The organism is Leucogemmata humicola (assembly GCF_055379415.1).
On sequence record NZ_AP040875.1, the window covers coordinates 2,069,855 to 2,185,197 of the forward strand.

Below are 115,343 nucleotides of genomic sequence, written 5' to 3' on the forward strand. Positions count from 1 at the left end.
CCCGCACCGCACTCGCCAAGCAACTCGGCTTCACGAATGACTCGAACGTCGGCGCGCATCGCGGAGCGTCGCGTCATGACGTTGAAGTCGGTCGACGTTCCATTCAATAGTCGGGCGGAAATCGGTTCGTCGCCAGAAAACGAGAAAGGCACGAGCGGTGTATCGAGACGGTGGTCGACCGACTCCATGTCCACCCCGCCGCCGTCGAGCAGCACGATCACGCGATCCACGCCGGCGAAGCGCGAGAAATCGCCGTCGGCCGAAATCTCAGCGATGCTCACGCGCCAATCGAACGACTCCATGTCCGCGCCGAGCGGCACGCGGACAATCTCGCGCGTCACGCCGCCGCCGTTCTTCCAAGGTGTCGCAACGAGATGCGCCCTGTCGAATCGCTCGACGCGCTCATCGTGCATGAGTATTCCGGCATGTCATCGCGCTCTACGCTCCTCGAGCCATTCGAGCAGCCGAGTAGTCGGCCAACAGTTGATTACGCGCTCGCTCGGGATGCCAGCGAGTCGCGCATGGGCTATCGCGATCTCTGCGTGGCGCAATTCCCACCGCGAATGCGCATCGCTGTCGAGTGCGAAGAGACATCCTGCGTCCTTCGCGCGAGTCAGCATCGTGAAGTCCAGGTCCTGTCGCATCGGATCGCCGTCGACCTCGATCGCGATGCCGGCGCGCGCCACGGCACCGAAGATCTCGTCCCAGTTTGCGCGCACACCCGCGCGCGACCCGAACACGCGGCCGCGCGGATGTGCGAGAATGTGAACTCCCGGAGTTTCGACGGCCGTGATCATGCGCCGCGTTTGGTCGTCTGCCGACCGAAGATCCGAGTGCGGTGCGGCCAGCACGAGTTCGAGCCGTGACAGCTCCGCCGAGGTCATGTCGACGGAACCATCAGGTCGAATGTTCGCCTCGATGCCCTTGATCAGCCGAAAGCGTCCTTCGTACTTCGCGTTCAGGGCGTCGATCTCCTGATGTTGCCTCTCGACGGTCGCCATCGACATACCGCTGGCGATCGCCAAGCCCTGTGAGTGATCGGTGACGCCGCTGAACTCGTATCCACGCGCGATGCACGCTTCCACGATCTCTTCGAGCGTCTGCGTGCCATCGCTGAACGTCGAGTGCATCTGGAGATCGCCGCGATATTCGTCGACCAGTGGACCGCCGAGTGTCGCGTCGCGCAGCACTCCGCGAACACGCGACCAACTCATGAAGTTCTCGCGAAGCCCGCGTCGCTTGAGCACGTTCGATGCTTTGGCGCTTTCGCCAACCATTTGCTCGGCGGTCGCCGATTCGCCGGTGCGCAACACCTCGAGGATGACGCGCTCCGACTTTGGTCCGATGTTCGGAATCTTTCGCAGCGAGCCGTCGGCTTGAGCGAACGATTCGATCGGGTCGTCCAACCCAAGCACCGTTTTGGCGGCGCGCTCGTAACCCATCGCGCTCTGCTTCGATGCGTGCGACGCGGCGAGGTCGAGCAGCAGCGCCCCGATGATGATGTTGGTGTCGGGCTCGTCCCAGTTCAATTGCTTAGCCGCCGGCACATGTGAGTCATGACGAATATTGCCCGTGCGATGCGCAATCGACCAGACGGCGATTCACGAGCGCCACCACGCAACAAGGCCCGCGCAGAGTTCGCGCGGGCCTCGTTGACGTCTTACGGTTGAACACTCTTCGGCGGCGGACCGCCCTGGATCAGCCAGTAGTCGAACCACTGACGAATGCGTCCAAGTCGATCGACGAGCAGCCACGGCTCTCCCGACCGTGACAGTTCGTGCGTCGACCGCGGATAGCGGACGAATTCCGCCGGAACGCCCTGCGAGCGAAGGGCCGTATACCACAGGTCGGCGTTGCCCATTGGCGTCCGGAAGTCGTCTTCGGACTGAACCATGAGCGTGGGCGTCTTCACATTTTTCACATGGCGGATTGGCGACAGCGAGTCGTACATCGCCTGGTTCTCCCACGGACGGCCGAAGAACTCGCCATTCGTCAAACCCTGTGCGTCCGACGCGCCCCACCAATACGTCCAGTCACTGATCATACGATCGGTCTCGGCGGCCTTGAATCGATTCGTCTTGGTCTCGATCCACGCCGTCATGTAGCCGCCATACGAACCGCCGGTCACGCCCATCTTGGTCGAGTCGACATCGGGCCGTGCCGCTGCCCAGTCGACGCCCTTCATCAAGTCGATGTAATCCTTGCCGCCCCAATCTCCGCGGCTCGCGTTGGTGAATGCGCCGTTGGTACCGCTCGATCCGCGAGGATTCGTGAACAGCACGAATACGCCGCCGCCCGCGAGACTCTGGAATTCGTCGAACCAGCCTTCACCGTACGCCGAGTGCGGGCCGCCGTGGATGTACAACACCACTGGATACTTCTTGCCGGGCTGGTAGCCGTACGGCTTCATCAGCCAGCCTTCGATCTCCAGGTTGTCCACCGACTTGTACGTGAACCGCTCGGCGTCGGAGAATGCGACTTCCTTCTGCAGCTCATCGTTGAAGGTCGTGAGCTTTTTCTCATTCTGGCCGTTGATGTCGGACACGTAGTACTCGGCGAGATGCGACACGTCGCTCGACGTGTACACCATCTTCGTCATCGCCTTGTCGACGAGGATGCCTGTCACTTCACGACGACCGCCGAGGACCGCGGAGATCTGTTTCGTCGCCGGGTCGATCTGCCAGAGACCGCGCGAGCCACCCGTGCTGGTGGTCATGCGGATCTTGCCATCCTTGAACCACTCGATCTGGCCCGGCTCGTACTTCCACGCGCCGAGGATGTCGACTGCTTTGCCGCCGTCGACCGACGCGAGGAGAAGACGCGAGCTGCTGAACTGTCCCGGACGTCCGACAAACGCGAGCTGCTTGCTGTCGGCAGACCAGATGATGTTCGACTCGCCGCCGAAGTATTCGATCTTCTTCGGCTTGCACGACGCAGCGTTGCCCGCTTCGCAGTCGGCGACGGGAAGGATAAAGAGATCGGTGTCGTTGCGATCCGACTCGTCGCGTGCGCGATTGAACGGCAGCTTGGCGAGGGAATCGCGTTCACGCGCGACGAGCGAATCCGAACGAAGCTTGGCGTCGGCAAGGAATACGACCCATTTGCCGTCGGGCGATACGCTCGGCGCGCTGTGCGTGTAGTTCGTGTTCGTAATCTGCTTTCGCTCGCCAGCGCCGCGCTGAATGAAAAGCTGAACGGGCGCGGTTCCGGCGGGCGGAAGGAAGGCTCCACGACCGCCGCGACCACCGGGTGCTGCGGTGGAATCCGGGTCTGCGCCGCCGCGACCACCGCGACCGGTGCTGGCAACAAAGCCTGCGTCGTTCGAGCGCGTGCGCTCGTCGATGAAATGACGACCGTCGAATCGCGCCGGGTTGAGTGGCTTGGTGATCGAACCCTGCGGCGGACGAGCCAACGGACCCATCTTGCTGTACGGATCATTCGGGTTCGCCGCGAGTTCGACTCCGCCGTTCGCACCGCGCCCAGCACGACCGCCGGCTCCAGGCGCGCCTCGACCTGCTGCGCCGCCCCCGGCCGTGATCGTGAAGCTCTTGTCGCTCGGCTGTGCACCAGCGCCGCCGCCGAAACCACCGCGTCCACCACCTGCGCCGCCGCGTCCACCGCGACCCGCTGCGCCCGCACCACCGGGTGCCTCGACGGGGAACGCTTCACCGCCTTCGTCCATACGGACTGCCCATGTCGTTCCCTTGCTGCCCGGACGCGTCGACGTGAAGTACAACGTCTTGCCGTCATCGGACCAGCGTGGAGCAGTGCTCTCGAATGCCGGCGCCGTCATGCGCCGCGACGGTCCGCCCGACACGGCCTGAATCCACACCTCGGTGTGGCGAGCGTTCTTGTCCTCGAGTACCGTGGTCACGGTGAACGCGAGGGTGTTGCCGTCTGGGGACAGGGTTCCGCCGCCGACGCGTGCGATGCGGTACCAGTCCTCGGGATTGAATGCACGACCGCTCCCCTGAGCGCCAAGCGATGCGGCGCCAAGGAGGAGAATCGTGCAAGCGCGGAACATCGAAGTCTGCATGATGGGATCTCCGGATCTATTGGGAGAGTGGGATGTCTGATTTACGTGGCAAGCTGGCCCATCGCTGAGACGGATCAAGAGCCCGCCACCGCGAGTTGGGAACGGCGAAATGCGGCAACGGATTTGCGGAAACGACGGCGCCGCGAGAAAGAAAAATCGAAAAAAGACGAGTGCGGTCGTCTACGAACGACGGAAGAATTTACAGAGCAAAAAATGCTGCCGAACGGGACCAGAAACTGTTCCGAAAGGCCGATTGTGCGCGCGACGGTGCGACGCAATGTTGTCAGACCGAGCATCACTAAGGAGCGTTTATGCCGCGCACGCTACGTCTTTGGCTCGTCGCACTCCTCGCTGGATCGTCCGTCGCCGGAGCGCAGGCCGTGACAGTCGGCGCCCCCGTACGATTGGACGGAATGCAAATTGGCCGTCCGCAACCTGGTGGGCCAGAGCTTGGGTGGGGCCAGACGTTCCAAACGCCCGACGCGACAGACACGTTCCTCAACTCCTGGTCGTTCTGGCTGATTCCCGGCTTCGATCCGAATGTCTTCGCGTTCCAATTCCAGATTGCCGAATGGAATGGAACGAGTCTGAGCGGTCCACCGATCTTCTCGACGAGCGATCTCGATCCGTCATCGTCGGGCACTGAGAAAACGTTCGACGTCGGTGTGTATCTCGATCCGCTCAAGACCTACATCGCGTACATCAACCCCGATGTCGCCGGCGGTGGCAACGATTCGCGCGGCGTCTTTTTCTACAGCTGCACCGAGTGCGCGTTCGGATTTCCAAATCCGACCGACGCGTATACCGGTGGCGCATTGGTCGGACTCCAGTCGACCCTCGCGAGCGACGGTGTCACCTATCGCGACCTCTCTGACCATCCGTCGGCCACAGTCTTCGACAACATCGACTGGGACGGACCGGTCGGCGTTCCGAAGCATCTCGACGCGCAGTTCGAAGCGACGTTCACTCCAGCGCCGGAACCCAGCACGCTCGTCTTGCTCGCAACTGGCTTGTCTGCGCTCGGGATCTTCGGCGTGAAGCGTCGTCGCGCGCGTTAGCGCCGACGACTGCAACGATCGACTCGATCAGACACGCCGACGAAGCGAGGTCGGCGTGTCTGGTACTCTCTTGGTCCACTGGTTCGCCCTCGAGCACTGACCGAGACTGAACGCCCGCCGTGTCGCACGCTGTGTGGCTCACGGAGCCCAGCGTTGCGCCAGCCAGGCCTCTCTCGAGGAGATCCACATGGCAGAACGTCCGACTGACACGCTCAAGCGTGATGTCCTTCCAATCCCCGACATCACACCGATTTCCCTCACAACCTTCGACGCGAAGGACCCCGAGACAAAATTTCCGCCTATCGTTCCGCTCCGCCCGCCCGCCGGTGCGCCCAACGTGCTCGTCGTTCTGATCGACGACGTTGGCTTCGGCGCGTCGAGCGCGTTTGGTGGTCCGATCGCGACGCCGGTGTTCGAGTCGCTAGCGCAGGACGGTCTGAAGTACACGCGGTTCCACACCACCGCGCTCTGCTCTCCAACGCGAGCTGCGCTGCTGTCAGGCCGCAATCATCACACGGTCGGTATGGGTTCGATCACCGAGCTCGCGACGTCGGCGCCCGGACAGAACTCCATTCGCCCCAACACCTGTGCGCCGCTTGCCGAAGTTCTCAAGCTCAATGGCTACTGCACGGCGCAATTCGGGAAGTGCCACGAGGTACCCGTTTGGGAGACGAGTCCGCTCGGACCATTCGAACATTGGCCGAGCGGCGGCGGTGGATTCGAATACTTCTACGGTTTCATCGGCGGCGAGACGAATCAGTACTATCCCGCACTTTTCGAAGGCACGACGCCAGTCGAGCCACCGAAGACGCCGGAGCAGGGCTATCACCTCACCACCGATCTCACCGAACATGCGATCAAGTGGGTGCGGCAGCAGAAATCGCTCATGCCCGACAAACCCTTCTTCATGTACTTCGCTCCCGGCGCAACGCACGCACCGCATCACGTCCCGGCCGAGTGGTCAGATAAGTACAAGGGCAAGTTCGATCAGGGCTGGGACGCACTCCGCGAAGAGACCTTCGCGCGCCAAAAGAAACTCGGCGTCATTCCGAAGGAAGCTGATTTGACGGCGCGGAACGAAGGAATTCCCGCGTGGGACACGATCAAGCCCGACATGAAGCCAGTGCTCGCGCGCGAGATGGAGATCTACGCGGGCTTCCTCGAGCACACCGACCATCACGTCGGGCTACTCGTCGATACGCTCAAAGACCTCGACATTCTCGACGACACGCTGGTGTACGTCATCATTGGCGACAACGGTGCGTCGGCCGAAGGATCGCTGCAGGGAACGTTCAACGAGATGATCACGCTCGGAGGCTTTCCTCAACTAGAGACGCCAGAGTTTCTCAAAAAACGTCTCGACCTGTTCGGCGGGCCCGAAGCGTACAATCACTACGCCGTGGGCTGGGCGCACGCGATGGACACGCCGTACCAGTGGACGAAGCAGGTCGCTTCTCACTGGGGCGGGACACGAAACGGCACGATCGTTCACTGGCCCGGCGGCATCAAGGCAAAAGGTGAGACGAGATCACAGTTTCATCATGTCATCGACATCGCGCCCACAGTGCTCGAGGCTGCGAGTCTTCCGGCGCCCACATATGTGAACGGCGTGATGCAGAAGCCGCTCGAAGGCGTCAGCATGCTCTATTCCTTCGATGACGCCAAGGCCGACGAGCGCCACGAAACGCAGTACTTCGAGATGTTCGGCAATCGCGGCATCTATCACAAAGGGTGGACGGCGGTCACTAAGCATCGCACGCCGTGGGAAACCGGCGTCGTGAAGACCATTCCCTTCGACGACGACAACTGGGAGTTGTACGACACGACGAAAGACTGGACTCAAGCGCACGATCTGTCGAAGAAAGAGCCAGATCGACTTGCCGAGCTGCAGCGGCAATGGTTGATCGAGGCGTCGAAGTACAACGTGCTCCCTCTAGACGATCGAATGGTGGAGCGCGCCGATTCGGTGCGAGCCGGACGGCCGGAACTCGCGCACGGCAATCGTCAACTCTTGTTTGGCGGAATGGGCCGGCTCACCGAGAGTTCTCTGCTCAACCTTCACAACCGTTCGTACTTCATCACGGCGGACATCGTCGTTCCCAAAGAAGGAGCGGACGGTCCAATCATCGCCATGGGCGGAATCACTGGCGGATTCAGCCTGTACGCCAAAAAGGGTACGCTCAAGCACTGCTACAACTTCTTCGGCCTGAACGAATACGTCGTCGAGAGCAACACAAAAATTCCGGAGGGCCGCCATCAGGTCCGCATGGAGCTCAAGTACGACGGCGGAGGGATCGCGAAGGGTGGCAACGTCACGCTGTACATCGACGGAAAGCCCGTTGGTGACGGCCGTGTCGAGCAAACCGAACCTGGCCTCTTCTCGGCCGACGAGACGTGTGACATCGGCACGGACTACGGGTCGGCCGTGACCAAGGACTACGACACACGTGAGTTCACCGGCACGATCAACTGGGTTGAACTCGACCTTGGCGACGTTCCGCCGAACGACAGCCACATGCTCGAGGCAGAGCATCGTTTCCGCGTCGCGATGGGCACCCAATAAACAAGATTATCGAGCTCGGCCGGCAGCTGTTTAAGATTCTAAGATCGGGACCGATACTTCGGCCTGATGAACCTGTTTATCGCTCGCCGGCCGGTCTTCGATAGTCACGAGAAGATCTTCGCATACGACCTCGCCGTTCGCTCTCCCGTGGGTTCGACCGGGATGCATGAAGAAGTTCACCCGGAGCAGCTACTGGCCGAGGTGTTTCTAGAAACCGGCATTGATACCGTGACCGACGGTCAGGGCGTTCTGCTCACCGTCGGCCGGGACATGTTGATTTCCGGAACCCTGCCGCTCCTTCCCGCCGACCGCGTCATTCTTCAGATCCCCGCGGAAGCGGGTGCAGATTCGGAAGTGATTTCTGCGTGCCGCGATCTTGTCTCCGGCGGCTACCGTCTTGCGGTCCATGTCTCCGATGCGGACGAGACGGCGGCGATTCTCGAGTTCGCGCATCTGCTCAAGGTCGACATCATGGCGGTCGGCCCGATGCGACTCTCCGGTGTCGTCCAACGGCTGAACGAATACTCGGCGCGCTTGCTCGCGACCAACGTCCGTCACCGCGGCGAGCGCGATCGATGCGCAGAGTTGGGCTTCGATCTGTTCGAAGGCTTTCGCTTCTCGGCGCCAGAGTCGTACACCCGTCGCGATATCGGTATCGAACATCTCGTGACGTTTCGCGTGCTGAAGCTCGTTCGCGATCCGAACGCGAACGATCAAGAGATCGAAGAGCTGCTCAAGAGCGACGTTGGACTCTCGTACAAGTTGCTGCGCATGGTCAACTCCGCATCGAGCGGCGGTCGAGACATTTGGTCGATCGGGCATGCTTTGCGGCTGTTGGGCCGCGAGCAGGTCGGACGCTGGCTGAGTGTGTTGTTGGTGACCGACGGCGAGAGCGACGGTGTTCGCGGAGAGCTGATGCATCTGGCGCTGCTGCGCGCGCGCATGTGTGAGCGCCTCGCGGACATCACAGGACTCAAACAGGCGCGCGGATCGTTGTTCCTCATCGGAATGCTGTCTGTGCTCGATCAGCTGCTCGAGCTCCCGATGGCGGCGTTGTGCGACGCGATGGATTTAGCTCCCGATCTCCGGAATGCACTGCTGCAGCGCGCCGACTTTTTCGGCGCGGCGCTTCGACTCGTCGAGGCCTATGTGTCGGGCGATTGGCCGGAGGTCGAGGCAGTGGCTGGGCCGCTGGGGATCAAACCCGCGGCGTTGCAGCCGGTGTATCTCGAAGCGCTGGGATGGGCGACGTCACACCGTCGCGTCGAACAGACGTAAGAGCCGAACGGTCGAGCGCGCCGCGCGTGCGTGACTACGCGCTGACCTTCGGCAGGTGTCCTGTCTCGACGAAATGCTGTAGTAGCGCGATCCAGTCGCCGGAGAAGTCGTCTGTTCGAAGGACGACTTCGACGCGCGCCGCTGCTGCGCCTTCGAGCGATCCAATGATACGAACGGTGTCGTATCCCACGCTTTCGATCAGCTGAACGAGACCTCGGCGCGGTGCGTCGGAAGATCGCTGATTCGGTTGGGCGAACGAGAGTGTTCTGCGCTTCTGCGACTCCCCAGGGATCTTGGCGCTCGTAGCCATATTCGCATTCCCCTCATCGGAAAAGTCTGAACAGCCGCTCCATACAACTTGGTGGTTGAACACAGAATGCAAGAACGGCACCGCGCTCGACTACGACGGCTGGATTGTCGTGTCAATTTCGAGGCGACGAATGCCTGACAGGTCGAGGAAGGTCCGCCCTGGGGCAACGATGAGTCGCAGCAGAACGCCGGAGCAATCAGTGCATCGCAGTACCGTTCCCGCGGATTCGTAACAGCGGGCCGCGCCGAGCGGGTGCATCGCGCCGCATCCCGCGCAGGTGAAGCGCGCCATTGTCATTTCAGAAACAAAGATTTGCGATAGCAGGCCGGCTGCCGCATTTCCGTCGAGTACGAGTTCGCTCACGTCTTTCATCGTCAGCTCCTCACGTTCCGGATGGGCCGAAGCGTTCCGTCAGGATGTCGTTGGCAGGGTGGCCGAGTGCAACGAGAATGTTCGCAGTCGCCTCGACCATTGGCGTTGGTCCGCATACGTAGGCGATCGGTCTTTCGCCGACCGCGCCGAGCGCGTCCATGAGCATTTCTCGATCGATGCGGCGCCGATAGCCGCGCCAATCAGTTGGTTGAGCGCGCGTGAGTGTATACACAACGTGAAGCGTCGAATCTGAGGCGGCTAGGGCATCGAGTTCGTCACGGTAGATCAACTCATCGATGGATCTCGCCGAGAGCAGCAGTAAAGCGGGGGTGTTCTGATTCCCACTGCCGATGCTCGCACGATGGCGAAGCATGGACATCAGTGGCACCACGCCTGAGCCACCGGCAATGAGCGCCAGTGAACGCTCTGCCCGCGTATTCCAAACGAAGTACCCGCCGATTGGCCCACGCAGTTCGATCAGATCACCGGTCGCGAGGATGTCGGTGAGATAGGGCGACACCTCGCCGTCATCGAGTCGTTCGACCGTCAGTTCAACGTGTGCGCTCTCCGGCGCCGACGCGATGGAATAGCTTCGCTGCGCCTGATAGCCATCGGCTGCGGTTAGCCGGACGTCGACGTGTTGCCCCGCGCGATGTCCCGGCCATTCGGGGAGGTCGAGAACGATCGTGCGCACGCGCGGGGTCTCTTGCCGGACATCGACGACTCGCGCGGCTTGCCATCGGAGAGGTGCGGTGACTTGCGACAATGCTAATCCCCGGCGTATCGCTGTTCCCGCCACGGATCGCCACGATTATGGTATCCCGCTTCCTCCCAAAACCCTGGGCGATCGGCGACGCCAATGTCGATACCGCGGACCCACTTCGCACTTTTCCAGAAATAGAGATGCGGCACCAGCAGTCGCACCGGGCCTCCGTGTTCTGCCGGGAGCGGGCCGCCGTCGTAGGTGTCTACCACCCACGCCTTTCCGCCGGTGACGTCGGCGAGCGGCAGGTTGGTCGTGTATCCGCCGTCGGAGAACGCCAACACGAATGTCCCCTGCGGCTCGACATCGCGCAGCAGCGTGTCGACGGACACGCCAGCCCAAAGCGTGTCGAGCTTCGACCACTTTGTCACGCAGTGAATGTCGACGTGCACATCCTCGCGCGGCAGCGTACGAAACTCGTCCCAGGTCCAACGCCGTGTTTGCCCGACCGCGCCGCGGACTTCGAACGTCCACGTCGCAGTGGACACACGGGGGGTCGGCCCGGCCGACAGCACTGGAAAGTCACGCGTGACATATTGGCCGGGTGGAACGCGGTTCGGCGGCCCGCTGTCCCGGCGCCGGCCGACGAAGCCTCGCGAAATAATCGGTTCTGACACGACGTATCCCGTGGTGATGGTCAAGTGAAAGGTGACTCGCCCTTCCTTGGCGGCAATTCGCCAAACGGCGAATGAGCGGGCACTGGCACGGCAGGGGCCGGCGGGATAGTCTCGCTGCATGGCCGAGCCTGTCGAGCGTTCCTTCGGCTGATATTTTGGATGCGCACCCAGCGCTACTTCAGGGGTAGTACGATCGCGGCCCTGTCCGCAATTTTCAGAATCCACCTCACGCGCCTTTTGCCCCATGAATAAAGCGACTCGATCCGCATACACCGCCCGCCTGTCGCTCTCCGCGTTGGCTCTTTCGTTGGCGAGCCTCGCCGCTGGCTCTAGCGCTGGTGCACAGGCCGCCCCAGCAGCGCCGGCGTCTGCGTTCGCGGTCCTTCGCGGTACCGTTGGCGACAGCATTCACAACGCGCCACTCACCGAGGCCACGGTCGTGGTCGACGGAACGGGGCGGACCGGGCGTACCAAGGCGGACGGGACATTTCGCGTCGACAGCATTCCGCCTGGCTCGCATCGAGTTTCGATCATGCATCCGCTGCTCGATACGATCGGCGTACCCATGCGCAGCGGCGTGATCAGCTTCTCGGCAGGGCAAACTCAGGACATCGAGTTCGCGGTGCCGAGCGGCGACCGTCTCGCCGCATTGCTGTGCACGGCGGCGTGGCGTGAGCGCTTCGGACCCGCCGTTGTGATGGGCTTCGTCCGTGATCCAGATACGAACGGTCCCGCCGCCGGCGCAAAGGTCGAGGTCGTCTACACGGGCACTGACATCATCGGCCGCAAGATGCCGCCCAGCTCGCGGAGCGCAATCGTCGACTCCACTGGTCTGTATCACATCTGCGGACTTCCGGCAGACATGACCGGAAAGGTGCAGGTGTTCCGCAGCGGCATCTCCTCGGGCGAAGTGCCGATTTCCATTGAGCGCAACATCGCGGTACGCGCGTTCAGCGTTGCCGGTCAGCAGACAGTCGCGATGGTGAAGAACGACAGCGGTAAGGTCGTGCGTGTGGCCACTGGAACGGCGCGACTCACCGGAAAGATCACAGACAAGAACGGACGCCCACTCGAGAATGCGCGCGTGATGCTCCAGGGCGGAGCAACGATGGCGATCTCGAAGTCGAATGGTGAATTCATCCTCGACAGTCTGCCGTCGGGAACGCAGGCGCTCGTCGTGCGACGACTCGGCTATGGTGTCACGGAGCAGGCGGTCGAACTGTCGGCGAGCCAGCCCGCTCGTGCCGACGTGAAGTTGTCCGAGTACGTGGCGCTTCCGACGGTCGTCGTCGAAGCCGCACAGGAATCGGGGCTGGCCAAAATCGGATATCTCGATCGCAAGCAGACGGGCATGGGCCAGTTCATGGATGGCAAGACCATCAACCATGACGCCATGGCATTTTCTGACGTGCTGCGCATGGCGCGCGGGCTTCGCGTGAGTCCGGCCGGCGATGGACGCACGTACGTCGTCACCGACTCGCGGTCGACCGGCGGATGTCTGAATTACTATCTCGACGGCACGCCGTGGACGACGATGAATCCGGGCGACATCGACGACGTCGCGCATCCGAACGAGATCGTCGCGGTGGAGATCTACCACGGCGGTGAGACGCCGCCGCAGTTCACGAAGCCGGGCGAAAGCAGCTGCGCAGCGGTGGTCATCTGGACCGTGGCTCGCGTTCGCGACACCCCGAAGAAGAAGAAGTAAAACTCCGCGTCGCTTACCGCATGTTGCCCGTATGCCCGAGCGAATATCGCCCGGGCTGCGGCCACACGCAGAGTCCGTGAGGTTCGCGTCCCACGGGAATGCGATGGGTCAGTTGGCCTGATTGCGTGTCGATCACGTAGACCTCGCTGTCGTATCGACCAGAGACCCACAACTCGCGTCCGTCGGCCGTCACGTTCCCCATATCTGGGCTGCCGCCGCCGGGAATCGGCCACGTCGCGGTCACCGTGTTCGTTGCCGGATCGAGTACGGAAATCGAGCCCGGTCCACGCAGACCGCCGCGGATGATGCTCCAGCCACGGTTGGTGACGTAGAGCAGCCGCCCATCACGACTGGGATAGATGCCATGCGTGCCTACGCCGGTCTTTAGAAAACCGGTACGACGAAATGCATATGGGTCCATGGTCCATACGCCGCCCGCCATCATGTCGGCGACGTAGAACGTGCGACCGTCGGCCGAGGAGCGAATGTCCTGCGGCATCGACTCCTTTGCTGGCCGACCTGGATCGAGATCGAGGTACCCCAGCACGCGGTTGGCCGCGAGGTCGACCTTCACGACCTGTCCAGAAAACTCGCACGTCGCGATGGCGTAGCGACCGTCGGCCGTGAATTCCATGTGGTCGATGCCCTTGCACTCGTCTACGCGGAGCGATCGCACGAGTGCCATCGTTTCGGGATCTCGAAAGTCGAGTCGGCGTTCCGCTTCGGCGATGACGATCGCGAGTTTGCCGTCGGGCGTGTAGTACATGTTGTACGGATCGGCCACGCGAATCCGCTCGCCGGCGGTTCCGGTGGTCGGATCGATTGGCGTGACGGTGCCGGCCTTGTTGTTGAGCACCCAAAGCCGCCGCATGTCGAATGACGGGACGACGTGCTGAGGTACTGCGCCAGTTGGGAGCGTCTGAATGACCTGATACGTCGACGGGTCGATGACACTGACGCTCGCCGACAGCGAGTTCGGCACGTACACGAGCGGTTTGGCTCGCTTGGCCATTTCCGACAGGTCGCCCGCGCCGCTGTGTGCGTAGATGTTGGTGCCTGCCGCTGCAACGTCGCCGGAGGCTGCGCGCTCGCGGTCGCGCGCTTTGCCGCAGACGACCGTGCCGACAACGATCGTGAGGGCGACGAACCAGCTTCGCTGGGTAAGTCTGCCGACGACCCGGGATATCGATGTGTGCGGTCGCGGCGACGGCGAATCCATGTCATGGCCTCCGCCGCCAGAAAGGCAATCAGCACGCCCCGCGGCCCCGCGAAGACGGGCTCCGGCGGGGGAGTGGGAAGCTTTCTTTACCCGGGAAAATTTCCCTGTTCCCCGATGTCCGCGGCGAGGGGCACTCGGTTTTCGTCTCGTAAATAGATGTGAAATAACGAGTTACGAAACCAGACCGTTCGGCACCGCGATTGCTTTAGCTGGTGCCTGCAGCCGAGGGGCAACCCCGGCAGCGAAGGTGTAAGTCGGCTGGCGTGTGCTACGCCGGAAACAGTCCTTTAGCCCAACGGTGTTCCCCATGAAAATGATCCGATTCGCTCCAGTCGCTCTCGTCGCCGCGGCAGTTCTCGCGGCCTGCAACGGTGAAGTGAAGCAGCAGCTCGCCACCGTCCAGCACGTCGACTCTCTCCGCGTCGATTCACTCGGCAACATCCGTAAGGAGTTGCTCGAGGAAGTCATGACCTCGACGCAGTTCGTCAATCAGATCAACACCGAACTCGCCAAGGCGAAGGCGCTGTCGGCCACGACGCCCGCTCAGCTCGAGACCAACGCGGAAGTCTCGCAGGTCAACGAAGAGCGCAAGCGCGTGATGTCGAAGATCACGCACCTCGTTGCGCGTCTCGACTCGGTCCAGGGCCGCGTTGCTGGTCTCCGCACCCGCGTCGCCCAGATGTCGCAGAAGGATTCGGCGCTCGTCGCCCAGGTCGCTGCCTACGAAAAGACGATCTCGGATCTGCAGGCGTCGGCTGAGAAGCAGCGCGCTGAGTTCCAGGGCGTGATCGACAAGCAGACGACGCAGATTGCTTCGTTGAACAGCACGGTCGATACGCTGACGCACGTCAAGCTCGCGCTCACGGACACGGTTGGTCAGCTCACGACCGAGAAGAACACGGCGTACTACGTCGTCGGCACCAAGGATGAACTGATCAAGAAGGGCATCCTCGTCGAAGAAGGCCACAAGCGCTTCATCCTCGTCGGTGGCCGCAAGACCGAGCCGGCTCGTGACCTTGATCCGGCGGCGTTCACGAAGATCGATCGCCTGTCGAACCGCACGATCTCGCTGCCCGATGGCGAGTACGAAATTCTCTCGCGCCAGAACCCGACGTATGCACAGCCGCAGGCGCAGAAGGACGGCAAGATCGCGGGTGGCCTGACCATCGACCAGCCCGAGCGCTTCTGGGGACCGTCGCGCTTCCTGATCATCGTCCGCAGCTGATTGTCGAGTTGCAGTACAGCTCCAGCGTGACATCGGACGGGGCGTCGAGCGATCGACGCCCCGTCTGCTTTTTCTACTCTTCGAACCCCGCCGCGCCTTCAAGCGCAGAGCCTTTCCGCACAGATTACGGATCGATGGAATCCACGCCTTTCTCCGTGCTCGTCGTCGACGACGAAGACGCCCTTCGCGAGGTGCTCTCTCTGCGCATCGCGGACTGGGGCTTCGACGTCCGGACCGCCGCCGACGTTTCGGAGGGTGAAAAGGAACTCGATCGCCGCCGGCCCGACCTCGTGCTATGCGATGTCGTCATGCCCGGCGAATCGGGTCTCGAGCTCCTCAAGCGCATCAAGCGAAACGACGAACGGCTTCCCGTCGTGATGATGACGGCCCACGGTGACGTGGACGGCGCGGTCGACGCGATGAAAGCGGGCGCAGCAGACTTCCTGACGAAACCGCTCGACTATCTCGTGCTTCGCGCGTTGATCGAAACGCTTGCCGACGAGGCTCGGCAACGACAGCAGAGTCGGTCGCTCGATCGCCGGCTCTCGCGTCAGGACGGCGCAACTGGTCTCGTTGGACAGAGTCGATCGATGCGCGAGTTGGAACGCGTGATCGAAGTACTCGCGTCGAGTGACGCGTCGGCGATCATCACCGGTGAGAGCGGAACGGGCAAGGAGGTTGTTGCGCGAACCGTGCACGCACTGAGCGCGCGTCGCGATAAACCGTTCATCGCCGTGAACGCTGCCGCAATTCCCGAAGGGCTGATCGAAAGCGAAGTGTTCGGCCACGAGCAGGGCGCGTTCACCGGCGCAGCGAAAGCGCGTGCCGGTGTATTCGAACTTGCGAACGGCGGAACGTTGTTCCTCGACGAAATCGCCGAGATGCCGATCTCGCTGCAGCCCAAGCTGCTGCGAATTCTCGAAGACGGACGCGCGCGCCGCCTCGGTGGAAGCAAGGAACTGAGCTTCGACGTACGCGTGTTGGCGGCGACGAACCGCGACCCTGTCAAAGCGATTCGGGACGGCCAGCTGCGCGAGGATCTGTTCTATCGACTCAACGTGTTCGAGCTGAAGATGACGCCGCTGCGCGAGCGCGCGGACGACATCGGGCTTCTCGCTCAGCACTTTGTTCGTGAGTTCGACCGGAAGCATCACCTCGAGGTCGAGGGTGTTGGCGACGCCGCGCGCGAACTCCTCAGTGCGCATCCGTGGCCCGGAAACGTTCGCGAGCTCCGCAATGTCGTTGAGCGCGCTGTGATCGTCGCTCGCACGGGATGGATCGAGCCACGCCATTTGCCGCCATACCTTCAGACTCTCCGCGCCGGCGGCCAGTCTACGCTAACGCTTCCTGCCGGCACGACGCTGGCCGAAGCAGAAAAATTGCTCATCGTTCAAACCCTGGAGCGCGTGGGGAACAACAAGGCTGAAGCAGCACGCCAACTCGGGCTCGACGTCAAAACCATTCGCAACAAACTGCGCAGCTACGGACGCGACGAATGAGCGTCGCCACAAAACTGCGCGGCGCGTTCGCGCTCTATATCGCGCTTCTCACAGCGCTGCTCGTGTATCATGTGCGCACGATTCAGCACACCGTCGCCAGCGGGCACGCGCTCGCCGAGATCTCGGAGCGTCTGAGCGTCACGTCGACGGAACAGATCGGACGCATTTCGCAGATGAGCAGCGATGCCGAGAAGTATCTCGTCACGCACGATCACGGCTATCTCGAAAAGTTGCAGCAAACCGCGCGCGACTACGGCAATGAGCTGCGGCGGTTCGAGGCACAACCGCTCGATGCTGGCGAAAGACGGCAGCTCGCGCCTCTCACGGCCGATTGGCAGCAGGCGGAGGCGCTCACGGGCCTTCTCGCCGCCGGCGAAAGCGCGTTGAGTCCCGCAGCCCAATCCGTTCCTCGTCTCCAACAAGCACTCGATCGCGTCCGCGTCGGCACTCAGCAACTCGGCGAAGCATCGCAGGACGCCATGACGCGTGAGCTGAGCGCGTCGGAGCACGCTGGTGCCGACGCTGAGCGCGTGTCGTGGTTCGCGGCGATCGGTGCGCTCCTGCTCAGCATCGCGCTGTCGGCACTACTCGCGCGATCGATTCTCGAGCCGCTGTCTCGCCTCAAGCATGGCACGCGCGAGGTTGCCGCTGGACGCTTTGGTCATCGCCTGGATGCGAATGGGCAGGACGAGCTCGCGCAGGTCGCGCGCGATTTCAATTCCATGACCGAGCGTCTCGACGAACTCGATCGCATGAAACGCGATTTCGTTTCTAAAGTCTCGCACGATCTGAAGACGCCACTCTCCTCGATGCAGGAGACGAACGGTGTACTACTCGACGAACTCCCGGGACCGCTGACGCCGAAGCAACGCCGGTTGCTCGAGATTCAGCAGGAGAGCGCTCAACGTCTGGCGGCGATGCTGTCGAAGTTGCTCGACCTCTCGCGCATTGAAGCTGGCCTGGAGCCCGACTTCCAGATGCTCGATGTCGCGCAGCTCGTGCGCGGCTCGGTCGATCGAGTGTCGGCGGCGCGTTCCGAATCCGGAGTGTCGGTCGCGTTTGCCGAGCCCTCGTCGCGTCAGCTCGTGCGCGCCGACGCGGAGGGACTTGCTCAAGTGCTCGACAATCTGATTGAGAATGCGCTGAAGTTCTCGCCTGCGGAGGGTCAGGTGCGTGTAGACGTGGCCGACGTCGCCGCCGGAAGTGAGCGAGTTCCATCGGAGCAGTGGTCTGCCGTGCGCCAGCGCGGACTACACGACGGCGCGGTTCTCATCAGCGTCGTCGATCAGGGGCCAGGTGTGCCCGACGACGAAAAGACTCGAGTTTTCGATCGATTCTTCCAGGCACAAGCGGGCCGAGCGGTTCGTGGGCGCGGCGTCGGCCTCGGGCTGACGATCTGCCGCGAAATCGTGGGACAGCACGGCGGAGCCATCTGGGTTTCGGACAACTTGCCGCACGGCGCGGTGTTCAACGTATTGCTGCCAGGTGCGGTTCGAGTTGGCGGTGACGCCAGCGCGCCCGCCCTCGCCGGGGCCGGAGAACAGCCATCATGACGCGTCGTTCACGTTTTGCCGCGATGTTCTCGATCGTTGGTGTGCTCGCGGCCACTGGATGCGCCACGACACAAATTCGTCACAATATTTCGGATCAGCAGTGGAGCGCCGAAGCGCGCGACTTCGATGCCAATCCTGCGCTGATGAACGACGAGCGTGCCTTGTATCGCGCAGGCGTGCTCTTCGGTACGCCGGGCCGTCCGACGTACGATCCTGCCAAATCGCGCACGCTGCTTCTCGCGTTTCTCGAGCGCTTTCCGGGCTCGGATCGTCGCGACGATGCGACCGACCGTTTGGCGCTGCTCGACGACATCGTACGGGTGCGCCGCGAGGCTGCAACGCGTCAGCGTGACCTCGAAGCGAAGATCGATGTCACGACCGCCGAGACGCGAGTGTTACGCGAGAAACTGGATTCGGCTTCGCTGCAGGGTGATCAGATGCGGCGCAACGTGACACGTCTCGAATCTGATTTGCGAGAGCGAGAAGACCAGCTGCGAGCGCTCAGATTGGAGCTGCAACGATTGAAGGAAATCGACCTGAAACCGCGTCGCCCCTAAGCGAATGCTCAAACCGCGCGCGATTGCGCGGGAACATGTCTTGCGGCGCAGGTAGGTCGGCGCCGGTCACACCGCTTCACGTCCTCTTTCTCGGCGCCGCTGGAGCGTGGAATGGTTCAAGTGACGACAGCAGGTCGCCTTCTCGAAGCGCTCAATGGGATGTCACCAGCCGCACGCGACGCTGTCGCGGTCGCCGCTGGCTTGAGCCCGGAGCGAGCGGACGCAGCAATGATCGGCGCGCTGCGACTCTCCCTTTCCGAGCAATTACGACTATCCGAAGCCACGGTCGTGCACGCACCGAAGTTCACGCGTCACGCACTTCGGCTTCGCGGGCAGGTACTGGCCGCACGAAGCTTTGAGGCGCGCGAATTGGTCGACGCGCACTCGGAGACCCCGCCCCAACGCTGGGAGGTCTCGCCGCGGCTCCCGCGCTAGCGGCGAGGACGGATCGCCAGTGTGCACCGCGACACGCACACTGGCCGGTCCTGTTCGTCTACGATTCGAACATCCCACACGTGAGTGGTGCGACCAATGTGGATCGGCGTAGCCGTTGCGGTAACGACGCCGTCCGACTTTGCTCGCAGATGATTCGCATTGATCTCCAGCCCGACAGCCAGAAAGTCTTCGCGCTCGACGTTCGCGGTGGCGCCAAGTGACGCAACCGTCTCGGCGAGTGCCACGGATGCACCTCCGTGAAGAATTCCGAACGGCTGACGAGTTCGGTGGTCTACCTGCATCGTCGCGACGACTCGCTGCGGCGAGAGTTCGACGACATCGATGCCCAGTGCGTCTGCGAGCCCGCGGGACGCGATGGCGCGAAGATTGGCCAAGAGTGGAATTGGTTCGGCGTCTGGCATCCCAGTAATCTCGACAGATGAAGACCGCGGTGCCAAGGTGGGGGCCGGCACGACGTGCTGCCATCGTCGTTGGTATCGTCCTGGCTGCGACGATACTCACGATCCTCCTCGAATCACTGATTCGATTCGCCGGCTTCGTGTTCTTTTACGGCGCCGTGGTGGCATCGGCGGTGTACGCCGGCGTTGCCGGCGGAGTCGCAGCTACACTCATCGGTATCATCGTCGTCGAGCACGAACTGGTGCCGCCGCGCGGCGCGTTCCAACTGCGCGAGCCCGAAGGGTTCGTTGCGATCGTCGCGTTCGCCGCCGTCAGCATGCTCGTCACGGCATTGGCGCAGTCACTACGCGTGGCCCGACGCACAGCCGAGGCTCGCGCCGAAGAGATGGCAAAACAGGCGGCCGAGCTCGAGATGCAGCGGCGTGAAGCACAGGCATTGGCCGGCGAACTCGAAGAGTCGAACGTCGAACTCGAAGCCACGATCGACGATGCAAAGCGCGCTCGTGACACCGCACTGGCCAGCGAAGAACGTCTTCGACTCGTCGATCAAGCGAGCCGTGTGCTGACGTCGTCGCTCGATTACGAAACGACCGTTGCCGCGGTGGCGCGGCTCGCGGTGCCGGACTTCGCCGACTGGTGCGCCGTCGACTTAGTCGTCGACGGCGACATCAAGCGCCTCGCGGTTGCGCACGTTGATCCCGAAAAGGTCCGTTGGGCGCGCGAAGTGGTCGACGCAAAGTTCCGTCCCGCCGCCGATGCCGCGACCGGCGTCCCAGCGGTGATCCGAACGGCCAAGCCGGTGCTCGTTCCCGTCATCACCGATGAAATGCTTGCCGAGTCGGCGGAGAACGAGGAACACCTCTCGATGCTGCGTACAGTCGGCGTTCACTCCGTGATCATCGTACCCATCACCGCACGATCGAAGACGCTCGGAGCCCTCACGCTGATCAGCTCTCGCGCTACTCGCCACTTCGACGACTCTGATCTTGCCATTGCCCAGGACCTCGCACGCCGCGCTGGAGGGGCGATCGACAACGCCCGGCTGTATCGCGCCGCGCTGGCGGCGAACGAAGCAAAGGCAAACTTTCTGGCCACGATGAGCCACGAACTTCGCACGCCTCTCACCGCGATCATTGGCTACGAGGCACTGCTTGCCGAGGAGATCAGCGGACCGATCGTCGAACCGCAGCGACAGCAGTTGAGCCGGATCAAGGTGAGCGCAAATCACCTGCTCTCACTGATTGATCAGATTTTGCTCTTTACAAGAGTCGAAGCAGGACACGAGAAGCCGCAAATGGAGCGCGTGTCCGTAAGAGGCGTCGTGGACGACGCAGTCGCCTTTGTTCTGCCCGCGGCGGCGGATCGCGGCATCTCGGTTCGCACGGAGCCGATCGATCCGACGCTCCTGATGCGGACGGACCCGGGGAAGCTTCGTCAGATGCTGACGAACCTGCTGAACAACGCGGTGAAGTTCACCGCCCAGGGCGAGGTCGTGGTCCGAGCGGATCTGCGCGGCGACAAGGTCGTCTTCGAGGTTCAGGACACTGGCGCCGGCATCGCGCCCGAAGCGCTCGAACACATCTTCGAACCCTTCTGGCAGGTGCAGCAAACCACGACGCGCGAGAGCGGCGGAAGCGGTCTCGGTCTCACGGTGACACAGCGGCTTACGCGCCTACTTGGCGGAACGCTCACCGTAGAGAGCGCAGTCGGAAAGGGAAGCACCTTTCGAATCACGCTTCCGAAGGACCCGCCCGACGCTACTCCTCAAAGCCAATGACCTTGTTCAAACGCCGGCGATGTCGTGCTGCGTCGGAAAACTCGGCATGGAGAAAGGCACGAACCACTTCGATAGCCAACGCCGGCCCGATGACGCGTGCGCCGAGCGCGAGCACGTTCATCGCGTCGTCCTCCACGCCCTGACGCGCCGAGAACGTGTCGTGGCAGAGCGCCGAACGGATGCCGGCAAACTTGTTGGCCGCGACGGAAATGCCCACACCGCTGCCGCAGAGCAGCACGCCACGCTCCGCCTTTCCGTCGAGGATCGTTCGCGCCACCAGCTCGGCGAAATCCGGATAATCGTCGTCCGGTGACATCACGAAGGCACCGCAATCGATGACGACGTGGCCCGCATCCCGAATCAAGTCGACGACCACTGCCTTGAGTGCAAATCCCGCATGGTCGCTGCCGATCGCGATGTTCATTTGCTGGCCGTTGCTGGCGTCATGACGTGGGCGTACACGATTCTGGAGATGTCTGCGATCAACGGCCGCGCGACCTTGTCGTCGGGAATTCCGCGCGTAAGCACGACGAGGACGTAGGGCTTTCTGCCTGGAGGATACACCACCGCAGCGTCATGAAGTACGCCGGTGATCCAGCCCGTTTTGTGGGCGACCTTCGTGCCCGGAGGAAGTCCCGCCGGGATTTCGGTGTTGAATTCCTGCCGCAGCAGCACCTCTCGCATGACGTCGCAGCTCGATTGCGACGCGACGGTGCCACGCTCGATTCCTTCGAGCAGAACCGCCAGGTCGCGCGCCGTCGTGGTGTTGTTCAGGCCCGCCCGAAAGGCCTTGTTGTCCTCCACGCCACGAAGGACTTGGATGTTGCGCGCGCCGAGCCCGTGAGCGGTAGCATTCACCCGGTCGGCGCGCACCAACTCAATCAGGGCGTTGGTGGCCAGGTTGCTCGACCGAGTGATCATCCGGTCGATCAGCTCGCGCACCGGCACGCGACTCCCGACACGTCCGTATGCCGAGCTATCAGAGTCGTCCGACGCGTCGAGGGAATAGGGCGATCCGTCCACGATCGACCCGAACTGGTTGACGAGTAGGATTCCCTGATCGAGCGACAGGCCACGGCTGTCCACTCGTCGCATCAGCTCGATCAATACGGGTACCTTCATCGTGCTCGCAGCGTGAAAGCTGTCGTCGGCGTTGATGAAGAGACTGTCGCCGGTTTGCAGATCATGAAACGCAATCCCGACAACCGCGTCCTTCACCTGCGCGACCCGACGTGCGATCTGGATGGACGTGGAATCGGCGGCCGTCACGGGCGTACGGGGGTGCCCGGCAGGCGCAAACGGGTAGGCCAGGGCGAGGCTCAGGAGCAATAGGGGTCGGATCATGGCGGCGAATATGGAAACGCGTGACGCACGTTACAAGCTCTTTGCTGTTGCGTTCCCCATAATTCGCTCGTGTAGCAGCGGGTGCGAAGTAGCTCCTGATTCAAGCTTCGACAGAGGCTCTCATGTCCCTTTTTCTAAAGCAGCAGCGCAATCCAAGCGCCCCGGTGGTTATCCCGCTCAATCCGCGCCGCGAACGGCTCAAGTTCTCCGATTTCAGCTTCACCCGCACGCAGTCGGGCCAATGCTCGGCCGAGGTGACGCTGGAGTGGGACGGCACCATGTACGTAGGCCGCTCGATCGGCCAATCCAGCCCCCTTGGGGATTTTCGTGTTGCGTCTGAGGCGACCCTCAGGGCTCTGGAAGACTTCGCCAAAGAGGAAATGCACTTCGAACTGCTGGGCGTGCGACACGTCCGGGCGTTCGACGCCAACCTCCTCATCGTCTCAGTGTCGTTGCGAGAGGACTCGCAGCTGACGCGCCTGGTGGGCTGCTACCTCGCGGAAACGGATACACGCCGAGGCGCGGCGATGGCCGTTCTGAACGCTACGAATCGTGTGCTCGGCAACTACATTGCGACTCGGTAACGAGAACGCAGGTGTGCCGAGGTGAACGACGTGGCGCGCTGACACAGCGCGCCACTTTTCATTTTTACCCGTTCGTGCCGTTCGCTCGTCTACTAACGCAGCGTCGTCCCAGGAAGGGCGCCGCGCGGGTGTTCTTGGTCAGTTACTCCGACAGATTGTCCCCGTGAAAAAACTCTCACTTGCCGCAGGTGCCGCCCTTTTGGCCGCGTGTTCTCGCGGGCCGAGTCCGTCGACCAACCCGACGCCGGCAGCCCGTGCCTCAGAGCCGCCCGCCGCGCCGCGCGTGGGTACGCAGCAGGCGCAGCCACTGACGTCGCCCCCGCCGGCGATTCGTGAGGCGTCGGACTCGGGGCGAGTGAATCCATCGGATGTGAGTCGCCGCGCGGTCGAAATGTTCGGCGATTCGGCGAGTGCCCTCGCGGTGGCTGATTCCGGGCCCTCATGGGATATCGACGTCCATTCGTATGAGTCCACGGCTCGGGTCGAGCACTACGTCCGCCTCTTCACCGGCCCGGCCAAAGAGCACATCGAAACGCGCCTCGAGCGCGGAACGCGCTACGAACCGATGATTCGCGCCAAGATGCGCGAGGGCGGGCTGCCCGAGGACATGTATTATCTCGCCCTCGTCGAGAGTGGCTTTGATCCAAATGCGTATTCGCGAGCCGCCGCGGTGGGCATGTGGCAGTTCATGACGTCGACCGCTCGCGACATGGGACTGCGTGTCGACTGGTGGGTCGACGAGCGCCGCGATCCGGTGAAGTCCACGACGGCTGCCGTTCGGTTCATCAAAGGACTCAAGGAACAGTTTGGGTCATTGTACCTCGCCGCGGCCGCGTACAACGGTGGTCCTGGACGCGTAGCTCGCGGTCTGACTCGCTATGCCGACGCCCTGGAGGGAACGAGCGGCGACGATCTCTTCTTCGCGCTCGCTGAGAAGGACTATCTGCGAAACGAGACCCGGGAATACGTGCCGCAGTTGATCGCGGCGGCCCTCATTGCGAAGGAGCCGGAACGCTACGGCATGTCGATCGCGGTGCGAACGCCGTTCACCTACGACTCGGTGCGCGTTGGACCGGCGACGCCAATGGCTGCAGTGGCGCATGCTGCGGCGACGCAACTTTCCGATCTGATGGATCTCAATCCGCAGGTGCTCCGCGGAATTACGCCACCGGTGGATTCGTCGTTTGTCCGTGTCCCCATGGGCGCTGCCGACAGCTTTGCCGTCGCGTTCGCGAACCTTCCGAAGAGCGAGCGACTCGGGACCCGCACCATGGCCTCGAAGAAGGGCGAGAGCTTCACGACAATCGCTCGTCGCGAGGGAATCGGGGCGCGTCAGCTGGCGCTCTATAACCCGACGCTGAAGGTCCTCAAGAGCGGCAACCTGGCGCCGGGACAGAACGTGCTGGTGCCCACGGCCGCCGTCGCATCCGCCGCCGTCGCGGTCCCGGATCCGAGTCTCGAGCGGTACGGCACGAGCTCCAAGTCCACGGCCATGCACGTTGTGAAGTCGGGCGAGACGCTGAGTGGCATCGCCAAGAAATACCACACGACGACGGCCGTTCTGATGCGCCGGAACGGGATGCGTCGGGCGATCATCTTCCCGGGTCAATCGCTGGTCGTATCGGCGAGCGCTCCGAGTGCCTCGAAGGCCTCGAAGGCCCCGAAGGCCAAGGCGACGACGTCCTCGTCGAAGGTGCTTCTGACCAAGCCAGCACCGGTGAAGGCGACGTCGACGAAAGCCGCGACCACGAAGAAGAGCGTACGAAAGAACTCGTGATCTGAGCTCGGCCCCAAAGGAAAAACGGCTCGCGTTCAATTGAACGCGAGCCGTTTTCTTATCGTGATTGGGCGCTAGTGGAGCAGGCCCTTTCCCTTGTAATCCTGCATGACGAATCGATCGTAGCCGTTGCCTGGATTCACACCGGCGCGGACATCGCGCCACACGGCGTCTTCGCCGCGATTATAGGCAAGCAGGGCAAGTCTGACGTCGCCGTGATACTGGTCCAGGAGGTTGCGGAGATAGCGGAAGCCGATCCGAAGGTTCGTCTTCCCGTCAAACAGGTTGTCTCGCGTAACGCCCTTTTCCCACTGCTTCGCCGTGCCCGGCATCAACTGCGTAAGGCCAATCGCACCGACCTTACTGATCGCGTGCTCATTGAATTCGCTTTCACCGTGAACAAGGCGGAACGCCAGATCGGGGTCGATTCCTTCCCGGAGTGAGGCATCCAACACGTTCGTCGACATTCCTGCAGGAATTCTGTACTTGATCGAGTACTGAATGATCTTGTCGGCGCGCTCGAACTGGGCGCGCACCAGACTCAGCTCACCCTTGGTCGTCGCGAGCTCCGTACGAAGTCCCCGGGTTTCTCCATAGGAGAAGTACGTGTGGTTCCCGGACACTACGGGCTCGGCTTCCGCCGGAGTGGTCTTGCGGCTCGCTAGGACGAGAACCGTCAAAGCGATCGAACCGGACGCGAAGAGCGCCTGTTTCAGCTGACTTCGCCACCGTGCCGCGTCACCCCTGTGGACGTACGTCCCACGTAGGTTTCGCATAAGTTTCTATTTGGCAACGGGTTAACTAAACAACACCCTATACTGCTCACACACGTTATGGTGTTCGGCCCGGTCGATCAACTCTTGAAAAATCGCCGCGGACCCCACCCGATTTCGATGCCAACGATATATCGGAGATCTCCATCCGTTTATCGACGGCCTTCGCCATGTCATACACCGTTAGGAGCGCGACGGACACGGCGGTCAGCGCTTCCATCTCCACTCCAGTACGCCCGGTAGTGGTGACAGTCGCCTCTGCCTCGATACCGGGTAACGCAGGATTCGGGCTCAGCACCACTTGGACGTCGGTCAGGAGCAGGGAGTGGCAGAGGGGAATCAGGTCGGCCGTTCGCTTGGCTGCCATCACGCCGGCAATGCGCGCAACGCCCAACACGTCGCCCTTCTTGATCTCCGCGTTCACGATTGCCGACAGCGTCTCCTGCTCCATCCGGATGACGCCAGTCGCACGGGCCACGCGCCGAGTCTCGGCCTTGTCCGACACGTCGACCATTCTTGCCTCACCCGAGTCGCCGACGTGCGTGAGTTTGTCCGTCATGACATGCGCGTGGCGATTCGTTGGAGAAGAGATGCGGCGACCAACTGCGGATTCACGTTGCCGTACGCCAGCTCCTTGGCTTCCTCGACGACGTCCACCGCGCGAGCTGCGCCGCTAGCCTGACGTTCGTTTCCGCGTTGAGCGGCAGCGCGAGCGCGCTCATTCAAAAGAACAGTGAGAGCGTCGAGCATGTCGCTGAACTTGCCGCGCGCCCCGAAGCCACCCTGACTCAGCGCCACGCGTAGGCGCGTTCCGCGGTCCGGCGCATCCACCGCTTCGAGCATCCGTCGTGCTTGGGCAAGGGCTGTTTCCCACGCTTCGCGTCCGACCAGACGTCCGGGCGCGCCAGCGGCGAGTTGAATCAGATCGTCGGCGCGTGGCCCCGTCGGGACGTCGAGCCGGTTCGCGACGGTGGAGTCGGCGAGGAAGGCACGCATCTCGTCGGTCGACAGTGGCGCAACGCGCACCGACACGACGCGCGACCGAATCGTGGGCAGCAACGCACCCGGCTCGCTCGACGTGAGCATGATCGTGGTGTCGGCCGGCGGTTCCTCGAGCAGTTTGAGGAAGGCGTTGGCTGCTTGGTCCGAGCCTTCCTGCGACACCATTCGGTCGGCGTCGCCGACGATGAAGACCTTCCGCTTACCCATTGCCGGCGACATGACCGCGGTCTGAACGAGCGCGTGGATGGTCGAGATGAAGATGCCCTCTTCGCCCCCGGGGGCTTCGTACAAGCCACCGCTCGCCATCCGCTCCGCGGTGGCTTCGGCCATGTCTTCGCGGACGTCATCGGCGTCGGTGTTCGACGCGTCCTTGGGTCGCGGGCGAGGGAAGAACCAGTGGAGGTCCGGGTGCTGGGCCTCCAATGACATGCGGCACGACTGGCACTTTCCGCAGGGAGCTTCGTCGCGTCGCTCACAGAGCAGGAAGCGCGCGAGCCACAGAGCTAGTTGCTGCTTACCGATTCCGCGTGGCCCTTGGAAGAGCAGGCTCCCGGGAAGTGAACCCTGTGTGGCGGCGTCGCGCAGTCGCTGTTGCAGTCCAGCGTGGCCGAAGAGGGGAAGGAGAGGCACCGCAAAAACTTATCGTACCCGCGGCGCTCCAGCGAGGATTTCGCGGTAGAGCGCGACCGACTCGTCGTCGAACAGGCAGGCGACGATCCGCTCGTACTCGGATTCGTGCGCGAGCATAGACGTCACGGCAATGCGGGCGGCATCGCGCTTGGGAAACCCGTACACGCCGGTGGAGATCGCCGGAAACGCGATAGTGCGAACGCCGTCGGCCTCGCGCGCCCGGGCGAACGCGTTCTCGTACGCGAGGGCGAGGAGTTCGTGCTCGCGCTGATCGCCGCCCTCCCACACTGGACCCACCGCGTGAATGACGAACCTGGCGGGCAGCGAATAGCCATTAGTGCGCACGGCGTCCCCGGTCGGACACCCGGACATTGTCCGCAGCTCCGCCATTAGTTCTGGGCCGGCGGCGCGATGGATCGCCCCGTCCACGCCTCCGCCGCCGCGCAGCGCACTGTTCGCGGCGTTGACAATGGCGTCGACTGCGAGCGTCGTGATGTCTGCCTTGATGATATCGATCATCCTGTTAGTACCCCCGAGTTGCCGTTTGGCCGAGGCGGCGGTACGGTGAAGCGATACACTGGGCACACAACCGTGAGCAATCGGGCGAAGGCCATGCGTCTTTTCATCGCGCTTCTTGCAATGACCCTCACTTCTATCACACCAGCGGCGGCGCAACGTGCGCGGGCGCGCGACCTAGGCGTCAAGCCTGGCGTCTTTCCCACTGGCAAGCTCAACAGCATCACCGACGTCGCTGGCGTTCGGGTCGGACAGACGACCGTGGTGCAGGGCGATGGTGTCCGCACCGGCGTTACGGCGATTCTTCCGCACGGCGGGAATCTTTTCACCGATCGAGTGCCGGCGGCGCTGCACGTGGGCAACGGCTTTGGGAAGATCACGGGCGTCACGCAGCTGCGAGAGCTGGGCGAACTCGAGACTCCGATCCTTCTCACCTGCACGTTGTGCGTATGGAAGGCCGCTGATGCACTCGTCGGGTGGATGCTCGAGCAGCCTGGCATGGCGAACGTTCGTTCGATCAATCCCGTCGTGGCGGAGACGAATGATGGAACTCTGAACGACATCCGCTCGCGACCAATCACACCCGAGCATGTGCGAGCCGCGTTGGCGTCGGCGTCGACCGGCGCAGTAACCGAGGGCGCAGTCGGCGCCGGAACTGGCACGGTCGCGTTCGGTTGGAAGGGTGGAATCGGAACGTCGTCGCGGGTGTTGCCTACTGCGCTCGGAGGTTGGACGGTCGGTGTGCTCACGCAGACCAACTTCGGCGGCATCTTTCAGGTGCTCGGCGCACCGGTGGGAAAAGAGTTGGGGCAGTACGCGTTCAAGCGCGAAGCCGAGTCGCCGGGTGAGCGCGGCGACGGATCGTGTGTGATGGTGATTGCGACGGACGCGCCGCTGTCGGACCGCAACCTGCAGCGATTGGCAGCGCGCGCGATCATGGGTCTCGCGCGCACGGGTTCGTCGGCGTCGAACGGGTCGGGCGACTATGTGCTGGCATTCTCGACGAACGAAAAAGTTCGTCGGCCGGTCAACGCGGCGCGATTGCAGACGGAAGAGTTGGCGAATGAGCCGATGTCTGGTTTGTTCGAGGCCGCGGTTGAAGCGACTGAAGAGGCGATCTACAACTCGATGTTCATGGCAACCACGACGACGGGGAACGGCCACACGGTCGAAGCGATTCCGCTCGACAAGCTCAAGACAATTTTGGCGAAGTACGGCGTGAGATAGCAGTCGGCGACGACGGCGACTCGGCACGCTTTCTGACCTGTTCCCTTTGACGCCAAACTCAGCGAGGGAACATGGGCGGCAAGCGACCTGACCAACACAATATCGATCCAGCAGCGGGCAGCTCGACCAACAGCAGTTGGCGTGGCGAAGGGCGAAGTGCGGACGAGCATATTGAGAACGAACAGAAGCGAGAACTGCAGTCGAATCCGCATGACCAACCGATGATCCCGGAGTCGGGAACGAATCCGGCTGGTCGGGACCTTCGCACCAAGAACGCCGAGCGGGTTCGCGATGCCGAGCGAAAGATTGCGAACCAGGCAAATGCGGATTCGCGCGAGGAAATGACGGAGGACGAGAAGCTCGACGAGACGATCGAGGAGAGCTTTCCGGCGAGTGATCCGCCGGCTCATCCGTAAGGAATCCTTTACGTCACAAAGTACTTGCTAAGGATGGCGTAGCAGGCTATGCTACGCCTCCATGGCACCCGTCATCCCGCTGCGTCCTCGCCGTTCCGAACCGCCCGAAATGCAGGCGCGGGCGATGGACAATCTTCGGTTCATTCGCGGCATCATGGAGAGCGCGGCGACGTTCACCGCCCTCTCCGGCTGGGGACAGGTCGTCATTGGGATTACGGCCGTCGCTGCGGCGATCGTCGCCTCCCGACAGACGGCGCCGTGGAACTGGATCGCCACCTGGTTGGCCGAAGCGGGAATCGCCGCCGGGATTTCGGTCGCCTCGATGGCAATCAAGTCGCATACGGCCAACGTGCCGCTGCTTGCCGGCCCGATTAGAAAACTGGTATTGAGCTTTTCGCCTGCGATGATCGTTGGTGCGGTGCTCACCGGGGCGCTCGCGCAGCGCGGGTTGCACGCGTTGCTGCCTGGAGTATGGATGTTGCTCTATGGCGCCGCGGTCGTGAGCGTCGGCGTGTATTCGGTGCGCAGTCTGCCTGTCATGGGCGCCGCGTTCATGTCGCTCGGTACCCTTGCTCTCGTGACGCCGGCTTCGTGGGCAACGGGTTTGATGGTCGCCGGGTTCGGAGTCCTGCACATTGGCTTCGGTGTCTGGATCGCCAGGAGGCACGGTGGGTAAGCCCACGTCAGGGCGCCGAGCGCCTGCTCCTGAGAAGGAGATCGTTGCGCCGCTGCGTACGGTCCGAGGGCGAGCCAAGGCTGAAGGCCCGCTGGACCTCGATCGGCTGATTCACGAGCGCCTTCGCCTGGGAATTCTGAGTGCGCTGGCGGTCAACGAGTCGCTGACGTTCAACGACCTGAAAAAGCTGATGCAGACGACCGATGGGAACCTGAGCGTTCACGCGCGAAAGCTCGAGGAAGCTGGGTACATCGGGTGCGCAAAGTCGTTTGAAGGGCGAGTACCCAAGACCGAATACACCATTACGGCGACTGGCCGACGGGCGCTCGAGCGCTACCTCGACCACATGGAAGCCCTCATTCGGGCGACGCGCGAGCGTTAACGTCCCCGCCTCTCAATCGTCTTTTGACCATGAAGCGATCGGCCGTCAGCTCTTCTCCTTTCAACGGCATTCACGTTGGCATCATCATGGACGGTAACGGCCGATGGGCCGCCGCCCGTGGGTTGCCGCGAACCGCCGGCCATCGCGCCGGTGTTCGAACTGCTCGCCAGATCGTAGAAGCGGCGGCACGTTCGCCGGGCGTCGGCACGGTCACGCTCTACGCCTTTTCGTCGGACAACTGGAGCCGGCCGACCCCCGAGGTTGGCGCGCTGATGCGACTGTTCCGCCGCGCGCTCGCCATCGAGTCGAAGCGGTGCCTCGCGAACGGCGTACGTCTCAGCATCGTTGGCCGACGTGATCGTCTTCACCCAACGCTCGTTCGGGCCATTCAGGAAGCAGAATCGCTCACCGCGCACGGCCGCAACCTGCACCTTCGCGTAGCGATCGACTATTCGGCACGCGAATCGATCATGCAGGCCGCCGCGCTCGCGCAGGGTGAGCCGCTCAACCGCGATCGTTTTGCGCACCTTCTCGCGCAGGTGAACCACGACTGTCTCGTGGTGCCCGATGTGGATCTGCTCATTCGTTCGGGTGGCGAACAGCGGTTGAGCGACTTCCTGCTCTGGGAATGCGCGTACGCCGAATTCTACTTTACGCGTTGCATGTGGCCCGAATTCACGGAGAAGGAATTCCTGGCCGCGCTGAGTGAATTCGAAATGCGCGAGCGGCGCTTCGGCGGCGTGCCGGCGCAGGCGGCGAGCTAACGCCAACGTGATCCGACGCAGCCTGTGATCAAACTCTAATCACAGGCTGACCCTCGATCGATCACGTCTTGATCAGGTGGACGCGCCCCGAACCGCTCTCGATCTTGATGCGGCCGCGCCCGTCGCCGATCGTGCCGCGAATGTGGTTGCGTTCCAGGTGGCTCGTTTGCACCGCGAAGTCGCTCTCGATGCCGCCGCTGCCCGTTTCGATGTCGATCTCTGCGCCCTGAGCGGCGGGCAACTGCACGGTCACACCGCCTGAGCCGGCGTCGATCGCGAGATCCTCCACGACGCTGAGCAGTTCGAGATTGAGGCCGCCGCTCCCCACGTCCACGGCCACACGACTCGCCTTGAGTCGGCCCATGGAAAGTCCGCCGGAGCCAACGTCGGCTTTGAACGACTTCACGTCCACATCGTCGACGCGGATGCGGCCTGAGCCCGTATCCATGTCGAGGTGATCCCCGCGAATACCGTTCACCGTGACGCCGCCGGAGCCGCTGTCCAACACGACGTCGCCCTGCGCATCCGTCACGCTCACGGCGCCTGATCCGGTGTCGAGATCGAGCCGACCGCGCGTGTGCTCAGTGGTCACTGTTGCTGATGCGACGCTCAACCGCAGATCGCCGTCGACGTTGCTCACCGTTGCGTCGCCGACGCCCCAATGAATCGCCAGGCGCTGGCCCTTTGGAACGCTGACCACCAGATCTGCGTGCGCTTCGATTCCGCTTCCCGAATCGCGAATCTCGACTCGATCGCGCCCCGACCAGTCATTCCCGCCGTCTCGATCATCGAAGGTGCCGTCGCTGTTCACGCGAAGCTGTGTGCGTCCACGCGAGCGCATGTCGGGGTACACGACGCGATCGCCGGGATACACGATGCGCAACGACTGAAACCCGTGCAACTCTCCCGATGCGATCTTGAGTTGCCCCGCGTCTCGTCCCGCGCGTGTTACGTCGACGGTTACCTGCGAGCCAGTTCCCGCCTGAACGCGCAGGTGCCCGGCAAGGTTGTAGATCGCAATGCGATCGCCGCTGAGTGCGCGACGCTCGGTCTGCGCGAAGGCCGACGTCGCAACGCCGGCGGTGAGTGCGCTAGCGACGAGCAGCTTGGTGCGGAGGGAAGTGGAGGTCATGCGACGTGGCCCAATTCGGAGGTGAGTGACTTCTCGAAAGGGTCAGACAGACGCGACCATGCAAAGGTTTGAGCCGTCGAGCTCCTAGACGATGTGCTCGATGGCCCAGGTCCAGTAGACGGCGTCTTCAGGGGTCATGTTGCCCCGTGGCTGCAGCCGAGCGTCTTCGTAGCCATAGCGGCCGATGTCGAGCAGATACTGCGCGCGCGAGGTGAGGGTGCCCTGGCACACTCGGTCGTCGCACTCCGGGCCACTGATCTCGGTTTGCAGGCGCGCCGTCAATTCGTTGACGACACTCTCTGGAATGCGGTGACGCTCGGACGGATAGATGAAGCCGAACAGCACGAGATACGAGAGCAACAGCTGCCAGTAGCGGTCGAACCGGCGCATGATGCGGTCCCAATCGAGTGTCTCGGCACACGACCGCAGAATGTGCGCGACGTCGGCTCCGTCGTAGCGCTCGCGCTCCATGACGAAGGCTTTCTGCCACAGCAGCTCTTCGACGGGCGCAATCTTGACCGGCATACCCAGCACGTCGGCTTCGATGGCGAAGTCGAACCAGGCGTCATCCACACGGCACACGCCGTTGCCTGAACTGAAGACGAGGTCGACGACGTCGTTGCCCTCCTTGGCCTTTGCGAGCCAGTGCGGGAACGTGACCTCGGTGTGGTAGCCCGCGGCTCGCAACGCATCGAGTGCCGCGTCGATATCGGCGTGTCGCAGGAACAGATCGAAATCCTTTGTCTCGCGTACGATGCCCGTGTAGTTCAGCAGGGCATGCGAGCCGCCGACAAGGAACGGGACTCGTGCGTCGCTGAGCACGTGGAGGGTACGACGATAAAACGCGTTGGTGTCGCGCCCGGGGCTGTCGAACGTGCTCTGGTAGGCCATAGCGCTCCCACAAGTGCAAGAGCGAGGCTAGCGGCTCAGCCGCAGCCGTGGCCCGAAACGTTCGGTACAGGGCGCCATGCCCATGGCCAATACTCCGACCGTTGTCCGGCTCGCCGCGCTCGCCGACATCCATTACTCGAAGACGTCGCAAGGCAGTTTCCAGCCGCTCTTCGCACAGATCGCCGAAACCGCCGACGTGCTGGTGCTCTGCGGCGACCTCACCGATTACGGTCTCGCCGACGAAGCGCGCATTCTCGCGAAGGACCTCACGCCGATCAGCATTCCGGTCGTCTGCGTGCTCGGCAATCATGACTTCGAGGCCGGCGAGGAGGCAGAGATTTCAAAAATCCTCACGGACGTCGGCGTACACATGCTCGACGGCGACACGTGGGAATTTCATGGAATCGGCTTCGCAGGTGTTCGCGGCTTCTGCGGCGGATTCGGCCGAGGAGCGCTGGGGCCGTGGGGAGAAAAGATCATCAAGGACTTCGTGCACGAGGCCGTGCAGGAAGCGCTCAAGCTCGAGTCAGCGCTCGCGCGCCTCACCGTAGATCATCGCGTCGTGCTCATGCACTATGCGCCGATTCGCGGCACCGTCGAGGGCGAGTCGCCGGAGATCTTTCCCTTTCTCGGCTCGAGCCGATTGGAGGATCCGCTGTCGCGCTTCGACGTCACGGCAGTGTTCCACGGCCACGCTCACAAGGGCGCGCCCGAAGGGAAGACGCAGACGGGCATTCCGGTATTCAACGTTGCGCACGCAGTGCTGAAGGCGAATTACCCGGATCGCCCGCCGTTCAGACTTTTTGAAGTACACACGACAACCACGACCGATCAGTCGGTCACGCCGATCGGCGATGCCCAGCAGTGGGGCCGGCGTGCGACGGATCGATCGCCAGCGCAACCGATCGCGACGCCGACCGAGCCGCAGTCAGGCGGGTGAACCTTCGGTCGGCGCTCGCGGGGCAAGCGATTCGAGGTAGTGGCGCGCGTGAAGGAGATCATTCTGCAGCCGCTTCTCCTGTGCCGGCCCGAACAACGTTCGAATGGCGTCCTGCACGCCGGTGTGCGGCGGACAATACGTCGTTTCGAGATCGACGCGTGTGCGCGTCGGCGACAGCACGGTGAAGCGCACGAGACTCTTCATGCGGACTTCGCTGCCCGACGTGCTTTCCCAGGCGATGACGCTGCGCGGAACGTATTTCGTGACGACGGTATCCCAGGTCACGACGTGTCCCGTCGGCGTGTACGCCTCCCAGTGCGCTCGACCGTCCTGGTAGTCGACGACCGAACGAAGATTTCCGATCACGCGCGGAAAGTTCTCGAAGTCATTCAGGAATGCGAACACGTCTGCCACGTTTCGCTCGACGTCGATCGACGAACGCATGACGACCTGGCGCCGCCGATCTCCAAGGTCGCGAATCATTTCTTCGACGAGGCGTCTGGCGGCTAGCCCGAGGAGCGCGACGCCGGCCGCGCGCATCAACCGTCCTTGGCTCTTGCCCGGAGCGACGCCGATCAGCGCGCCGCCGAGAATACCGGCGGCAAGCTCGGGGAGTGACGTCGTCGAGCGCGTTTCTGTTGGTGGTCGCGATGGGTTCACGCCACGGTTGAGGCGCAAACCTGGTGCCGTGATTCTACGGCTGCCGGCTAAAACGTTCGAGGCACTCGAGCGCTTGGGGCATATCACGTCTGCCAAAGCCGAGACGGAAGCGATTGCCTGGATATCCGAACTGCGAGGCCGGAAGGATGAGCACGCCTTCCGCTTCCACTAACGCGGCGGAAAACGTGTCGACGTCCCGATCGATTAGCCGCGGAAAGGCGACCGTTCCGGCGCGCGGTCGAACCCAAGCGAACTGGTCAGAACGCCGCTCAAAGAAGTCGTCGAGCACGGCCAGATTTTCTTGAACGATCGCATTCGTTCGCTCGACGATCCGATCGCACGCGCGCAGCGCGATGAGCGACAGAATCTCGCTCGGCGCGCTGCTGCAGATCGTCGTGTAGTCCTTCATGCTCGCCATTCGCGCGCGTAAAGCGGCGTCGCGCGTTGCAATCCAGCCGATGCGAACGCCGGCCATGCCGAACGCCTTCGACATCACTCCAAGGCTCACGCCTCGCTCGGAGCTTTCCGCTGCAGTTGGGAGACGTGGAGCGCTGTGTTCGAGGAAGCGATAGACCTCATCCGAGAACAGCGTCGCGCCGTGGAGCTCGGCGATTGCGACGAGCTTGGCGAATTGCGCGGGATCGATCTGCGCGCCGGTCGGGCTATGCGGAAAATTGATGACGATGACTTTGGTGTTCGGCCGCATCGCCGCGGCGACTGCGTCGACGTCGAGCGACCAGTCTCGCGGGTTTAGCGGCACGAGCGTGACTTCCGCGCCCGCTGAGCGCGCGACTTCATGCAGAGACTGGTAAGCTGGCCACACGACCACGGCGTGATCGCCAGCATTCAACAGCGCGTGCATGCACAGGAAGACGCCTTCTTCGGCTCCAGCAAACGTGATCACGTCGTTCGCGTCGAGCCCTGGATACAGGCGCGCGATTTCGGTGCGGAGCGCTGGCAGCCCGAGCGATTCCGTGTAGCCGAGTCGCAGCGAGTCCCAGCGTTCGCGTGCATCGTCGTCGGCGAACGCCAGCAATTCGTTCATCCCGAGCGGCTCGGCGTCGGATGCGCAGAGAATGTGGCGAACGGCGAACTCCCACTTGGCGAAATACCGTTCGAGCGCAAAGTCGGCGATGTGCATCGATCAGCGGGGGACGATCACACCACAGGCGAGACGCGAACCAGAGTTGCCCGCGGGCTCGGTGATGTAGTCATCGCGTGCCGTGTGTATCACGATCGATGCGCCGGTCGGTCCGAGAATTCCTTTCGACCCGCGAAGCGTGACTCCCGCCATCAGAAACTCAAAGTGCAGTGTACCGGCCGCCGGCAGCTCGATGTTTGGTAGGTCGCCCGCGTGGTGGCCGTCCATGCTCTTGAACCCGTGACGCTTCATGCCCGAGTTGAAGTGGTTGCCGGCGCTGGCAAACGGCGCCTCACACTTGCCGTTCTCGTGTATGTGAATGCCGTGAGCGCCGAGGCCGAGCCCCGTCACCGTAGCGGAGACGAGCACTCCAGAATGAGTATCGTCGAATGTCGCCGTACCCACCTTCATTCCGGCGATGTCACGTATGGTCGCGGTCGCACTGATTGGCGGGATAGGCTTTGCCGTCGGCGCTGCGGGGGGTGGTGTAGTTGGCGGCGGCGTGGTGCGAGTCGGCGTAGGCGGGGGTGCGCAAGCAATCATCGAGGACCAGATGACGACGCGCAGCCAACGACGACGCATGACATACCTCGTAATGAACGGGTTGCGAAGCGGTCACGCCGAGACGCCAAGCGCCGCAGCCGCCGCACGAACACGCGCGAGCGCGTCGTCGGGCGTGGAGCCGGTCGCCGAAAGGTGACCCATCTTCCGTCCCGCGCGCGCACCACGCTTCCCGTATAGATGAACGCGAACCCCCGGTTGCGCGAGTGCTGCTTCGAACTTTGGTGGCCCGTTCTCCCAGAGCTCGCCGAAGAGATTCACGATTGCTCCAGGCCTGAGTACGCTTGGATCGCCCAACGGCAAATCGCAGACGGCGCGCACGAGTTGTTCGAACTGACTCGTCGAGCACGCTACTTCGGTTTCGTGATACGAATTGTGCGGCCGCGGCGCGAGTTCGTTCACGAGCAGAGAACCGTCACGAAGCAAAAACATCTCAACTGCGAGAATTCCTTCGAGTTGAAATTGCTCAGCTATACCGCGAGCGATCTCTTCTGCGCGCGTGGTGACGTCACGCGGGAGCGGTGCCGGGATGACCGACCATGCGAGAATCTGTCGTTCGTGGTGATTGAGGGCGGCAGGATATACGCGCACCTCGCCACTCGGACGTCGCGCAACCATCACTGACAGTTCGGCCTCGAGGTCGAGCGCTTGCTCGGCAACCGAGTTTCGTCCGCCGAGTGCGTTCCATGCGGCGACGACTTCGCTTTCATTGGCGACGCGGGCCTGGCTTCGACCGTCGTAGCCGCCACGACTCGCTTTGACGAACAACGAACCGAGCTCGCGCGCCGCATTGGCGAGATCGACGTCGCTCGTGACGTCGCGATATGCGCCGATTGGGAAGCCGCTCGACGAGAGCCAGCGTTTCTGTACCGAGCGGTCCTGAACGATTTCGAGAATGCGCGGACTCGGACGAATTGGCGCGTGACGCTCGGCGGCAGCGAGTGCCTCGGCGCCGATGTGCTCGATCTCGAGCGTCACGACGTCGCAGTGCTTGGCGAGATCGGCGGCGGCGTCGGCGTCATCGAAGCGTCCGGCAACGACGCGGTCCGCTACGGGCGCGGCTGCGCAATTCGCATCGGGATCCAGCACGTGCACGTTATAACCGAGCGTTCGTGCGGCCATCGCCGTCATTCGCCCGAGTTGTCCACCGCCCAGAATCCCGATTGTCGAACCGGGAGGAATGATCGCCATCAGCGCAGCGGGGTGATCGTGGTGTTGGCGAGGACGTCGTCGGTACGCTTGCGCCGCCATGCGCGGAGTCGCTCGCGAATCGCCGGACGAGAGCCCGACACGATCGCCGTTGCGAGGAGCGCGGCGTTGATCGCACCAGGTTCGCCGATCGCGAGGGTTCCGACCGGAACACCTTTGGGCATTTGTACAATCGACAGCAGCGAATCGAGCCCGTTGAGCATCGTGGCCGGCACCGGAACGCCGAGCACTGGCAGCACCGTCTTGGCCGCCACCATGCCTGGGAGGTGTGCCGCACCGCCGGCGGCGGCGATGATCACTTCGATGCCGCGCGGTTCTGCTTGAGACGCGTACTCGAACATCCAGTCGGGCGTTCGGTGCGCAGATACGACGCGCGCTTCATGCGGCACGTCGAGCTCGGCGAGGAGATCGATCGCCGGTTGAAGAAACTTCAGATCCGAGCTACTGCCCATGATGACCGCTACTAGCGGGGCGTCGCTCGAGGTCGATGAATCGGGCACGATTGAGTTGCGGGAGAAGTGACGAGTTCGGCCGGAAATATAGGGGACGCGAGGGGCGTGAGGCGTGAGGCGTGAGGGGGAGCGCCCTACCTGGTTCGATCGACGACGACGGTGCCGCCCTTCATCACCCACTTCACGTTGTTCAGGACGACGTTGATGTCCGATAGCGGATCTCCGGATACCGCGACGATGTCGGCGAAGTATCCCGGTGCGAGTTTGCCGAGGCTTGATTCCATGCCGAGGATTTCCGCGCCGTTCGTCGTTCCGACCGCGAGGGCCTGGGCCGGTGTCATTCCGAGCTTCACCATCCAGCCCAGCTCACGCGTGTTCTGGCCGAACATGTGAAAGACCGCGTCCGAACCCATTCCCATCTTCACGCCGGCTTTGAATGCCCGTCGCGCCGTTTCGAAATTCCTGAGGCGAAAGGAGTCGAGCGCAGCGGCCTGTTGATCGGTATAGCGGAAATCAGTCTTGTACTCAGAGTAGTATCGATTGTGGTCGATTGTTGGCACGTAGAACGTTCCGCGCCGTTTCATTTCGGCGAACGTCGCGTCGTCGAGATCGATCGCGTGTTCGAGCGTCGTCGCGCCTGCACGCACCGCGTCGCGTCCACCATCGGGGCCGTACGAGTGAATGGCGATGCGCTTACCGAATTGTTTCGCGGCGTCGACGGCGGCTTTCATTTCGTCGAAGGTGAACGTCTCATTGCCCGTGACGTCCGCGCCGCTGCCCGTGGAGCCGTACATCTTGATGTAGTCGGCGCCTGCATCGACCTGCTGCTTCACCGCCTCAGAAACCTGTGAGATGTTGTAAACGCGCCCGCGTAGCGTGTGCGTCGTATCGACGCCGGCGCGGAAGGGGGGACGCGCGCGCTGCAATCCCGATCCTGCAACGAACATCCGCGGGCCGACCCAGCCGGCTTTGTTGATCGAATCACGCAGCGCGATGTCGGTGTAGTTCGATGCACCGAGATCACGAACGGTGGTAACGCCACTCTCGAGCGTGTGCAGCGCATTCGCTCGGGCGGCCGAGACCGTTAGCTCTGGCGCACGCGCCGGCTGTCGCCACGGATCTGTTCCAGACGCCGGGTCCCAGTAGTACGTCATGTGCGTATGCACATCGATCATGCCGGGAATCGCGGTGTACTTCGTGAGATCCACGACCGTTGCGCCGGCGGGGAGTGCGTCGCGCCGGCCGGCGATGCGTGAGATCTTGTCGCCGTCCACGATCACGACGCCATTCGGGATCACTCGCCCGGTTCCGTCGACGACCGAGCCGAAACGCAGGGCTTTGGTTTGCGCGTGGGCGTTCGCGACGCCGAGCAACGCCGCGAGTCCGCCGCCGAGCAGAGAAGGAGAGAGTCGCATGCGCAAACATCGTTCGCCTGGGGCGGATCGTCCAGCCACTCGACCCGCTTTCGCGGCCAGTTGTTGAGGAATTGACCACGTAGGTCACGAAGGACACGAAGCCTGCAGACACGGTAAATCGCGCGTAACTTCGCTGAGGTATTTCTTCGTGACCTTCGTGACCTTCGTGACCTTCGTGGTCCAAAATGCTGCCGACTCTCTCGCGACTGATTGGGTGTTTACTCGTTGTTGGCCTGGCCGCGTGCTCCCACCGAGGGAGCGCGCTTCTCGATCCGTCCGCCACGCTCTGGCGAGACCGAGCGCCGGACGTGTACGAGGCGCATGTCGAAACGACCAAAGGACCCTTCGTCATCGAGGTCGTGCGCGCGTGGTCGCCGCTTGGCGCCGATCGCTTCTTCAACCTCGCGCGCGCCGGATACTACAATGACACGCGCTTCTCGCGCGTCGTGCCGAAGTTCATCGCGCAGTTTGGCCTCGCGAAGGACTCAGCGATCAATGCCACGTGGTCGGGACGAACGTTCCCGGATGATTCCGTGAAGCAGAGCAACGTTCGCGGCACCGTCGCGTTCGCGATGACCGGACCCAATACGCGAACCACTCAGGTGTACGTCAGCTTGGTGGACAACAGTCGCCTCGACGCGCAGGGCTTTTCACCCATCGGACGCGTGGTGCGCGGAATGGACGTCGTCGACGAATTGTATTCCGGCTACGGGGAGAACTCAGGCGGCGGCGTGCGAGCAGGAAAGCAGGGTCCGCTCCTCTCAGGTGGCAACGTCTACGTCGACCGCGAATATCCGAAGCTCGATCACTTGATTCGGATCGTCATCAGCGATCGAAAGTGACGCCGCCAACGATCGATGCCCACGGATGCCACTTTGGTCCGTCGGCATATGCGCGGCTGGACGATACCGCGCGGTAGCTCAGATTGAGCGCGTGGTAGCGCAGTTCGATCGCGGCCTCTCCCGATCCGACGAAAGGCTCATGTCCAACGCGCATGCTCGTGTTGAGCGTGTTGCCGTCGAGGAAGATGTCTCGCGCCACGCCCCGCGCCGAGGCGCCAGTCACGAGTGCGATCTCTAGGGCTCCAGAATGCGGAAGCCACGGATGTTGGATATTCCAGCCCACTCGGGTCTGAAAGCCAATCTCGGCGGCGGTCAGAACGTTGCCGGCGGAGACCGACGCCGAGGGAATGATGTCCAACCCAAGCGATCCTGATTCGAGCGACGCGAGCAACCGTCGTTGTTCGTACCGCAGCACTCCGCCCGGTTCGAAAGCAATTTGTCGCGTCCAATCCGTTGGGCGGTTGAACTCGGGCGCCATGTTGTGCGCTGCCTGCTGAGTGAACCGTGCGAGCGACGGCGGGCCTGTCACGCCGAGCGTGATGGTGAATTCATCCGACCGGTCTTCGCTCAGCGTTCGCGACGACTGGCTCAGGTACAGCCAACCGCCATTCGCTCGTGATCCCGCGGCGGCGTGCGGATCGTCGCGGCTCGTGGCCGGCGTATAGATGTCCTGGCCCAACTCGGCGCGTGCGGTTTTGCACTCGGTTGCGCGCTGCACACAGGCTTGCCCCGATCCGAAGAACACTCGCGACCACCATGGTACGCGACCGCCGTCGTAGGTGATGTGAACGCCGCTCGTGTATTCCTCGTCGGGGCGATTCCACGGCGGCATCCAGAAATCGAATGCGTCGTTGTCGATGCGCAGCGACCACGTATGGGGCGATTGCGCAAAGGCCGCTCCAAATGGAGCGGCCGTTACGAGGAGCAGTGCGATGAGTCCCGCGCGCTTTAGCAATTACTGATACTGGATATAGAGGGGACGTGGCCTGAGTGCCAGGACTTCGCCAGGCGTCAGGAGGGCGTCGTTCTTCCGGACGTCATTGTGATAAAAGATCTTGAAACCCGTGAACTGCACCGGTGCGGCCACTTCGTAATCGCGATACGAGTCGAACTTGAGCCACGGCGGGCCCCAGCCGTCCATGTCCATCACGACCTGCACCCGCGGCGTCGGCTTGATGTTCTGCGGATCGGGCACCATGTCCTGCCGAAAGCGATGCACGACCAGAATCTTCGGTGGAAGTTTGTTCGCCGCAACGAGGCTGTCGAGGGTGTGGATGACATAGTTCACGTCGCTAGCCATCATCTGCCCGACCTTGCTGCTCGGACGCAGACCCTCGCGCTTGTAGTGCATATAGAACTCGGGATCGATGCCGAGGTGCACATCGGGCCGCTCGAGATATTTGAGTAGCAGCGGGAGCTCAGCCTGCAGCGTGCTGTGGCCAGCCTGGATGTCCACGAAGAAAAGTCCCTTCCGGCTCTTGGCCCAGCCGTAGGCCTGTTCGATGGTCTTCGCGCTTTCGCGACGGCGCCAGCCGCCGTCGGGGCCGGCTGCGCCCTGCGCAACGACGGCGACGAGGTGAATGGCCGGCGTCACTGGCGTAGACGGATCGGCCGTGCGCCACAACTCGACCGTCTTGTCGAGCTTCGAGAGCATTTCGCTCTCCGGATACTCGCCGAGCACGCCCATCTTCTTCGAGTGCGGATTGCCGTAGTACGCCACGATCCGCGTTTTCGGGAGAATCGCTCCTTCGAGCGCCTCGGGCCCCTTTGGCCAGGTCGCCATCGCCTTTTTTCCCGCGCGCACGGCAGACTGGAACGAGTTGTTGTCCTGTTTGCTCCGCCCGTCGATCAGTCGCGGGGTCGCCGTGTCCGACGTGGGGAACATCACCGGGCCGCCTGCTGCGGTCCGAGGATCGAGAGCTCCGCTGGCCTTACCAACCTCGCCGTTCGATGCATGCGTGGTGGCACCATTGCCGCCGGACGCCTTTGCGTCGGGACGTGCGCTGCATGCGACGACGGACGTCGCGAGAAATACCGCTACGAGCTGGGCAAAACGCAGGGACATGTCGTTCTCGCAATGCGAAGGTCGAACCCGAAGTAGCCGGTTCATGACACCGTACGTGGCAGTGCGTGTGCCAAACCGGGATGAACGGGTGGCGTCGCGCTGCTCGACGATCGTCGCTCTGTATGACGATCGGGTGTGGAGGACGTGAAAAAGGCCGCCACGTGGACGGCCTTTTTCGAGCTCCCCGAGTAGGACTCGAACCTACGACCACTCGATTAACAGTCGAGCGCTCTACCAACTGAGCTATCGGGGATCAGACCGAGAAAAGTAGCGATCCTCCTCCCGAAGTCAACGTCACGAAAATTACGCCCAAGCGCAGATGTGGCATCGACTTAAACCGCTTGCGGGACGCGAGCATCCGCCGGCGCTCGCTTTGGCCGCAGCGCCTCGTACTCCGGGAATCCCGGAAGCACGCTCCGTAGCCATTGTCCTGTGAACGAGCCGGGAACGCGTGCGACCTCCTCAGGGCGGCCGGCGGCAACAACCTCACCGCCTCGATCGCCTGCTTCCGGTCCGAGATCGATGACCCAGTCGGCGAGCTTGATGACGTCCATGTTGTGCTCGATCAGGACGAGCGTATGTCCTGCGTCCACGAGGCGATCGAATACCTGCGCCAGCTTGCGGATGTCGTCCAGATGCAGACCCGTCGTGGGCTCATCCATCACATAGAGCTTCTTTCCGCTCTTCTTGTTCGTGAACACCAACTCGCGCGCCACCTTGAGCCGCTGAGCTTCACCACCAGACAGCGTCGTGGCCGGTTGGCCGAGTCGTAGATAGCCCAACCCAACCTGCTGCAGCTGCCACAGCGCCTGGCCGAGCTTTTCCTCGCGCGGGAAGAATCGAATGGCTTCGTCGATCGTGAGCTCGAGCACGTCGTAGATGTTCTTGTTGTTCACGCGCACGTCGAGTACGGCGGGTTTGAATCGTTTTCCGGCGCAGTCGTCGCAGGGCACGAACACGTCGGCCATGAACACCATCTCGACTTCGAGATAGCCGGCCCCTTCGCACGTTTCGCAGCGACCACCAGCGACGTTGAAGCTGAACGTGCCCGCCGTATATCGACGCTCGCGCGAGAGCGGTGCATCGGCAAAGATGCGACGAATCTCATCGAACGCCTTCACGTACGTCACCGGGTTCGATCTCGGCGACTTGCCGATCGGGCTCTGGTCGATGCCGACGACGTCGTCGATCGCTTCGACGCCCGTGAGGCTCGCAAACCCGCCGACCTTCTCGCCGAGGTGTTGCTTGGCGCTGTGCTCGCCATGGAGACGAGTCTCGATGGCGCGCAACAGAACGTCGTGTATGAGAGTGCTCTTTCCAGATCCAGAAACACCTGTCACGACCGTGACTGCGCCGAGCGGAATCTTGATGTCGACGTTCTTGAGGTTGTGCTCGTTGGCGCCGGTGAGTGTGATCCATCGCGGTCCGAGCCGGCGTCGCTCCGCAGGAATCGGAATGGACTTCGCGCCGGTGAGGTACGCGCCGGTGAGCGGGCTCTCGGAGATCCGGCTGATCGGACCCGCGAAGACGAGTTGTCCGCCCTTTTCACCGCTCGCTGGCCCGAGCTCCACCATGTAGTCCGCGGCGCGAATGGCGTCGGGGTCATGCTCCACCACGAGCACCGTGTTTCCAGTGTCGCGGAGGCGGTGCAGCAGGCGCAGCAAACGATCCATGTCGCGCGAGTGCAGGCCGATCGACGGCTCGTCGAGAACGTACAGCGTGTCGACGAGTTGTGATCCGAGAGAGTTGGCGAGTCCAATGCGCTGCGCCTCACCACCCGAAAGTGTTCGCGTCGCGCGATTCATCGTCAGGTAGTTCAAGCCGACATCGCACAGGAACAGCACACGGTCACGCGCTTCCTTGAGAATGTGCGACGCAACCTGTCGCTCGAAATCCGAGAGCTCGATCGACTGCAGCCACGCGAGTAAGCGATCCACCGGCAGCTCGCACACCTCGGCGATGTTGCGGCCTGCGACGCGAACTTGAAGCGCCTCGGGCTGCAACTTCGTTCCGTGACAGTCCGCGCATTCCTGTGCGGTCTGATACTGTCGCAGGAAGACGCGGATGTACTGCTTGTACTTCTTGTCCTCGAGATCGACGAGGAAGGGGAGAATGCCCTTGTACCCCTTGGCCTTGGCGGTCAACAGCTTTTGGCGCGCGGTAGCTGGCAGCTTTTGCCACGGCGTGTCCATTGAGATGCCTTCACGCTTGGCGTATTCCGCAAGCGCGCGACGCTTGTTGTCGTACCGCGGTTTCGTCCACGGATCGATCGCACCCTCGCGGAGCGTGCGCGTGGGGTACGGAACGATGAGCGCTTCGTCATACTCGAGGGTGGCGCCAAAGCCGTTACACCGACTGCACGCACCGCGCGGGCTGTTGAACGAAAAAAGTTGCGGCGTGGGCGACGGAGCGCGAGTGCCGTCGTTAGCGCACTCGTACCGCTCGGTGAAACGCAGGGTCGTCGACGCGTTCGGCGTGAGCGGCGTCTTGATCGGCTCAGTGAACACGATGATGCAGTCGCCATCGCCTTCACGGAACGCAGTGCCCACGGCCTCGGGAAGGCGACCGCGCGCCTCGTCGGACACCGCAAGCCGGTCGACGACGACGAGCAGCTGCTTGGCGAACGTGACGTCGATTGGTTCGGTGAGGAGGTCGTCGAGATGCATGATCCTGCCGTCGACGACGATGCGTACGAACCCCTGTGCTCGCAGATTCTCGACCACGACCTCATGCGTCACCTCGTCCGAGAGCCGCATGGGGAAGGTGACGTAGAAGCGAGTTCCGGTCGGAACGGCGAGCACGGCGTCGGTCACCGATTGCACCGTATCCGGGCGCATCTCGCGACCACAAAGCGGGCAGAACGTTCGGCCTACGCGCGCCCAGAGCAGGCGGAGGTAGTCGTAGATCTCGGTCGCGGTGCCGACGGTCGATCGCGACGTCTTGGTCGGGTTCTTCTGCTCGATGGCGACTGCTGGCGACAGCCCCTCGATCGAATCGACGTCGGGCTTTTCCATGCGCTCGAGGAACTGCCGCGCATACGCCGACAGCGACTCGACGTACCTCCGTTGGCCTTCCGCGTAGATGGTATCGAACGCCAGCGACGATTTGCCCGAACCGGACGGCCCCGTGATGACGGTGAAGGCTCGTCGCGGAATCGCGAGGTCGAATCCCTTGAGGTTATGCTGCCGCGCGCCGCGGACGATGATCGAGGCCTTCATGACGCGAAATGTAGCCCGAAGAAACGGCGAAGCTAGCTGTGCGCCGCTCTGCGCAGTCGGCTACTTCTTTCGACGCGCGAGGCGTCCGATCAGCAGCAGGATGATCGCGCCGAAGGTGGCGATGCCGATCGACCGAAGATCGAGCGTGCCCTGATCGATCTTTCCCCATCCGAGCTGCGTGCCGATCAGGCCGCCGAGGATGGCGCCGACGGCGCCGAGGAGAATCGTGAAGATGCACCCGGAAGGATCGCGACCCGGTACGAGGAATTTCGCGAGTGAGCCCGCGATCAGACCGAGGAGGACCCAGAAGAGCCAGAGGTGCACGGACGCTCAGAGTTTAGGGTTGCAGGGTCGACCGTCCAGTAGAAACTAGTATCATCGAAAACAGCGCACGCAGCAAATGACGGCCGACGTCGGCCGCCACTCGCTGCGTGCATCCTGCCTCGCTTCCAGACCTACAGATTCGTCTTGGTACGCGACCGGGTGGTCGCTCGATAAATCCACAGCAGGAGAAGCGCACCCACGATCGCCAGCACGATGCTCCATAGAGAGAAGCCGTTGAGGCCGGATCCCGTGATCATGCTCCCGAGAAAACCACCGAGGAACGCGCCAACGATTCCAATCAAAATGGTGACGACAATTCCACCCGGGTCGGGTCCCGGCATGAGCGCTTTAGCGATCGCACCAGCAATCAAGCCGAGCACGATCCACGCGATGATACCCATAGCCTTGCCTCCTCAGAGGGATCAGAAGACGACGCGCGGAGGTAACGCAACCGGTGTACCAAGCGCGGCATAGCATGCCGACTTCGCTACGATAGATTCGCGCGCGACGGCGAGCTCGACGCGCACGCCAGCGATCGCTCCTGACGAAAACGGATAGTTTTCAGTCATGAGCGCTCCTGCCATCGCCGCCCCTGCCGACGAGGACGTTCTCGGTAAGGCGTACGACGCGCGTCTCATGCGCCGCCTCTCGAGATACATTCGCCCCTACAAACAGCTCGTTGCCTCGGCACTCGGCTGTCTGATGCTCGACGGCCTGCTGCAGCTCGTGGGACCGTTGATGACGCAGCGCGTCATCGACGTGGCGCTACCAACGCGCGACTATGAGCTCGTGTGGCGATCGGCCCTGCTGCTCGCCGGCTCGTTGGTCGTTGCATTTGCCTGTCAGTATGGCGAGACGATCTTCACGAGCCTTCTCGGGCAGCGCGTGATGCGCGATCTCCGCCGCGACATTTTTGGCCACGTGCAGCGATTGCCGGTTGCGTTCTTCGATCGAAATCCAGTCGGCCGGCTCGTTACGCGCGTCACGTCCGACGTCGAAGCACTCAACGAACTGTTCACTGCTGGCGTGGTTGCCGGATTGGGCGACCTGTTCACACTTCTGGCAATCAGCTCGTTGATGCTGGCGACCGATTGGCGTCTCGCGCTGGCGGCGTTTGGCGTGATTCCGTTCGTCTGGCTCGCGTCGCGGCTGTTTCAGCTCAAAGTCCGCGATTCGTATCGCGACATTCGGTCTCGCATCGCGCGTATCAATGCGTATCTCCAGGAGCGAATCACGGGCATGCGCGTCGTTCAGCTATTCGGGCGGGAGGCCGATGAGGCGCGGCGCTTCGATGAGTTGAATCGCGGCCATCTCGATGCGAACCTCAAGTCGATCACGTACTACGCGCTCTACTTTCCCGCGATCGAAGTGCTGACGTCGATCGCGCTGGCGAGTCTGATCGTGGCCGGTGCGCGACGCGTGGAGGTGGGGTCGCTGACCGTCGGTACCGTCGCGGCGTTCTTGCAACTCGTCCGACGCTTCTTTCAGCCGCTGCAGGACCTTTCGGACAAGTTCAACACGTTGCAGCAAGCGATGGCGTCGAGCGAGCGTGTGTTTCGGTTGCTCGATACGCCGGTTGCGGACGTTGGCGGGAGCGCCACCAGCGCGCCTGCGGTCGATGTGGTGGAATCCCTGCCGAAGCGCGGTAGTGGTGCCGGGGTGACGATCGAATTTCAGGACGTGTGGTTCGCATACGATCTCGGCCATGTCGCCCGCGAAGGAAGCCCGTCCACGTCGCCCGAGTGGGTGTTGAAGGGTGTCGGGTTTAAAGTCGAGCCAGGAAAGACCCTTGCCCTCGTTGGCCACACCGGGGCGGGGAAGACCACGATCATCAATCTGCTGCTGCGCTTCTACGACCCGCAGCGCGGGCGGATTCTCGTGAACGGGATCGATGTGCGCGAGCTTCCGCTGTCGGAGCTGCGGTCGCTGATCGGATATGTACAGCAGGACATTTTCCTCTTTGCCGGCGACGTTCTTACGAACATCAGATTGTCGAATCCTATTTCTGAAGAGGAAGTGGCGGTCGCGGCGTCGCGAGTGGGGGCCGATCGGATCATTCGTCGCCTGCCGCACGGTTATTCGCAAATACTTGGCGAGCGCGGTGCGTCGATCAGCGTGGGTGAGCGGCAACTCCTGTCCTTTGCACGGGCGATTGCGGCGGATCCGGCGCTCCTAGTGCTGGACGAGGCGACCAGCGCGGTGGATAGCGAAATCGAGGCGGAGATCCGGAGGGCTCTGACGATACTCATGCAGGGGCGGACGACGATCGCCGTTGCGCACCGATTGAGTACAATCGTCGATTCAGACGAGATTCTGGTTCTGCACCATGGCCAGGTGCGCGAGCGTGGCAATCATCGGGAGCTCATGGCGAAGCGAGGTTTGTATGATCGTCTCTATCGGCTGCAAGCGGGCGCGGTGAACGATGCGTTACAAGCGGGCGCATGACGCTTGCCAGCCCTGGGGGCGATGGGGTAGTTTCTGCCTCGGTAGCTCCCGTTCCCCGACGCCGGCGTCGCGAGCCTTGCTCGCGCCCCGGTCCCTGACCTCGGACCGTCGCGCTAGCATATAGTCATGCCGGTCATCACAGTCGACAACAAACAGTTCTCACTTCGGCCCGGCCAGAATCGACTTGGCGCGGGCGACGACGTGGACGTGCGTGTCGACGGAAATTCCGGTCTCGGTGTTCAAGCGATCGTCGAACTTGGAGACAACGCGCAGGTGGTCATTCGCCGGACGCTCGATGCATCTTCGGTTCGCGTGAACGGAATTCCGCTCGTCGATCCCACCCCGCTGATTCATGGCGACAAGGTCGAGATCGCGGGGAAGGAGCTCCTGTTCGCCGACGACACCAAGTCTGGCGACACGGCGTTCGTCTCAGCGGCCGACATCGCCGCCATTCTTGCGGCGAAACGGGCAGGCCCGGCGCGCGCGACGGCTGCCACGGGCGGTCGGTTGGTATCACTCGTCGACGGCAAGGAGTACTCGGTCCCCGGCGAGGGAATCGTCATCGGGCGCGACGCGAGCGCCGATGTCGTGGTGGCTCAGAATGAAGTGTCCCGCCGTCACGCCGAGGTGTCGCCGGTCGAAGACGGGTATGAGCTGCGGGACTTCAGCGCGAACGGTGTGTTCGTGAATGGCGCTCGACTCGAGCGCCCGCAGATTCTGTCGCGCTCCGATGTCATTCGCGTGGGAAGCGAGGAGTTTCGCTTCTACGCCGACGTCCAAGCAGCGCCACCGGTGGCCACCCCGTCGCCCACGCCCGTTGTACCGACGCCGTTCGTTCCCCCGCCGACGGCCGCGCCAGCTCGCGTTGCGGCTCTCGCCAACACCATGTCGTTCGCGGCCATCCGGGATTCTCTCCCGGCGGCTCAGTCGGCACCGCTCGTGACTCCGCCTGTCGCCGCTCCAGTTCTCGCGACGCTCGAGATCACGAACGCCGGTCCGACCAAGGGACAGGAATTCAGCATTCATGTACCGCTGGCCCACGTTGGACGTGGCGCTCACAACGAAATCGTCCTGGTGGACGACAGCGTTTCAGAGACGCACGCCAAGTTGCAGCGGCGCGACGACGGTTGGTACGTCGTGGATTTGGGATCGACGAATGGAACGTACGTCGGCGGTCAGCGATTGAACGCTGAGCGTCGACTAGATGGCGCCCCTGATGTACGCTTCGGTGGTGTCAAAATGGTATTCCGCTCCAAGGACGCCGCGGTGGGTTCGCTGGCCGACACACGCGCTATCGCGGTGGGTCGTCCGCAACCGCCAGCCGCGGCGCCCGCTGCTCGTGCTCCAGCTCCAGTTGCCGCCAATGCGTCCGCGAGACCATCTTCGCGCCCCGGTGTTCCTGTGTGGGTGTGGGTCGTCCTCGTGCTCGCCGTCGGGGCGGCGGTCGCCTTCTCCTTGCTGAATCGCTAATGGTGCGTCTGCTTCACGCTGCCCGGACCGACGTCGGCATGATCAGGTCTGGGAACGAAGACAACTATGCCGTCAACGCGAACGGCGACCACGGGTTATTCGTCGTCGCGGACGGCATGGGCGGCCATGCCGCCGGCGAGGTCGCGAGCGAGATGGCCGTGCAGACGATCGAGCGCGAGCTCGGTCCTCTCCGAAACCTCGATGATCGCGGCGTCGCTGATCGTGTGAGCGACGCGCTCAAGATGGCCAACCGCAACATCCACGATCGTACGATCACGGAAGTCGACAAACAGGGCATGGGCACCACAGCCTCTGTTCTGATCGTCTCGGGGACGCGATACATGATCGGCCAGGTTGGCGATTCTCGCGTCTACCTACTCCGCGACGGTGCGCTGCAACAGCTCACGAAAGACCATTCCTACGTCCAGGAGCAGGTCGACGCCGGATTCTTGACGCCGGAACAGGCGCGATACCATCCGTACAGCAACGTCATCACGCGCTGCGTCGGGGCCAGCCCCGAGGTCCAGCCGGACGTCTATCAAGGCGAGGTCAAGCTCGGCGATCTGTTCCTGGTCGCTAGCGATGGTTTAACCGGAATGGTCGACGATCGCCGCCTGCAAATGCTGCTCATGTCGCGCGCCGAGCCAGACCGCAAAGTCCATTCGCTCATCGCCGAGGCGAATGGCCGCGGTGGGCTGGACAACATCACGGCAATTGTCGTTCAGGTTGCGCCAGAAGACGACGATGCCGCCATGGCGCGGACGCAGGAGATACCGACGGCGTGACCGTCGGCCGCGGGTCCTCGCAGCACGCGGGGACCCGCTCGCGTATTCCCAGTAGCCCTAGCCCCTACACTCGTCGGGAGAGTTGCTCATGTCCTACCGGAAACCCGCCGGACGCCTGCTCGTCGCAGCCGCCGGCGTTCTCGCGCTATTCGCTCCACCAGCCATCGCCCAGGAAAAGGCGAATAAGGCCAATTGGGATCTGGCTGAGAAGTTTTCGTCGACCGCACTGCGCTCGCGCGTTTACACCAGCGCCGTCAACCCGCGCTGGCTTGGGCAGAGCGATTCGCTCTGCTACGACTGGAAGGATCACAACGGCTCGACCTTTTTCCTCGTCGTCCCAACGACGAAATCCAAGAAGCCCTTGTTCGATCAGGTGAAGCTGACTGCGCAGCTCTCCGATCTGAGCCATCACGCTCACGATCCCCAGAACCTGCCGTTCAACTCGCTGACGTTCTCGAAGGATCACAAGAACTTCACTTTCAACGCCGACAGCTCGCGTTGGGAGTGGGACATCGCGACGGAAACACTCAAGCGCCTCGGACCGGCTACGCCGGCTGGCGGTGCGGGTGCGGGCGGACGCGGCGGCCGAGGTGGTCGTGGCGGCGGAGTCGGCAACGCTGATGCCCCGCCGGCAGTGCAGCCCGATACGGCGAACACCTGCGGCGGCAATGGCGGCGGACGTCAGGGCGGCGGCGGTGGTGGCGGCGGTTTCGGTGGCGGTCGCGGGGGTGATTTCCGCAACTACTCGCCGGACAGCAGCATGTTCGCGTTTGCTCGCGAACACAATCTGTACGTCGTGAAAGTCGCGACAAAGGACACCGTTCAGCTCACGCGCGATGGCGCGAAGTACTACAGCTTCGGCGCCCGTGATACGCTGCAGGAACGTCAGCAGAACGAGTTGAATCAGCAGCAGCAACAGCAGCAGGACGACGAGAACGGCGGCGGTGGCGGCGGTCAGGGCGGCGGCGCGGTCAATCGCGATCCGCGCGTTCGCGCCAACGTCACGTGGTCGCCGGATTCCAAGTCGTTCGTCGTCTCGCGTCGAGATCAGCGCAAGGTTGGTGAATTGTTCCTCGTGAACAACACCGCCAATCCACGTCCGACGTTGATGACGTACAGCTACGCAATGCCGGGTGATGAGAATGTCGCACAGGAAGAACTCTTCATCTTCAAGGCGGGCGACACGAAGCTCACGCCGGTGAACATCAAGAAGTGGAAGGACCAGCAACTCTTCGACCTGCATTGGAACGGCACGGGTTCGAACAAGTTGCGCATGATTCGCCGCGATCGTACGCAGCGTCACTTCGAGCTCATCGAAATCGACGTGCCGACGATGGCGACGACGCAACTGTTCAAGGAAGACATCGAGAACAACTCGAGCGAGCGTCAGAACATCCGCTACGTGAAGGCTGGCGGCGACATGATCTGGTGGTCGGAGCGCAGCGGCTGGGGTCAGTACTACCTCTACGACAACGCGGGCAAGCTCAAGCGTCCGCTTACGTCGGGCGCGTGGCGCGCCGAGCGTATCGTCGAGCTGGATTCGATCAAGGGAATTCTCTATATCGCTGGTGTTGGCCGTGAGCCGGGGGAAAACCCGTACTACACGCACACCTACAAGGTGAATCTCGACGGCACCGGCTTCGCGCTACTCGATCCGGGCGAGGCGCTTCACAACGCGGCTCTCTCGCCGAACAAGAAGTGGATCGTCGATAACGCGTCGCGCATCGACATGGTGCCGAAGGCGGTGCTCCGTGATGCCACGGGCAAGGTCGTGATGGACCTGGAGACGATGGACGTCTCGAAGCTCGTCGAGATCGGGTGGAAGATGCCGCAGCGGTTCGTGACCAAGGCGGCCGATGGTGTCACCGACATCTATGGCAACATCTGGAAGCCGTTCGATTTCGATTCGACGAAGAAGTATCCGATCATCGCGAACGTCTATCCGGGACCGCAGACCGAATCGGTCACGTTCCCGTTCGCGGCGACGCCGGTGCCGCAGCAGCTCGCGCAGCTCGGCTTCATCGTCATTCAGATTGGTAATCGCGGCGGAAGCCCACAGCGCTCGCAGGAATATCAGGGCTTCAGCTACTACAACCTCCGCGACTACGCGCTCGCTGATAAGAAAACTGGTATCGAGCAGCTCGCGGCGCGTTACAAGTGGATCGACCTCGATCGCGTCGGCATCTATGGTCACTCGGGCGGCGGGTTCCTCACCGCTGCGGCCATGATGCTTCCGCCATACAACGAGTTCTTCAAGGTCGGCGTGAGCGAATCGGGCAACCACGACAACAACATCTACAACCAGAACTGGAGCGAGCAGTATCACGGCCTCAAGGTCGTGGCCAAGACTGGTGATCGGAACGGTGTGCGCCTCGCCGGCCGACCGGCCGGAGCCAACACCGACGGCAACGGAAACGGGAATGCCGGCACGGCAGCGAGCCGTCTGCTCGACGGTTCGATCGCTGCTGATGACACAACTGACGCGTTCCAGATTCGCATCCCGACGACGGTCGATCTCGCGCCGAACCTGAAGGGCAACCTGTTGCTCGAGACGGGCGACATGGACAACAACGTCCATCCGGCGAACACGATTCGTCTCGTGAACGCGCTCATCAAGGCGAACAAGCGGTTCGATTTGATGATCCTTCCAGGCAAGCCGCACGCGTACGGCGACATGACGCCGTACACGAACCATCTCATGTTCGAGTACTTCTCCGAGCACCTCCTCGGCGACTACTATCGCAAGGACGCAGTCATCAAGCCGTAGCAGGAAGGCGTAAAGCGGATTGACGCTGCACGCCACGAACAAGAACGAGCCCCGCGCGATTTCGCGCGGGGCTCGTTTGTCTAGCGGCTGAGGTTGCCTGCGCCTAGTATTGTCGCGTCTCGACCCGGCCGATGCCGCCGCGCCGCCCGATGGATGATCCGACCCGACGCTCGTTCGTCCGCTTTCTCGCCGGCAGTCCACTTATGGCAGTTGCCGGAGTGGAACTCGCGTCGCTCGAGCGCATGCTTCACGGGTCGCGCCGCGAACAGTCTCGCGCTCTCGGCGCGGTGCAGCAGGCCACGCAGGAGCCCGAGCTGATCACGGCGGCGAGTGAAGCGCTCAACGTGTTCGATTTCGAGCCCGTCGCACACAAGAAAATCCCCGTCGCGCACTGGGGCTATCTCAACACCGGCACCGACGACGACGGAACGATTCGCGCCAATCGCGATGGCTTCACGCGCTGGGATCTACGCCCGCGCCGACTCGTGGACGTCAGAAAGATCGACCAGTCGGTCCAGCTGCTCGATACCAAGTGGGAAACGCCGATCATCATCAATCCACTCGGCAGCCAGAAGGCCTTTCATCCTGAAGGAGAAATCGCCGTTGCCCGCGCCGCGAAGGCGCGCGGCCATTTGCAAATCCTCTCGACCGTCGCGACGTCGTCGATCGAAGACGTCACTGCGGCGCGCGGAGCGCCGGTCTGGTTCCAGCTCTATCATCGTGAGGATTGGGCCCAGACGCGCCAGATGCTGAAGCGCGCCGAACGCGCGGGGTGTCCGGCGGTCGTGTTCACCGTCGATCTCATTGGCGGCAGCAATCGTGAGACGATGATCCGGGAATCACGCCGCGATACGCGAAACTGCGCGTCGTGTCACGCTGGTGGGCCGCCGCTGCCCGGCGTACGTGGCGGCGGCATTGTCGCCGACGATCGTCGCAAGCCGATGCTCTCCGGCCTCGTTCCCGAAACGCCGAGTGTCGACGCGGGAACGCCGACGTGGGATTACATCAAGCGCATCCGCGATACGACCACGATGAAGGTGTTCGTGAAAGGCATCGTCGCGCGTGAGGACGCGCAGCTTGCGGTGGAGCATGGAGCGAGCGGCGTGTTCGTCTCGAATCACGGCGGTCGCGCCGACAACACGATGCGCGCGACGATCACGAGTTTGCCTGAGGTTATCGACGGCGCGCACGGACGCATTCCGGTGATCGTGGACGGCGGATTTCGCCGCGGCACCGACATATTCAAGGCACTCGCACTCGGTGCCACGGCAATCGGTATCGGCCGCCCCTACATCTGGGGGCTCGGCGCGTTCGGACAAGAGGGCGTCGAGACGGTGCTGACGCTGCTGCGCCGCGAGCTCGAGATGACGATGAAGCAGGCGGGCACGGTGTCGATCAAGCGGATCACTCGCGAGTACATCACCGCACACGGCTAGCGTGCGCAGACGCGCGCCGCGCTACGGACGAAGAGGGCGTCGGGCGAGCGAGTCTCGACGTAAGGAGTCGATTCGGATCGAGTCGACCTGCGCGATCGCGCGATCTTGCAGCCGGCGGAGTCGAAGCTGGTTGTCCGCGTCGATCGTCGCATTTCGCTTTCGTTCTGCCGGCGACGGTCCTGGACTGAAGAGCGGGAAGGGAATGCTCACACCCGCGCCGACTGTGCCGGCCGGCGCTGCCGCTGTGCTGAACCGTCCGGGACTCGCGAATTCTTGACGTGACGACTCGATTGCGTCGGCGACGCGTTTCGTCACGAGAGAATCGCGCTGCACCGTCGTCAAAGGCGCAGACGCGATCGTAACGCCCGACGGTGCGAGCGGCGCGCCGCGCGCGGCGACGGATGGTTTATTCGACGGCGTGAAGGTCGGCACGTCGCGCATCGGGACGAGGCGCGTGAGCGGAGACTCTGTCGGGACGGCTGTGCGCGACGCACTCGATGAGTCACGCGGAACGCTGACCGGGGGAGCCGACGGTGCGGCGACGACTGGAGCAGGCGGAACGATGGTCTGCTCGCGCTTTGGGACCGGCATGACTGGCGCCGGTGCGATCGCTCGAGGCCGTTCGACCGGTTTTGGCAACGGGTCGACATGAGTCGTCGGCGGAAAGAAAACGAGCGTTGGGTGTTCGTCGAACGAACGCGTGCGGTCGACAGGCTCGCGAAGATTTGTCATCGAGGCGAGCGCTGCGGTAAACAGCGCGGCCGTTATGAATAGCGCGACGCCGCCGCTTCGCCAGGGCGACGCAGGGTGCCGATCAATCCAGAGTTGGCCGTTCGCATGATGCATAGCCGATTCGTAGAAGCGAGCGCGACTCGATGTTCTGCAGGTCGCACATACCGAGCTTGACTGTGGGCAACAATCGCAAGGAGAATCGCCCCTCAATCGCTACCCGGCGGATCACGAATCGGTCCTGCGGAATTGAGGCTACCACGACAGCAAGGGCTCGCCGTCTTTGAGCCGCGCGCGGACTTCGGCGGCGGTCTTCGTCGCGAGGTTGACCACCGAATCTGGATCGAGCGCGACGCGCGGCGCCGTGTACACCCGCAGCCACCGTGCTGAGCGATAAAACTCTTCCGACAGCTTCGGAAGATTGATGGCTCCCTCCCAGCCGCTCGCGGTCAGGCGACGGACCTCGCCATCGCGCCGCTGGACGAGCAGGTCGAGTCCGAGCATCTGCGTCTTCTCGGGATAGTCGAGCAGCAGGTCGCCGGGAGCGAGTCCGAGTTCGTCGGCGAGCGCGTTCTCCACCGCGACAGTCAGCGCGCGATCGTCGGCAATCCACTCGGCCGCGTCGGGTGGCAGGGTCGCAGCCGGGCATTCGAAGGCGCGTTTGTGCAGTCGTCGCTCGCGCAATCCACGCAAGAGCGAACTCGGGACGCGCTGTGCGAGGTCGTGTAGTAAACCCTCATCGGTGAACGCGGCGAGTGTCTCCGCGTCCAGTGCGCCGGTATCGAGCGCGTCGGCAACGAGACGCTTGTACATCGCGGTCGCGCTGCGAACCGCATGATGCCAGTAGACGTTCCGGTACATCTGATACTTGGCGAACAGCAGCGACTCGAGTGCCGACAGACCTTTCTCGACCATGCCCACTGTTGGCCCACCGGTGTCTGGATGCCGCACGAGCGTCAACGCATTGAGCAAACGGTCGACGTCGATTTCGCCGTAGCTGACGCCGCACATGAATGCGTCGCGTCGGAGGTAATCGAGCTTGTCGAGATCGATCGAACCCGAGATCAGTCCCTGCAGCGGACTCTCACTCTTGCCGCGAATGAGCGAGACGATTCGTTCCGGCGCGTCATGGCCGAGCTCTCGTCGAAGAATGGCCGCGACCTCGCCGTCGCAGATCAGCGGCCGCGCGACTTCCTCGTGGTTCAGCGCGCCAATCTCTTCCAGCGCGTGCGAAAAGGGATAGTGCCCAATGTCGTGCAGCAGGGCAGCGACGCGAATCAGCATGCACTCGTCGCGACCCAGTGATGCGTAGTCCTCGTGCTCCTCGAACAACGTGAGCGCGCGTCGAGCCAGGTGGTACGTGCCCAGCGCGTGCTCAAAGCGCGAGTGCGTCGCACCAGGATAGACGAGAAACGCGAGCCCGAGCTGCCGGACGTATCGGAGCCGTTGGAAGGCCGGGGTGTCGATCAACTCGAAGGTGAGTGGATCGAGCCTGATGTTATTCCAGAGCGGATCGCGGATGATTTCGACGGACATGGCGAGGCTGGCGGTATCGTCGGGCGACTGGCGTGCGCGAGTATGATAGTCGCCCCGGCCTTGAAACGCCGTTACCGTATCCACGTAGGGAGAAACATCCCCATCCTGGGCCCGTAGGACTTCCCATGCCGACACCAACTCTGCTGCAGAAGCCGGACATTCCAGCCCCGCCTCCGGCGTCGCCCAAAGCTGTTCCGATCCAAGGCGCCGAGGTGCTGGGCGACGATGGGTTGATGGTGCTGGTTCAGCGATTGACGCAGGAGTTGGCCGGTCTTCAGGCCCAGCGCAGGGTGCTCCGCCAGCAAATCGGGTCTGCTCAGGCCGATGTGGCGACGTCCGCGGGCCTGCAACTCGGCAAGGTCGAAGGGGAGATCGCCCAGGTGAGCGTCCAACTCGCAGACGCTCGTGGACGGCTCAATTCGAGACAGGGGCAGCCGGGCTCCCGGCCGCAGTTTGGTTTTCCTCAGAACCCTGGGCGGAGGCCCGGTATGGATTCAGGTGACGTAACCGCGATCTTCGTGACGTTCATTCTCGCCGTTCTCATGCCGATTTCCATCGGCATTACGCGTCGAATCCTTCGACGGGCCCCGAAGGACGCCGTAGCTCCAGACGTCATCGCCCCGCGGCTCGATCGGCTCGAGCAGGCCGTGGATGCCATTGCGATCGAAGTCGAGCGCATCGCCGAAGGGCAGCGCTTCGTGACGAAGGTGATGACGGAACGCCCGATCGTGGCGCCGTCGCGCAGCACGCCAGAACCGACGGATGCGGCCTCCAGCGCACTCGGCGAGGCGAAGCCATTCCTGGCCCTCGGCGCCGGCCCAATCGAGCCGATTCGGGTTGCCGAGCGCCAGGCCGTTCGCCAATCGATCACGCCGCACTAATGGTGGCGTAGTCCGAGGTAGTGCCGTCTCCAAGCAAAGGGCCGCCGCGACGGAGTCGCGGCGGCCCTTTCCTTATTTCTAGCGCCTAGTGCCTAGCGCCTAGCGCCGAACCGTTAGCCCTTCGGTCCCGCCGCCGTCACGCCGCCGTCAACGAACTTTTCGAACTTGCTGAAGTTCTCACGGAACATCGACGCGAGCTTCTTGGCCTGTTCGTCGTAGGCGTTCTTGTCCGACCACGTGCTGCGCGGCGACAGAACGTCGTTCGGGACGTCGGTGATCTGCGTCGGCACGCTGAGGCCGAACACCGGATCGACATCCATTTTCACCTTGGCGAGATCGCCACGGAGGAGCGAGTGCACCATGGCGCGGGTATGTGACAGCTTCATGCGCTTGCCGGTGCCGAATGCGCCGCCAGTCCAACCCGTGTTGACGAGCCACACATCCGAGCCGTGGTCGTCGATCAACTTGCCGAGCATCTCGGCGTACTTGGTCGGGTGCCACACGAGGAAGACGGCGCCGAAGCAGGACGAGAACGTCGCCTGCGGCTCTTTGACGCCGCGTTCGGTGCCCGCCACTTTTGCCGTGTAGCCGGACAAAAAGTAGTACATCGCTTGTTCGCGGCTCAGCTTCGCCACGGGGGGAAGCACGCCGAACGCGTCGGCCGTGAGGAAGACGATGTTCTTCGGATGTCCGCCGCGTCCCGACTTCACGTAGTTCGGGATGTAGTGCAACGGATACGAGGCGCGCGTGTTTTCGGTGATCGACTGATCTTCGAACTTCACCGTGCGCTTCGTTGGATCGAGCACCACGTTCTCGAGGATCGTGCCGAACATCTGTGTCGTGCGATAGATGTCGGGCTCGCCCTCGGGGCTCAGGTTGATCACCTTCGCGTAGCAGCCGCCTTCGTAGTTGAACGTGCCAGTCGGCGCCCAACCGTGCTCGTCGTCGCCGATGAGCGAACGCTCAGGATCCGCCGACAGCGTGGTCTTGCCGGTGCCGGACAATCCGAAGAAGAGAGCCGTGTCGCCCGCCTTGCCGATGTTCGCTGAGCAGTGCATGGACAGCACGCCCTGCTTGGGCATGTAGTAGTTCATGACCGTGAACATCGACTTCTTCAATTCGCCGGCGTAGCGCGTGCCGGCGATGAGGATCATGCGCTTGGAGAGGTTCAGCACGATGGCCGTGCTGGTGCGCGTACCGTGCTTCGCCGGATCGGCTTCGAACTCGGGCGCGTGAAGCACCGTGAAGTTCGGGTCGAAGCTCGGTAGTTCGTCCGCCTCGGGGCGGATGAACATGTTCCGCACGAAGGCCATCTGCCACGCGTTCGGCGAGACGTACCGTACGGAGAGGCGATACGCCGGATCGGCACCGCAATAGAGATCTTCGACGAAGAGTTCGTCGCGGCCGTTGAGATACTGAACGATGTCGGCGCGAAGCGTTTCGAACTGCGCTTCGGTGAAGGGCTGGTTGACCTTGCCCCAGTCGACGTCCGCCTCAGATGACGATTCCTTAACGAGGAATTTGTCATTGGGCGAGCGGCCGGTGTGCGGCGACGTCACCGCGCAAAACGGCCCCATGTCGGCGAGCTGGCCCTCGTTGCGGCGAATGGCGCTCTGAATCAGCGCCGGCGCAACGAGGTTCCAGTGCACCTCGCCCTTCGGGGCGAGACCCTGCGCGGACAATCCCACATGTCCCTGCAAAACGGCATCCTGCGGCTGAATACGAGTCGCCATCATAGCCTCGAGAAGACTGTCGGAGTGGCGCCGTTCGCCGGGCGAGACGGTTCCACGGGATAGGTTCGTTCCTGCGCGTCGACCACGGCCACTGCAGCCATGTTGACGATGTCCTGCACGTTTGCGCCACGTTCCAAAACGTGAACGGGGCGGCTCATGCCCACCAGGATGGGTCCAATCGCAGTCGCGCCACCCAGGTGGTTCAACAATTTGTATGCAATATTTCCCGCGCTCAAGTTAGGAAATATGAGCACGTTCGCTTCTTCTTTCAGGGTGCTGAACGGGTAATCGCGGTTGATGATTTCCGGCACCAGGGCGGTATCCGCCTGCATTTCGCCATCGACCATCAACGATGGGTCCCGTTGGCGCAGCAGGGCCACGGCGCGCGCCATCTTCTCGGCCTCGGGATGTCTCACCGACCCGAAGTTCGAGAACGACAGCATCGCGATGCGCGGCTCCATGCCCATCGTCCGCGTGATGCGGCTCGCCGTGAGCGCGATCTGGGCGAGCTGCTCGGCCGTCGGATCGATGTTCACCGTAGTATCGGCGCAGAACACCACGCGCTTCTCGAAGACCAGCATGTACATGCCGCTCACGAGGCCTGCCTTGGGGTGCGCACCGACGACTTCGAGCGCCGGACGAATCGTTTCCGGGTAGTGCAGGTTCACCCCCGACACGAGTGCATCCGCATCGTTGCAGCTGACCATGCACGAGCCGAAGTAGTTGCCGTTGTACAGCCGACGCCGCGCTTCGTCGAGGCTCATACCCTTTCGCTGGCGACGACCCCACATGTACTTGGCGTACTGCTCTCGACGAGGTGACGTGGCCGGATCTTCGATCTCGATGCCATCGAGCGGAATGTTGAACGCACGCGCGTACTGCTCGATCGTTTGCGGATTGCCGAGTAGAGTCGGCTCAGCGATACCGTCTTCGACGCAGATGCGAGCGGCGCGAATGATCTTCGGCTCTTCGCCTTCCGGGAACACGACGCGCTTCGGATTGCTCGCCGCACGATTGATCAGCCCACGCATCACGCCGCGCGCGCGGCCAAGACGCGACTCGAGGCGCTCGCGGTACTCGTCGAGGTCGATGAACTCTGACGCGGCGCCCGAGGCGACCGCCGCCCACGCGACGGCCGGCGCGATCCACAGCAACACACGCGGGTCGAACGGGAAGGGAATCAGATACTCCGGACCAAAGCGCACTTCTTTCAATCCGTACAGCGACGCCACGCTGTCCGGAACGTCCTCTTTGGCGAGCAGCGCGAGCGCGCGCGTCGCGGCCATCTTCATCTCTTCGTTGATTTCCGTAGCACGGACATCCAATGCGCCGCGGAAGATGAACGGAAACCCGAGGACGTTGTTGACCTGATTCGGATAGTCGCTGCGGCCCGTCGCGATGATTGCGTCGTCGCGCACGGCCCGCACTTCCTCCGGAAGAATCTCCGGAACAGGGTTGGCGAGCGCGAAGATGATTGGGTGCGCCGCCATCTTGCGAACCATGTCGCCCGTGACGGCGCCAGCAACCGATAGACCGACGAACACGTCCGCGCCGTCGAGCGCGTCGGCGATCGTGCGCTTCGGCGTGTCGATGATGAAACGCGCCTTGTACGGGTCCATCTCGCCTTCGCGACCCTTGTAGATCACTCCGTCGCGGTCGCACATGAGAATATTCTCACGGCGCACGCCAAGGCGCACGTAGTGCTCGGCAGTGGAAATCGCTGCAGCGCCGGCGCCGGAGAACACGACGCGAATCTCGGCGATGTTCTTCTCGACACACTCGAGCGCGTTGAGCAACGCCGCGCCGGAAATGATCGCCGTGCCATGCTGATCGTCGTGGAAGACGGGAATCTTCAGCGTTTTGCGGAGCGTTTCCTCGATGTAGAAACAGTCCGGTGCGCGAATGTCTTCGAGGTTGATGCCGCCGACGGTCGGCTCGAGGAGCTGACAGAACTTGATGACGTCATCGGGATCTTCCGAACCAACTTCAAGATCGAAGACGTCGAGATCGGCGAACTGTTTGAAGAGATTGCCCTTACCTTCCATGACGGGCTTGCCGGCCATCGCGCCGATGTTGCCGAGCCCCAACACAGCCGTTCCGTTGGTGACGACGCCGACCAGGTTGCCCTTCGCCGTGTACGTGTACGCGAGTTCGGGGTCGCGTTTGATTTCCAGGCAGGGTTCGGCGACGCCGGGAGAATAGGCGAGCGACAGATCCCGCTGGTTGGCGAGGGGCTTGGTTGGAACGACGGCGATCTTTCCCGGCCTGCCGTTCGCGTGGTAGTCGAGGGCGTCCTGGCGTTTGGTCATGGGGAACATGAACAATAGCCAGGTATGAGTCGTAAGTCAGTCGGTGACTGGCCCTTGACTCATGTGCCTGAGGTATTCAGGGTCTATGCCGAGGCCCGGCGGTTGCGTTGCCGAACGAGCTGTCCACTCTCAGCGAGGTCGTCATGGAAAGATTGCTTGCCCGATAGTCTCGATCCGCGCCGATGGAGGCGCATTGGCGTGCTCTTCGCCATCGCCGCAGGGCTCGAGCTCGGGCTGACATTCGTCGCTCGCCTCGCCCCCGCGATGCGCGGGCTAATGCAGCCCGCGTACGTCTTCGTCGCTGTCGTGGCGGCACTCATGATTTGGCAAGCATCGCGGCGGCGCGACGGGAACGATCGTCGTCAGGATGAGCGACGCGATCCTGAGCCAAACGACAGCGGAGCGTGAGCGGCTCGCCAGCTATGAGCGAGCCACCTCGAGCGTGTCGTACCTTTTGAGCCGATAGACGAGGACCGAAACGCCCCAGCAGAGCACGAACACGCCGATGATCAGATAGCCAAGGCTGCCGAAGTTGTTGTTCAGCGCGGCGATCGAGTCCCAGAACGCGCCGTGGAGATCGGCTCGCTTCGCGATCAGGCCAAGCGCCTCGATGCCGCCGACGAGCAGCGCCACGACGACCGATACGAACGTGATCGTCAGATTGTAGTAGAGTTTTCTAATTGGCCGGCTGAACGCCCAACCATATGCGCCGACCATCAGGACGTTGTCCGCCGTGTCGACGAGCGACATGCCAGCGGTGAACAGCGCTGGAAAGACCATGATCGACCAGATCGGCATTCCGCGCGACGCTTCCGCGGCTGAAATGCCGAGCAAGCCAATTTCCGTCGCCGTGTCGAAGCCGAGGCCGAACAGCAGGCCAAGCGGGTACATGTGCCAGCCCTTCCGAACGAGACCGAACACCGGCCGGAAGATACGCGCGAGCAGACCGCCGCCGCTCAACAGGACGTCGAGATCGTTTTCCGCGTAGGTGCCGCCGTTCTTCACGCGATGGAACGCGCGGTACACTGACGCGAGAATGAAGAGGTTCATCACCGCGATCGCGAGCAAAAAGATCGCGGAAACGCTCGTGCCGATCAGTCCTCCCACATCATGCCAGGACGCGAGGTCGGCGCGGAGTGCGGTCGCCGTTGCGGCGATTGCCATCGACGCGAGGACGACGACGGTCGAATGGCCAAGCGAAAAGAAGAGACCGGTTGTGACGGGGCGCTGACCGTCCTGCATCAGCTTTCGCGTCACGTTGTCGATGGCCGCGATGTGATCAGCATCGATGGCGTGACGCAGTCCCAAGCCATAGGACAGCAGAGCAGTGCCGAGCAGTAGCGGATAATGTCGGAAGGCCAGGAGTGCCCATGCCCACGCGCCAAGATTGGCCGCGATGAGTGAGGCGAACAGCAAGACGACGCGCCGTCGAATGATCGGCGCGTCGTCTTTAGTCGGCGCGAAGACGGGTGGTTTCACCCCACAAAGCTATCACACTTCGAGGTGATCGTCCTCCCGAGCCGTCATCACGTACAGCACCGGCATGAGGAACACGCTGATCAGCAGGCGAGAGAAGAGACCGCCAACGATTACCAGCGCGAACGGCTTCTGCGTATCGGAACCGACGCCGGTCGAGAGCGCCGCTGGCAACAAGCCGAGCGCGGCCACGAGTGCGGTCATCATGATCGGCCGCAAACGCAGCAGTGCCGCCGACCGAGTCGCCTCGGCGATGCCAAATCCTTCAAGCCGCAATTCGTTTGCGTACGAGATGTACACGACTGCGGTTTGCACCGAGACGCCGAAGAGGGCGAGGAAGCCGATCATCGACGACACCGAGAACGGCGTCTTCGTGACGAGCATCGCGAGCAGACCGCCCAACGGCGCCGAGAGAATGACACCGACGACGGTGATGAGCGGGAATTTGAAGTTGTGGTACAGGACGAACAGGATGCCGAAGATGAGGATGACGGTGATTGGCAGCACGATGTTCATCTGTGCGCGCGATGCCGTGTACTCCTCGAACTCTCCGCCCCAACGCGTGGAGTAGCCGATCGGCAGCGAGATCTGCTTGTCGACGGCGGCCTTCGCTTCGGCGACGGCGCTCGCCAGGTCGCGACCTTCGACCGAGTATTGCACGCCGATGTACCGCGAGTTGTCCTGGCGATAGATGAACGCCGCACCATTCGCGACTTCCACGTTGGCGACTTCACGCAACGGCACCTGCTGACCGTCTGGCGTCGCGAGCAGGATGTTGCCGATCTCCTCGGGCGTTGCGCGATATTGTGGCTGGAGTCGCACGACGAGATCGAACGTCCGCTCGCCTTGCACGACCTGTGTCGCTGCCGCACCGCCCACTGCGGCTTCGATGAGTCCGTTCACCGCGTCGGCGCTCAGGCCATACCGCGCCAGCTTGCCGCGGTCCACGGTGATCGTGAGACTCGGCTGTCCGAGTTCCTGCACCAGAGTTACGTGATCGATACCAGGAATCTTTTCGATCACGCCCTTGATCGCGCGTCCCTTCTGCTCGAGCAGCGCGAGGTCGGTCCCGAAGACCTTCACGTCGAGCGACGCCTTCAGGCCCGTGAGCGCCTCATCCACGGCGTCTTCAGCGGGCTGCGTGTAGTTGAAGGTGATTCCGGGGAAGACCGCGAGCTTCTTCTGAATCGCTTCGATCAACTGATCCTTCGAATGGAAAGCGCCGTTCCATTCGCCGTACGGCTTGAGGCCGACGTAGAACTCGGCGTTGAAGAAACCCGTCGGATCCGTGCCCGCGTCGTCGCGACCGTGTTCGGACGCCACGACCGTTACTTCGGGGAAGCTTTGGAGAATCGCACGAACCTGCGGCACGATCTTCGACGATTCCTCGAACGAGATGGTGTATGGCATCGTCGCACGGACCCACAGGGCGCCTTCGTCGAGCTTCGGCATGAACTCGCCGCCACGCGTGACGGCAATACCCGCCGAGACGGCAAAAAGCACGAGCGATGCAACGACTGTCGCTACACGATTCCTCAGGCACCAGTCGAGTCCCGATGCATACCGGTCGCGAATCCACTCGAACACGTGATTGCGGCGCTCCTTCACTCCGCCGCGCAGCGCGATCGAGCAAAGAACTGGAATGACCGTGAGCGTGAGTGCGAGCGATCCGACCAGCGCGTAGATCGTCGTGTCGGCCATGGGGCGGAACAGCTTCGCCGCCGGGCCAGTCAACGCGTAGATGGGAAGAAAGCCCGCGACGATGACGGCAGTCGCATAGACGATCGGACGATTGACTTCCGCCGCCGCGTCGAAGATCACGTCTTTGATCTTGTACTCAGTGCCGTGTCGTCGCGCGAGCTGTCGGTAAATGTTCTCGACCATGACCACCGCGCCATCGACCAGAATGCCGAAGTCGATTGCGCCGATCGAGAGCAGATTGGCAGGAATGCTTCGCAAATCGAGACAGATGAACGCGATGAGCAGCGCCAGCGGAACCGTGACCGCTACGATCAATCCGGAGCGGAAATCGTACAGGAAGAACACCAGCACGATCACGACGAGCACAATGCCGGTGAACAGGTTGTGCGCGACGGTGTGCGTCGTGAGCGCGACGAGGTCGCTCCGGTCGTAGTACGGTACGACCTTCACGTCCTTGGGCAGAACGTGATCGTTGAGCTCACGCGTCTTGGCTTCGACCCGCTTGAGCACCACCTGCGCCTGTTCGCCGGTGCGCATGAGGATGACACCTTCGACCGCGTCGTCCGTCTTGTTGAAGCCGAACTGACCGAGGCGAGGGGCATGTCCGATCTCGACGGTCGCAACATCCTTTACGAGGACAGGGACGCTGTTCTTCACAGCGAGGACGATGTTGCCGATGTCCTCGAGCGTGACGACGCGACCGAGACCGCGCACGTAGAAGAACTGTCCGCCCTCGGAGATGAACCCGCCGCCGCCGTTACTGTTGTTCGAACTGAGAGCCGCGGAAACGTCGCTGATGGAGAGTCCAGCGCCGGCCAGCTTCGTCGGGTCGACGAGAACCTGATACTGCATCGTCTCACCGCCGAGTGCCGCAACGTCAGCGACGCCGGGAACGGCGCGGAATGCTTTATCGAGCACCCAGTCTTGCAGCACGTGTAGTTCTTGCGCCGATCGATCCGAACTTTGCAGCACGTATCGGTAGACGAGTCCCGACGGGGAGAAGGGCGCCTCGACTTCCGGGCTCACGCCATCTGGCAGACTGGCACCCTGCAAGCGTTCGAATACCTGCTGACGCGCAAAGTAGAGGTCGGTGCCCTCTGCGAACGTGACGCGAATGTTCGACAATCCATACAACGACACCGAGCGCGTGACGACGAGATTCGGAAGCCCGTTCAGCTCCGTTTCGATCGGAACCGTGATCAGTCGCTCAACTTCTTCCGCGGCATGTCCCGGCCACTGCGTCGTCATTTCGACGCCGGTCGGCGACACGTCCGGATACGCGTCGACGGGAAGTCGTTTGAGTGAGAAGATGCCGGCGAATATCAGGCCGAGTGTGAGAAACGCGACGAGGAGCGGCTCGTTGACGGCCGCTTCGACCAGTCGCTGCACCGCGCCCCGTCGCGCCTGCGTTGGCGCGTTGGGCACAGGTGTGCGTGGAGGACGTGTCGGTTCGCTCACTGGCTCTCCGCGAATTGCAGGAAGAGCGCACCGTCAGCGACGACCTGATCGCCGGCGGCGAGTCCGGAGACGATTTCGTAGTTGTCGCCAACACGGGTGCCGAGTGTGATGCGGCGCCGTGCGAAGCCGTTGTTGCCAGCGATCACGAAGACGTACGGAAGATTCTGATCGTCGCGAAGAACCGATGCTACGGGCACGAGGACACCGCGGTGCTCGTGGCCCGACTTGATCTGCACGCGCACGAACATGTCGCGGCGCAGTACATGGTTGGTGTTGGGCACTACCACGCGCACAGACACTGCCTTCGTGCCTGGATCTGCGAGCGATGCGACGTAGTCAACGCGACCGGCGACTGGTGTGCGGCTCGCATCGGAAAGCACATCGACGGGCTGGCCGACCGCGACATCCTGCAAATCGTTCGCGAAGACGTTGGCCATCACCCACACGGTGCTCAGATCAGCAATCGTGAACGTCGGCGTGCTTCCCGCCTGAAGCAGTTGCCCCTCGGCGATGAGTTTCTCGACGACTGTCCCTTCGATTGGCGCTCGAATGATCGCTTCGATGGCGGTCGTCTTTCCGTCGCGCACGGCCTGGATTTGCGCCTCGTCTACGCCCAGGGCTCGCATGTTCTGAACGGCGGCGTCGAGGTCTGCTTCGGCGGCGGCGACATCGGCTTGCGCCTGTTCGAGATCGCCGCGGGCCAATGCGTCATTCTTGAAGAGGAGCGAATCGCGGTCGGCAATTCGTCTGGCATTTCGAAAAGCCGTTTGCGCTTTACGATAGTCGGCCACTGCCGTCGCAAAATCGGGCGACGAGACGTACGCGAGCGGCTGACCGCGCGTCACGACCGCGCCCGGCGATACGACGATGCGCGTGGCTGGACCCGAGACGGGCGAGAGCACCTGCGTCGACTTGTCGCCGTTGAAGGCGACGTTGCCGGTCGCTTCCACGAGCGGCCGGAACGCGACCTGTTCGACCGTCACCGTCTTGATGCGGGCGCGTTGTTCGGAAGTGAGCGTGACGTTGCGTGGCGTGTTGGCGAGCGACGTGTCGCCGGCGACGGCGACGGATGGCTTCTCAGACGAGCAGGCAGCGATAGACGCCGCAGCGAGGATGGCGCCCGAAGCCGAAACGGAACGAAGGAATCGCGAGATCATCTGTTGCTGGCTCCAATGGCGGGAACGGGTGCGCCGAGGGCGCGTTCGAGATCAGCGCGCGCGGTGTTCGCGGCGGCGTATGCATCGACGAGTTGGCTCTGCGCGCTCAGAAGTGCGCTGCGAGCCGTGAGGACTTCGAGGGCCGACGATCCGCCGAGGCTGTAGCTCGTGGATGCGACGCGGTACGCTTCGCGCGCTGAGGGGACGAGCTCGTCGCGAATGAAGATCACCTGTCGCATCGCGGTGCTCGCGTTGGCGTACGCCGATCGCACGTCCTGCGTGACCTGTGCGCGCGTGTCGCGATACGTGGCTTCGAGTTCCTTCTCGAAGTGCTGCGCCTGCGCGATGTCGCCGCGCGAATGCTGCCAGTAAAGCGCGGGCAGAGGCAGCGAAATGCCGGTCGTAAAGAGTGGCGAGCCTGGCGAGACGTAGTCGCGTTGGACGGCGAATACGAGATCAGGCATCCAGAACTCTTTGACGAGACTCGTGCTCGCGTGCGCGCCGGCCTGTTGCTGCTGGAGAATGGCCAGTTCGGGGCGATTCGAGAGAGCCGTACGTTCGATCGTCGCCGAGTCAGGCAGCGCGAGCGGAATTTCGAGCGAGTCAGTTGGCGAAATGGGCGCGCCGATGACGCGACCCAGTGTTCGATTGAGCGATGCCTGTGCCGTAGCGAGATCGCGTTCGTTGCCGATCAGGTCATTGTCGGACTGCGCCAGCCCAACCTGCGCCTGAATGACGTCGAGCTTTGCCGCGGTGCCTGCGTCATATCGTGCCTGTGTCTTCTTGAGGAAGTCCGCGGCGAGTGTGCGCGCCTCGCGTAGGTACTCGCGATGCTTGAGCGCGGCGAGCAGCGAGTCGTACGTGGCAGACGCCGCGAGCGCGACCGTTTGCTGTTGCAGTCGATAGTTGGACTCGCTCGCACCGATGTCCGCTTTCCCGATTTTATTGTTGAGCCGGAACTTGTCGGGGAAGGGAATGGTTAGGTCGATCCCGACCGGACGCGATCCGGCGCCGCCGAACGAGAACGGCCCCGACGCCTGATCGAACGCGGCGGTGAGCGTTGGGTCCGGGATGGCAATGGCGGTCACGCGTCGCGCCCGCGCCTGGGCGGTTTGCTCGCGCGCGATCTCGAGCTGCGCGTTGCGCGTGAGCGCCTCGGCGATGGCCTGTCGTCGAGAGAGCTGGAGTGAGTCTGTCCCCTGTGCTCCGGGGATTCGATTGAATGCGGACGTACCCGCTCGCGCACTCGACAGGGGAATTCCTGTCGAAGCCTGCGCAAGCGCCGCGCTGCCCGATGAGGCCAGCGCGCACAACGCTAGAATTAGGCGCATTTTGTCCCTAAATGGTGGATCCGAGGCGTACTACGACTGCACCAACGACTCAGATCACCGAGGGAGGAGCGCGCGGATTGGCTGGGGAGTGTGAAGCGCTGGAAACGCCGTGGTCCGCAGTCGGGACGATCGTTGCGGCGGGCGAGGCGTCGGCCAGCATGGGGACGGCCGCGCGGGGCGCGGAACCGTGGATCGAACGCGCTTGGCAGGCGGCGCACGCCGCTTCATTGTGCGCGCGATGTGTCTGCGCGCCGCCAGCCTCCACGTGCGACTCCATTCGCCGGTCGCGAGACTCGGCGAGGGGAGCGACCGCCACGATCAGCTGTGCCGTCATCACCAAAATGGAGAGGACGGAATACAGCCAGCCGGAGCGGCGGGTCGGAGGCACTTTGCGCGTCATTCTACATAACCCTACGGACGAGCCTGGACAAACGCTAGAGAATTCGACCGGCCGTGGCCCAGGACGACTGTCCATGGGTCTCGGAAGACCAGTCATTGTCATGCTTTGCGGATCTTTCGCAGACTCCCCATTGTGTCTCGGTAGTCGGCGTCCGACCGAGCTGCGGGCGAACTCATTCTGATACACCGGGTACCAGACGACCGCTCCCTTTCCCTATGAATGCTCGCGACCTGACAGCGCTGGTACACCTCGTTGGTTTCACGACCGGCATCGTTTTGTATACGATGCTGGGCGCGATGACTCGACGACGGCTGTCATATGTTGTGTCGCCGAGTGAGCGAGGGACGCACGACCGAGTCCCGCTGGTGGCCGCCGGGCTTGGTGTGATCTGGAACGTCGGCGCGATGCTCGTTTATGCGGTGCGCGACTTCGGATTGGCGTATCCGCTCCCCTGGGTTGGCGCGGTCGCGTATACGGCGCTCGGATTTCTTCCCGCCGTCGTCGTTCATTCCACGCTGCGCCGCTTCGATCGACGCGGGACATGGATCCTCGGCGTCGCATACGGTGCGAGTGCCGTCGCCGGAGTCTCGCACGCGATTGCGGCGACGACTGGCGGTCTCTACTCGGCGTTTGGACTTCTGGCGCTCACAGCCACGTACGCCGTGCTGCTGACGGTGCTTGCCGTCAGCGAACGCCGTCAGCCCGGATTTCAGCGGAGCATCACGGCCGTTGCTCTCGCTGCGTTCGCGGTATCGGCGCTGCATCTCAGTCGTGCGGCCGGGACGCCCGACCAGGATCCGTGGCTCGTCGAACTCATCGGGCATCACGCGTCGCTGCCCCTCGTGTTGGCGATCCTGTATCAGGATTATCGCTTCGCGTTCGCAGACGTGTTTCTCAAGCGAGCGCTGTCGTTGCTCGCGCTCGTTGGCGTTGTATCGCTGCTGTATGTGGGCGTTGCTGCTCCGCTGGTGGACCCGCACGCGATCGCCGCGCGTCGCGCATTGGATGACGGATCGCATCTGGCGATCATTGGCGCGCTGCTCGGTCTGTGGATCCTCACGGCGCTCGCGTATCCGTTCATTCAGCGCCGCACCTATCGGTTCGTCGATCGCGTGATTTTGCGGCGAACGGACTATCGGGAGTTCCGTGCGGATCTCGGACAACAGCTCGCACGGTCGCGCGATGCTGATTCCGCGCTCGACGTCACGTGCGCCCTACTTGCTCACGCGTTGGGCGCGAAATCAGCGCGCTGGCAGGTGAGTGATGTCACTGAGGCGCGGACCGTAGCACATCCGACGATCACGCTCGGTCGGCCAGGTGCCGAAGCGGTCATCTCGATTCCAACGGCGCTCGCGCCGTCGTTCGCAATTCGCGTCGCCGAACTGAGCGGCGGCCGCGCGCTGCTTTCTGACGATCTGATGATGATCGACGCGGTTGCGTCGCTGGTCGGACGGCGTATCGATGAGATTCGCCTGGAGAAGGACCTGCGTCAGCGCGAAGAGCGTGAGCTCGAGATGCAGCAGCTCGCAACGGAGGCCGAACTCCGAGCGCTACGAGCGCAACTCAACCCGCACTTCCTGTTCAACGCACTGAACACGCTCGGCCATTTGATGCAGGCGGCTCCTGATCGCGCGCTCACTACGCTGTACCAACTGACAGGGCTGCTTCGCGCCGTGCTGCGGCGAACGAACGGACAGTTCGTCGCGCTGCGCGAGGAGCTCGAGATCGTCGAATCATATCTCGCGATCGAACGCGAGCGCTTCCAGGAACGCCTCACCGTGTCCATCGAAGTTCCAGCGGAGCTGTTGCACGCGCGCGTACCTCCGCTGGTGCTGCAGCCGCTGGTTGAAAACGCCGTCAAGCACGGCGTGGGTCCAATTCGCCACGGAGGTCACGTTACGGTTCGCGCCTGGCGCGATGTGACGATCGGTGGCGAGGTTGGCGTGCTTCGGTTGCTCGTTGTCGACACTGGGACTGGCATGCCTCTGACTCGCGGGCCCGCGACCGATGGTGTTGGTCTCGCGAACATTGAGAATCGTCTGCGACACTACTTCGGCGCGTCTGGTGGAATGACACTGCGTGCGACACCCGGCGGCGGAACGACGGTCGAGTTGTACATGCCGTGGATCGCCGCCGATGCGCCCGCGCTCGCGCGATCGGTTCCACCCGCCGCATGAGCAAACTGCGTGTCATCGTCGTTGACGACGAGCGGCCTGCTCGCGCGTTCCTCGCCGGAATTTTGCGCAAGTTCGAGGACGTCGAGGTCATCGGTGAAGCGGCGGGCGGCGCTGAGTGCGTCGAGATGATCGAACAACTCTCGCCCGATCTCGTGTTGCTCGACCTACAGATGCCGGAGGTCGACGGCCTCGGCGTTGTGCGATTGGTTCGCCGAGACAAGCTTCCGCTGATCGCGTTTGTCACGGCGTACGACGAGTATGCGGCGCGTGCCTTCGAGATGAACGCCGTCGACTACTTGCTCAAACCAGTCGACCCGACGCGACTGCGCAACACGGTCAATCGCGCGCTGGAACGCTTGGAGCGCGCGGAGCTGCGTCCGGGCGACGCGGATCGCCTCCGCGCCGCGGCAACGGAGTATGCCGATTCACTGCCGCCGACGCTGTTGCGCCGCATCCCGGTGCGAAAGCGCGATGATATTTTCCTCGTTCCGGTCGAGCATGTTGCATCGATCGTCGCCGATGGAGAACTGCTACATCTCCTGACGCGGACTGGAGACCGGCACACGATCACCTATCGGCTCAAGGATCTCGAGGCGCGGCTCGATCCCGCGCAGTTCGTGCGCATCTCGCGCGGCACGCTGTTGAACGTGACGATGATTCAGAAGATCACTCCGATGCCTGGCGGCACCTACGTCGCGGTGCTGCAGGGCGGCGCCGAGCATCAGGTGAGTCGTATTCGAGGCCGAGTGCTGCGGGATCAGTTGCTCAAGCTGTAGCGCGCTTCGGGATCTAACGACAACAACTCTGTTCACGAATCACGCGAATAACGCGAATGAGACGAATCAGTCGTCTACTTTCGGCCAGAATTCCCTCATAGTGGAGAGCATTCCGCCAGCCGCTAGAAGCTCGCCTTCATTCGCAGCTGCACACTTCGCGGCCGGCCGACCGATGCGCCGCTGAAGAACGCGCCTTTGAGGAAATACTGCTTGTTGAACGCGTTCTCGACGTAGAGTTCGGGCTGTAGCACCGTGCGTCCGGCGACGAACGTGTATCCGCCGCTGAGGTTCACGACCGTGTTCGGGTCGACGTGAATCCCCTTGTTGAAGTCGAAGAGGCCGCGTCCGGTCGAGCAGTCGCAATCCGCCGGATCGACGCCGTTGGTAAGGCCTGAGCCGTAGATCGCCGTTCCGCTGAGGAAGAAGCGTCCAGGGGCGAACGTAGCGCTGCCAACCATCGACAAACGCTGATCGTGGTCGAGGTCGAAGAACGACGTCGACGGTGGGGCGTCGGGGAAGAAACCGCCGGTAATGGTGCCGACGCCGTACGCGTGATTGAGTGCCGCATTCATGTACGCCGTGAATGGACCACCGGGGCGGAACTCGAGTACCGATTCGAGTCCGGTAATGCGCACCTGCGCGATGTTGACGTCCGTCACGATCGACGAACCGGGGACTGTGTTGTCGTCGATGCCCGGATCGCTGCGCTTGTGATACGCCGACAGCTTGGCGATGAGTCCGAGTCGCGGTAGGCGCTGGATCAAGCCTGCTTCGAAGAAGTCGTCGCGCTCTGGCAGCGTGCCTTGATTCACCTCGCCGCCCTGCGCCGCGCTCGTGATGGCGCGCAGATCCTCGATGTTCGTCGGCATGAACTGACGACCGTAGTAGACATACGCCGTCGTCGATGTCGACGGAAACACACTGAGGCGAACGCGCGGGCTCACCTGCGACTGCGTGCCGACGAAGGGGGCGTTATGCGTGTCGTACCGAACGCCCGTGCGAAGTTCGACCCACTCCTTGGGCGTGTACGTCGTCTGCCCGTAGACGCCGATGTCGTGTCCCGAGAGGTCGGAGTTCGACTGCGGTCCCACGGCGCCAGTCGCGTTGAACGTCGAGAAGTCTTCGTGGCCATTCGTGATCGACGACAGCGTGCCGACTTTGACTTCCATGTCCGTCGACGGATGCATCGCATAGTCCAACTTTAAGCCGACGACGTTGGCGTTGCGGCGTTCGGCGAGATTGAACGTGTCGGTAACGTTGGGATAGAAGACGAACTGCGGCTGATCATTTGGATCAGGGTTGTAGTTCAGACTCGAACTGCGCGCGAAGAAGCCGGCGAAGAGATTGGAGCGTCCCGAGCCGTCTCCGTTCAAGTCACCGAATTGATGGCGCCAGCCAAGATTCACGAAGCTGTTCATATCGCGCTGATGATCGTTCTGAAACGTGCCGCCAGACGAATCGAAGGGAATCGCAAGTCGCGTCTGCGACACGTTGAGTTCGAGATCGACCACATCCCGAACTCCGGGTGTGTATTGCAGCTTGCCGAAGCCGAAGTAATCCGTACCACTGTTGTGGAAGTTGACGATGTGTTTGTCCGTCTCGTCCATCACGACCGGTTCGAGTCGCATGTTCGACATCTGCCGTCCGCCTGACACGAAGACTCCCAGCGGCCCGCTGTTCGTGCTCGCGCTGAACGACTGACCATTGAACGATGTTGGCCCAGAGGTCGACGAGCGGTCGAACGAACCGGCATAGCTGCTCAGACTTCCGTGAAAGCCGCCGGATGGAACCTTCGTCGTCACGTTGATCACCGCCGCGTTCCGCCCGCCATACTCGGCGTCCCAGCCGCCCGTCTGGAAGTTGATCTGGTTCACGACCGACGGATCAAAGAGCTCGTTTAGAGAACCGGAAATCCCTGGTGGCACCGGGACGCCATCCACGTAGTACGTGTATTCGGCGTGCTGGCCGCGGATGTGGACTTCGCCGGTCGGTGCGCGCACCGCGCCAGCAATCGATTGCTGGAGGATCTGCGACGTCGTGTTGGTCGGCGCCCCGTGGAAGTCATTCTGCTTGAAGACCTGATCGCCGGTCCGCGTGTCCACGGAGATCGGAACCGTGGCGATGATCTGGACGACGTCGAGGTTTGTGCCGATCGATGTCATCGCAAAGCGCATCGGGGCAACGCCGCCGGCGGTCGGAACAGTGAGCGGCCGAGTGATTGGTCGGAAGCCGAGCAGGTGCACGCTCACGGAGTAAGAGCCGGGCGCGAGGTTATGGACGACGAAGCGCCCGAACGCATCGGTACTCGTTGTACCGACGATGCCTCCCGTCGCCCGCACAACGGCGATCTCGGCCGACTGAAGCGGTTGGCCGCTCGACGAATCCGAAACAGTGCCGGCGAGGTCGACGTTAGCGACAGTGGCGCGGCGGGAAATCGGTGAGATGGTTCGCGTCGCCGCAGTCGCAGACGCGGCGGGAAGAGCGAGTGCCACCGCAAACGCGAGGCATCGCACGGGAGTTGTCACGTTGGTCATCGAAGCTCCGGAGCATGCGTAGGAGACGACCAGCCGATCGTCGATCGACGGCGTACTCGTACTGCATGCTACGAGCGGAGTTCAGGGTGCCGCAGAGTTGTTCAACGTGTGGTTCGCGACGCCGTGCGAATGGTCCGTGGCAACCGGCGAATGGAACCGCGGCGGTAGGCTACCGGCGAACCTGGTGCGCGAAAAAGTCCGCGATGAGCTCACTGGCGTGAAGCTCTGACATCGGGGCATCGGAGCCCGGTTCTCCGGGCCAACCGTGCGAGCCACCGTCAATCGTGTAGAGCACGACGTCGGCGGAGCAGGGTGTCAGCGCCGTTCGCCTAACGTGCTCACTGATCTGCGTAATGGCGCCATCACGACAGCCGTTCTCCGCGACCCAGAACTGAACGGACGACGGCAGTTCCGACGCCATCTCAGGTACGGCCCCTGGCGCGGATGTCGCGGCCTCTTCCCCAAAGGCCACCTGATCGTCGTCGGTTCCGTGAATTGCGAGAACTGGTACAGTGGTCCGTGGAAAGCATCCGTCGTCGACGAGACTTCCGGACACGACGGCGATTGCCGCGATGCGCGTCGACAGTTGGCAGGCCACGTGATATGCCATGCGACCACCGTCGGAAAACCCGGCGATGTAGATGCGCGACTGATCGACGCGAAGTTCGGTCGAAATTCGCGTGATGAGCGCCGAGATGAACGCGAGATCGTCGACGTCTTCACGATAGGCCGCGCCACAGCACGTGCCTGCATTCCAATCGGATGGATAGAGGCCGAAGCCTCCTTCCGTGCCGTTTGGATATGCAACGATGAAACGGCGCGCATCGGCGAGCGAGTCCATCTGCGATGATTCTCGAATCGCCTCGCCGTCACCGCTGCTCCCGTGAAGCACGAGGACCAACGGAAGCGGCGTATCCGGCTGCGCATCTGTCTCGACCGACGACTGCGATGCACCAGGTGGTACGTGGAGCAAAAACGTTCGTCGAATGCCATCGATGACGATGTCGTGCGACGAATTGCTCGAATTCCAATCACTCGGCGCAGACACGGAATTGATGCGATCTGGGTTGCACGCCGTCACGAGCAGCAACAGCGCGCCGACGACCGACACGGCCGCGGCAATGCGACGGCCGAAGCGCGCTTCGGTCCGTCGCGAGGTGCTGTTGTTGCGTGGTGCAGCGTCCAGAGACATCAAGGTCGAGCTCGGTGGCTGAAGGTCCCCTGCGTACGACGTCGGAAGATGCGTGACGTTACGGCGCGGCCCGGTGACGAGCACCCGGTCCCCATGACAATCCGACACCTAACTGCGTAGGTCCCCCGGTGATGAAAATCCGTTGAGCGTTCAGTTCGATCCCAAGGCCGGTCGGGAACCGCCACACTCCGGCTGCTCCGAGCGAACCTCGCGTCCCCGATTCCACACGATCCGAGTTCACGATCCGTCCGTACCCGAACCCTGGAAACACGGCCGCATCCAGATAGTATCGGCCAATTCCCCAACCGAGCCCAAGGGGCGCCGCCGTGGCGACAGACAGAGCGCTAGATGCTTCGGATCCAGAGTTTCGTGCGCCTCCGAAGCTTGCTCGCAGTCCCGCAGTGGTTGTGACCGGGCTCCGTCCCGACCGCGGCGTCGAATGACTCCAGAGCGTCGACTCGAGGTCGACGCCGCCCATCGCCCAACTCGAACACCCGCCACACTGGAGCCAGAGATACGCGCCGGTTGCTGACACCCGTGCATGAGCGAAAGGCAACTCGCGCACCACCGTCAGCCCAAAGTTGTTGTGGGTCGCGTCATCGCGTGCGAATTCCCAACGCCCGTAGCTGAGCAGAAGATCGGTGCGCGGTTGATTCGCCGCGTTGGTGTTCGTCACAAATGGTGGGAGAGCGCCGAACGGCGACAGCATGAGCGCGTCCCACGCTCCGAGCTGGCTCGCGGTCTGGGCCCATCCTCGACTTGCGACGCCTAGAAGCAGCACCGCCAGGAGAGTGCGCCGACGAATCCGATGTACCCGGGCCGCAAAGTGAGGCAACAAACCACCTCGGAGAGAATCGCGCACAAGAGAATAACGCTGACGCGGGTCGCGGCGTTGTCTATCGCCGAGCCACGTTTTCCGTTGTGCGCTGCGTCACTGAGTTGACTGCGTGTTCACTGCTGTCGGCGTCGCCCATCGCGTTGGCGCGCGCCGTCGAGAACTGGACTAAACGTCACGCTGAGTAGCGGGCGTCGCACGACCGAGCTGCTCGACGCGACCGGAAAACCAACATCGGCTCGAAAGGATGACGCATTGCCGTTCGCCGACAGCACACGAAGGCGCAGTCCGGTGACAGCTACGGCCAAGGCGGACTGCGTCGTCGCCGGCGCATCCCAACGCACCGATCCCGCACCAAATACTCCAAGATCCAGGATCGACGCTCGGCCAAAGGGTCGAATGTGAACGGCCCGCTCGAGCGAACTAAACGCCGCGCGATCGGCGAGGCGAAACGGCCCCGGGATCGCGGCGAGCGTTGGATCGTTCGCCGCGGTTGCGAGCGAAAAGCGGCGGAGGTCGGAGTCGAGCAACAGCATCTGCTCGAACGACGCGTGGCCAGCCCAATAGCCACGCGTCGCCTCCTGCAGCGCGCCAAGCGCGATTCGGTCGACGTGGTTCGCGCGTACGTTGCCGAGAAAGCCTGAGATCCAACCGTCGGCAACGAGCATCGTGCCGCGTCGAGGAATCCAGACCTCACCGAGCCATGCGTCATACCGCGCAGCAGCAGCGTCTTGCGCGCGATCGCGCCCGAGCGAAATGAGCGCGTCGGCTTCTACGCCGACGGGCACGTCGAGAAAGCCACGGTGCGGGGCCAGCCAGCTGACCGTATCGAACCGCGCCGTCTGACGCAGTACTCCAATGTCTGCCCCGACGAATCGGCGCGTATGAACGCTGCTCACACCGTCGTCGCCGCGCCGAATGGCCAAAACCTGCGCGCTGTCGAGTTCAGCGCCGATGTACGGAACGACGATCGCCCATCGTGGATCACTTGCTAATCGGCCGATGTGCGCAGCCGCGAAGATTTCCCCGAGCGGATGCTCGGTTGCCGACGATTCTGCGAATCGCTGGCGATCTACCGACAGTTCGGCGCGCCACGGATCGTCGTCGCTGATGTCGCGATGCCGAACGGACGCGCGAAATACGTGGGCGCCGGCGACGTCCGAAAAGCGGATGCTTCCAACTACGTCGGATCCGAAGAGCCACGGGTCGGTCAGTGAGATTGAGCCGCCGTGTCCGCGCGGTGTCTGATCGTTCGACACCGCAACGCGACGGCCGGTGCCGAGGATGTTTCTGTCTTCCAGGCCCAGCGAAACCGTGGATGGTGGGACGATCCGCGCCACGGGAATGAGCGTCCACGCATCACGCGTCGTGACGATGAGATCGACGGAGTCTGGTCCAGCGCACCGAACTGCGGTGAGCTGGACATCCGCGTAGAGACGTTGATCGCGGAGGCGTCGCAGCGTTTCGGCCACGCGTGCGCTGTCCACTGGCTGTCCCACGCCGAAGAGAAGTTGGCGCCTCACTACTCGCTCTTCCGTGGTTCGCCGCATTGGCGCGAGCACGACGCCGGCAACTGGCAGCGCGGCAGGCGCGTCGGTCCTCGTCGTTACCGAACGCACGAATCGGCCGTGAATTCCGGCGGGCGCGGTTCGCGTGACGAGCGTATCGCAGGCTTGCGCAGCCGACGCGTGAGCAGCCGCGCCGACACACGCTGCCGCGAGACTGCACTCGCGCCATCGTCGGCGCAGGCGACCAGCGGGAACGGTCACGTCGGCTACGGCTGTGACGCTGCCGTGCTATCAGTCAGAAACCGAACCGCGCGAGAGATCAGCGGGCCGGCGACCAACATCGTCGTCAGCGAGTGCGCGGCCATTGGGATCACGAAGCGGCGAAGCCGCGGTCCGCCGGCTGCGACAAACGCTGAATCGTGAATGCGAAAACGATCTTTGGCACCTCGGACGAGGGCAATGCGCACCGACGGGTCGATCTTCTTTGCGGCCTCGACGGTTGAAAAACTCCACGCCCCAGACGCTTCTTCGTTCATCCAATCGGCGGGTGTAATGAAGAGGTGCCCGCTGCCGCGAGTGTTCAGGGCGAGCACCCCCACGAGGTGCGGGGGAGGCCGGTTCAGCGCGACCCAGAATGCGAGTTCTGCTCCGAACGAATGCCCGCCAATGACCAGGGGAAGGCTGTCTGCGTGAAAGTCGTGTCGTGCTCGGGCAATCAAATCGGCGATGGCCACGCCAAACGCGCTGTCCCGCTGTGGTTCCGGAGAGGGGAGCGTGGCCAGGAATCGCCGCAGATCGACGCCAATCACGTCGCTGCCGTCGCCGGCGAGGCGCCACGCCAGGTCCTGATGTGGTTCCCAGAAGGAGACGTCATTCCCGAACAGCACGACCACGGCATGCGCCGGCCCGGGCCGTGCGCCGTAGTAGTACATCCAGGGTTTGCGCAGCGACGAATCCGTCGGCACATAGCTGGACGGATGCCCCTTGGAGGGGCGGTGGACGTACCACACGCCGGCGGCGGCGATGACTGCGACCACACCGAGGGCGGCCGCGAGTCGGCGAACGAACGTCTTCGTCAAGGAATGGGTCCGGGGGCCAGCGGTGCGACGGTCGGGCAGGAGGGGGAAGCGAGCCGGGTGCTCTCGACTAAGCTTCATGCCGACGAGAATGTACTAGAAGGACTCGCCAGAGTTTAGCACGGTTACCAGCTGATTGCATGCGAACTTTTCTGCTGCCCGCTCTCTCGCTCGTGTTGGCGCTGGGGATCGTCGGAATTCTTCGGCGAGTCCCAGCGGCGCGTCGCATTGCCCGCATTGGCGGGGATTGGGTGGGGGCGCTGGCGCCAACATTCTTTGCTGTCGCGACCTTCTTGGCTGGCGCGATTCTGCTCTTCTCGGGCGCCACGCCCGCCCGTGCCGGACGTCTTGGATGGGTGAACGACGTTCTGCCGCTGCCGATCGTCGAGGCATCGGCGTACTTCTCCAGCATTGCGGGCGTGGGACTGATCCTGCTGGCGCGGGGGCTTCAGCGACGGCTCGATGCCGCGTACCACATGACCATCTGGCTGCTCGCCGGTGGCATCGCGTTCTCGATCGTCAGCGCCCTGGATATCGAGCAGGCTCTCGTCTTGTCGCTCATGCTCGTCGTGCTCGTGCCGAGCAAGCGATTCTTCTTTCGCAAGGCGTCGATTTTCGAAGAGCGATTCACGACCGGCTGGATCCTCGCCATTGCCGTGGTGCTCCTTGGCACGGGTATCCTCGTTGCGTCGGCTTACGGGCGCGAGGCGCTAGGAACGCACGTGTTCTGGAGCTTTGGCAACGACGACCAGGGCCCGCGTGCCGGTCGCGCCCTGGCGTTCGCGACGATCGCCGTCATGACGTTCGCCGTGGCCCGTCTGATTCGTCCGGCGCGCGAACTGACTCGCCTGCCGGAGGCGTCCGACCTGGATGCGGTGACGCCCATCGTCTCGAACTCCATCCGCGCCTCGGCGCAACTCGTCTTCCTCGGCGACAAGTCGATCATGTTCAACGAGGAGAAGACGGCGTTCATCATGTACGGCATCTCAGGCCAGAGTTGGGTGGCGCTTGGAGATCCCGTTGGCCCAGTGCCAGACGCGGTCAAACTGCTCGACGAGTTCATTCATAAATGCCATCTCGCCGGGGCGTGGCCGGTATTTCACCGCGTTCCGCCGGCGCTCCTCCATCTCTATCTCGACTACGCGTTGGCGGTCGTGAAGCTCGGCGAGATTGCGCGTGTGCCGCTCGCTGATTTTTCGCTCGAAGGCCCGAAGCGCCGCAACCTCCGGCGCGTTTGGCGGCGCGCGATCGACGAAGGCTGCACGTTCGAGATGATTCCGGCGGACCAGGTTGCCGCGGTGTTGCCGACGCTACGAGAAATCTCTGATGAATGGCTCGAAGCGAAGGCCACCAGAGAAAAAGGATTCTCCCTCGGCCGCTTCGACGAGGAGTTCATTGCGCGCACGTCGGCGGTTGGTGTCGTGAAGCAAGGCGGCCGCAACGTGGCGTTCGTCACGCTGTGGCGCTCAGGTCGCAAGGGCGAGGTCGAAGTGGACCTCATGCGCTACTCACGTGAATCGCCGTCCGGCATCATGCGGTATGCGCTGATCGAGGCGATGTTCTGGGCGCAGCGCGAAGGGTACGCGATGTTCAATCTCGGCATGGCGCCCCTGTCCGGAATCCGAGCATCACGCATTGCTCCGCTCTGGAATCAGGTCACGGTTGCGGTGCGCGGCGTTGGAGAACGCTACTACAACTTCGAAGGACTGCGCGCCTTCAAGGATTGGTTCTATCCCGAGTGGGAGCCGAGCTATCTGGTCTCGCCCGGCGGCCTCCGTCGCCCGGCGATCCTCGCGAACATTTCAGCGCTGGTGTCGGGCGGCGTGACGGGAATCTTCAGGAAGTAGCGCGCGTCGGCGTTCAGGCCGACGCGATATATCCTCGAAGCCGCGCGAGCATCTTCGCATCCATCACGGTGGGATCGGCGCCCTTTGGCGTTTCGATGACCTTGGGCACGTGTGCGAGTTGCGGATCGTTCATGACGTTTTGGAATCCGAGTTCGCCGATCGAACCCTCGCCGATGAGTTCGTGGCGATCGCGTCGAGAATCGAACGGCGTCTTCGAGTCGTTGAGGTGCATCACCTTGAGTCGCGCAATCCCCAGCAAGCCGTCGAAGCGATCCCACACGTCGCGATAGGACTTCACGAGATCGTAGCCCGCTGAATACGCATGGCACGTGTCGAGACAGATGCCGATACGCGCGCGATACGGTTCAGGCACCGCGGCGATGAGCTCAGCGAGATCTTCGAACGTCGCGCCGATGGCTGTTCCGCTGCCTGCGGTGGTTTCCATGCAGAGAATCGTGCGGCCGGGAACGCGGCTCAACGCCTCGGTGATTCCATCTGCGTTGCGCTGGATGCCGCTGGCGCGATCGTCGATGTAGTTGCCCGGATGCGACACGAGATATGTGATGCCGAGCGCTTCGCAGCGCTGCAACTCGGCGGCGAACGATTCTATCGACCGGCGGCGGAGTATCTCGTCCGGGCTCGCGAGATTGATCAAATACGAATCGTGAGCGATCGTTGCCTTCACGCGCGTTTCGGCGAGCGCCGTGGAGAACGCAGTGCACTCATCACCCTCGCACGCGCGGTCCGCCCAGCGGTTTGCCATCTTCGTGAAGATCTGCATCGCAGTTGCACCGATCGCGCGCGCACGCGGCGGCGCTTCGTGCGTACCGCCAGCAATCGACACATGAGCGCCGAGCAATAGCCCGTCGTCCCAAACCGGAGCTACCCAATTCGGGTCGTTTGCGCTGTCTTTTTTCGGGTTGAACGGCGGGCGCTTGCCGACGACTGCCGGTTCTGCCGCGATGGCCTTTTTCGCACCGGCATTCTTGGCTGCGGGCTTCTTGACCGCGGGCTTCTTGACCGCGGGCTTCTTGGCGACCGCCTTTTTGACGACTCGCTTCTTAGGCTTCGAACTCCGACGACTTGCCATGAAATGCCTTCCCGCAACGCGGACAGTGGACTGGACCAGACTCGGGCAGCGCGTAGTCGAACTCCCGTCCGCACGCACACTCAGCCTCGAGCGCGTCGTGGCCGCAGATGATGCAGTACTGGTCGTCCTCGTGGTAGGCTCGAAAACGGCCACACACGGCGCAGCGCTTCGCGATCTCGCGCGACATATCGAAAGTTAGTGAGTCACGCGGTCAGCGTTGATCCTTCAACCACTTCGCGGGATCGACGGCGACCGGACGCCCATCTGTGCCGTGCCGGATTTCGAAGTGGAGGTGAGATGCGAGATCGGGATCCGAGATGCCGACGCTGCCGATCTGCTGTCCCTTCGCGATGGTTTGTTGCGGGCGTACGTCGGCGCGCGACAGTGAGCCATAGATGGAGTAGTCGCCGCCGCCGTGATCGACGATCACGGTCAAACCATACGTCCCGAGTTGGCCCGCGCTTACGACACGTCCGGGTGCCACGGCACGAACGGCTGTCCCAACCGTCGCCTTGATGCCCACGCCGTCCCAGCGAATCGTCGTGTTGCTCGCCGTCTGCGCCTTGCCGAAGGTGTACAGCAGCGTACCATCCACCGGCCAATCCAGCTTACCGTAGTCACTCGTCTTGATCGAGCTGCCCGCGCGCGTTGCCGCAGGCCGCGCACTTTCCGCACGTCGGCGATCGGCTTCCAACGAGGCGATCGCGTTGGATAGTTGAGCTTCGGTCGCTTTCAGTCGATCGAGACGATCTTCCGTTTGCTTCGCCTGCTGTCGCGTCTTCGCGAGGCTCGACGATCGCTCGCGTTCGAGTGAACGGAGTCGCGACTCCTCGCGTGCCTTGTCCTGGCGATTGTCCTCGAGCGAGCTCTGAAGCGCGACGAGGTTGTCACGCTCATGCTGCACCTGCGCATGAAGCTCCTCGACGCGTGCGACGAGTGAGCGATCGCGGATCGCCAGGAGGTGAAGGTATTTGTACCGAGCCACCAACTCGCCGAACGATCGCGCCGAGAGCATGGCTTGCGTGGCGAAGAGCGGGCCGCGCTTGTAGATGTCCGCCAGCCGCTTTTGCAGCGCGACCTTCTTTATCGCGAGTTCAGTCTCCGACTGCTTGACCTTGTTCGTCGAAGCCGTGAGCTCTGTGGTGATCGACGCGAGTTGATCGTCGAGCACTTTCACGAGTCGTGCAGTTGCATCGGCCCGGCGATCGAGGTTCGTCACCTCTTCGTCCAGGTCGTGCATGCTGTTCTGTAGATCCACGGCCCGACGCTCGAGGTCCTCGCGCTCGCGGCGAATGCGTTCGAGCGTATCGCGTTGGGCGCGAAGGCGTGCGTCCTGCGCGTGCGCCACCACCGGTGCGGACGCGAGTAGCGTGACGAGCAGTCCGACAAGGCGTAGCGTTCGCGCCACGCGACCCGAGGTCATATCCGTCGCAAATGCCGGCCGACCGACACGGCGCTGCCGAGCAGCCCCATCGCGGCACCGAACAGAACGCCGAGCGTTGCGAGCCGGCGATCGAAGAAGACCGTCTCGAAGTGCAGATATTGCGCGAGCAAGCGCATCGCCATGTAGGTGAGCACGAGCGCGAACACTCCGCCGAGCACACCCTTGATCGATCCTTCGATGAGAAACGGACGACGAATGAACCCATCGGTCGCACCGACCAATCGCATGATCGAGATCTCACGGCTACGCGCGAGCACGGCCATGCGGATCGTTGCGCCGATGATGATCACCGCGACTGCGGCGAAGGCAAGTCCGAGGGCGGCGCCAGCGACGCCGGCAATGTTTCGTAGACGATAGAGCTGCGTGATCCACTCTTCGCCGTAGCGTACGTCATCCACGAATTCGAATTCGCGAATGCGGTCAACGACTTTGCGCACCGTGGCAGGATCGCGAAAGCCGGGCTTGAGCTTGACGTCGAGCGACGCCGGGAGGAATTCGGATTCGAACACGTCCTTGAACTCACCGAGTTCCTTGCGCGCGCGCTCGAGGGCCTGTGCCTGCGACACGACGTCGACCTTCAACACTTCGGGGAACTTGGCGACGACATCCGAAGCCGTGGTCAACTGCTCGACCGTCGTCTTGTCGGCGACGAATGCGCGGATCTCGACGCGTTCTTCAACGCGCAGCAATGCGTCCTTGATATTCAGTGCGACGAGACCAAACAGGCCGAAGGCAAACAGCGAGAATGCGATCGTCGTCACGCTCAACGCGCTGAGCAGGGGCGCGCGGCCGAACGCGACGACCGCCGTACGAAAGGCGTTCATCAGTCGACCTCGACTTCGATGTTCGGGACGTCCGCCGAATCGAAGACGATTCGGCCGTGATTCAGTTCGATGGTGCGGAATTCCGAGCTGCGTACCAACTCGAGATTGTGCGTCGCCATGAGCACCGCAGTGCCCGACGCATTGATCTCACGCAGCAGTTGAAAGATTCCACGTGTCGCGCGCTCATCGAGGTTGCCCGTTGGCTCGTCGGCGATGAGGACGAATGGATCGTTGACCAGGGCGCGCGCAAACGCCACGCGCTGCTGCTCGCCGCCCGACAGTTCCTTGGGCAGGGCGGTGGACTTGGACGCGAGGCCAACCTGTGTCAACGCGCGCGAGACCTTGTTCGGAATGCTCGCTGGCGGTGTGCCGATGACTTCGAGGGCAAACGCCACGTTCTGTTCGGCGGTGCGATCCTCGAGCAAACGGAAGTCCTGGAAGACGATGCCGAGTCGGCGTCGCAGCTTCGGGACGTCTCGCTGCTTGATGTCGTACGAGTTGTACCCGCTAATGCGCACCTCACCGGTGGTGGGGCGCTCGTCCATGTACAGCAGCTTGAGGATGGTGCTCTTGCCCGCGCCGCTTGGCCCGGTCAGGAAGGCAAACTCACCCTTGGCAATCTTGAAGCTGACGTCGTGCAGCGCGGCTGCGCCGGGGGCGGCGCGCGGGTAGATCTTCGTGACGTTGTCGAAGCGTATCATGGCTAAACTTCAGACGCATTGATCCTCCCGGCGTCACCGCCATCCGGACCGTGATCTGACCATTCCCACGCTGGCGCCGACGTGATGGTATCGAGGATTGCCTTGAGTAAACCGATGAGCATCGGGCCCAACAGTATCCCGACCAGGCCAAAGGTGTAGACGCCTGTGACGAGCGCCACAAGCATCCAGTAGAAATTGAGCACTTTGGACCGCTCGGCGGCGATCTTCGGCCGCAGGAAGGTCGAGATGTACAGCGTGTTCACGAAGAATCCGATGGCCAGCATGGCAACGGCCTGGATTGGCGAGTCGCGGAACACCGCCAGCCAAGCGGCAACGGGGACGTACACGCTCCACGAGCCCACGATCGGGAAGAATCCGATGATGAACGACACGATCGCGAGCACGCCCGCTAAGGGAACCTGGAATGCCAGATTCATCGCGAGAATGATCAGCGACTTGATGCCCTGGGTGAGGAACGTCGAGTAGATCGCGCCGTAGAGCACTCCGCGAACATTCGATTCGAGCGCTTGCGCCAGCTCACCGTATCGCGGCGGAATCCGTCCGCGAATGTAGTGCATGATCCGCTCGGCATCGATCACGACGTAGTATGCCGTGAACATGAAAATCGTGGCCGCAACGGCGAGGCTGGTCAGCGCCGACCGAAGGCCGCTCAGGATGTTCGTGCCGTAGTCGGACGCGGCGATCACGTAGCGCTTTACCGCTGCCGACGTATTCGCCGTTCCGAGAAAGGGCAGCTTGTGCAGCGATGCATCGATCCGCGTTGCGATCTCGTCCTGATGCTGACTCACGTACGCTGCGCGATCGGCGATTTCCTCGTAGCTGTACGCCGTGAGCGCGATGAGCGGCAGGATCAGCATCGCGAGCGTGAAACTCGCCGCAACGATTGGCGACCGAAGTCGCGCGACCAGCCATCGATAGGGCGGCCGCATGTACATCGCCACGATCACGCCGAGGATTGCGGCGATGATGACATTCCGAACCATCCACAGAAACAGCACCAGCACGGTCACGAGCAGAATCGTCGTGACCAGCATCCGGCGTAGTTCTGGTAGGGTCAATTCGGCGAGCGTCGGATTGGTCCGCCGCTCTAAGCGACGGCGATCTGACGCCGCCGCCACAGTTTCGGCCATTTAGCGCAGTGCCTGTTCGATATCTCCGATCAGGTCATTAGCACTTTCGATGCCGATGCTCATCCGTAGAAATCCGTCAGGGATCCCTACGGCTGCACGCGCCTCTGCTGTGAGGTGCGCATGCGACGTGAATCTCGGTTCGGAAACCAGCGAATCGACGCCTCCGAGGCTCGGCGCGTGGCGAATGATCTTGAGCTTCCGGATGAACTTCTCCGTCGCGCGAATGCCGCCGGCGAGCTCGATCGCCAACATTCCGCCGAACCCATCGAGCATGGTTGACGCGATCTGGTGGTCCGGGTGGTCGGCGAGCCCAGGGTAGTGCACGCGCTTGATCTCCTTTCGCGACGTGCACCACTCCGCGATCTGCATGGCGTTCTCATTGTGTCGTTTCACGCGCACGTCGAGCGTCTTGAGTCCGCGCTCGAGGAGCCATGCGGCGAACGGATCCGGCGCCTGGCCCCACAGAATCATTTTCTGGCGAACTTCCTCGATGTACGAGCTCGTTCCGCACACCACGCCGGCGAGCACGTCGTGATGGCCGTTGAGATACTTCGTCGCCGAATGAATGACGACATCCGCGCCATGCTCGATCGGACGGAAGTTGATCGGGCTCGCGAAGGTCGAATCGACCACGAGCGCGATACCGGTCTCTTTCGTGATGTAGCTGACGGGCTTGAGGTCGAGCACGCGACACGTCGGATTGACGGGCGTCTCGAGGAAGATCGCACGCGTTTCCTTCCGCATGCGGCGTCGCCACACGCGCGTGTCGAGGGGATCGACGTGCGATACTTCAACGCCGAGCGCCGTGAATTCCTTGGCGAGGAGCGCTGTGGCGCCGCCGTAGATCCACGAGCTCGCGATGAGGTGATCACCGGGGCGGAGCAGAGCGAGCAGCGCACACGCCGTGGCCGCCATTCCGCTACCGAGTAGCACCGCTGCCTCGGCCCCTTCGAGTGCCGCCATGCGCGCTTGAACCACCTCGGCGTTCGGCGAGTTGCCGTAACGCGGATAGCGCAGCCCGGCTTCCGTGCCGATCTCTTGAATGAAATTGACGGACTGATAGATCGGCTGAACGACCGGCGTGTCGGGCTCGTGCGCGTCGGTGCCGGCGTGCACTGTGAGCGTGGACAGGTCAATCGAACGTTGCTTGCGTGGCGACACGAGGAAGTTCCTCAGGCGAGCGCGGTATTTGGTCCACGGCGACCGCGGCTATCGAGTTCGGGCTTGATCACGCGCACCGTTTCGGACGGAGACGCGCCGACGAGATCGCGAAGGACGACATTGCCCGGTCGCAGCTCTTCGTCGATGGCTACGGTGGCGAGTTCATGTCGACGCGGGCCGTACACCCACGCCAATTCGCCCTCACTGAGCAGGCGCGCCGTCGCGTCTGCAGGATGCATCACGACGAGCGGGCCGCGCTCGTCGTCGCTCGCACGTGTTGCGATCAGTTGCGCAACCCGAAGCGGACGGTTGCGCGAGTCGTTATCCACGAGCCCCGCCAACCACCACGTAATCGTCGTCGACGCGCATCATCAGACGCCGGCGACAGAGTGTGTCGAGCGCGCGAAGCGCGTCCGCTGGATCGCCGTCGACCTGTCGCGCGACATCCGCGGCGGGCGCGCGACCCAAACGATATGACGCGTCCCACACCTTGCGCTCGTCGTCGGAGATGACGCCCATCAGTTCGATGCGATCGGCTGCTTCAATGGCGAGCGCCAACCCGTGTCGCTCGAGCACCGTTTCGATCGCGTCGCGGTGATCTTCGGTCACGCCGCGGAAAATGAAGTACGCGTCCTGCGGCGCGTCATCCGAGCCGTAGAGAATCAGCAGCTTGGCGATGACTTCATCGGCGCATGAGAAATCCATCATCGACACCTGTGAGAAGTCGATGACCGTCAGCGCACGGTCGTGCGATTCGCTGAGTAGCTGTTCGATCAACTGGCGCACCGCTCGCCCCGTGCCTCGTGTGACGAGGTTCGAGTAGAGATCGCACGCGAGTGTCTGACGCAACACGCTGCTGATGTCGATGTGGTTCATCACCGCTCCGTTCCTCCGGCGATCGCCTCTGGAATGATGACCTGAACCTGCGCGCCTGGGAACGGCGCCAAACCTTCGGCGAGCGGGACGTCATCGTCCCACGCCGGTACGATCGAGATCCTTGCCGTTCCACTCCGGACAGCCAGCTTGCCGTTCCATCGACCAACATAATTCCGTGCGCCCGCCAAACCCTGTCCGCGACCGCGGTCACGAAAGCGACTCACGCCGCGAATGACGGCCTCCTCGAGCGCAGACGCGTCATCCCAGCGTGCGCTCGGCACATGCGCCGGTGTCATCTCCAGCGACCGGCGAAAGCCCAGGCCTGCGTCGCACACGGCAATCACGACGACGCGCCGGCCGAGTCGCTTGGTCCACTTGTAGCTCTGCACGGCGACCCAACCGCCCTGACCGGCGTGCTCGATGATGTTCTGACAGACTTCGCTCAAGGTCATCGCGAAGCCCATGATCGCCTTGGACTCGAGCTTCAGCTCGTTCTTGATGATCGCTTGCGCTCGCTCCTGCACGCGCCCAACGACGTTATGCACATCCTCACTTTTTGTGATCGGCGTGATGTCGAGGAGTGCACTGGAGTCGGCCATTTCACGGCGCTTGGGATACGAGCCATGCAGGTCGTATAGCGCCTCGGCGTGGTGAAAGAATGCCGCACGCGCCCAGTACGACGCCGTCTCGTCCTGCTCGGGAACCGCGAACGCCGGGCGTTCCTTACGCGTCTGCGCGAGCGTCAGCAGAGCGGTGAGGCCGTACGGTGACGCCCATCGCGCATGTCGTGCGTCGACGAGAATCTTGGCATCCAGGGGGAGGGGCGCCAACTGCTCCAGCACCTGTTCGAAGGAGTGGTCGTCGAGCGAGGGCGGAACAGTGATGACGGTCGTCACGTGAGGCAGCGGATCCCGAGCGAGAGGCGCAAGCGTGGCGCGTGGTTGGCGTCGCCAAAGTTACCACTTCGTCGCGCTACTCGGCAGCAGTGATTCGCAATCCTCGCCGAAAAAATCGGCGCTAGGCCAGGCTGATCGTCCCGCGCAAATGATTCGCGAGACCCGTCGCCCCGCGGTGGCTCACATTTCGTGCGGCCGCAGCGTGTGCGGCGGCGATCGCATCGCCTATCACGTCGCCGGCGAGCAGCCGGGAGAAATACGTCGACCCCCAGACATCGCCGCAGCCTGTTGGGTCGCCGTTCTCCGAGACGTGATTCACCGGAATCAGCGCAGTGCGCAGCGGCCCAACCGCCGCGCTGAGTGGACGTGGACGACTCAGGTCTGCTATACGCTCGAAGTCCGACGGCGCGAAGTACACCACGCCTCGCTTCCCCAACGTGACTGTCAGGCTGCGAACGCCATTCGCGAGCGCCGTTGCGGCGAGCGCCATCGGATCGGGCGCCATCATCGCCATCTCGTCCTCGTTCATCTGCAGCAAGTCGAAGCAGCTGCACCACTCGCCAACATTCGGCAGCGGGCGAAGTGTTCGCAGCCCGCTCGGCTGCACTGCCCAGGTGAGCATGTGCAGGTCGCAGTACATCGGGCCGCGAAAGTGCTGGCGAATGAGTTTGGCCGTCTCGAGATCGAGCTCCCAGCCGCTGAGAAAGTTGATGTACAGCGCGTCGAGTCGAGCAGCGTCGAGCACGGGCTTGAGGCCAAGCCAGTTCCATCCGGGCACGCCGCCCGTCATCATCTCGCTTCGTCGTTCGTCGTCGTAGTAGCGAAGCTCGACGCGATTATTGGGGTAGGGCACCTCGATGACGCTCGCGTCCGGAGCGATGCGCTTGAGCGTTCCAAGAAACTCTCTCGCGCGAGCGGCGAGATCCTCGCCGACCTTGAGCAGCGGAACGATTTCCCACTCGGGGGTCAGTGCCGCATCGAGCCCGCTGAGCGCGTAGCTGATGCCGCCCCATTCTTGTGCGGGTGCGACGCGTGGTTCACGTCCGTAGATCACGTCCCAGACGAACGAACCGATGACTCCCAGACGTGGCATGCAGCTACTGGCGGTGCGCTGCGCTCACAGCGCGCCCAGGTGCTGCATCTTGAACGTCGCGACGGCACCCACCACGCCGGCCGTTCCCGGAAGCTCGCCAGGGACGATGCGTGTTGCGTCAACGGCTGGCCGGAACGCGCGACGGCGAACTTCTGCCTGCAGCGGCGCGAAGAGCGCATCGCCCGCCTGCGTTACACCGCCAGCGATCACCACGACGTCGGCGTTCAAGATGTTGAGCATATTCGCAATGCCAACTCCGAGGTACCGAGCCGTGTCGCGCACGATCTCGCTTGCGACGGCGTCGCCCTGCGACGCGGCGCGATACACTGTTTCCGCGGTGATCGCGTCGAGCTTTCCGCCGACCATCGACGGAAGCAGCGACGCCGTTTCTTCGCGGACGAGAACCTCGCGCGCGCGCACGGCGATCGCCGGCCCCGACGCATACGCCTCGAGGCAACCGTAGTTGCCGCATTTGCAGTGACGGCCGTTCAAGTCGATGGTCGTGTGTCCGATCTCGCCCGCCACGTCGGACGCGCCGTGAAACAGCTGGCCGTCGATGATCAGGCCGCCGCCGATTCCCGTGCCGATCGTCATGCCGATGACGTTCGTGCCGCCGCGCGCCGCGCCCTGCCACCATTCGCCGACCGTCGCGCAGTTTGCGTCGTTGTCGAGTGTGGCCGGCAGGTTGAGCTTTTCGCCGATGCGATCGCGGAGGGGAAAGTTTCGCCATCCAAGATTTGGTGCGACGATGACGATTCCCTTATCGCGATCGAGCGGACCAGGCGCGCCAATGCCAACGCCGATGAAGTCGCGTCGAGCGGCATCGGTCTGCGCGATGGTATCGAGAATGACGCCCTCGATCGTGCCGACGATGCGATCGGCGACTGCCTCGGCGCCCGACTCGGCGCCGGTAGGAATCGACCGCATGGCGTAGTGATGCATGCCGTCGGCAGACATTGCACCCACCACGACGTTCGTTCCGCCGAGGTCAACCCCGATGATGTACTGCTGCCGCTTCTTCGTGGCCATGTGTCACGAGGTCCGAGGTGTGAGATCCCGCACGTCGCGCAGGAGGTCGCGCGCCAGTCCTGCAACCATCAGCGGTGTAATCTCGCGCATGCAGCGCCAATGTCCGAGGGGGCACTTCTGCGGGCCATGGCGATCGCACGGGCGGCATGCGAGCCCGGAGAGTCCTGCGACCGCCGCGTTCGTCGCGAGTGGGCCGAACCCGAATTCCGGCACCGTCGGTCCGAAGACGGCGACGGTCGGCGTATCCATCGCCGAGGCGAGGTGCAGGGGTAGGGAATCGTTCGTTACCAGGAGCGCGGCGCGGCGGATCAACTCCGCAGATGCCAGGAGGGACAGCCGTCCCGTTGCGTCGATCGCGCGACCGGACGCGCCGTGTGCGATTTCCTGCGCCAGACCTGCATCTGCCTCTCCGCCGATGACGACGACTCTCGCGTCGGTCGCCATCAGTTGCGCCAGTTCAGCGTACCCCGGCCAACGCTTCGTCGCCCACACGCTCCCCGGCGCGACAGCAATGAACCGGTCGCCCAACGCGTCGTTGGCTTCGAGGAATCGATCGACGGCAGTCCGCTCGGTGTCGCCAGGGTAGAGCGTTGGCCGCAGCGCATCATTCGAGATCTCTCGTAGCGGATCGCGTGTTCCGAGCGACAGCAGCCTCGCGGCATGGTGAACGTTCTCGGGCGACGCGATTCGCGTCGTGTAGAACGATCGTCCTGCTGACGTTTGAAATCCGACCCGATCTGAGATGCCAGCGGCCAAGGCCAGAGCGCCGCTGCGAACTGACCCCTGCGCCATGTACGCGCTGCGATATCGACGCGAGCGCAGCGCCGCTGCCATACGCAGAAAGCCTCGCGCGCCGCGAGCGGTGCGTCGCTTGTCGTAGACAAGGCATTCGCGCACCGCGGGATGATTGGCGAGCAGCGCACTCGATGCCGGCGTGGTCAGTACGTCGACCGGGCCGGACTTGGCGAGAAACGCGAGCAACGGTGTGGTGAGCACCGTGTCGCCGAGAAAGGATGTTTGAATGACGAGTGAGGATTCGCTCATGCCGCCCCGCCCGTCGGAGACCTCAGTCGACCTGCAGAACCGCCAGGAACGCTTCCTGAGGAATCTCGACGGCGCCAACCTGTTTCATGCGCTTCTTTCCCTCTTTCTGCTTTTCGAGGAGCTTGCGCTTTCGCGAAATGTCGCCGCCGTAGCACTTCGCGAGCACGTCCTTACGGAGGGCCTTCACGCTCGAGCGCGCGATCACCTTGTTGCCGATCGCCGCCTGAATCGCCACCTCGAACAGCTGGCGCGGAATGAGCTCCTTGAGCTTGTCCGCGATCTTGCGGCCCCACTCGTACGACTTGTCGCGGTGAATGATCACCGAGAACGCGTCGATTGGATCGCCGTTGATCAGCATGTCGAGCTTCACGAGATCGCTCTCGCGGTACTCGAGCATATCGTAATCGAGACTGGCGTAGCCGCGGCTGATCGTCTTCAACTTGTCGAAGAAATCGAGAATGATTTCGGCGAGCGGGAATTCCCAATCGAACTCGACACGGCTCGTGTCGAGATACGTCATGTTCTTGTAGATGCCGCGTCGCTCCGTGCCCAGCGTCATGATCGGCCCGATGTACTCGGCGGGCGCCATGATTCTGGCCTTCACGTACGGCTCGTCGATGTGATCGATCACGCCGGGGTCGGGCAGCTTGGCGGGACTCTCGAGCAACTCCATCGTGCCGTCGGTATGGTGCACGTGATACTCGACGCTCGGAACCGTGGTCACGAGGTCGAGATCGAACTCGCGCTCGAGACGTTCCTGCACGATCTCCATGTGCAGGAGTCCGAGAAAGCCGCAGCGGAAGCCGAAGCCGAGTGCCGTCGACGTCTCCGGCTCGTAGTTCAGCGAAGCGTCGTTGAGCTGCAACTTCTCGAGCGCGTCGCGCAGCGTTTCGTACTGGGTGGTGTCCGTCGGGTACAGACCGGAGAACACCATCGAGTGCACGTCCTTGTAGCCGGGCAGCGGCGGCGTATCTGGCAGGGCGGCGTCGATCAGCGTATCGCCAGCGCGCGTCTCCTTCACGGTACGCACGTTTGCGACGACGTAGCCGACTTCACCCGGTCCGAGCTCCTTCGCTTCGACCTGACGCAGCTGGTTGTAGCCGACTTCCGCGACTTCGTACATCTGGCCGGACCCGGCCGCAAACTTGATCTGCGTGCCCGGTTTGATCACGCCGTCCACGACGCGAACGCTCGGGATTGCTCCGCGATAGCGATCGTAGTACGAATCGTAGATCAACGCGCGGAGCGGAGCGTTTGCGTCGCCAACCGGCGGCGGAACACGCTTCACGATTTGCTCGAGCAGCTCCGGAATGCCGATGCCTTCTTTCGCGCTCACCAGCAGAATGTCGTCGGGATCGGCGCCGATCAGGTCTTGCACTTCCTGCTTTCGCTTATCCGGTTCCGCGCCCGGGAGATCGATCTTGTTCAGGATCGGAATGATCTCGAGGCCGGCGTCCAGCGCGAGGAACAGATTCGACAGCGTCTGTGCCTGAATACCCTGCGACGCGTCGACGACGAGAATCGCGCCCTCGCACGCGGCGAGCGACCGCGACACTTCGTACGTGAAGTCGACGTGTCCTGGCGTATCGATGAGGTTGAACTCGTAGTCCGAGCCATCCAGCGCCGAGTACGTCATCCGGACGGCGTTGAGCTTGATGGTGATCCCGCGCTCACGCTCGAGGTCGAGTGTGTCCAGGACCTGCGCCTTCATTTCCCGCTTCTGGAGCATGCCAGTGGCTTCGATCAGTCGGTCGGCCAGGGTGGACTTCCCGTGGTCGATATGCGCGACGATACAAAAGTTGCGGATGTGATCGAGCTTCAAGACACACTCAGCGAAAGCGCGGACGGAATGAACGGCGGACGGGGCGGAACTAGTTGTGCGGTCGGAATATAGCGACGGCTCACAGACCCACAAAACGAACGAGCCGCGCACCAATCGTGCGCGGCTCGTTCAAATGTGCTTGGCGTGACGGTACAGCTTTCCTTGAGCGTCGGTTACGGAGTACCCGGACGTCCCGTTGCCGCGCCACCGCTCGACGACGCCGGTGACGACGAGGCGGGCGCGGAAGCGGGCGCACTCCGCGGTTCGGACGTCGTTGGAGCACTGCGCTGCACGGGCTCGCTCCGAGCGGGTTCGCGGTACACGGGCGCGCTGCGCTGAGCCGGTTCGCTACGCTGAGCCGGTTCACTACGCTGGGTCGACGGCGCTTCGCGGCGTGGGCTGTCGTTCGACGGCGCGCGATAGATGCCTCTCGCGTTGCCATCGTCTCCACGCGGGTTGTCGGAACGAACCCGGCGTGTATCCGAGCTGTTGGAACCGTTGGCAACGTTTCCGCCACCGGGGCCATTGTCGCGAGCGTTTCGCTGAATTCGCGACCATGCATTCGCGACATTCGACGGATCGCCGCCAGCACTCTCGGCGTTCTGCATGCGATGCGTCATCATGTCCTGAATTGCCGGACGCTGATGGTCCTGCAGCGCGGTGCGAGCGTCGATGCGCGGCTCGTTCCGCCCCGAGCGCGGCGTCGGATCGTCAGCCGTGATCAGACCTCGTTCGCGATACCGCGGCGACACCTGCGGGAGTTCCGCCTTTCCATTAGTGCCAGCGTCGGCGACGTCGGTCGGGATGCCGTGCGGCGTCTGCGGCTTTGGCGTGAACGGTGTACGATGGCCTGACGGATCGAACACGCGCGGTCTCGACGGCGGCGTGTAAGGCTGCGGAATACCGGCGATCTGATATCCGTTGTAGTAGCCGAGGCCCGGGGTACGGTAGACAGGCCGGTAGCAATCACCGAACGAATCGGCGTAGTACTGCGTGCCCCGATACCAGACGGTGTTTCCGCCACCGAAGCCGATCGGCTGGAAGAATGCGTTCGATCCGAAGAACGGGTTGCTAAAGCCGAATTGGTTGAACGACGAGCAGAAGCCAGAGCCGAAGGACGAATACGTCGAGCCTCCGAAGCCCCCGGCGTACAGGCCCTGCGTCGTGGAATAGCGGGCAAAGTCGACGGTGTACGCCTCGCGATTCTCGCCTGCGAGAATCGATGCGAACTCCTGAATCGCGTAGCGCGGATTGTTGAGCGAATTCTGATCGGCCAGCTCGAACGTGTCCCAGCGACTGTCGGTCTCGAAGCGGTCGAAGTGCATCGGGCGCCACGACGCGACGATGAACATGTAACCGTAGCCGCGATCGTACGAATCACGCGTCGAAGCGGCGGTCAGGAACATCGACGACTGGTAGCGCTGTCTATAGGAGTCGATGAAGCCAGCGAAAACTTCTTGCGTCTGATACGTCTTCGAACCGCGCACGAATCCATCGTCCTGCGGATTGAGCGGGAAGATCACGCGAACCGTTCCGTCGGCGTCGATGTGGCCGACGAGAACGTACGCATCATCATCGACGCTGAACGTGCCTTGCACGCGTCTCGATCCGGAGATGTTGGCGAAAGCCGCACGCACCGAGGCTTTGGGGCCTTCGCGGTCGGCGATACTCTGCGCGAATAGCGAATCCTCCATGGCGATCGCGGCGTGTATTCCGGGCGTTGACGTCGTCGCGGGAGAGTAGCGCGAGCTACCCGTTCCGCTGGTGGTCGCGCATGCACTTGCAATGCTCGCAAGTCCGACGGCACTCAGTGCTGAGTACAACACCCGCATCTGCCGCATACGACGCGTCTCCGAAGAGTTTGTGTATACAAATAAGCATACACCAGTTGCAGAACGCAAGAGCCAGTTTCTAACCTGGCTCACCAGCATGACGAATGCCAGCCTCGGGCCGGCACGGAGCTACCTCGAATGGCCCGTCTCCCAGAGCCGATTACCTTTCCCGGCTCTATGGAATCCGCCCGCGCCGTCCGAGCCGACCTATTCGACCCCGCCAGCCTTGCCGCGCTGGGGCGAATCGAGATCATCTCACGGTGGATTGTCGACGGCTTCATGTCCGGGCTGCACCGGTCCCCGCGCAAGGGATTCTCGGTCGAATTCGCCGAGTACCGCCCGTACCAGTCGGGCGACGACCTCCGGTACATCGACTGGAAGATTGCCGCGCGCTCCGACCGGTGGGTCGTCCGACAATACGAGGAAGAGACCAACCTTCGCGCGAGCGTCGTGCTCGATGTCAGCCGGTCCATGGCGTGGAGTGGCGCCCAGATGCGCGTCGGGCCCAACGCCGCTCCTGCAGAACGATTGACCAAGCTTGCCTACGCGGAGCGACTGACCGCTGCGCTGACGCTGTTATTCCTTCGGCAGCGTGACGCCGTCGGGCTGGTTCGCTTCGACGATCAGATTCGCAGCTCCATCCCGCCGCGCGCCCGTAACGGACAGTGGCGCCGGGTTGTTGCTGCGCTGCAGGAACCAGGCACGGGTAAGGCGTCTAGCGCGCCGGATGCGCTGCATCGCGCCGCGCGACTCATCAGCCGTCGCGGTCTGATCGTGCTGATTTCGGATTTACTCATGGATCCGCCAGAGGTCGAACGGGCTATGCGAGCGCTGCGCGCCGCTGGACACGACGTCACGGTCCTGCACGTCATGGATCCCGCGGAACGAGAGCTTCCCTCGAGCGGAGAAGCCCTCTTCGTCGACCCCGAAAGCGACCTCACCGTTCCGGCGAGTATCGCGGACGTTCGGCTCGCGTATCACAACACGGTGGAGGAAGTCATTGGCGAGTGGCGGTCGATGTTCGGCTCGATGGGAATTGGCTACGAAGTGATTTCCACTGACGCGCCGTTCGGCGTCCCGCTTCGCCGGGCATTCGCGGCGCGTCAGCAGCTGCCGTGAGTTTCCTCGCCCCGCTGTACCTGCTGTTGGCCGGTGCCGTCGCGGTGCCGCTGATCATTCACCTCATGCGTCGCAAAGTCGGCGTGCGAGTGGAATTTCCGGCGGCTCGCTACCTGGCCCGCGCCGAGAAGGAGCACAGCCGCACGCTCCGTATTCGAAATCTCTTATTGATGTTGCTGCGCGTGCTCGCGCTGCTGGCCATTGCCGTCGCTGCCGCACGCCCGGTGGCGCGTTGGGTGGGCTCCGGCCACGCCCCGTCTGCCATCGCCATCGTCATCGATAACTCGCTCAGCTCGTCGGCGGTGATCAACGGCCGGCCGCTCCTCGATCAATTCAAGTCGATGGCGCGCGACGTCGTCTCGGCCAGTGCATCGACCGATCGCCTCTGGCTCGTCACGATCGACGGACGAGTGCGCGGTGGATCGGCCAGCACGCTCCGCGATGAGATCAGTCGCCTGGAGCCGATTGCCGGCGCGGGCGATCCCGCCGCCGCGCTGTCGCGCGCTTCGGGGGTCGTACGCGGAAGCGGGATGGATGCGCGCCAAGTCGCTCTTGTCACCGATGGTCAGCGAACGGAATGGCAGCGCGTTCCTCCAATTCCGAATGTGCAGCTCGTTCTCTACGTGCCAACGATCGCGCCCGCGCCCAACCACGCCGTTGCGCTTGCCGAAGCGCGCCCGGTGCGCTGGACGCCGCGTGGGACGGTTGCGGCGCGCTTTCTCTCGCGCGACTCCACGACGTATCGCATCACGCTCAATGGCCGCACCTTCGCGCGCGGCACTGCGGCGCCGAATGAGGAAGTCGTGGTGCGCGCCTCGCCGCCTGAGCGCGGTTGGGTTGCCGGCACCGTCGAGCTCGAGCCCGACGAGCTGGCTGGCGACAACATTCGCCATTTCGCCGCGTGGATTGGTCCGGCGCCCGGCGTGACGATCTCACCGTCGAGCGGCCCATTCGTGAAGAGCGCCTTCGACGTGCTGCGTTCCACAGAACGCGTCACCGATGGCGGCGACATCACCGTAGTGGGCGCCGACGAGTTGGCCAACCTGCCCGCGCTCATTGCCGCGCCGCTCGATCCAGTGCGAGTCGGCGCGGCTAATCGTGCACTCGAGCGAGCCGGCGTTCCGTGGCGCTTTGGTGCTCGGCGCACTGGCGACGCGACGGTCCGTGGAGCCGGCTTCGAAGGTGTGACCGTCGCGAGCCGATATGATCTCGTAGCGCAGCCCGGTGCACAGGCGGAAACGCTCGCAGTCGTCGGTCGCGATGCATGGGTCGTCGCTGGCCCCCGGTACGTCCTCGTTGGCTCGCCGATTACAGCGGAGGCCACGACTCTGCCGGTGCGAGCGACGTTCATTCCGTGGCTCGGGTCCGTGCTCACCGAACGGCTGGTTGGCGAACCCGGGCAGGTGATCGAAGCGCAGCCGGGTGTGCAGCTACCGCGGCCTCGCTGGGCAGACGCCCTCGAAGGCCCCGATGGTGAGCGCACAACACTCTCCGATGTTCTCGACGTTCCTGCGCGCGCCGGAACGTTCTATCTCATTCGTGGCGGTCGACGAGTTGGAGCGGTTGTCGTCAATCCGCCGCCGGATGAATCGATCCTCGACCGTTTCACTGGCGCCGAGCTCGGCGATCGTCTGAAAACTGAACGCACACTGGTCGCGCCGAACGCTTCCTCTTGGGCGTCGATGGCGTTTCGCGCCGCGGCGCGCCGATCGCTCATTGAACCTGCATTGATTGCCGCACTCCTGATGCTGATCGTCGAGGCGATAGCCATTGGTGCGCGAAGCCGTCGAGTGGCCTGATGGCGCTCGACGCAGTGCTCGATGCAATCGAGCGCCTTCCCGCATTTACGAGAGTTCTCAACACGCTGCCCGCGCCGGGCGCGCGGTTGGAAGTGGGCGGTCTCGCAGGATCGTCCGACGTTGCGCTCGTCGCAGCGCTCGCGCGCCGTCTCCCGACACGCTTCTTCGTCGTCGTCGCGGAAGGAGTCGGCGACGCCGAGCGGTGGCTTGCTGACCTCGAGACGCTCAACGCCGACACGCCCTTTGCGCTCTATCCCGCGCGCGAAGGGTTCGGTGAAGCCGAGCCGCACATGGAAGTTGCCGGTGAGCGCATCGAGACACTCGAGCGGCTCACGCGCGGCGAACTGCGAGTGTTGCTCACGACCGCCCGTGCGCTGCTCGAGAAAACGCGAATGCCGCGCGCGCTGCAAGACCTGCGCATCGAGTTGCGAAAGGGTGCGACCTATCGATTGACCGAGCTGGCCGAACATCTCGAACGAATCGGGTTCGAGCGTGTGCCGATGGTCGAAGACGTCGCGCAGTTCAGCATTCGCGGCGGCATCTTCGACGTCTACTCGTTCGGTATGGCCGAACCAGTGCGTGCCGAGTTCTGGGGCGACGAGATCGAGGACCTCCGCCACTTCGACCTGGCGTCGCAACGGTCGAAGCGCGTCGTCGACTACGCGCTCGTCCTGCCAGTCGACGGCAACGTCAGCGACGATGCAGGCGAGTTCGAACGCGGGTCGATTCTGTCACTCTTTCCGCCGGACACGCTGCTCATCGTGCCGCGCGGGTCGCACATCGCGCCGGAGCTCAAGCGCACCTGGGACGACGCGCAGCATCACGTCGAGCTGGCCCGTCGTCGCGGCGACGACGTTCCGCGCCGCGACGAACTGTTCGAAGCGCCCGACGCCGCCAATGCCGAGTTGAGCAAACTCGCATGGATCGTCGATGCGAGCGCGCCCGATGAGTCGCCGGAAGTGGTCTTTCCGATTCGGCCGCCCGAGCCGATCGACCGCGACATCAAGCAGCTTCGCCGACTCGTCCGTGACGGAACGGCCACGATCATCCTCTGCGACAACGAGGGTCAGGCCGAGCGCCTCGACGAGCTGCTGAGCGGCGATGATCGCGGACCGTCGCCCGCGGCGCTGTCGATCGGCGTGCTGGACGGCGGATTCATCGTCGGAAGCGGAACGCGCGACGCGAGCAGCGGAACAACGACGCGCCTTCGGATTCTCACGGACCACGAGATCTTCCGCCGAGAACGGCGCATCCGCCGCGCGCGCCGCTACATCACGGCGACCGCGCTCGACACGGTCTCGCTCAAGCCCGGCGATTTCGTCGTGCATCTCGAGCATGGTGTCGGGATCTACCGCGGCATCGAGACGATTTTCGTCGGGCAGAGCACCATCGAAGTCGCCGTTGTCGAATACGAGGGCGGCGATCGGCTGAACGTTCCGCTCTATCGCATCGATCAACTCGAGCGGTATCGATCGGGCGACGACGTCTCGGAAGATTCGCCACCGCCGCGCCTGCACAAACTCGGCGGCCGCCGTTGGGCGCAGCAGCGCGAGCGAACGCGCATGGCGATCGAAGAGATGACCGTCGAGCTGCTCGATCTTTACGCGCGTCGCAAGATTGCCATTCGTCCGGCGCACGTGCCGGATACTCCGTGGCAGCGCCAACTCGAGTCAGCGTTTCTCTTCGAGGACACGCCCGACCAGCGTACGGCGACGACGCAGGTGAAGGGCGACATGGAGAGCACGCGTCCGATGGATCGGCTGCTCGTCGGCGATGTCGGCTACGGCAAGACCGAGATCGCGGTGCGTGCGGCGTTCAAGGCGGTGCAGTCGGAGCGGCAGGTGGCCGTGCTCGTGCCGACCACGATTCTCGCCGATCAGCATTTTCGCACGTTCACCGAACGTCTGGCTGATTTTCCCATTCGTGTCGCCGCGCTGAGTCGCTTTCAGAATGCAAAGGAGCAGGCCGCGGTTCTCGCTGAACTGAAAGAGAAGAAAGTCGACATCGTCATCGGCACGCATCGACTACTCAGTCCTGATGTCGAGTTCACCGACCTTGGACTCATCGTCGTGGACGAAGAGCATCGCTTTGGCGTGAAGCACAAAGAGCGGCTCAAGCAGCTCAAGCTCTCGACCGACGTATTGACGCTCACCGCCACGCCCATTCCGCGCACCCTGCATCTGTCGCTCGCCGGTCTGCGCGATATGACGTTGATGCAGACGCCGCCGCGCGATCGCTCGCCCGTGCTCACGTATGTCGAGCCGTGGGACGACGGTTTGATCGACGAAGGCATTTCGCGCGAGTTGGACCGCGGCGGTCAAGTGTTCTTCGTTCACAATCGCATCGAGACGATTACAGCGATTGCGGACCATATCAAACGCGTCGTGCCGCGAGCCCGAATTGCCGTTGCGCACGGCCAGATGCGCGAGAAGGAGCTCGAGGAGTGCATGCATCAGTTCGTGAGCGGCGAGGTCGACGTGCTGGTGTCGACGATGATCGTCGAATCCGGACTCGACGTGCCGAACGCGAACACGATGTTCATCAACCGAGCCGACCATTTCGGTCTCGCGCAGCTGTATCAGCTGCGTGGACGCGTCGGTCGCTCGCACCGTCGCGCGTACTGCTATCTCATCGTTCCTGAGTCGGTCGATCCGGACGCCGAGCGTCGCTTGCAGGTGCTGGAGCATCACACCGAGCTGGGTGCGGGCTACCGCATCGCGCTCAAGGATCTCGAGATGCGCGGGGCGGGGAATCTCCTCGGCGCCGAGCAGTCGGGGTTTGTGCACGCGGTGGGCTTCGACCTGTACCTGCGCATGCTCGAGGAGACCGTGCAGCGGCTCATGTCGGGAGATGCGGCGCCCAAGATGGTGCCGTCGGACGTGACGATCGATACGCCGAACTACCTGCCCGACGACTACGTGGTCTCGCAAGATGCGAAAATCGACGTGTACAAGCGTCTGGCGCGCTATGAGCAGCCTCAAGAAGTGGAGTCGTTGCGCACTGAGCTGCGTGACCGGTTCGGGCCGCTTCCCCAGCCGGCGGAAGCCATGCTCGCGCTTGCCCAGTTGCGGATCATTGGCGGCGCATTGGGGATAGAAGGAATCCTGGTGCGTGGCGACGAAGCTCGTGTTACTTTTAGAGGTTCTGCGGCACCCAGGATCAAGGGGCTGTCCGCGGCCTTCCACGACGTCCAGTTTCAGGCGGAAGTCCGTCGCGCGGTTCCGCTGTCCCTCAAATTGACGCGCCTTGGCGGCGCCCCCATGCTTGACGGTCTCGTCCGCGCCCTACGCGGCCTTGTCGTCTAGCACGTTCCGACCTCAACCCCTCGGTTTTTTCATGCGCTATCGTTTCCTCATTGGCATCGTGGCTGCCGGTACGCTGTTGACGGCCTGTGATGGGCTGAAAGAAGCTCTCACCGCCCATGTCGACGTCGTAGCCAAGGCTGGCTCGCAGGAGCTGTCGGTCAATCGGCTCGGCGACCTGCTCGGCGGCGCCAAGATTCAGGTGCCGGTGAACCGCGAAACGGCGGCGATCCTTGCCGACATCTGGACCGGCTACCAGCAGCTCGCATACGCCGCGGCTCACGGTGATTCGCTGAACGACAAGAAGGCGATCGACGCCGCTGTCGCTCCGATTCTCAACGTGCAGAAGCTCTCGCACTTCATGGACTCGGTTCAGAAGACCTTCAAGGTCGACTCTGGCAGCGAGGCCGCGTACAACCAGGCCGCAGGCGGACTGCTCGCCGCGCGCCACATTCTCGTCGGTTTCAAGAATCCTGGTGTTCCTGCCAGCGCCGCCGAGAAGGAAGAAGCGAAGAAGAAGGCTGAGCAACTGCGTACGCAGGTGACGGCGGCCAACTTCACGGAAATGGCCAAGAAGTACAGCACCGATCCGAGCGCCAAGCAGAACGGCGGCAACCTCGGCGTCTTTGCTCCGGGCGACATGATCGCAGCGTTCCAGAGTGCGACCGCAGCGCTCAAGCCGGGCGAGATTTCGCAGCCGATCGAAACCAATTTCGGCTACCACATCATTCAGCGTCTTCCGTACGCCGAAGCGAAGGCTGACTTCGCAACGCGCTACTCGTCATCCGCGGTTCGCATCGCCGACAGCACGTACATGGCGCAGCTCGCGACGACCGGCAACGTCCAGGTCAAGGACAACGCGCCGACGCTGATGAAGGACGCGCTCAAGGATCAGTCGAAGCACCGCAAGGACAATACGGCGCTCGCCACCTACAAGGGCGGCACGCTGACGGTCTCCGACTTCCTCGGCTGGCTCGAGACGTTCCCGCCGCAGCAGCAGATGGCGCAGCGCATTCCGCAGGCGCCGGACTCGGCTCTCAAGCCGTTCGTCAAGCAGCTTGCGGTGCAGGAGCTGTTGCTCAAGCGCGCCGACAGCGCCAAGGTCGACGTGTCGCCGACCGAGCGCACGCAGATGTACACGCAGATCGGCGAACTCGTGAATAACGTCTGGGGCGCACTTGGAATCGATCCCAAGATGCTCGCCGACAGCGCCAAGAGCACGGCCGAAAAGGAGCGTCTCGCGGCCTCGCGCGTCGATGCGTATCTCGATCGCATGATGGCCGGCCAGGCTCAACCGATCTCGGTACCGGCACCGCTCAAGAAGATGCTCGATGCCAAGTACGAATCGTCGGTCAACTCCGCCGGCGTCGATCGGGCGTTCGAACGCGCTCAGAAGACCCGTGCGTCGGCAGACTCGGCGCGTGCGGCCAGCCAGCCCAAGTCGTCGATCCCGATGCCGGGTGGTGCAACGCCGCCAGGCGCGCCTCCTGCGGGTGCGCAGCAGCCGGCTGCTCCGCCAGCGAAGCCTGACGTCAAGAAGCCGTAAGGCATTCACTCGGAGGGCCAGGGGCGGACCCCTGGCCCTCATTCGTGGGTACACCGTCGTATGATGAAATCCATCCTCCTCGCACCAGCACTTCTTCTCGTCGCCGGCCAACTGGTCGCGCAACAGCCTGCTGCTCCGGCTGCTGCGCCCAAGACGCCTGTGCGCCTCGACGCCATTGTTGCCATTGTCGGCGACCAGGCGATCACGCGCTACGACCTCTCCGAGGCGGTCCTGACACGGATCCAGCGTCACGAGGTCGAAGAGCCCAAGGACAGCGCGGCGACGATTGCGCTCGACTCACTGGTCCTGGATGAGATGATTCAGGACGAGCTCATCGTCCAAAAGGCGAAGGATCTCAAGATCACCATCCCGGACGCCGATGTGGCGCCGCAGGTCGATCGCCAGGTGAAGGACGTGCGCGCGAACTTCGAGAGCGACGCGCAGTTCCGCGCCGAGTTGCAGAAGGCGGGACTCGGCACTCCGGATGAGTATCGCAAATATCTCATGGAGCAGTTTCGCCGGCAGTTGATTCGCGATCGCGTCATCCGCAAGCTCACGCAGGATGGCAAGATCGTTTCGATCAACGTCACAGACCCGGAGATCTCGGCCGAGTTCGAGCGCGCCAAGACGTTCCTGCCCAAAAAGGCAGCAACGGTGACGTTCAAGCAGATCGTCATTGCACCGCAGGCGACCGCTGCCGCAAAGGAAGTCGCGCGTGTTCGCGCGGAATCGTTGCTTGCCCAGCTGAAGTCCGGTGCGGATTTCGAGAAGCTCGCCAAGCGCGAGTCGATGGATCTGCAGAGCAAGGAAAGCGGCGGCGACCTCGGTTGGTCGCGACGTGGAACGCAGGTGCCCGAGTTCGAGCGTTGGCTATTCGGTACGCCGTTCGTTCCTGGAACGCAGCCGGGTCAGCTCACGCCTGTGTTTGAGACTTCGTATGGCTTTCACATCGTTCGTGTCGATCGCGTAAATGGCGCCGAGGTGAAGGCTCGTCAGATTCTCATCGCTCCGAAGATCGATTCGGCGGACGTCGAGCGTACGCACAAGCTCGCCGATAGCGTGGCCGCAGCATGGAAGGGCGGGGCAGCGTTCGACTCGCTCGCGAAGAAGTATCACGACTATCGCGGCGCAGAAGAGACGAGCATCCTCACGCCGTTCTGGCGCGACAGTCTCCCCGTGCCTTACCAGAAGGGGTTCCTGCTCCGTAAGGCGGGCGACATCGTCGTGTTCCAGATCGCTGGTTCGGCCAAGCGCCCTGACGTGCCCAAGTACGTCGTGGCGCAGCTACTCACGGCCGACGAAGGCGGCGAGCGAACGCTGCCCGAGATGCGTGAGGCTGTGCGCAGCGAACTCGCGCAGCGCGGTGGCGTGCGTCGATACATCGATGCGCTGAAGAAGCAGACGTTCGTGATGGTGCGATTGAACGACGTGGCCGCGGCCGAAGGGTCGAAGCCGGCGAAACCGTAGCAGGTCCACTTCACGAGCTCCGTGCACGAACTCTCCTCCAAGCGTCCTCGACTCGCAGTCACGCTTGGCGACGTTCGCGGCATTGGTCCCGAGATCGTAGAAAAAGCGGCGGCGTCGCGCGAAGTGCGCGACGCCGCCGATCTCGTTTTTGTCGGTCCGTCAGGCGCTGGTGTCGATGTAGGCGAACGCACCGGCGTGTGGGGCGACGATCGATCGGCCGCCAATGCTGGGCGGTTTGCCGGACGCGCCGTGGAGCGCGCGGTCGCATTGGCCCTCGCTGGCGAGGTCGACGGCATCGTCACCGCGCCGCTCGACAAGGCAGCGCTGCTCGCTGGGGGTTACGCCTACCCAGGACACACGGAGATGCTCGCTGGGCTCACTGGGCGCCGTGTAGCGATGATGCTCGCCGCCGCTCGACCGGCGCCTGGCTCCGCGAATCCGCTGCGTGTCGTGCTTGCCACCACGCACATCGCGCTGCGAGACGTTGTTGCCGCCGTCACGCGCCGCGCGATTCTCGACGCCGCGGAAGTGACGCGCAATGGACTTCGTGACTGGTTCGGAATCGCCGAGCCGAGGCTCGCACTCTGCGCGCTGAATCCGCACGCGGGCGATGGTGGACGCTTCGGTCGCGAAGATGACGAACTGCTGCGTCCGGCCGCGGAAGAGGCTGGCATCGCTGGTCCGTTTCCGGCCGACACCGTTTTCGTTCGTGCGATGCGCGGTGCGTTCGACGCCGTCATTGCGCCGTATCACGACGTTGGAATGACCGCGATCAAAGTTGCGTCGTTCGGAAGCGCGGTGAACGTCACGCTCGGTTTGCCCTTTCCACGGTGTTCGCCGGACCACGGCACGGCCCTCGATATCGCGGGCACGGGAAGCGCAGATCCGGCCAGCATGATCGAGTCGATTCTCCTGTGCGCCGACATTGCGCGTCGCACAGCTCGTCGCACCATGGAGACCGCATGAGACGCAACCTGATCGTGTTCGTGCTGGGCCTTTCGTTCGTTGCGTGCGCGCAGCCGCAGCCAGGAACGATCACTCCAGCGGGATTCGTCGCGTCGGGCCGAGTGCAGTCGCCCGTTCGCGCGCCGATGAGCGAGGAGACGATCGCCCGTCTGATTCACGAAGGCATGGAGAACTCCCATGTCGACGCCGATCTGATGTACATGCTCGACGTCATTGGACCGCGGTTGTCCGGCAGTCCGGAGATGCGTCGCGCGAACGAGTGGACGCAGCAGAAATTCCGCGAGTACGGCGCGGACAAGGCCGATCTGGAGAGCTACAAGTTTGGCGTCACCTGGACGCGCGGGCCGACCACCGCACGAATGCTCGTTCCGCAGCGTCGTGAGTTGATCGCCGTGTCATGGGCGTGGTCGCCGGGCACGAACGGGCCGCTCGCGGGCGACGTGGTGTACGTCGACGCGCGCACTCCGCAGGAGTACCAGCGACGTTTCGCGGGTAAGCTGCGCGGCAAATGGGTGATGATTGGCGCCGCGTATCCCAACGTGAATCCCGATGGTCCGCCGCTCACCGCCGCAGATTCGGCGCGTCTCGATTCGCTGCGACGCGCGCGGTTGCCGCAGACAGACGAAGAGCGCCGCTTCATGCCTGGGCGCTACGGCCTGATGGAAGACGAGAAGGTTGCCGGCGTGATCTGGGATGGCGGCAAGGAATTCGGTCTGCTCACGATGAGTGGCGCGCCCGATGCCATTTCGCCGTTTCCACAGATCGTCATTTCGAACGAGAACTATTCGCAGTTCCAGCGGCTGATTCAGCGCGGTGAACGCGTTGCGATCGAAGCGGACATCAAGAACACCTTCGGTCGCACCGAGGTTGATCAGGCAAACACGGTCGCCGAAATTCGCGGCACCGAAAAGCCCGATGAAGTCGTTTTGCTTGGCGCGCATCTCGATTCGTGGGACCTTGCGACCGGTGGCACTGACAACGGAACCGGCGCGATTGCCGTGCTCGAGGCCGCGCGCATTCTCAAAGCCGCCGACGCAAAGCCGAAACGAACGATCCGCTTCGTGCTGTTCAGTGGCGAAGAAGAAGGGCTATTCGGCTCGCAGGCGTACGTCAAAGCGCATCGTAAGGAGCTCGACAACATCCAGGCGGTGCTCGTGCTCGACAACGGCACAGGGCGTATCACTGGAATGGCGCTGCAGGGCCACGACGCCTTGCGCGACCTCTGGAAGTCGATGATGCAGCCGCTGAATGAACTCGGTCCGTTGGCCGTACGCTCGGGCAACAAGACGGGCACCGACCACCTGTCGTTCATTCCGTATGGTGTGCCGTCGTTCAACTACGATCAGCTCACACGCGGCTACAACCACACGCACCACTCACAGGTTGACGACTACAATCATGTCGTGCCGGCCGACGTTGCACAGGCAGCGACGGTCATGGCCGTGAATGCGTGGCAGTTGGCGAATCTTCCGCAGCTGCTGCCGCGGGGCAGCAAGCAGTAACACACCGCGTTACGCCGAACGCTCCGTCGATCGTCGATCGCCGGCCGAGTGCAGATCCACGGCCAGCGATTCGATGCGTCGGCCATCCATTTCGCGAACTGTGAACACCGCGCCACCGGCCGTGACGCGGTCGCCCACGACCGGTAGGCGTCCAAGCGCGCCAAAGACGAAGCCACCCACCGTGGTGTAGTTGTCGTCGGGAACGCTCAGGCTAAAGCGTTCGTTCAGTTCGCCAACGTTGGTGTTGCCAGGTACGATCACCAGGTCCGCGCCTTCGCGCTCGGTCTGCTCCGGCGGCTCGTCGTACTCGTCGAGAATTTCGCCGACGATCTCTTCGAGCAGATCTTCCATCGTGACCAAGCCCGCCGTACCACCGTACTCGTCGAGCACAATCGCCATGTGCTCCTTCAATCGTTTGAAGTCTGCGAGCACCTCTTCGACTTCGCGCGAACCAGGGACGACGTGTACTGGTCGCATGATCGACGTGAGGGCGAAGGCCGGACCGTCGGACGGACGCGCTTTGTGCAGAACCGGGATGAGGTCCTTGGCGAGGATCAGGCCGACGATGTTGTCGATCGTGTCCTCGTACACGGGATAGCGCGATCGGCCGCTCTCCTCGACGAGCGCGAGCGTCTCATCCAATGTCGCGTCCACCGAGAGCGCGTCGATGTCGGTGCGCGGAGTCATGACCTCTCGCGCGTTTTTCTCCGAGAACTCGAATACACCTTCGAGCAGCGTGGCGTCGTTGGTCTCGAGCACGCCGCTCTCCTCGCTCTGTTCTACCAGAATTCGCAGCTCGTCCGGCGAATGCAGCGACTCCTCGAGCGGCTGCGGCTTCTGTCCAAACGCCCGAAGCACCAGCTCCGACGATTTATTCAGCGTGACCGCGAACGGGCGCATGATCCATTCGAAGACGAACAACGGCGGCACCAACCAGCGCGCGACCCGTTCGGGGTAGGTGAGCGCCATCGACCGCGGCGCCAACTCGCCGAACACCACGTGGAAGTACGTCACGAACGCGATGGCGAATACGGAGCCGAGCGCAACGCGCACGGACAGTTCGATCGCGAAGGGAAGTCGGGTGACGAGATGCGAGAAGTAGTCGCTGAGTGTCTCCTCGGTCAGCGCTCCTAGAGCGAGCGAGGCGAGCGTGATCCCCAGCTGACTGGCGGAGAGCATTCGCGCCAGGTTGCTCGTCGCCTTGATGACGAGGCGCGCCATGCCGTCGCCGCCGCGCACCATTGATTCCAGCCGCGTCCGCCGCGAGCGAACCAGCGCGAACTCGGCTGCCACGAAATAGGCGTTCAGCAGCAAAAGAACTACGATGACCGCGATTCGTCCGAGCACGAAGGAAACTTAGGGTACCAAGACGTTCCGTCTAGGCGCGTGACCGATGACGGTCGGCCATTTGCTTAGTACCTTCCGATCCGTATGGCGCATAATCACGCCGGCCACTCGCACTCGCACGGTCATTCCCACGGGCACTCGCACTCCCATGGCTTGGGAGCGCACGCGCATCCGCACGGGGCAGATCACACGCGCTCGACGCGAGCCCTGACGTGGGCCCTCATCCTCACGGCGTTCATTCTCGTCGTCGAGGCTGTTGGCGGGTGGATGTCGAACTCGTTGGCGTTGCTCGCCGACGCCGGCCACGTGCTGACCGACGCAGGAGCACTCGGCCTTTCGCTCTTCGTGGCTTGGCTCGCCAAGCAGCCTGGCTCGAGCGCCAAGACCTTCGGCTATCTCCGTTGGGAGATCCTGGCCGCGTTGATCAACGGCGCCACACTGCTTGGCATTTCGCTCTGGATCGTGTTCGAAGCCATCATGCGCTTCAGGCATCCCGAGCCCGTGGCCGGGTCGACGATGCTCATTGCAGCGACGCTCGGCCTGATCGTGAATGGTATCGCCGTCTGGCTGCTCCATGGCGTCCGCGAGGGGAGCCTCAACGTTCGCGGCGCGTATCTGCACGTGCTGGGTGACATGCTCGCGTCGGGCGGTACGGTCGTCGCCGCGCTGTTGATTCGCACGACCGGCTGGCTTCGCGCCGACCCCATCGCGTCGCTGGTCACGACGGTTCTCATCGTTCTTGGCGCGTGGCAGCTCGTTCGTGAATCAGTCGACGTGCTGCTCGAAGCGTCTCCCGCACACATTCCGCCCGATGAAGTGCGCACGAAGCTCGAGTCGATTCCGAACGTGGAGTCGATTCACGATCTCCATGTCTGGACGGTGACGTCAGGTATGGTCGCGATGAGCGCGCACGCCGTGGTCCGTGAAACGGAGCAGCACCAGACGGTGCTCGAAAAAGCGCACGATGTGCTGACGGAAATGGGGATTCAGCACTGCACGATTCAGATCGAGCGTCAGGAGATGTTCGAGCGCGAGCAGCATCGGCATCCTTGAAGGGCGCGTGCGGCGTGCGGTGTGACGGCGCCCGGGGGAAAAGCAACAGCGCACAGGGGTCCCGTCCCGTGCGCTGCGATCTCACAACAAAAAGGCGAGTCGACGTCGCTCAAGAAGAGCGAATCGGCTCGCTAAGTTCGGGTGTCCATCCGGGACTGTCCGTCTAGAGACTCTCGCGAGTCGGACACGAGGGATCCGCCTCCGTTGAGCTCTCCGCGGGCCTTTGCGTATTCGTCCCTCTCGGCGTAACCATACCCGCCGAGTACCTCTCCGCCGCGCATGTAGTCATGCCCGTAGCCGCGCCCGTGCGGATAATTTTCGAGCGCTGCCTCCTCGGATTGATTCATGGAGCCACCTCCTGCGTTTGGCGTGTTGGGACCATTGGCCAACATTCCAGGTGCAATCACCTCAATTGGCATTGTGGGTGCCTTGTAGCTGTGACGCAAGGGTTACTTCAGTACAGGCCTGAGTCCGGTAGGGTTGGCTTGTATGCGTTTTGGCCGCCCTGCTATACTTCAAGGCTATGCAAATCCGTAACATTGCCATCATTGCGCACGTCGATCACGGGAAGACGACCCTCGTCGACAAGATGCTCCGTCAGGCGGGCGCATTTCGAGATAATCAGGTGGTCCAGGAGCGAGTGATGGACTCCAACCCGCTCGAGCGTGAGCGCGGTATCACCATTCTCGCCAAGAACACCTCCGTGCGTTGGCACGGAACGAAGATCAACATCGTCGACACACCAGGGCACGCCGATTTCGGCGGCGAGGTGGAGCGCATCCTGCGCATGGTGGACGGTGTGTTGCTCGTGGTCGATGCTTTCGATGGTCCGATGCCGCAAACGCGCTTCGTGCTGCGTAAGGCGCTCGCCCTCGGCCGCACGCCGATCATCGTCATCAACAAGATCGATCGTCCGGGCGCGGATCCGCTGCGCGTCCATGACGAAGTGCTCGATCTCTTCATCGAGCTCGAAGCCGACGAGTCGCAGCTCGAGGCGCCGGTCGTCTACGTCTCTGCGCGCGACGGTGTCTCGACGCTCGATCTCGACCAGCCGCTGCAGGATCTGACGCCGCTGTACGACACGATCGTCAAATCCGTTCCGCAGGCGCCGAGCGACTCCGAGAGTCCGTTTCAGATGTTGATCTCGACGATCGATCACTCGCCGTACCTTGGACGTCTCGGCATCGGCCGAATCGAGCGAGGCACGGCGCACGTGGGCGACGTGATCGCGCTGCTGCCGCTCGACCCGAATCAGAAGGCCGAGCAAGCGCGCATCACCAAGCTGTTCGCGTTCGAAGGCCTGGAGCGCATCGAGGTGCCGCAGGCGGTCGCTGGAGAGATCGTGGCACTCGCGGGTCTCGAGGGCGTCGAGATTGGGTTGACGATCACGGATCTCGAGCATCAGGAGCGCCTCGAGGGCATCGCGGTCGAAGAGCCGACGATCTCGGTCGACTTCATCGTCAACAACTCTCCCTTCGCCGGCAAGGAAGGGAAGTACGTGACGTCGCGTCAGGTGCGCGAGCGGTTGTACAAGGAGCTCGAGCGAAACGTGGCGCTGCGGGTCGAGGATACGGATTCGACGGATACGTGGACTGTATCGGGCCGCGGCGAACTGCACCTCACGATCCTCATGGAGACCATGCGGCGCGAGGGGTTCGAGTTCCAGGTGTCGCGTCCGCGCGTGATCACGCGCGAGGGACCGAACGGTGAACGCACCGAGCCCTACGAGGAACTGTCGATCGACGTGCCTGAGGAATACCTCGGCAAGGTGATCGAGGAGATCGGTCCTCGCCGCGGTGAGATGTTGGAGATGAAGAACCCGGGTCAGGGGTTGGTGCGTTTGTTGTATCGCATCCCGGCGCGCGGATTATTTGGGTACCGGTCGGAGTTTTTGACTGATACACGCGGCACGGGAATCATGCACCATCGTTTCCTGGACTACGGTCCGTGGGCTGGCCCGCTGGCTGGAAGGATTCGTGGCTCGCTGGTGTCCATGGAGGGAGGCACGATCGTCGCGTTCGCGCTGTTCACGTTGCAGGACCGGTCGACGCTGTTCGTGCAGCCGGGCGATGACGTGTACGAGGGCATGGTGGTCGGCGAGAATTCTCGGCCGGGCGATATGGACGTGAATCCGACGCGCGAGAAGAAGCTGTCGAACATGCGCAGCAAGGGGACCGACGAGAACATTCAACTCGAGCCGCCCCGGGAGTTGACTCTGGAAGCCGCCCTTGAGTATATCGAGGACGATGAACTGATCGAGGTGACGCCGAAGACGATTCGGTTGCGGAAGCGATTCTTGAGCACCTCGGACCGGAAGCGGCAGTCACGTGAAGCAAAGCGTGAACGCGTATCGGGTTGATTGCGTAGTAGGTTTTGCGGGGCGTGTTGCAGTATCTCTCTCGATGGAATCACCTCAAAAGCTCTGCAAGGAGAACCGAGCAATGTCGGCCATGTTCGAGTCGTCCGATCGATTGTCGCTGTCACCAGCGCGCGATGATGACGATCTCGACGACGAGCCCCTCGACGATGAGGATGTCGACGAGGAGGACGAGGACTTGGATGAAGATGAAGATGTCGACTTCGACGATGATGACGACGACGACGATCTCGACGACGACCTCGACGATGATGATGACGAGGAAGACGACGAGGACGAAGACGACGAAGACGACGACGATGATGAGGACAAGGAATCGGACGAGTTTGACGATGAGCTCGTCGACTTAGACGATCAGTATGACGACACGGACGAGGAGGATCGTCCGGGTCGTCCTGGGCGCTACGAGGAGTAGTCGCGCGAATCCGCGTCTATTGGCGCGTGATGAGGCGTGTGTGAAACGCGAGCGTTCTGCGCGACGCGAACAATTTTGATTTGCGTCGCGCCAAGCCTTGATATCGGAAGTGCGTTCGCTATACTTCGCGTTCCCCCGCCAAGGGGGAAGTCGAAGTTTTGTTTGACTTTAGTGCTGTTTGAAAATCGAGTGTGTGATCGTGTAGTGGCTCTCGTTGATCCGTTGTTCTCGTGAGCAACGGGGAGAGATCAATTCACGAATTCATTGATTCCGGATGCTGTCGTCAGACAGTGTCTGATGACAGCGTTTGGAGAGCTATTTCAAACACTCTTGGAGAGTTTGATCCTGGCTCAGGACGAACGCTGGCGGCGTGCTTAACACATGCAAGTCACGGGGGCCCGCAAGGGCAACCGGCGAACGGGTGCGTAACACGTGAGCAACCTACCTCGATGTGGGGGATAGCCGGCCCAACGGCCGGGTAATACCGCATACGATCGTGACGGGGAGTCCCGTTACGAGGAAACCTCCGGGGCATTGAGAGGGGCTCGCGGCCTATCAGCTAGTTGGCGAGGTAACGGCTCACCAAGGCGACGACGGGTAGCTGGTCTGAGAGGATGGCCAGCCACATTGGGACTGAGAGACGGCCCAGACTCCTACGGGAGGCAGCAGTGGGGAATCTTGCGCAATGGCCGAAAGGCTGACGCAGCGACGCCGCGTGTGGGATGAAGCATTTCGGTGTGTAAACCACTGTTGCCCGGGACGAACAGCTTCTTTCGAGGAGCCTGACGGTACCGGGTGAGGAAGCACCGGCTAACTCCGTGCCAGCAGCCGCGGTAATACGGAGGGTGCGAGCGTTGTCCGGAATCACTGGGCGTAAAGGGCGCGTAGGCGGCCCGGCAAGTCAACGGTGAAAGCTTGGGGCTCAACTCCGAGTCGGCCGTCGATACTTCCGGGCTTGAGCACTGTAGAGGCAGGTGGAATTCCGGGTGTAGCGGTGGAATGCGTAGAGATCCGGAAGAACACCGGTGGCGAAGGCGGCCTGCTGGGCAGTAGCTGACGCTGAGGCGCGACAGCGTGGGGAGCAAACAGGATTAGATACCCTGGTAGTCCACGCCGTAAACGATGGGCACTAGGTGCTTGGGGGAGCGACCCCCTGAGTGCCGGCGCTAACGCATTAAGTGCCCCGCCTGGGGAGTACGGCCGCAAGGCTGAAACTCAAAGGAATTGACGGGGGCCCGCACAAGCGGTGGAGCATGTGGTTTAATTCGACGCAACGCGAAGAACCTTACCTAGGCTTGACATGCATGGGAAAGCCCTGAGAAACCAGGGCCCCTCTTCGGAGTCCATGCACAGGTGCTGCATGGCTGTCGTCAGCTCGTGTCGTGAGATGTTGGGTTAAGTCCCGCAACGAGCGCAACCCCCGTTTCTAGTTGCCAGCGAGTAAAGTCGGGGACTCTAGAAAGACTGCCGGTGCCAAACCGGAGGAAGGTGGGGATGACGTCAAGTCATCATGGTCCTTACGTCTAGGGCTACACACGTGCTACAATGATCGGTACAGAGGGTTGCCAACTCGCGAGAGTGCGCCAATCCCAGAAAG

Annotated in this window: 97 protein-coding genes, 1 tRNA gene and 1 rRNA gene (2 of these 99 running past the window's edge); 40 read left to right on the forward strand and 59 right to left on the reverse strand. The window is 62.9% G+C overall.

Features of this window, described 5'->3' with window-relative positions; translation table 11 throughout:
- The 3 genes from AC6H4Z_RS08535 to AC6H4Z_RS08545 form a co-directional block, all read right to left on the reverse strand.
- Positions 1–413, reverse strand: partial view of a HutD/Ves family protein gene (locus AC6H4Z_RS08535; protein ID WP_497546330.1) — the 5' portion only. Its footprint begins 187 nt before the window's first position; 413 of the gene's 600 nt are visible here — the first part of the coding sequence; the start codon lies at positions 411–413; its stop codon lies beyond the left edge, outside the window.
- 15 nt (positions 414–428) lie between these two features.
- Complete coding sequence (locus AC6H4Z_RS08540) at positions 429–1,547, reverse strand: PHP domain-containing protein (protein ID WP_497546331.1); 1,119 nt, start codon at positions 1,545–1,547, stop codon at positions 429–431.
- Between the two features lie 113 nt (positions 1,548–1,660).
- A complete protein-coding gene (locus AC6H4Z_RS08545) occupies positions 1,661–4,036 on the reverse strand; it encodes a S9 family peptidase (protein ID WP_497546332.1) in 2,376 nt (791 codons plus the stop codon).
- A gap of 311 nt (positions 4,037–4,347) precedes the next feature.
- Here AC6H4Z_RS08545 and AC6H4Z_RS08550 point away from each other — a divergent pair, with 311 nt between their 5' ends.
- The 3 genes from AC6H4Z_RS08550 (at position 4,348) to AC6H4Z_RS08560 (ending at position 8,935) form a co-directional block, all read left to right on the forward strand.
- A complete protein-coding gene (locus AC6H4Z_RS08550) occupies positions 4,348–5,094 on the forward strand; it encodes a PEP-CTERM sorting domain-containing protein (protein ID WP_497546333.1) in 747 nt (248 codons plus the stop codon).
- Positions 5,095–5,281: 187 nt separating this feature from the next.
- Entirely contained in the window at positions 5,282–7,657 is a 2,376-nt protein-coding gene (locus AC6H4Z_RS08555; protein ID WP_497546334.1) for an arylsulfatase, read from the forward strand.
- 66 nt (positions 7,658–7,723) lie between these two features.
- Complete coding sequence (locus AC6H4Z_RS08560; protein ID WP_497546335.1) at positions 7,724–8,935, forward strand: EAL and HDOD domain-containing protein; 1,212 nt, start codon at positions 7,724–7,726, stop codon at positions 8,933–8,935.
- A gap of 34 nt (positions 8,936–8,969) precedes the next feature.
- Here the strand turns inward: AC6H4Z_RS08560 and AC6H4Z_RS08565 are convergent, their stop codons facing one another.
- The 4 genes from AC6H4Z_RS08565 to AC6H4Z_RS08580 all read right to left on the reverse strand — a co-directional run bounded on the left by AC6H4Z_RS08565 (position 8,970) and on the right by AC6H4Z_RS08580 (position 10,997).
- Complete coding sequence (locus AC6H4Z_RS08565; protein ID WP_497546336.1) at positions 8,970–9,245, reverse strand: hypothetical protein; 276 nt, start codon at positions 9,243–9,245, stop codon at positions 8,970–8,972.
- A gap of 90 nt (positions 9,246–9,335) precedes the next feature.
- On the reverse strand, positions 9,336–9,617 hold the full coding sequence (locus AC6H4Z_RS08570) for a DUF6510 family protein (RefSeq protein WP_497546337.1): 282 nt from the start codon (positions 9,615–9,617) through the stop codon (positions 9,336–9,338).
- 10 nt (positions 9,618–9,627) lie between these two features.
- Entirely contained in the window at positions 9,628–10,416 is a 789-nt protein-coding gene (locus tag AC6H4Z_RS08575) for a ferredoxin reductase (RefSeq protein ID WP_497546338.1), read from the reverse strand.
- Entirely contained in the window at positions 10,386–10,997 is a 612-nt protein-coding gene (locus AC6H4Z_RS08580) for a sulfite oxidase-like oxidoreductase (protein ID WP_497546339.1), read from the reverse strand. The genes AC6H4Z_RS08575 and AC6H4Z_RS08580 overlap by 31 nt, the downstream gene beginning before the upstream one ends.
- Positions 10,998–11,241: 244 nt before the next feature.
- Here AC6H4Z_RS08580 and AC6H4Z_RS08585 point away from each other — a divergent pair, with 244 nt between their 5' ends.
- Positions 11,242–12,705, forward strand: a complete 1,464-nt coding sequence (locus AC6H4Z_RS08585) for a carboxypeptidase-like regulatory domain-containing protein (RefSeq protein ID WP_497546340.1) — start codon at positions 11,242–11,244, stop codon at positions 12,703–12,705.
- Positions 12,706–12,718: 13 nt separating this feature from the next.
- On the opposite strand, the gene AC6H4Z_RS08590 is transcribed toward AC6H4Z_RS08585, so the two are convergent.
- Positions 12,719–13,924 carry a YncE family protein gene (locus AC6H4Z_RS08590; RefSeq protein ID WP_497546341.1) on the reverse strand — a complete coding sequence of 402 codons (1,206 nt, stop codon included), beginning with the start codon at positions 13,922–13,924 and terminating at the stop codon, positions 12,719–12,721.
- Between the two features lie 307 nt (positions 13,925–14,231).
- Here AC6H4Z_RS08590 and AC6H4Z_RS08595 point away from each other — a divergent pair, with 307 nt between their 5' ends.
- The 5 genes from AC6H4Z_RS08595 (at position 14,232) to AC6H4Z_RS08615 (ending at position 19,193) form a co-directional block, all read left to right on the forward strand.
- Positions 14,232–15,149: a Cbp1 family collagen-binding glycoprotein adhesin gene (locus AC6H4Z_RS08595; protein ID WP_497546342.1), complete on the forward strand. Its 918-nt coding sequence runs from the start codon at positions 14,232–14,234 to the stop codon at positions 15,147–15,149.
- 134 nt (positions 15,150–15,283) lie between these two features.
- A complete protein-coding gene (locus AC6H4Z_RS08600) occupies positions 15,284–16,648 on the forward strand; it encodes a sigma-54-dependent transcriptional regulator (RefSeq protein ID WP_497546343.1) in 1,365 nt (454 codons plus the stop codon).
- Positions 16,645–18,201, forward strand: coding sequence for a HAMP domain-containing sensor histidine kinase (locus AC6H4Z_RS08605; protein WP_497546344.1), 1,557 nt, complete (start codon positions 16,645–16,647; stop codon positions 18,199–18,201). Before AC6H4Z_RS08600 ends, AC6H4Z_RS08605 begins: the two co-directional genes overlap by 4 nt.
- A complete protein-coding gene (locus tag AC6H4Z_RS08610; RefSeq protein ID WP_497546345.1) occupies positions 18,198–18,758 on the forward strand; it encodes a hypothetical protein in 561 nt (186 codons plus the stop codon). The genes AC6H4Z_RS08605 and AC6H4Z_RS08610 overlap by 4 nt, the downstream gene beginning before the upstream one ends.
- A 120-nt stretch (positions 18,759–18,878) precedes the next feature.
- Entirely contained in the window at positions 18,879–19,193 is a 315-nt protein-coding gene (locus tag AC6H4Z_RS08615) for a hypothetical protein (protein ID WP_497546346.1), read from the forward strand.
- Here the strand turns inward: AC6H4Z_RS08615 and AC6H4Z_RS08620 are convergent.
- The gene (locus AC6H4Z_RS08620) at positions 19,190–19,615 is read right to left on the reverse strand and encodes a hotdog fold thioesterase (RefSeq protein ID WP_497546347.1); all 426 of its coding nucleotides are present in this window, start codon (positions 19,613–19,615) and stop codon (positions 19,190–19,192) included. The two genes, AC6H4Z_RS08615 and AC6H4Z_RS08620, sit on opposite strands and share 4 nt — an antisense overlap.
- A gap of 17 nt (positions 19,616–19,632) precedes the next feature.
- Between AC6H4Z_RS08620 and AC6H4Z_RS08625 the strand changes: the two genes are divergently transcribed.
- Positions 19,633–21,390 (forward strand): sensor histidine kinase, encoded by a 1,758-nt coding sequence (locus AC6H4Z_RS08625; protein WP_497546348.1) that lies wholly within the window; start codon positions 19,633–19,635, stop codon positions 21,388–21,390.
- Here AC6H4Z_RS08625 and rpiB read toward each other — a convergent pair.
- Complete coding sequence (rpiB, locus tag AC6H4Z_RS08630; protein ID WP_497546349.1) at positions 21,371–21,814, reverse strand: ribose 5-phosphate isomerase B; 444 nt, start codon at positions 21,812–21,814, stop codon at positions 21,371–21,373. The genes AC6H4Z_RS08625 and rpiB overlap by 20 nt on opposite strands.
- Positions 21,811–22,734: a serine hydrolase gene (locus AC6H4Z_RS08635; protein WP_497546350.1), complete on the reverse strand. Its 924-nt coding sequence runs from the start codon at positions 22,732–22,734 to the stop codon at positions 21,811–21,813. The genes rpiB and AC6H4Z_RS08635 overlap by 4 nt, the downstream gene beginning before the upstream one ends.
- A gap of 122 nt (positions 22,735–22,856) precedes the next feature.
- On the opposite strand from AC6H4Z_RS08635, the gene AC6H4Z_RS08640 reads away from it, so the two are divergent.
- Positions 22,857–23,318, forward strand: coding sequence for a hypothetical protein (locus AC6H4Z_RS08640; protein ID WP_497546351.1), 462 nt, complete (start codon positions 22,857–22,859; stop codon positions 23,316–23,318).
- A gap of 163 nt (positions 23,319–23,481) precedes the next feature.
- Positions 23,482–25,095, forward strand: a complete 1,614-nt coding sequence (locus tag AC6H4Z_RS08645; protein ID WP_497546352.1) for a lytic transglycosylase domain-containing protein — start codon at positions 23,482–23,484, stop codon at positions 25,093–25,095.
- Positions 25,096–25,169: 74 nt separating this feature from the next.
- Here the strand turns inward: AC6H4Z_RS08645 and AC6H4Z_RS08650 are convergent, their stop codons facing one another.
- From AC6H4Z_RS08650 to AC6H4Z_RS08665, 4 genes are all read right to left on the reverse strand, one after another.
- Positions 25,170–25,718, reverse strand: a complete 549-nt coding sequence (locus tag AC6H4Z_RS08650; protein WP_497546353.1) for a lytic transglycosylase domain-containing protein — start codon at positions 25,716–25,718, stop codon at positions 25,170–25,172.
- Positions 25,719–25,926: 208 nt separating this feature from the next.
- A complete protein-coding gene (moaC, locus tag AC6H4Z_RS08655; protein WP_497546354.1) occupies positions 25,927–26,427 on the reverse strand; it encodes a cyclic pyranopterin monophosphate synthase MoaC in 501 nt (166 codons plus the stop codon).
- Complete coding sequence (locus tag AC6H4Z_RS08660) at positions 26,424–27,500, reverse strand: DNA polymerase III subunit (protein WP_497546355.1); 1,077 nt, start codon at positions 27,498–27,500, stop codon at positions 26,424–26,426. Before AC6H4Z_RS08660 ends, moaC begins: the two co-directional genes overlap by 4 nt.
- A 9-nt stretch (positions 27,501–27,509) precedes the next feature.
- Complete coding sequence (locus AC6H4Z_RS08665) at positions 27,510–28,019, reverse strand: O-acetyl-ADP-ribose deacetylase (protein ID WP_497546356.1); 510 nt, start codon at positions 28,017–28,019, stop codon at positions 27,510–27,512.
- Positions 28,020–28,139: 120 nt separating this feature from the next.
- Between AC6H4Z_RS08665 and AC6H4Z_RS08670 the strand changes: the two genes are divergently transcribed.
- From AC6H4Z_RS08670 to uppS, 5 genes are all read left to right on the forward strand, one after another.
- The gene (locus AC6H4Z_RS08670; protein ID WP_497546357.1) at positions 28,140–29,243 is read left to right on the forward strand and encodes a DmpA family aminopeptidase; all 1,104 of its coding nucleotides are present in this window, start codon (positions 28,140–28,142) and stop codon (positions 29,241–29,243) included.
- A gap of 71 nt (positions 29,244–29,314) precedes the next feature.
- Positions 29,315–29,659 carry a hypothetical protein gene (locus AC6H4Z_RS08675; RefSeq protein ID WP_497546358.1) on the forward strand — a complete coding sequence of 115 codons (345 nt, stop codon included), beginning with the start codon at positions 29,315–29,317 and terminating at the stop codon, positions 29,657–29,659.
- 61 nt (positions 29,660–29,720) lie between these two features.
- Positions 29,721–30,335 carry a hypothetical protein gene (locus AC6H4Z_RS08680; RefSeq protein ID WP_497546359.1) on the forward strand — a complete coding sequence of 205 codons (615 nt, stop codon included), beginning with the start codon at positions 29,721–29,723 and terminating at the stop codon, positions 30,333–30,335.
- Positions 30,328–30,717 (forward strand): winged helix-turn-helix domain-containing protein, encoded by a 390-nt coding sequence (locus tag AC6H4Z_RS08685; protein WP_497546360.1) that lies wholly within the window; start codon positions 30,328–30,330, stop codon positions 30,715–30,717. The genes AC6H4Z_RS08680 and AC6H4Z_RS08685 overlap by 8 nt, the downstream gene beginning before the upstream one ends.
- Before the next feature lie 29 nt (positions 30,718–30,746).
- Entirely contained in the window at positions 30,747–31,481 is a 735-nt protein-coding gene (gene uppS / locus AC6H4Z_RS08690) for a polyprenyl diphosphate synthase (protein ID WP_497546361.1), read from the forward strand.
- A gap of 61 nt (positions 31,482–31,542) precedes the next feature.
- Here uppS and AC6H4Z_RS08695 read toward each other — a convergent pair whose 3' ends face one another.
- Positions 31,543–32,613: a DUF4097 family beta strand repeat-containing protein gene (locus AC6H4Z_RS08695; protein ID WP_497546362.1), complete on the reverse strand. Its 1,071-nt coding sequence runs from the start codon at positions 32,611–32,613 to the stop codon at positions 31,543–31,545.
- 84 nt (positions 32,614–32,697) lie between these two features.
- A complete protein-coding gene (locus AC6H4Z_RS08700) occupies positions 32,698–33,504 on the reverse strand; it encodes a nucleotidyltransferase (RefSeq protein ID WP_497546363.1) in 807 nt (268 codons plus the stop codon).
- Positions 33,505–33,586: 82 nt separating this feature from the next.
- On the opposite strand from AC6H4Z_RS08700, the gene AC6H4Z_RS08705 reads away from it, so the two are divergent.
- A complete protein-coding gene (locus AC6H4Z_RS08705; RefSeq protein ID WP_497546364.1) occupies positions 33,587–34,444 on the forward strand; it encodes a metallophosphoesterase family protein in 858 nt (285 codons plus the stop codon).
- On the opposite strand, the gene AC6H4Z_RS08710 is transcribed toward AC6H4Z_RS08705, so the two are convergent.
- From AC6H4Z_RS08710 to AC6H4Z_RS08735, 6 genes are all read right to left on the reverse strand, one after another.
- Complete coding sequence (locus tag AC6H4Z_RS08710; RefSeq protein ID WP_497546365.1) at positions 34,433–35,104, reverse strand: SRPBCC family protein; 672 nt, start codon at positions 35,102–35,104, stop codon at positions 34,433–34,435. The two genes, AC6H4Z_RS08705 and AC6H4Z_RS08710, sit on opposite strands and share 12 nt — an antisense overlap.
- A 34-nt stretch (positions 35,105–35,138) precedes the next feature.
- Positions 35,139–36,245 carry an aminotransferase class I/II-fold pyridoxal phosphate-dependent enzyme gene (locus AC6H4Z_RS08715; protein ID WP_497546366.1) on the reverse strand — a complete coding sequence of 369 codons (1,107 nt, stop codon included), beginning with the start codon at positions 36,243–36,245 and terminating at the stop codon, positions 35,139–35,141.
- A gap of 3 nt (positions 36,246–36,248) precedes the next feature.
- Entirely contained in the window at positions 36,249–36,827 is a 579-nt protein-coding gene (locus tag AC6H4Z_RS08720; protein WP_497546367.1) for a superoxide dismutase family protein, read from the reverse strand.
- Positions 36,828–36,860: 33 nt separating this feature from the next.
- Entirely contained in the window at positions 36,861–37,997 is a 1,137-nt protein-coding gene (locus tag AC6H4Z_RS08725) for a 5-(carboxyamino)imidazole ribonucleotide synthase (protein WP_497546368.1), read from the reverse strand.
- Complete coding sequence (gene purE, locus AC6H4Z_RS08730; RefSeq protein WP_497547025.1) at positions 37,997–38,467, reverse strand: 5-(carboxyamino)imidazole ribonucleotide mutase; 471 nt, start codon at positions 38,465–38,467, stop codon at positions 37,997–37,999. Before purE ends, AC6H4Z_RS08725 begins: the two co-directional genes overlap by 1 nt.
- Positions 38,468–38,601: 134 nt before the next feature.
- Positions 38,602–39,882, reverse strand: coding sequence for an amidohydrolase family protein (locus AC6H4Z_RS08735; RefSeq protein ID WP_497546369.1), 1,281 nt, complete (start codon positions 39,880–39,882; stop codon positions 38,602–38,604).
- 185 nt (positions 39,883–40,067) lie between these two features.
- Here AC6H4Z_RS08735 and AC6H4Z_RS08740 point away from each other — a divergent pair, with 185 nt between their 5' ends.
- Positions 40,068–40,724, forward strand: a complete 657-nt coding sequence (locus AC6H4Z_RS08740; protein WP_497546370.1) for a peptidylprolyl isomerase — start codon at positions 40,068–40,070, stop codon at positions 40,722–40,724.
- Here AC6H4Z_RS08740 and AC6H4Z_RS08745 read toward each other — a convergent pair.
- The 7 genes from AC6H4Z_RS08745 to AC6H4Z_RS08775 form a co-directional block, all read right to left on the reverse strand.
- Complete coding sequence (locus tag AC6H4Z_RS08745) at positions 40,708–41,679, reverse strand: lipid A-modifier LpxR family protein (protein ID WP_497546371.1); 972 nt, start codon at positions 41,677–41,679, stop codon at positions 40,708–40,710. The genes AC6H4Z_RS08740 and AC6H4Z_RS08745 overlap by 17 nt on opposite strands.
- Positions 41,680–42,789, reverse strand: coding sequence for a hypothetical protein (locus AC6H4Z_RS08750; protein WP_497546372.1), 1,110 nt, complete (start codon positions 42,787–42,789; stop codon positions 41,680–41,682). It abuts the gene before it with no gap.
- 180 nt (positions 42,790–42,969) lie between these two features.
- Positions 42,970–43,042: transfer RNA gene (locus AC6H4Z_RS08755), tRNA-Asn, on the reverse strand.
- Between the two features lie 79 nt (positions 43,043–43,121).
- Positions 43,122–46,007, reverse strand: coding sequence for an excinuclease ABC subunit UvrA (gene uvrA, locus AC6H4Z_RS08760; protein WP_497546373.1), 2,886 nt, complete (start codon positions 46,005–46,007; stop codon positions 43,122–43,124).
- Positions 46,008–46,067: 60 nt separating this feature from the next.
- Positions 46,068–46,331, reverse strand: a complete 264-nt coding sequence (locus AC6H4Z_RS08765) for a GlsB/YeaQ/YmgE family stress response membrane protein (RefSeq protein WP_497546374.1) — start codon at positions 46,329–46,331, stop codon at positions 46,068–46,070.
- A 131-nt stretch (positions 46,332–46,462) separates the two neighbouring features.
- Positions 46,463–46,732, reverse strand: a complete 270-nt coding sequence (locus AC6H4Z_RS08770; RefSeq protein WP_497546375.1) for a GlsB/YeaQ/YmgE family stress response membrane protein — start codon at positions 46,730–46,732, stop codon at positions 46,463–46,465.
- A 21-nt stretch (positions 46,733–46,753) separates the two neighbouring features.
- Positions 46,754–46,900 (reverse strand): hypothetical protein, encoded by a 147-nt coding sequence (locus tag AC6H4Z_RS08775; protein ID WP_497546376.1) that lies wholly within the window; start codon positions 46,898–46,900, stop codon positions 46,754–46,756.
- Here AC6H4Z_RS08775 and AC6H4Z_RS08780 point away from each other — a divergent pair.
- From AC6H4Z_RS08780 to AC6H4Z_RS08800, 5 genes are all read left to right on the forward strand, one after another.
- Positions 46,899–48,776, forward strand: coding sequence for an ABC transporter ATP-binding protein (locus AC6H4Z_RS08780; RefSeq protein ID WP_497546377.1), 1,878 nt, complete (start codon positions 46,899–46,901; stop codon positions 48,774–48,776). The genes AC6H4Z_RS08775 and AC6H4Z_RS08780 overlap by 2 nt on opposite strands.
- A gap of 126 nt (positions 48,777–48,902) precedes the next feature.
- The gene (locus tag AC6H4Z_RS08785) at positions 48,903–50,246 is read left to right on the forward strand and encodes an FHA domain-containing protein (protein WP_497546378.1); all 1,344 of its coding nucleotides are present in this window, start codon (positions 48,903–48,905) and stop codon (positions 50,244–50,246) included.
- Positions 50,247–50,284: 38 nt separating this feature from the next.
- Complete coding sequence (locus AC6H4Z_RS08790; RefSeq protein WP_497546379.1) at positions 50,285–51,031, forward strand: Stp1/IreP family PP2C-type Ser/Thr phosphatase; 747 nt, start codon at positions 50,285–50,287, stop codon at positions 51,029–51,031.
- Between the two features lie 88 nt (positions 51,032–51,119).
- Positions 51,120–53,798 (forward strand): S9 family peptidase, encoded by a 2,679-nt coding sequence (locus AC6H4Z_RS08795; RefSeq protein ID WP_497546380.1) that lies wholly within the window; start codon positions 51,120–51,122, stop codon positions 53,796–53,798.
- 149 nt (positions 53,799–53,947) lie between these two features.
- Positions 53,948–55,234 carry an alpha-hydroxy acid oxidase gene (locus tag AC6H4Z_RS08800; protein ID WP_497546381.1) on the forward strand — a complete coding sequence of 429 codons (1,287 nt, stop codon included), beginning with the start codon at positions 53,948–53,950 and terminating at the stop codon, positions 55,232–55,234.
- Positions 55,235–55,255: 21 nt separating this feature from the next.
- Here the strand turns inward: AC6H4Z_RS08800 and AC6H4Z_RS08805 are convergent, their stop codons facing one another.
- Positions 55,256–56,080, reverse strand: a complete 825-nt coding sequence (locus AC6H4Z_RS08805; protein WP_497546382.1) for a hypothetical protein — start codon at positions 56,078–56,080, stop codon at positions 55,256–55,258.
- Between the two features lie 138 nt (positions 56,081–56,218).
- Positions 56,219–57,499 carry an HD domain-containing protein gene (locus tag AC6H4Z_RS08810; protein ID WP_497546383.1) on the reverse strand — a complete coding sequence of 427 codons (1,281 nt, stop codon included), beginning with the start codon at positions 57,497–57,499 and terminating at the stop codon, positions 56,219–56,221.
- 125 nt (positions 57,500–57,624) lie between these two features.
- Here AC6H4Z_RS08810 and AC6H4Z_RS08815 point away from each other — a divergent pair, with 125 nt between their 5' ends.
- Positions 57,625–58,380: a hypothetical protein gene (locus tag AC6H4Z_RS08815; protein WP_497546384.1), complete on the forward strand. Its 756-nt coding sequence runs from the start codon at positions 57,625–57,627 to the stop codon at positions 58,378–58,380.
- A 113-nt stretch (positions 58,381–58,493) separates the two neighbouring features.
- Here the strand turns inward: AC6H4Z_RS08815 and pckA are convergent, their stop codons facing one another.
- Together pckA and AC6H4Z_RS08825 are read right to left on the reverse strand one after the other, a co-directional pair.
- Positions 58,494–60,113, reverse strand: a complete 1,620-nt coding sequence (pckA, locus tag AC6H4Z_RS08820) for a phosphoenolpyruvate carboxykinase (ATP) (protein WP_497546385.1) — start codon at positions 60,111–60,113, stop codon at positions 58,494–58,496.
- On the reverse strand, positions 60,113–62,422 hold the full coding sequence (locus tag AC6H4Z_RS08825; RefSeq protein WP_497546386.1) for an NADP-dependent malic enzyme: 2,310 nt from the start codon (positions 62,420–62,422) through the stop codon (positions 60,113–60,115). Before AC6H4Z_RS08825 ends, pckA begins: the two co-directional genes overlap by 1 nt.
- A gap of 198 nt (positions 62,423–62,620) precedes the next feature.
- Between AC6H4Z_RS08825 and AC6H4Z_RS08830 the strand changes: the two genes are divergently transcribed.
- Positions 62,621–62,830, forward strand: coding sequence for a hypothetical protein (locus AC6H4Z_RS08830; RefSeq protein ID WP_497546387.1), 210 nt, complete (start codon positions 62,621–62,623; stop codon positions 62,828–62,830).
- A 12-nt stretch (positions 62,831–62,842) separates the two neighbouring features.
- Here AC6H4Z_RS08830 and AC6H4Z_RS08835 read toward each other — a convergent pair whose 3' ends face one another.
- Genes AC6H4Z_RS08835 through AC6H4Z_RS08855 form a run of 5 tightly spaced genes read right to left on the reverse strand, consistent with a single transcriptional unit; the run spans position 62,843 to position 69,945 of the window.
- Positions 62,843–63,901, reverse strand: a complete 1,059-nt coding sequence (locus AC6H4Z_RS08835) for a HoxN/HupN/NixA family nickel/cobalt transporter (RefSeq protein ID WP_497546388.1) — start codon at positions 63,899–63,901, stop codon at positions 62,843–62,845.
- Positions 63,902–63,913: 12 nt separating this feature from the next.
- On the reverse strand, positions 63,914–67,057 hold the full coding sequence (locus AC6H4Z_RS08840) for an efflux RND transporter permease subunit (protein ID WP_497546389.1): 3,144 nt from the start codon (positions 67,055–67,057) through the stop codon (positions 63,914–63,916).
- Positions 67,054–68,214 (reverse strand): efflux RND transporter periplasmic adaptor subunit, encoded by a 1,161-nt coding sequence (locus AC6H4Z_RS08845; RefSeq protein WP_497546390.1) that lies wholly within the window; start codon positions 68,212–68,214, stop codon positions 67,054–67,056. The genes AC6H4Z_RS08840 and AC6H4Z_RS08845 overlap by 4 nt, the downstream gene beginning before the upstream one ends.
- Positions 68,211–69,545, reverse strand: coding sequence for a TolC family protein (locus AC6H4Z_RS08850; RefSeq protein ID WP_497546391.1), 1,335 nt, complete (start codon positions 69,543–69,545; stop codon positions 68,211–68,213). Before AC6H4Z_RS08850 ends, AC6H4Z_RS08845 begins: the two co-directional genes overlap by 4 nt.
- A gap of 49 nt (positions 69,546–69,594) precedes the next feature.
- The gene (locus AC6H4Z_RS08855; RefSeq protein WP_497546392.1) at positions 69,595–69,945 is read right to left on the reverse strand and encodes a hypothetical protein; all 351 of its coding nucleotides are present in this window, start codon (positions 69,943–69,945) and stop codon (positions 69,595–69,597) included.
- 215 nt (positions 69,946–70,160) lie between these two features.
- Here AC6H4Z_RS08855 and AC6H4Z_RS08860 point away from each other — a divergent pair, with 215 nt between their 5' ends.
- Entirely contained in the window at positions 70,161–72,122 is a 1,962-nt protein-coding gene (locus AC6H4Z_RS08860) for a histidine kinase (RefSeq protein ID WP_497546393.1), read from the forward strand.
- Positions 72,119–72,898: a LytR/AlgR family response regulator transcription factor gene (locus tag AC6H4Z_RS08865; RefSeq protein WP_497546394.1), complete on the forward strand. Its 780-nt coding sequence runs from the start codon at positions 72,119–72,121 to the stop codon at positions 72,896–72,898. Before AC6H4Z_RS08860 ends, AC6H4Z_RS08865 begins: the two co-directional genes overlap by 4 nt.
- 122 nt (positions 72,899–73,020) lie before the next feature.
- On the opposite strand, the gene AC6H4Z_RS08870 is transcribed toward AC6H4Z_RS08865, so the two are convergent.
- The 5 genes from AC6H4Z_RS08870 to AC6H4Z_RS08890 form a co-directional block, all read right to left on the reverse strand.
- Positions 73,021–75,432: a TonB-dependent receptor gene (locus tag AC6H4Z_RS08870; RefSeq protein WP_497546395.1), complete on the reverse strand. Its 2,412-nt coding sequence runs from the start codon at positions 75,430–75,432 to the stop codon at positions 73,021–73,023.
- A 169-nt stretch (positions 75,433–75,601) separates the two neighbouring features.
- Positions 75,602–76,624 carry a CE1 family esterase gene (locus AC6H4Z_RS08875; protein WP_497546396.1) on the reverse strand — a complete coding sequence of 341 codons (1,023 nt, stop codon included), beginning with the start codon at positions 76,622–76,624 and terminating at the stop codon, positions 75,602–75,604.
- Positions 76,625–76,682: 58 nt separating this feature from the next.
- Positions 76,683–77,405, reverse strand: coding sequence for a hypothetical protein (locus tag AC6H4Z_RS08880; protein WP_497546397.1), 723 nt, complete (start codon positions 77,403–77,405; stop codon positions 76,683–76,685).
- A 170-nt stretch (positions 77,406–77,575) separates the two neighbouring features.
- The gene (locus AC6H4Z_RS08885; RefSeq protein ID WP_497546398.1) at positions 77,576–79,228 is read right to left on the reverse strand and encodes a hypothetical protein; all 1,653 of its coding nucleotides are present in this window, start codon (positions 79,226–79,228) and stop codon (positions 77,576–77,578) included.
- 5 nt (positions 79,229–79,233) lie between these two features.
- Positions 79,234–80,046: an alpha/beta fold hydrolase gene (locus tag AC6H4Z_RS08890; RefSeq protein ID WP_497546399.1), complete on the reverse strand. Its 813-nt coding sequence runs from the start codon at positions 80,044–80,046 to the stop codon at positions 79,234–79,236.
- A 137-nt stretch (positions 80,047–80,183) separates the two neighbouring features.
- Here AC6H4Z_RS08890 and AC6H4Z_RS08895 point away from each other — a divergent pair, with 137 nt between their 5' ends.
- On the forward strand, positions 80,184–81,890 hold the full coding sequence (locus AC6H4Z_RS08895) for a phosphatidylglycerol lysyltransferase domain-containing protein (protein WP_497546400.1): 1,707 nt from the start codon (positions 80,184–80,186) through the stop codon (positions 81,888–81,890).
- A 13-nt stretch (positions 81,891–81,903) separates the two neighbouring features.
- On the opposite strand, the gene AC6H4Z_RS08900 is transcribed toward AC6H4Z_RS08895, so the two are convergent.
- The 14 genes from AC6H4Z_RS08900 to AC6H4Z_RS08965 form a co-directional block, all read right to left on the reverse strand.
- Positions 81,904–82,980 carry a deoxyribonuclease IV gene (locus AC6H4Z_RS08900; RefSeq protein WP_497546401.1) on the reverse strand — a complete coding sequence of 359 codons (1,077 nt, stop codon included), beginning with the start codon at positions 82,978–82,980 and terminating at the stop codon, positions 81,904–81,906.
- A gap of 211 nt (positions 82,981–83,191) precedes the next feature.
- Entirely contained in the window at positions 83,192–84,403 is a 1,212-nt protein-coding gene (locus tag AC6H4Z_RS08905; RefSeq protein ID WP_497546402.1) for a murein hydrolase activator EnvC family protein, read from the reverse strand.
- Positions 84,400–85,248 (reverse strand): cell division protein FtsX, encoded by an 849-nt coding sequence (locus AC6H4Z_RS08910; RefSeq protein WP_497546403.1) that lies wholly within the window; start codon positions 85,246–85,248, stop codon positions 84,400–84,402. The genes AC6H4Z_RS08905 and AC6H4Z_RS08910 overlap by 4 nt, the downstream gene beginning before the upstream one ends.
- Entirely contained in the window at positions 85,248–85,949 is a 702-nt protein-coding gene (ftsE, locus tag AC6H4Z_RS08915; protein ID WP_497546404.1) for a cell division ATP-binding protein FtsE, read from the reverse strand. The genes AC6H4Z_RS08910 and ftsE overlap by 1 nt, the downstream gene beginning before the upstream one ends.
- Before the next feature lie 2 nt (positions 85,950–85,951).
- Positions 85,952–87,100, reverse strand: coding sequence for an AI-2E family transporter (locus tag AC6H4Z_RS08920; RefSeq protein WP_497546405.1), 1,149 nt, complete (start codon positions 87,098–87,100; stop codon positions 85,952–85,954).
- A complete protein-coding gene (locus AC6H4Z_RS08925) occupies positions 87,101–88,261 on the reverse strand; it encodes a trans-sulfuration enzyme family protein (protein WP_497546406.1) in 1,161 nt (386 codons plus the stop codon). It abuts the gene before it with no gap.
- Between the two features lie 11 nt (positions 88,262–88,272).
- Positions 88,273–88,590: a molybdopterin dinucleotide binding domain-containing protein gene (locus AC6H4Z_RS08930; RefSeq protein WP_497546407.1), complete on the reverse strand. Its 318-nt coding sequence runs from the start codon at positions 88,588–88,590 to the stop codon at positions 88,273–88,275.
- Entirely contained in the window at positions 88,583–89,137 is a 555-nt protein-coding gene (locus AC6H4Z_RS08935) for a hypothetical protein (protein ID WP_497546408.1), read from the reverse strand. Before AC6H4Z_RS08935 ends, AC6H4Z_RS08930 begins: the two co-directional genes overlap by 8 nt.
- Positions 89,137–90,033, reverse strand: coding sequence for an ATP-binding protein (locus tag AC6H4Z_RS08940; protein ID WP_497546409.1), 897 nt, complete (start codon positions 90,031–90,033; stop codon positions 89,137–89,139). Before AC6H4Z_RS08940 ends, AC6H4Z_RS08935 begins: the two co-directional genes overlap by 1 nt.
- A gap of 121 nt (positions 90,034–90,154) precedes the next feature.
- A complete protein-coding gene (locus AC6H4Z_RS08945) occupies positions 90,155–91,126 on the reverse strand; it encodes a PfkB family carbohydrate kinase (RefSeq protein WP_497546410.1) in 972 nt (323 codons plus the stop codon).
- 24 nt (positions 91,127–91,150) lie between these two features.
- The gene (locus AC6H4Z_RS08950; RefSeq protein WP_497546411.1) at positions 91,151–92,155 is read right to left on the reverse strand and encodes an ROK family protein; all 1,005 of its coding nucleotides are present in this window, start codon (positions 92,153–92,155) and stop codon (positions 91,151–91,153) included.
- 3 nt (positions 92,156–92,158) lie between these two features.
- Positions 92,159–93,199 (reverse strand): glycosyltransferase family 9 protein, encoded by a 1,041-nt coding sequence (locus AC6H4Z_RS08955; RefSeq protein ID WP_497546412.1) that lies wholly within the window; start codon positions 93,197–93,199, stop codon positions 92,159–92,161.
- Positions 93,200–93,221: 22 nt separating this feature from the next.
- Entirely contained in the window at positions 93,222–95,021 is a 1,800-nt protein-coding gene (gene lepA, locus AC6H4Z_RS08960) for a translation elongation factor 4 (RefSeq protein ID WP_497546413.1), read from the reverse strand.
- Positions 95,022–95,194: 173 nt separating this feature from the next.
- Positions 95,195–96,862, reverse strand: a complete 1,668-nt coding sequence (locus tag AC6H4Z_RS08965; protein ID WP_497546414.1) for a DUF4384 domain-containing protein — start codon at positions 96,860–96,862, stop codon at positions 95,195–95,197.
- Positions 96,863–96,991: 129 nt separating this feature from the next.
- Here AC6H4Z_RS08965 and AC6H4Z_RS08970 point away from each other — a divergent pair, with 129 nt between their 5' ends.
- From AC6H4Z_RS08970 to AC6H4Z_RS09000, 7 genes are read left to right on the forward strand one after another with little or no spacing between them, the layout of a single operon-like run.
- Entirely contained in the window at positions 96,992–97,972 is a 981-nt protein-coding gene (locus AC6H4Z_RS08970) for a DUF58 domain-containing protein (RefSeq protein WP_497546415.1), read from the forward strand.
- Positions 97,969–99,771: a vWA domain-containing protein gene (locus tag AC6H4Z_RS08975; protein WP_497546416.1), complete on the forward strand. Its 1,803-nt coding sequence runs from the start codon at positions 97,969–97,971 to the stop codon at positions 99,769–99,771. The genes AC6H4Z_RS08970 and AC6H4Z_RS08975 overlap by 4 nt, the downstream gene beginning before the upstream one ends.
- Positions 99,771–103,076 (forward strand): transcription-repair coupling factor, encoded by a 3,306-nt coding sequence (gene mfd, locus AC6H4Z_RS08980; protein WP_497546417.1) that lies wholly within the window; start codon positions 99,771–99,773, stop codon positions 103,074–103,076. Before AC6H4Z_RS08975 ends, mfd begins: the two co-directional genes overlap by 1 nt.
- Positions 103,077–103,107: 31 nt before the next feature.
- Positions 103,108–104,619, forward strand: a complete 1,512-nt coding sequence (locus AC6H4Z_RS08985) for a peptidylprolyl isomerase (RefSeq protein ID WP_497546418.1) — start codon at positions 103,108–103,110, stop codon at positions 104,617–104,619.
- A gap of 60 nt (positions 104,620–104,679) precedes the next feature.
- Positions 104,680–106,086 (forward strand): peptidylprolyl isomerase, encoded by a 1,407-nt coding sequence (locus tag AC6H4Z_RS08990; RefSeq protein ID WP_497546419.1) that lies wholly within the window; start codon positions 104,680–104,682, stop codon positions 106,084–106,086.
- A gap of 21 nt (positions 106,087–106,107) precedes the next feature.
- Positions 106,108–107,052 (forward strand): PdxA family dehydrogenase, encoded by a 945-nt coding sequence (locus AC6H4Z_RS08995; protein ID WP_497546420.1) that lies wholly within the window; start codon positions 106,108–106,110, stop codon positions 107,050–107,052.
- The gene (locus AC6H4Z_RS09000; protein WP_497546421.1) at positions 107,049–108,554 is read left to right on the forward strand and encodes a M20/M25/M40 family metallo-hydrolase; all 1,506 of its coding nucleotides are present in this window, start codon (positions 107,049–107,051) and stop codon (positions 108,552–108,554) included. The genes AC6H4Z_RS08995 and AC6H4Z_RS09000 overlap by 4 nt, the downstream gene beginning before the upstream one ends.
- 9 nt (positions 108,555–108,563) lie before the next feature.
- Here AC6H4Z_RS09000 and AC6H4Z_RS09005 read toward each other — a convergent pair whose 3' ends face one another.
- On the reverse strand, positions 108,564–109,901 hold the full coding sequence (locus AC6H4Z_RS09005; protein WP_497546422.1) for a hemolysin family protein: 1,338 nt from the start codon (positions 109,899–109,901) through the stop codon (positions 108,564–108,566).
- Between the two features lie 84 nt (positions 109,902–109,985).
- Here AC6H4Z_RS09005 and AC6H4Z_RS09010 point away from each other — a divergent pair, with 84 nt between their 5' ends.
- From AC6H4Z_RS09010 to AC6H4Z_RS09025, 4 genes are all read left to right on the forward strand, one after another.
- Positions 109,986–110,954: a cation diffusion facilitator family transporter gene (locus AC6H4Z_RS09010; protein WP_497546423.1), complete on the forward strand. Its 969-nt coding sequence runs from the start codon at positions 109,986–109,988 to the stop codon at positions 110,952–110,954.
- Between the two features lie 523 nt (positions 110,955–111,477).
- On the forward strand, positions 111,478–113,313 hold the full coding sequence (gene typA, locus AC6H4Z_RS09015; RefSeq protein WP_497546424.1) for a translational GTPase TypA: 1,836 nt from the start codon (positions 111,478–111,480) through the stop codon (positions 113,311–113,313).
- A gap of 112 nt (positions 113,314–113,425) precedes the next feature.
- Positions 113,426–113,746 (forward strand): hypothetical protein, encoded by a 321-nt coding sequence (locus tag AC6H4Z_RS09020; protein WP_497546425.1) that lies wholly within the window; start codon positions 113,426–113,428, stop codon positions 113,744–113,746.
- Between the two features lie 327 nt (positions 113,747–114,073).
- A 16S ribosomal RNA gene (locus AC6H4Z_RS09025) occupies positions 114,074–115,343 on the forward strand (it continues 255 nt past the right edge of the window).

Excerpts from the sequence above, each read along its gene's own strand:
- AC6H4Z_RS08545 (WP_497546332.1), bottom strand. The coding sequence starts at position 4,036 with ATGCAGACTTCGATGTTCCGCGCTTGCACGATTCTCCTCCTTGGCGCC.
- AC6H4Z_RS08550 (WP_497546333.1), top strand. The coding sequence starts at position 4,348 with ATGCCGCGCACGCTACGTCTTTGGCTCGTCGCACTCCTCGCTGGATCG.
- AC6H4Z_RS08555 (WP_497546334.1), top strand. The coding sequence starts at position 5,282 with ATGGCAGAACGTCCGACTGACACGCTCAAGCGTGATGTCCTTCCAATC.
- AC6H4Z_RS08560 (WP_497546335.1), top strand. The coding sequence starts at position 7,724 with ATGAACCTGTTTATCGCTCGCCGGCCGGTCTTCGATAGTCACGAGAAG.
- AC6H4Z_RS08565 (WP_497546336.1), bottom strand. The coding sequence starts at position 9,245 with ATGGCTACGAGCGCCAAGATCCCTGGGGAGTCGCAGAAGCGCAGAACA.
- AC6H4Z_RS08570 (WP_497546337.1), bottom strand. The coding sequence starts at position 9,617 with ATGAAAGACGTGAGCGAACTCGTACTCGACGGAAATGCGGCAGCCGGC.
- AC6H4Z_RS08585 (WP_497546340.1), top strand. The coding sequence starts at position 11,242 with ATGAATAAAGCGACTCGATCCGCATACACCGCCCGCCTGTCGCTCTCC.
- AC6H4Z_RS08590 (WP_497546341.1), bottom strand. The coding sequence starts at position 13,924 with ATGGATTCGCCGTCGCCGCGACCGCACACATCGATATCCCGGGTCGTC.
- AC6H4Z_RS08595 (WP_497546342.1), top strand. The coding sequence starts at position 14,232 with ATGAAAATGATCCGATTCGCTCCAGTCGCTCTCGTCGCCGCGGCAGTT.
- AC6H4Z_RS08600 (WP_497546343.1), top strand. The coding sequence starts at position 15,284 with ATGGAATCCACGCCTTTCTCCGTGCTCGTCGTCGACGACGAAGACGCC.
- AC6H4Z_RS08605 (WP_497546344.1), top strand. The coding sequence starts at position 16,645 with ATGAGCGTCGCCACAAAACTGCGCGGCGCGTTCGCGCTCTATATCGCG.
- AC6H4Z_RS08610 (WP_497546345.1), top strand. The coding sequence starts at position 18,198 with ATGACGCGTCGTTCACGTTTTGCCGCGATGTTCTCGATCGTTGGTGTG.
- AC6H4Z_RS08620 (WP_497546347.1), bottom strand. The coding sequence starts at position 19,615 with ATGCCAGACGCCGAACCAATTCCACTCTTGGCCAATCTTCGCGCCATC.
- AC6H4Z_RS08625 (WP_497546348.1), top strand. The coding sequence starts at position 19,633 with ATGAAGACCGCGGTGCCAAGGTGGGGGCCGGCACGACGTGCTGCCATC.
- rpiB (WP_497546349.1), bottom strand. The coding sequence starts at position 21,814 with ATGAACATCGCGATCGGCAGCGACCATGCGGGATTTGCACTCAAGGCA.
- AC6H4Z_RS08635 (WP_497546350.1), bottom strand. The coding sequence starts at position 22,734 with ATGATCCGACCCCTATTGCTCCTGAGCCTCGCCCTGGCCTACCCGTTT.
- AC6H4Z_RS08640 (WP_497546351.1), top strand. The coding sequence starts at position 22,857 with ATGTCCCTTTTTCTAAAGCAGCAGCGCAATCCAAGCGCCCCGGTGGTT.
- moaC (WP_497546354.1), bottom strand. The coding sequence starts at position 26,427 with ATGACGGACAAACTCACGCACGTCGGCGACTCGGGTGAGGCAAGAATG.
- AC6H4Z_RS08665 (WP_497546356.1), bottom strand. The coding sequence starts at position 28,019 with ATGATCGATATCATCAAGGCAGACATCACGACGCTCGCAGTCGACGCC.
- AC6H4Z_RS08670 (WP_497546357.1), top strand. The coding sequence starts at position 28,140 with ATGACCCTCACTTCTATCACACCAGCGGCGGCGCAACGTGCGCGGGCG.
- AC6H4Z_RS08675 (WP_497546358.1), top strand. The coding sequence starts at position 29,315 with ATGGGCGGCAAGCGACCTGACCAACACAATATCGATCCAGCAGCGGGC.
- AC6H4Z_RS08680 (WP_497546359.1), top strand. The coding sequence starts at position 29,721 with ATGGCACCCGTCATCCCGCTGCGTCCTCGCCGTTCCGAACCGCCCGAA.
- uppS (WP_497546361.1), top strand. The coding sequence starts at position 30,747 with ATGAAGCGATCGGCCGTCAGCTCTTCTCCTTTCAACGGCATTCACGTT.
- AC6H4Z_RS08695 (WP_497546362.1), bottom strand. The coding sequence starts at position 32,613 with ATGACCTCCACTTCCCTCCGCACCAAGCTGCTCGTCGCTAGCGCACTC.
- AC6H4Z_RS08700 (WP_497546363.1), bottom strand. The coding sequence starts at position 33,504 with ATGGCCTACCAGAGCACGTTCGACAGCCCCGGGCGCGACACCAACGCG.
- AC6H4Z_RS08705 (WP_497546364.1), top strand. The coding sequence starts at position 33,587 with ATGGCCAATACTCCGACCGTTGTCCGGCTCGCCGCGCTCGCCGACATC.
- AC6H4Z_RS08715 (WP_497546366.1), bottom strand. The coding sequence starts at position 36,245 with ATGCACATCGCCGACTTTGCGCTCGAACGGTATTTCGCCAAGTGGGAG.
- AC6H4Z_RS08720 (WP_497546367.1), bottom strand. The coding sequence starts at position 36,827 with ATGCGTCGTCGTTGGCTGCGCGTCGTCATCTGGTCCTCGATGATTGCT.
- AC6H4Z_RS08725 (WP_497546368.1), bottom strand. The coding sequence starts at position 37,997 with ATGGCGATCATTCCTCCCGGTTCGACAATCGGGATTCTGGGCGGTGGA.
- purE (WP_497547025.1), bottom strand. The coding sequence starts at position 38,467 with ATGGGCAGTAGCTCGGATCTGAAGTTTCTTCAACCGGCGATCGATCTC.
- AC6H4Z_RS08735 (WP_497546369.1), bottom strand. The coding sequence starts at position 39,882 with ATGCGACTCTCTCCTTCTCTGCTCGGCGGCGGACTCGCGGCGTTGCTC.
- AC6H4Z_RS08740 (WP_497546370.1), top strand. The coding sequence starts at position 40,068 with ATGCTGCCGACTCTCTCGCGACTGATTGGGTGTTTACTCGTTGTTGGC.
- AC6H4Z_RS08750 (WP_497546372.1), bottom strand. The coding sequence starts at position 42,789 with ATGTCCCTGCGTTTTGCCCAGCTCGTAGCGGTATTTCTCGCGACGTCC.
- uvrA (WP_497546373.1), bottom strand. The coding sequence starts at position 46,007 with ATGAAGGCCTCGATCATCGTCCGCGGCGCGCGGCAGCATAACCTCAAG.
- AC6H4Z_RS08770 (WP_497546375.1), bottom strand. The coding sequence starts at position 46,732 with ATGGGTATCATCGCGTGGATCGTGCTCGGCTTGATTGCTGGTGCGATC.
- AC6H4Z_RS08780 (WP_497546377.1), top strand. The coding sequence starts at position 46,899 with ATGAGCGCTCCTGCCATCGCCGCCCCTGCCGACGAGGACGTTCTCGGT.
- AC6H4Z_RS08775 (WP_497546376.1), bottom strand. The coding sequence starts at position 46,900 with ATGACTGAAAACTATCCGTTTTCGTCAGGAGCGATCGCTGGCGTGCGC.
- AC6H4Z_RS08785 (WP_497546378.1), top strand. The coding sequence starts at position 48,903 with ATGCCGGTCATCACAGTCGACAACAAACAGTTCTCACTTCGGCCCGGC.
- AC6H4Z_RS08790 (WP_497546379.1), top strand. The coding sequence starts at position 50,285 with ATGATCAGGTCTGGGAACGAAGACAACTATGCCGTCAACGCGAACGGC.
- AC6H4Z_RS08795 (WP_497546380.1), top strand. The coding sequence starts at position 51,120 with ATGTCCTACCGGAAACCCGCCGGACGCCTGCTCGTCGCAGCCGCCGGC.
- AC6H4Z_RS08800 (WP_497546381.1), top strand. The coding sequence starts at position 53,948 with ATGGATGATCCGACCCGACGCTCGTTCGTCCGCTTTCTCGCCGGCAGT.
- AC6H4Z_RS08805 (WP_497546382.1), bottom strand. The coding sequence starts at position 56,080 with ATGCATCATGCGAACGGCCAACTCTGGATTGATCGGCACCCTGCGTCG.
- AC6H4Z_RS08810 (WP_497546383.1), bottom strand. The coding sequence starts at position 57,499 with ATGTCCGTCGAAATCATCCGCGATCCGCTCTGGAATAACATCAGGCTC.
- AC6H4Z_RS08815 (WP_497546384.1), top strand. The coding sequence starts at position 57,625 with ATGCCGACACCAACTCTGCTGCAGAAGCCGGACATTCCAGCCCCGCCT.
- pckA (WP_497546385.1), bottom strand. The coding sequence starts at position 60,113 with ATGGCGACTCGTATTCAGCCGCAGGATGCCGTTTTGCAGGGACATGTG.
- AC6H4Z_RS08825 (WP_497546386.1), bottom strand. The coding sequence starts at position 62,422 with ATGACCAAACGCCAGGACGCCCTCGACTACCACGCGAACGGCAGGCCG.
- AC6H4Z_RS08845 (WP_497546390.1), bottom strand. The coding sequence starts at position 68,214 with ATGATCTCGCGATTCCTTCGTTCCGTTTCGGCTTCGGGCGCCATCCTC.
- AC6H4Z_RS08850 (WP_497546391.1), bottom strand. The coding sequence starts at position 69,545 with ATGCGCCTAATTCTAGCGTTGTGCGCGCTGGCCTCATCGGGCAGCGCG.
- AC6H4Z_RS08855 (WP_497546392.1), bottom strand. The coding sequence starts at position 69,945 with ATGACGCGCAAAGTGCCTCCGACCCGCCGCTCCGGCTGGCTGTATTCC.
- AC6H4Z_RS08860 (WP_497546393.1), top strand. The coding sequence starts at position 70,161 with ATGAATGCTCGCGACCTGACAGCGCTGGTACACCTCGTTGGTTTCACG.
- AC6H4Z_RS08865 (WP_497546394.1), top strand. The coding sequence starts at position 72,119 with ATGAGCAAACTGCGTGTCATCGTCGTTGACGACGAGCGGCCTGCTCGC.
- AC6H4Z_RS08870 (WP_497546395.1), bottom strand. The coding sequence starts at position 75,432 with ATGACCAACGTGACAACTCCCGTGCGATGCCTCGCGTTTGCGGTGGCA.
- AC6H4Z_RS08875 (WP_497546396.1), bottom strand. The coding sequence starts at position 76,624 with ATGTCTCTGGACGCTGCACCACGCAACAACAGCACCTCGCGACGGACC.
- AC6H4Z_RS08895 (WP_497546400.1), top strand. The coding sequence starts at position 80,184 with ATGCGAACTTTTCTGCTGCCCGCTCTCTCGCTCGTGTTGGCGCTGGGG.
- AC6H4Z_RS08900 (WP_497546401.1), bottom strand. The coding sequence starts at position 82,980 with ATGGCAAGTCGTCGGAGTTCGAAGCCTAAGAAGCGAGTCGTCAAAAAG.
- AC6H4Z_RS08905 (WP_497546402.1), bottom strand. The coding sequence starts at position 84,403 with ATGACCTCGGGTCGCGTGGCGCGAACGCTACGCCTTGTCGGACTGCTC.
- AC6H4Z_RS08910 (WP_497546403.1), bottom strand. The coding sequence starts at position 85,248 with ATGAACGCCTTTCGTACGGCGGTCGTCGCGTTCGGCCGCGCGCCCCTG.
- ftsE (WP_497546404.1), bottom strand. The coding sequence starts at position 85,949 with ATGATACGCTTCGACAACGTCACGAAGATCTACCCGCGCGCCGCCCCC.
- AC6H4Z_RS08920 (WP_497546405.1), bottom strand. The coding sequence starts at position 87,100 with ATGGCCGAAACTGTGGCGGCGGCGTCAGATCGCCGTCGCTTAGAGCGG.
- AC6H4Z_RS08935 (WP_497546408.1), bottom strand. The coding sequence starts at position 89,137 with ATGAACCACATCGACATCAGCAGCGTGTTGCGTCAGACACTCGCGTGC.
- AC6H4Z_RS08945 (WP_497546410.1), bottom strand. The coding sequence starts at position 91,126 with ATGCCACGTCTGGGAGTCATCGGTTCGTTCGTCTGGGACGTGATCTAC.
- AC6H4Z_RS08950 (WP_497546411.1), bottom strand. The coding sequence starts at position 92,155 with ATGGCCACGAAGAAGCGGCAGCAGTACATCATCGGGGTTGACCTCGGC.
- AC6H4Z_RS08955 (WP_497546412.1), bottom strand. The coding sequence starts at position 93,199 with ATGAGCGAATCCTCACTCGTCATTCAAACATCCTTTCTCGGCGACACG.
- AC6H4Z_RS08965 (WP_497546414.1), bottom strand. The coding sequence starts at position 96,862 with ATGCGGCAGATGCGGGTGTTGTACTCAGCACTGAGTGCCGTCGGACTT.
- AC6H4Z_RS08970 (WP_497546415.1), top strand. The coding sequence starts at position 96,992 with ATGGCCCGTCTCCCAGAGCCGATTACCTTTCCCGGCTCTATGGAATCC.
- mfd (WP_497546417.1), top strand. The coding sequence starts at position 99,771 with ATGGCGCTCGACGCAGTGCTCGATGCAATCGAGCGCCTTCCCGCATTT.
- AC6H4Z_RS08985 (WP_497546418.1), top strand. The coding sequence starts at position 103,108 with ATGCGCTATCGTTTCCTCATTGGCATCGTGGCTGCCGGTACGCTGTTG.
- AC6H4Z_RS08990 (WP_497546419.1), top strand. The coding sequence starts at position 104,680 with ATGATGAAATCCATCCTCCTCGCACCAGCACTTCTTCTCGTCGCCGGC.
- AC6H4Z_RS09000 (WP_497546421.1), top strand. The coding sequence starts at position 107,049 with ATGAGACGCAACCTGATCGTGTTCGTGCTGGGCCTTTCGTTCGTTGCG.
- AC6H4Z_RS09010 (WP_497546423.1), top strand. The coding sequence starts at position 109,986 with ATGGCGCATAATCACGCCGGCCACTCGCACTCGCACGGTCATTCCCAC.
- typA (WP_497546424.1), top strand. The coding sequence starts at position 111,478 with ATGCAAATCCGTAACATTGCCATCATTGCGCACGTCGATCACGGGAAG.